This is a genomic window from Arthrobacter sp. R4-81 (assembly GCF_054792365.1).
Map to the genome: position 1 here is coordinate 2117569 of NZ_CP096445.1, position 115343 is coordinate 2232911.

General features: G+C 62.0%; 103 protein-coding genes and 1 pseudogene (1 of these 104 running past the window's edge). 67 read left to right on the forward strand and 37 right to left on the reverse strand.

The features are described from left to right. On the reverse strand, positions 1–744 hold the 5' portion of the coding sequence (locus M1E05_RS10000; RefSeq protein WP_461165225.1) for an APC family permease. 528 nt of this gene lie to the left of the window's left edge; 744 of the gene's 1272 nt are visible here — the first part of the coding sequence; the start codon lies at positions 742–744; the stop codon falls past the left edge of the window. Between the two features lie 110 nt (positions 745–854). On the opposite strand from M1E05_RS10000, the gene aspS reads away from it, so the two are divergent. Both aspS and M1E05_RS10010 read left to right on the forward strand, forming a co-directional pair. Continuing rightward, positions 855–2633 (forward strand): aspartate--tRNA ligase, encoded by a 1779-nt coding sequence (gene aspS / locus M1E05_RS10005; RefSeq protein ID WP_461165145.1) that lies wholly within the window; start codon positions 855–857, stop codon positions 2631–2633. An 8-nt stretch (positions 2634–2641) separates the two neighbouring features. Then, positions 2642–3430 (forward strand): GNAT family N-acetyltransferase, encoded by a 789-nt coding sequence (locus M1E05_RS10010; RefSeq protein WP_461165146.1) that lies wholly within the window; start codon positions 2642–2644, stop codon positions 3428–3430. Positions 3431–3435: 5 nt separating this feature from the next. On the opposite strand, the gene M1E05_RS10015 is transcribed toward M1E05_RS10010, so the two are convergent. After that, positions 3436–4113, reverse strand: a complete 678-nt coding sequence (locus M1E05_RS10015; protein ID WP_461165147.1) for an acVLRF1 family peptidyl-tRNA hydrolase — start codon at positions 4111–4113, stop codon at positions 3436–3438. 87 nt (positions 4114–4200) lie between these two features. On the opposite strand from M1E05_RS10015, the gene M1E05_RS10020 reads away from it, so the two are divergent. The 14 genes from M1E05_RS10020 to nusB all read left to right on the forward strand — a co-directional run bounded on the left by M1E05_RS10020 (position 4201) and on the right by nusB (position 17831). After that, on the forward strand, positions 4201–5619 hold the full coding sequence (locus M1E05_RS10020; RefSeq protein ID WP_461165148.1) for a replication-associated recombination protein A: 1419 nt from the start codon (positions 4201–4203) through the stop codon (positions 5617–5619). 187 nt (positions 5620–5806) lie between these two features. Then, complete coding sequence (rpsD, locus tag M1E05_RS10025) at positions 5807–6433, forward strand: 30S ribosomal protein S4 (RefSeq protein WP_247040174.1); 627 nt, start codon at positions 5807–5809, stop codon at positions 6431–6433. A 196-nt stretch (positions 6434–6629) separates the two neighbouring features. After that, the gene (locus tag M1E05_RS10030) at positions 6630–7004 is read left to right on the forward strand and encodes a DUF948 domain-containing protein (protein ID WP_458111038.1); all 375 of its coding nucleotides are present in this window, start codon (positions 6630–6632) and stop codon (positions 7002–7004) included. Positions 7005–7024: 20 nt separating this feature from the next. After that, positions 7025–7255 carry a DUF6167 family protein gene (locus M1E05_RS10035; protein WP_309107131.1) on the forward strand — a complete coding sequence of 77 codons (231 nt, stop codon included), beginning with the start codon at positions 7025–7027 and terminating at the stop codon, positions 7253–7255. 125 nt (positions 7256–7380) lie between these two features. Then, entirely contained in the window at positions 7381–10059 is a 2679-nt protein-coding gene (alaS, locus tag M1E05_RS10040; RefSeq protein WP_461165149.1) for an alanine--tRNA ligase, read from the forward strand. A 9-nt stretch (positions 10060–10068) separates the two neighbouring features. Next, positions 10069–10668 carry a Holliday junction resolvase RuvX gene (gene ruvX / locus M1E05_RS10045; protein ID WP_458111036.1) on the forward strand — a complete coding sequence of 200 codons (600 nt, stop codon included), beginning with the start codon at positions 10069–10071 and terminating at the stop codon, positions 10666–10668. After that, a complete protein-coding gene (gene mltG / locus M1E05_RS10050; RefSeq protein WP_461165150.1) occupies positions 10665–12395 on the forward strand; it encodes an endolytic transglycosylase MltG in 1731 nt (576 codons plus the stop codon). Before ruvX ends, mltG begins: the two co-directional genes overlap by 4 nt. Then, the gene (locus M1E05_RS10055; RefSeq protein ID WP_461165151.1) at positions 12392–13252 is read left to right on the forward strand and encodes a shikimate dehydrogenase; all 861 of its coding nucleotides are present in this window, start codon (positions 12392–12394) and stop codon (positions 13250–13252) included. Before mltG ends, M1E05_RS10055 begins: the two co-directional genes overlap by 4 nt. A gap of 26 nt (positions 13253–13278) precedes the next feature. Further along, the gene (aroC, locus tag M1E05_RS10060) at positions 13279–14478 is read left to right on the forward strand and encodes a chorismate synthase (RefSeq protein WP_458111032.1); all 1200 of its coding nucleotides are present in this window, start codon (positions 13279–13281) and stop codon (positions 14476–14478) included. Between the two features lie 59 nt (positions 14479–14537). Next, positions 14538–15107 (forward strand): shikimate kinase, encoded by a 570-nt coding sequence (locus tag M1E05_RS10065; RefSeq protein ID WP_458114506.1) that lies wholly within the window; start codon positions 14538–14540, stop codon positions 15105–15107. Further along, the gene (gene aroB / locus M1E05_RS10070) at positions 15104–16195 is read left to right on the forward strand and encodes a 3-dehydroquinate synthase (protein WP_461165152.1); all 1092 of its coding nucleotides are present in this window, start codon (positions 15104–15106) and stop codon (positions 16193–16195) included. Before M1E05_RS10065 ends, aroB begins: the two co-directional genes overlap by 4 nt. Continuing rightward, positions 16195–16713: a tetratricopeptide repeat protein gene (locus tag M1E05_RS10075; protein WP_461165153.1), complete on the forward strand. Its 519-nt coding sequence runs from the start codon at positions 16195–16197 to the stop codon at positions 16711–16713. Before aroB ends, M1E05_RS10075 begins: the two co-directional genes overlap by 1 nt. 144 nt (positions 16714–16857) lie before the next feature. Continuing rightward, positions 16858–17421, forward strand: a complete 564-nt coding sequence (gene efp / locus M1E05_RS10080; RefSeq protein WP_461165154.1) for an elongation factor P — start codon at positions 16858–16860, stop codon at positions 17419–17421. Beyond that, positions 17421–17831, forward strand: a complete 411-nt coding sequence (nusB, locus tag M1E05_RS10085) for a transcription antitermination factor NusB (RefSeq protein ID WP_458111029.1) — start codon at positions 17421–17423, stop codon at positions 17829–17831. Before efp ends, nusB begins: the two co-directional genes overlap by 1 nt. A 192-nt stretch (positions 17832–18023) precedes the next feature. On the opposite strand, the gene M1E05_RS10090 is transcribed toward nusB, so the two are convergent. Then, a complete protein-coding gene (locus M1E05_RS10090) occupies positions 18024–19289 on the reverse strand; it encodes a PrsW family intramembrane metalloprotease (protein WP_461165155.1) in 1266 nt (421 codons plus the stop codon). Positions 19290–19499: 210 nt separating this feature from the next. Between M1E05_RS10090 and pyrR the strand changes: the two genes are divergently transcribed. The 13 genes and pseudogenes from pyrR (at position 19500) to M1E05_RS10155 (ending at position 34665) form a co-directional block, all read left to right on the forward strand. Beyond that, positions 19500–20084 (forward strand): bifunctional pyr operon transcriptional regulator/uracil phosphoribosyltransferase PyrR, encoded by a 585-nt coding sequence (gene pyrR / locus M1E05_RS10095; RefSeq protein WP_458111027.1) that lies wholly within the window; start codon positions 19500–19502, stop codon positions 20082–20084. Further along, positions 20081–21079: an aspartate carbamoyltransferase catalytic subunit gene (locus tag M1E05_RS10100; RefSeq protein WP_458111026.1), complete on the forward strand. Its 999-nt coding sequence runs from the start codon at positions 20081–20083 to the stop codon at positions 21077–21079. The genes pyrR and M1E05_RS10100 overlap by 4 nt, the downstream gene beginning before the upstream one ends. Beyond that, positions 21079–22443 carry a dihydroorotase gene (locus tag M1E05_RS10105; RefSeq protein ID WP_461165156.1) on the forward strand — a complete coding sequence of 455 codons (1365 nt, stop codon included), beginning with the start codon at positions 21079–21081 and terminating at the stop codon, positions 22441–22443. Before M1E05_RS10100 ends, M1E05_RS10105 begins: the two co-directional genes overlap by 1 nt. Beyond that, positions 22443–22961: a PH-like domain-containing protein gene (locus M1E05_RS10110; protein WP_461165157.1), complete on the forward strand. Its 519-nt coding sequence runs from the start codon at positions 22443–22445 to the stop codon at positions 22959–22961. The genes M1E05_RS10105 and M1E05_RS10110 overlap by 1 nt, the downstream gene beginning before the upstream one ends. Continuing rightward, complete coding sequence (gene carA, locus M1E05_RS10115; protein ID WP_461165158.1) at positions 22942–24255, forward strand: glutamine-hydrolyzing carbamoyl-phosphate synthase small subunit; 1314 nt, start codon at positions 22942–22944, stop codon at positions 24253–24255. Before M1E05_RS10110 ends, carA begins: the two co-directional genes overlap by 20 nt. Continuing rightward, on the forward strand, positions 24255–27584 hold the full coding sequence (carB, locus tag M1E05_RS10120) for a carbamoyl-phosphate synthase large subunit (RefSeq protein ID WP_458111022.1): 3330 nt from the start codon (positions 24255–24257) through the stop codon (positions 27582–27584). Before carA ends, carB begins: the two co-directional genes overlap by 1 nt. Beyond that, positions 27577–28443, forward strand: a complete 867-nt coding sequence (pyrF, locus tag M1E05_RS10125; RefSeq protein WP_458111021.1) for an orotidine-5'-phosphate decarboxylase — start codon at positions 27577–27579, stop codon at positions 28441–28443. The genes carB and pyrF overlap by 8 nt, the downstream gene beginning before the upstream one ends. Beyond that, a pseudogene (gene mihF, locus M1E05_RS10130) lies at positions 28443–28685 on the forward strand (integration host factor, actinobacterial type); the annotation flags it as partial. The gene pyrF and the pseudogene mihF, both read left to right, overlap by 1 nt. Before the next feature lie 105 nt (positions 28686–28790). Continuing rightward, positions 28791–29363, forward strand: coding sequence for a guanylate kinase (gene gmk / locus M1E05_RS10135; protein ID WP_309107153.1), 573 nt, complete (start codon positions 28791–28793; stop codon positions 29361–29363). Between the two features lie 39 nt (positions 29364–29402). Then, entirely contained in the window at positions 29403–29663 is a 261-nt protein-coding gene (gene rpoZ / locus M1E05_RS10140; protein WP_309107109.1) for a DNA-directed RNA polymerase subunit omega, read from the forward strand. 31 nt (positions 29664–29694) lie between these two features. Then, entirely contained in the window at positions 29695–30972 is a 1278-nt protein-coding gene (gene coaBC / locus M1E05_RS10145; RefSeq protein ID WP_461165159.1) for a bifunctional phosphopantothenoylcysteine decarboxylase/phosphopantothenate--cysteine ligase CoaBC, read from the forward strand. Between the two features lie 106 nt (positions 30973–31078). After that, positions 31079–32311 (forward strand): methionine adenosyltransferase, encoded by a 1233-nt coding sequence (gene metK, locus M1E05_RS10150; RefSeq protein ID WP_458111019.1) that lies wholly within the window; start codon positions 31079–31081, stop codon positions 32309–32311. A 209-nt stretch (positions 32312–32520) separates the two neighbouring features. Continuing rightward, positions 32521–34665 carry a primosomal protein N' gene (locus tag M1E05_RS10155; RefSeq protein WP_461165226.1) on the forward strand — a complete coding sequence of 715 codons (2145 nt, stop codon included), beginning with the start codon at positions 32521–32523 and terminating at the stop codon, positions 34663–34665. A 33-nt stretch (positions 34666–34698) separates the two neighbouring features. Here M1E05_RS10155 and M1E05_RS10160 read toward each other — a convergent pair whose 3' ends face one another. The 4 genes from M1E05_RS10160 to M1E05_RS10175 are packed head-to-tail and all read right to left on the reverse strand — an operon-like array spanning position 34699 to position 38615. After that, positions 34699–35793 (reverse strand): glycosyltransferase family 4 protein, encoded by a 1095-nt coding sequence (locus tag M1E05_RS10160; protein ID WP_461165160.1) that lies wholly within the window; start codon positions 35791–35793, stop codon positions 34699–34701. Continuing rightward, positions 35790–36719 carry an alpha/beta fold hydrolase gene (locus M1E05_RS10165; RefSeq protein ID WP_461165161.1) on the reverse strand — a complete coding sequence of 310 codons (930 nt, stop codon included), beginning with the start codon at positions 36717–36719 and terminating at the stop codon, positions 35790–35792. Before M1E05_RS10165 ends, M1E05_RS10160 begins: the two co-directional genes overlap by 4 nt. Positions 36720–36730: 11 nt before the next feature. Beyond that, the gene (locus M1E05_RS10170) at positions 36731–37600 is read right to left on the reverse strand and encodes an aldo/keto reductase (protein WP_458111016.1); all 870 of its coding nucleotides are present in this window, start codon (positions 37598–37600) and stop codon (positions 36731–36733) included. Between the two features lie 52 nt (positions 37601–37652). After that, the gene (locus tag M1E05_RS10175; protein WP_458111015.1) at positions 37653–38615 is read right to left on the reverse strand and encodes a sugar-binding transcriptional regulator; all 963 of its coding nucleotides are present in this window, start codon (positions 38613–38615) and stop codon (positions 37653–37655) included. Between the two features lie 178 nt (positions 38616–38793). Between M1E05_RS10175 and M1E05_RS10180 the strand changes: the two genes are divergently transcribed. From M1E05_RS10180 to glpK, 3 genes are all read left to right on the forward strand, one after another. Then, positions 38794–40548, forward strand: a complete 1755-nt coding sequence (locus M1E05_RS10180) for a glycerol-3-phosphate dehydrogenase/oxidase (protein WP_461165227.1) — start codon at positions 38794–38796, stop codon at positions 40546–40548. A gap of 156 nt (positions 40549–40704) precedes the next feature. Beyond that, entirely contained in the window at positions 40705–41454 is a 750-nt protein-coding gene (locus tag M1E05_RS10185; RefSeq protein WP_458111014.1) for an MIP/aquaporin family protein, read from the forward strand. 92 nt (positions 41455–41546) lie between these two features. Then, the gene (gene glpK, locus M1E05_RS10190; protein ID WP_461165162.1) at positions 41547–43061 is read left to right on the forward strand and encodes a glycerol kinase GlpK; all 1515 of its coding nucleotides are present in this window, start codon (positions 41547–41549) and stop codon (positions 43059–43061) included. Between the two features lie 136 nt (positions 43062–43197). On the opposite strand, the gene M1E05_RS10195 is transcribed toward glpK, so the two are convergent. Genes M1E05_RS10195 through M1E05_RS10205 form a run of 3 tightly spaced genes read right to left on the reverse strand, consistent with a single transcriptional unit; the run spans position 43198 to position 49959 of the window. Then, positions 43198–46341 carry an efflux RND transporter permease subunit gene (locus M1E05_RS10195; RefSeq protein WP_461165163.1) on the reverse strand — a complete coding sequence of 1048 codons (3144 nt, stop codon included), beginning with the start codon at positions 46339–46341 and terminating at the stop codon, positions 43198–43200. A 1-nt stretch (position 46342) separates the two neighbouring features. Next, entirely contained in the window at positions 46343–46798 is a 456-nt protein-coding gene (locus M1E05_RS10200; protein ID WP_458111011.1) for a hypothetical protein, read from the reverse strand. Further along, positions 46798–49959 carry an efflux RND transporter permease subunit gene (locus M1E05_RS10205; RefSeq protein WP_461165164.1) on the reverse strand — a complete coding sequence of 1054 codons (3162 nt, stop codon included), beginning with the start codon at positions 49957–49959 and terminating at the stop codon, positions 46798–46800. The genes M1E05_RS10200 and M1E05_RS10205 overlap by 1 nt, the downstream gene beginning before the upstream one ends. Before the next feature lie 666 nt (positions 49960–50625). Here M1E05_RS10205 and leuS point away from each other — a divergent pair. The 5 genes from leuS to holA are packed head-to-tail and all read left to right on the forward strand — an operon-like array spanning position 50626 to position 58051. Then, positions 50626–53151, forward strand: coding sequence for a leucine--tRNA ligase (leuS, locus tag M1E05_RS10210; protein ID WP_461165165.1), 2526 nt, complete (start codon positions 50626–50628; stop codon positions 53149–53151). A 56-nt stretch (positions 53152–53207) separates the two neighbouring features. Beyond that, the gene (locus M1E05_RS10215; protein ID WP_458111008.1) at positions 53208–54251 is read left to right on the forward strand and encodes a DegV family protein; all 1044 of its coding nucleotides are present in this window, start codon (positions 53208–53210) and stop codon (positions 54249–54251) included. Positions 54252–54300: 49 nt separating this feature from the next. Beyond that, positions 54301–55125, forward strand: coding sequence for a helix-hairpin-helix domain-containing protein (locus tag M1E05_RS10220; protein ID WP_461165166.1), 825 nt, complete (start codon positions 54301–54303; stop codon positions 55123–55125). Positions 55126–55136: 11 nt separating this feature from the next. Next, positions 55137–57101 carry a ComEC/Rec2 family competence protein gene (locus tag M1E05_RS10225; RefSeq protein WP_461165167.1) on the forward strand — a complete coding sequence of 655 codons (1965 nt, stop codon included), beginning with the start codon at positions 55137–55139 and terminating at the stop codon, positions 57099–57101. Next, positions 57038–58051, forward strand: a complete 1014-nt coding sequence (gene holA / locus M1E05_RS10230) for a DNA polymerase III subunit delta (protein WP_458113873.1) — start codon at positions 57038–57040, stop codon at positions 58049–58051. The genes M1E05_RS10225 and holA overlap by 64 nt, the downstream gene beginning before the upstream one ends. A 55-nt stretch (positions 58052–58106) precedes the next feature. Here the strand turns inward: holA and M1E05_RS10235 are convergent, their stop codons facing one another. After that, positions 58107–59834: an AfsR/SARP family transcriptional regulator gene (locus M1E05_RS10235; protein WP_461165168.1), complete on the reverse strand. Its 1728-nt coding sequence runs from the start codon at positions 59832–59834 to the stop codon at positions 58107–58109. Positions 59835–59853: 19 nt separating this feature from the next. Beyond that, positions 59854–60129 (reverse strand): hypothetical protein, encoded by a 276-nt coding sequence (locus M1E05_RS10240; protein ID WP_461165169.1) that lies wholly within the window; start codon positions 60127–60129, stop codon positions 59854–59856. A 177-nt stretch (positions 60130–60306) separates the two neighbouring features. Here M1E05_RS10240 and M1E05_RS10245 point away from each other — a divergent pair, with 177 nt between their 5' ends. Beyond that, the gene (locus M1E05_RS10245) at positions 60307–61248 is read left to right on the forward strand and encodes a PLP-dependent cysteine synthase family protein (protein ID WP_458113876.1); all 942 of its coding nucleotides are present in this window, start codon (positions 60307–60309) and stop codon (positions 61246–61248) included. A gap of 70 nt (positions 61249–61318) precedes the next feature. Here the strand turns inward: M1E05_RS10245 and rpsT are convergent, their stop codons facing one another. Both rpsT and M1E05_RS10255 read right to left on the reverse strand, forming a co-directional pair. Next, a complete protein-coding gene (gene rpsT, locus M1E05_RS10250) occupies positions 61319–61579 on the reverse strand; it encodes a 30S ribosomal protein S20 (RefSeq protein ID WP_458113877.1) in 261 nt (86 codons plus the stop codon). A 168-nt stretch (positions 61580–61747) separates the two neighbouring features. After that, positions 61748–62284 (reverse strand): type II toxin-antitoxin system PemK/MazF family toxin, encoded by a 537-nt coding sequence (locus M1E05_RS10255; RefSeq protein ID WP_461165170.1) that lies wholly within the window; start codon positions 62282–62284, stop codon positions 61748–61750. Positions 62285–62501: 217 nt separating this feature from the next. On the opposite strand from M1E05_RS10255, the gene lepA reads away from it, so the two are divergent. Further along, positions 62502–64355, forward strand: coding sequence for a translation elongation factor 4 (lepA, locus tag M1E05_RS10260; RefSeq protein ID WP_458113879.1), 1854 nt, complete (start codon positions 62502–62504; stop codon positions 64353–64355). Positions 64356–64391: 36 nt separating this feature from the next. After that, complete coding sequence (gene hemW, locus M1E05_RS10265) at positions 64392–65621, forward strand: radical SAM family heme chaperone HemW (protein ID WP_461165171.1); 1230 nt, start codon at positions 64392–64394, stop codon at positions 65619–65621. Between the two features lie 12 nt (positions 65622–65633). On the opposite strand, the gene M1E05_RS10270 is transcribed toward hemW, so the two are convergent. Both M1E05_RS10270 and M1E05_RS10275 read right to left on the reverse strand, forming a co-directional pair. Then, on the reverse strand, positions 65634–66053 hold the full coding sequence (locus M1E05_RS10270) for a DUF4870 domain-containing protein (protein ID WP_458113881.1): 420 nt from the start codon (positions 66051–66053) through the stop codon (positions 65634–65636). A gap of 130 nt (positions 66054–66183) precedes the next feature. Then, positions 66184–67035, reverse strand: coding sequence for a DUF3097 domain-containing protein (locus M1E05_RS10275; protein WP_458113882.1), 852 nt, complete (start codon positions 67033–67035; stop codon positions 66184–66186). 179 nt (positions 67036–67214) lie between these two features. On the opposite strand from M1E05_RS10275, the gene hrcA reads away from it, so the two are divergent. The 3 genes from hrcA to M1E05_RS10290 all read left to right on the forward strand — a co-directional run bounded on the left by hrcA (position 67215) and on the right by M1E05_RS10290 (position 70255). Continuing rightward, on the forward strand, positions 67215–68234 hold the full coding sequence (gene hrcA, locus M1E05_RS10280) for a heat-inducible transcriptional repressor HrcA (protein WP_458113883.1): 1020 nt from the start codon (positions 67215–67217) through the stop codon (positions 68232–68234). Positions 68235–68330: 96 nt separating this feature from the next. After that, positions 68331–69455, forward strand: a complete 1125-nt coding sequence (dnaJ, locus tag M1E05_RS10285; RefSeq protein WP_458113884.1) for a molecular chaperone DnaJ — start codon at positions 68331–68333, stop codon at positions 69453–69455. A gap of 2 nt (positions 69456–69457) precedes the next feature. Beyond that, positions 69458–70255, forward strand: a complete 798-nt coding sequence (locus tag M1E05_RS10290; RefSeq protein ID WP_461165172.1) for a 16S rRNA (uracil(1498)-N(3))-methyltransferase — start codon at positions 69458–69460, stop codon at positions 70253–70255. A gap of 41 nt (positions 70256–70296) precedes the next feature. Here M1E05_RS10290 and M1E05_RS10295 read toward each other — a convergent pair whose 3' ends face one another. After that, positions 70297–71241, reverse strand: coding sequence for a GerMN domain-containing protein (locus M1E05_RS10295; protein ID WP_458113886.1), 945 nt, complete (start codon positions 71239–71241; stop codon positions 70297–70299). A gap of 323 nt (positions 71242–71564) precedes the next feature. Here M1E05_RS10295 and M1E05_RS10300 point away from each other — a divergent pair, with 323 nt between their 5' ends. The 5 genes from M1E05_RS10300 to M1E05_RS10320 all read left to right on the forward strand — a co-directional run bounded on the left by M1E05_RS10300 (position 71565) and on the right by M1E05_RS10320 (position 77085). Next, entirely contained in the window at positions 71565–72653 is a 1089-nt protein-coding gene (locus M1E05_RS10300; RefSeq protein ID WP_458113887.1) for a PhoH family protein, read from the forward strand. Further along, on the forward strand, positions 72650–73123 hold the full coding sequence (gene ybeY / locus M1E05_RS10305; protein WP_458113888.1) for an rRNA maturation RNase YbeY: 474 nt from the start codon (positions 72650–72652) through the stop codon (positions 73121–73123). Before M1E05_RS10300 ends, ybeY begins: the two co-directional genes overlap by 4 nt. Next, positions 73120–74451 carry a hemolysin family protein gene (locus tag M1E05_RS10310; RefSeq protein WP_458113889.1) on the forward strand — a complete coding sequence of 444 codons (1332 nt, stop codon included), beginning with the start codon at positions 73120–73122 and terminating at the stop codon, positions 74449–74451. The genes ybeY and M1E05_RS10310 overlap by 4 nt, the downstream gene beginning before the upstream one ends. Further along, complete coding sequence (gene era / locus M1E05_RS10315; protein ID WP_458113890.1) at positions 74435–75394, forward strand: GTPase Era; 960 nt, start codon at positions 74435–74437, stop codon at positions 75392–75394. Before M1E05_RS10310 ends, era begins: the two co-directional genes overlap by 17 nt. A gap of 113 nt (positions 75395–75507) precedes the next feature. After that, a complete protein-coding gene (locus M1E05_RS10320) occupies positions 75508–77085 on the forward strand; it encodes an LCP family protein (RefSeq protein WP_458113891.1) in 1578 nt (525 codons plus the stop codon). 112 nt (positions 77086–77197) lie between these two features. On the opposite strand, the gene M1E05_RS10325 is transcribed toward M1E05_RS10320, so the two are convergent. After that, complete coding sequence (locus tag M1E05_RS10325; protein ID WP_461165173.1) at positions 77198–79150, reverse strand: M13 family metallopeptidase; 1953 nt, start codon at positions 79148–79150, stop codon at positions 77198–77200. A gap of 249 nt (positions 79151–79399) precedes the next feature. Between M1E05_RS10325 and leuA the strand changes: the two genes are divergently transcribed. The 3 genes from leuA (at position 79400) to M1E05_RS10340 (ending at position 82817) form a co-directional block, all read left to right on the forward strand. Then, entirely contained in the window at positions 79400–81139 is a 1740-nt protein-coding gene (gene leuA / locus M1E05_RS10330) for a 2-isopropylmalate synthase (protein WP_458113893.1), read from the forward strand. 105 nt (positions 81140–81244) lie between these two features. Then, positions 81245–81997, forward strand: coding sequence for a DNA repair protein RecO (gene recO, locus M1E05_RS10335; RefSeq protein WP_458113894.1), 753 nt, complete (start codon positions 81245–81247; stop codon positions 81995–81997). Next, entirely contained in the window at positions 81981–82817 is an 837-nt protein-coding gene (locus tag M1E05_RS10340) for an isoprenyl transferase (protein ID WP_461165174.1), read from the forward strand. Before recO ends, M1E05_RS10340 begins: the two co-directional genes overlap by 17 nt. Positions 82818–82865: 48 nt before the next feature. Here the strand turns inward: M1E05_RS10340 and M1E05_RS10345 are convergent, their stop codons facing one another. After that, on the reverse strand, positions 82866–83852 hold the full coding sequence (locus M1E05_RS10345; protein WP_461165175.1) for an alpha/beta hydrolase: 987 nt from the start codon (positions 83850–83852) through the stop codon (positions 82866–82868). A gap of 89 nt (positions 83853–83941) precedes the next feature. On the opposite strand from M1E05_RS10345, the gene M1E05_RS10350 reads away from it, so the two are divergent. Next, positions 83942–85003, forward strand: a complete 1062-nt coding sequence (locus tag M1E05_RS10350) for a quinone-dependent dihydroorotate dehydrogenase (RefSeq protein ID WP_461162860.1) — start codon at positions 83942–83944, stop codon at positions 85001–85003. 127 nt (positions 85004–85130) lie between these two features. On the opposite strand, the gene M1E05_RS10355 is transcribed toward M1E05_RS10350, so the two are convergent. Beyond that, a complete protein-coding gene (locus tag M1E05_RS10355; protein ID WP_458114467.1) occupies positions 85131–85733 on the reverse strand; it encodes a DUF3043 domain-containing protein in 603 nt (200 codons plus the stop codon). A 153-nt stretch (positions 85734–85886) separates the two neighbouring features. Here M1E05_RS10355 and M1E05_RS10360 point away from each other — a divergent pair, with 153 nt between their 5' ends. From M1E05_RS10360 to M1E05_RS10380, 5 genes are all read left to right on the forward strand, one after another. Continuing rightward, entirely contained in the window at positions 85887–87317 is a 1431-nt protein-coding gene (locus tag M1E05_RS10360; protein WP_461162861.1) for a M20/M25/M40 family metallo-hydrolase, read from the forward strand. Between the two features lie 177 nt (positions 87318–87494). Continuing rightward, entirely contained in the window at positions 87495–87884 is a 390-nt protein-coding gene (locus M1E05_RS10365) for a HesB/IscA family protein (RefSeq protein WP_247040460.1), read from the forward strand. 182 nt (positions 87885–88066) lie between these two features. Then, on the forward strand, positions 88067–88939 hold the full coding sequence (gene ctaC, locus M1E05_RS10370) for an aa3-type cytochrome oxidase subunit II (protein WP_458113899.1): 873 nt from the start codon (positions 88067–88069) through the stop codon (positions 88937–88939). Between the two features lie 11 nt (positions 88940–88950). Beyond that, positions 88951–90675, forward strand: a complete 1725-nt coding sequence (gene ctaD, locus M1E05_RS10375; protein ID WP_461162862.1) for an aa3-type cytochrome oxidase subunit I — start codon at positions 88951–88953, stop codon at positions 90673–90675. Then, on the forward strand, positions 90672–91073 hold the full coding sequence (locus M1E05_RS10380; RefSeq protein WP_458113901.1) for a cytochrome c oxidase subunit 4: 402 nt from the start codon (positions 90672–90674) through the stop codon (positions 91071–91073). The genes ctaD (M1E05_RS10375) and M1E05_RS10380 overlap by 4 nt, the downstream gene beginning before the upstream one ends. A 111-nt stretch (positions 91074–91184) precedes the next feature. On the opposite strand, the gene M1E05_RS10385 is transcribed toward M1E05_RS10380, so the two are convergent. Continuing rightward, positions 91185–91529 (reverse strand): HPr family phosphocarrier protein, encoded by a 345-nt coding sequence (locus M1E05_RS10385; RefSeq protein ID WP_461162863.1) that lies wholly within the window; start codon positions 91527–91529, stop codon positions 91185–91187. A gap of 165 nt (positions 91530–91694) precedes the next feature. Here M1E05_RS10385 and M1E05_RS10390 point away from each other — a divergent pair, with 165 nt between their 5' ends. After that, positions 91695–92486 (forward strand): GntR family transcriptional regulator, encoded by a 792-nt coding sequence (locus M1E05_RS10390; RefSeq protein ID WP_461162864.1) that lies wholly within the window; start codon positions 91695–91697, stop codon positions 92484–92486. A 102-nt stretch (positions 92487–92588) separates the two neighbouring features. Here M1E05_RS10390 and qcrB read toward each other — a convergent pair whose 3' ends face one another. The 4 genes from qcrB to ctaE form a co-directional block, all read right to left on the reverse strand. Next, on the reverse strand, positions 92589–94268 hold the full coding sequence (qcrB, locus tag M1E05_RS10395) for a cytochrome bc1 complex cytochrome b subunit (RefSeq protein ID WP_461162865.1): 1680 nt from the start codon (positions 94266–94268) through the stop codon (positions 92589–92591). Further along, positions 94246–95322, reverse strand: coding sequence for a cytochrome bc1 complex Rieske iron-sulfur subunit (gene qcrA / locus M1E05_RS10400; protein WP_458113905.1), 1077 nt, complete (start codon positions 95320–95322; stop codon positions 94246–94248). Before qcrA ends, qcrB begins: the two co-directional genes overlap by 23 nt. A gap of 99 nt (positions 95323–95421) precedes the next feature. Then, positions 95422–96210 (reverse strand): cytochrome bc1 complex diheme cytochrome c subunit, encoded by a 789-nt coding sequence (qcrC, locus tag M1E05_RS10405; RefSeq protein ID WP_458113906.1) that lies wholly within the window; start codon positions 96208–96210, stop codon positions 95422–95424. Between the two features lie 86 nt (positions 96211–96296). Further along, complete coding sequence (gene ctaE / locus M1E05_RS10410; protein ID WP_247040469.1) at positions 96297–96935, reverse strand: aa3-type cytochrome oxidase subunit III; 639 nt, start codon at positions 96933–96935, stop codon at positions 96297–96299. Between the two features lie 147 nt (positions 96936–97082). Here ctaE and trpD point away from each other — a divergent pair, with 147 nt between their 5' ends. Next, a complete protein-coding gene (trpD, locus tag M1E05_RS10415) occupies positions 97083–98141 on the forward strand; it encodes an anthranilate phosphoribosyltransferase (RefSeq protein WP_461162866.1) in 1059 nt (352 codons plus the stop codon). Between the two features lie 6 nt (positions 98142–98147). Here the strand turns inward: trpD and M1E05_RS10420 are convergent, their stop codons facing one another. Together M1E05_RS10420 and M1E05_RS10425 are read right to left on the reverse strand one after the other, a co-directional pair. Beyond that, a complete protein-coding gene (locus M1E05_RS10420) occupies positions 98148–98429 on the reverse strand; it encodes an Lrp/AsnC family transcriptional regulator (RefSeq protein ID WP_309107359.1) in 282 nt (93 codons plus the stop codon). A gap of 67 nt (positions 98430–98496) precedes the next feature. Beyond that, positions 98497–98925, reverse strand: coding sequence for a DUF3054 domain-containing protein (locus M1E05_RS10425; protein ID WP_461162867.1), 429 nt, complete (start codon positions 98923–98925; stop codon positions 98497–98499). A 50-nt stretch (positions 98926–98975) separates the two neighbouring features. On the opposite strand from M1E05_RS10425, the gene M1E05_RS10430 reads away from it, so the two are divergent. Next, complete coding sequence (locus tag M1E05_RS10430) at positions 98976–99347, forward strand: VOC family protein (RefSeq protein WP_461162868.1); 372 nt, start codon at positions 98976–98978, stop codon at positions 99345–99347. Between the two features lie 68 nt (positions 99348–99415). Continuing rightward, the gene (locus tag M1E05_RS10435; RefSeq protein WP_461162869.1) at positions 99416–99799 is read left to right on the forward strand and encodes a VOC family protein; all 384 of its coding nucleotides are present in this window, start codon (positions 99416–99418) and stop codon (positions 99797–99799) included. A 21-nt stretch (positions 99800–99820) separates the two neighbouring features. Here M1E05_RS10435 and M1E05_RS10440 read toward each other — a convergent pair whose 3' ends face one another. Next, complete coding sequence (locus M1E05_RS10440; protein ID WP_461162870.1) at positions 99821–101122, reverse strand: GntP family permease; 1302 nt, start codon at positions 101120–101122, stop codon at positions 99821–99823. Here M1E05_RS10440 and M1E05_RS10445 point away from each other — a divergent pair. Next, the gene (locus M1E05_RS10445) at positions 101100–101237 is read left to right on the forward strand and encodes a hypothetical protein (RefSeq protein WP_458113913.1); all 138 of its coding nucleotides are present in this window, start codon (positions 101100–101102) and stop codon (positions 101235–101237) included. The two genes, M1E05_RS10440 and M1E05_RS10445, sit on opposite strands and share 23 nt — an antisense overlap. 22 nt (positions 101238–101259) lie before the next feature. Here the strand turns inward: M1E05_RS10445 and M1E05_RS10450 are convergent, their stop codons facing one another. Beyond that, positions 101260–101811, reverse strand: coding sequence for a gluconokinase (locus tag M1E05_RS10450; protein WP_461162871.1), 552 nt, complete (start codon positions 101809–101811; stop codon positions 101260–101262). 224 nt (positions 101812–102035) lie between these two features. Between M1E05_RS10450 and M1E05_RS10455 the strand changes: the two genes are divergently transcribed. Next, a complete protein-coding gene (locus M1E05_RS10455) occupies positions 102036–102734 on the forward strand; it encodes a FadR/GntR family transcriptional regulator (RefSeq protein ID WP_458113915.1) in 699 nt (232 codons plus the stop codon). Positions 102735–102753: 19 nt separating this feature from the next. Here the strand turns inward: M1E05_RS10455 and ctaD (M1E05_RS10460) are convergent, their stop codons facing one another. Both ctaD (M1E05_RS10460) and M1E05_RS10465 read right to left on the reverse strand, forming a co-directional pair. Next, the gene (gene ctaD, locus M1E05_RS10460; protein WP_458114468.1) at positions 102754–104511 is read right to left on the reverse strand and encodes an aa3-type cytochrome oxidase subunit I; all 1758 of its coding nucleotides are present in this window, start codon (positions 104509–104511) and stop codon (positions 102754–102756) included. A 217-nt stretch (positions 104512–104728) separates the two neighbouring features. After that, positions 104729–104935, reverse strand: a complete 207-nt coding sequence (locus tag M1E05_RS10465) for a hypothetical protein (protein ID WP_458113916.1) — start codon at positions 104933–104935, stop codon at positions 104729–104731. A 227-nt stretch (positions 104936–105162) separates the two neighbouring features. On the opposite strand from M1E05_RS10465, the gene M1E05_RS10470 reads away from it, so the two are divergent. Next, complete coding sequence (locus M1E05_RS10470) at positions 105163–105306, forward strand: hypothetical protein (protein WP_461162872.1); 144 nt, start codon at positions 105163–105165, stop codon at positions 105304–105306. Positions 105307–105353: 47 nt separating this feature from the next. Here the strand turns inward: M1E05_RS10470 and urtE are convergent, their stop codons facing one another. From urtE to M1E05_RS10500, 6 genes are all read right to left on the reverse strand, one after another. Beyond that, the gene (gene urtE / locus M1E05_RS10475; RefSeq protein WP_461162873.1) at positions 105354–106046 is read right to left on the reverse strand and encodes an urea ABC transporter ATP-binding subunit UrtE; all 693 of its coding nucleotides are present in this window, start codon (positions 106044–106046) and stop codon (positions 105354–105356) included. Beyond that, complete coding sequence (gene urtD / locus M1E05_RS10480; RefSeq protein ID WP_461162874.1) at positions 106046–106849, reverse strand: urea ABC transporter ATP-binding protein UrtD; 804 nt, start codon at positions 106847–106849, stop codon at positions 106046–106048. Before urtD ends, urtE begins: the two co-directional genes overlap by 1 nt. Then, positions 106846–108027: an urea ABC transporter permease subunit UrtC gene (gene urtC / locus M1E05_RS10485; protein ID WP_461162875.1), complete on the reverse strand. Its 1182-nt coding sequence runs from the start codon at positions 108025–108027 to the stop codon at positions 106846–106848. The genes urtD and urtC overlap by 4 nt, the downstream gene beginning before the upstream one ends. Beyond that, the gene (gene urtB, locus M1E05_RS10490) at positions 108024–108908 is read right to left on the reverse strand and encodes an urea ABC transporter permease subunit UrtB (RefSeq protein WP_458113920.1); all 885 of its coding nucleotides are present in this window, start codon (positions 108906–108908) and stop codon (positions 108024–108026) included. Before urtB ends, urtC begins: the two co-directional genes overlap by 4 nt. 43 nt (positions 108909–108951) lie before the next feature. Beyond that, positions 108952–110217 carry an urea ABC transporter substrate-binding protein gene (urtA, locus tag M1E05_RS10495; protein WP_461162876.1) on the reverse strand — a complete coding sequence of 422 codons (1266 nt, stop codon included), beginning with the start codon at positions 110215–110217 and terminating at the stop codon, positions 108952–108954. Positions 110218–110515: 298 nt separating this feature from the next. Then, positions 110516–111508, reverse strand: a complete 993-nt coding sequence (locus M1E05_RS10500) for a LacI family DNA-binding transcriptional regulator (protein ID WP_461162877.1) — start codon at positions 111506–111508, stop codon at positions 110516–110518. Positions 111509–111612: 104 nt separating this feature from the next. Here M1E05_RS10500 and M1E05_RS10505 point away from each other — a divergent pair, with 104 nt between their 5' ends. From M1E05_RS10505 to M1E05_RS10515, 3 genes are read left to right on the forward strand one after another with little or no spacing between them, the layout of a single operon-like run. Further along, the gene (locus tag M1E05_RS10505; protein WP_461165228.1) at positions 111613–112734 is read left to right on the forward strand and encodes a Gfo/Idh/MocA family oxidoreductase; all 1122 of its coding nucleotides are present in this window, start codon (positions 111613–111615) and stop codon (positions 112732–112734) included. Beyond that, on the forward strand, positions 112731–113555 hold the full coding sequence (locus tag M1E05_RS10510; RefSeq protein ID WP_461162878.1) for a TIM barrel protein: 825 nt from the start codon (positions 112731–112733) through the stop codon (positions 113553–113555). The genes M1E05_RS10505 and M1E05_RS10510 overlap by 4 nt, the downstream gene beginning before the upstream one ends. Further along, positions 113555–115111, forward strand: a complete 1557-nt coding sequence (locus M1E05_RS10515) for a glycoside hydrolase family 31 protein (protein ID WP_461162879.1) — start codon at positions 113555–113557, stop codon at positions 115109–115111. The genes M1E05_RS10510 and M1E05_RS10515 overlap by 1 nt, the downstream gene beginning before the upstream one ends. Positions 115112–115343 lie beyond the last annotated feature (232 nt).

Here is a 115343-nt window from a genome sequence, read left to right on the forward strand (position 1 = left end):
GGCCAACCGCTCAACGGACAGGTGGGCCATCAAAAGCAATGCAAGCACCAAATAGATGGCAAAGGCACCGGCAAGGGCCGCAAGAATGGCCTGCGGGATAGTCCTCGCTGGGTCCTTGACCTCCTCGCCCAGGGTGGCGATCCGGGCGTACCCTGCAAAGGCGAAGAACATCAGGCCCGCGGCGGGAAGGATTCCCCAGGCGTTGCCCACCGGACCTTCGCCGGAGCCGGCAGCTACAGGATGCGGCCCCATGATGCTTGCCATGGCCACGAACACCAGCGTGGCAAGGACGATGGCGAGCAGGACCCGGGTGAGAAGCGCTGTCCGCGTGATGCCCAGCAGATTGACTCCAGTCAGCACCACCACAGCAGCAATGGCTACCGGAATCGCATAATCCGGTGCCACGTAGTGCCCGAACGTCAGGGCCATTGCGGCGCATGACGCCGTCTTGCCTGTCACGAAGCCCCAGCCGGCAATAAATCCTGGCCATTCGCCCAACTGCTTCCGCCCATACAGATAGGTACCGCCGCTTGCCGGATAAACCGAGGCAAGCTGCGCCGATGCCACGGCATTGCAATACGCGATCGCCCCGGCAAGGACCACCGAGAAGATGAGCTGTTCACCGGCCAATAAAGCCGCCGGAGAAAACACAACGAAAACTCCGGCGCCAAGCATCGAGCCGAGGCCTATGGACGTGGCGTCGAACACGCCCAGCCTGCGTTGTAACTGGCGGTGGCTCTGCATGGAGGTGGGGAGGCCTTTCCAACGGGTAAACTCGGACGGGATCATTCCCGCAATGATCCTAGTCAACTTGATTCTGTTTTTGCTTCCGTTCTCCTTTAGAAAGGCGTGCTGTGCTGCGCACACATGACCTCGGATCCCTTCGTTCCGAGCACATTGGACAGACCGTTACCCTGGCCGGCTGGGTAGGCCGCCGACGTGATCACGGTGGTGTCGCCTTCGTCGATCTGCGTGACGCCTCCGGCGTTGCCCAGGTGGTGGTCCGTGAAGAAGAGGTGTTCCACGGACTGCGCAACGAATACGTGCTTCAGGTCATCGGAACGGTATCCAAGCGCCCGGAAGGCAACGAAAACCCCGCACTGGCCACCGGTGAAATCGAGGTGATGGCCGAAAAGGTCGTGATCCTCAACACCTCTGACCCGTTGCCGTTCCAGATCGATGAGCACGTCGAAGTCGGCGAGGAAGCACGCCTCAAGCACCGCTACCTCGATCTGCGCCGCCCTGGTCCCAGCCGGAACCTCCGCCTGCGTTCAGAGGCCAACCGCGTGGCACGCGAACTCCTCCACCAGGACGGTTACGTCGAGATCGAAACGCCCACGCTGACGCGTTCGACGCCGGAAGGCGCCCGCGACTTCGTGGTTCCCGCGCGCCTGGCCCCGGGATCCTGGTACGCACTGCCGCAGTCTCCCCAGCTCTTCAAGCAGCTGCTGCAGGTCGGCGGTTTTGAGAAGTACTACCAGATCGCACGTTGCTACCGCGATGAGGACTTCCGCGCGGACCGCCAGCCTGAATTCACCCAGCTGGACATCGAAGCGAGCTTCGTGGAGCAGGATGACGTCATCGCGCTAGGCGAAAGCATCGTGAAGGCACTATGGCGCCTGATCGACGTCGAAATCCCGACTCCGATCCAGCGGATCACCTACAACGACGCCATGGCGCGATACGGATCTGACAAGCCGGACCTGCGCTTCGGAGTGGAGCTGACGGAGCTCACCGAGTTCTTCAAGGACACCAACTTCGGCGTTTTCAAGGCTCCGTACGTGGGCGCCGTCGTCATGCCGGGAGGCGCCTCCCAGCCGCGCCGCACCCTGGACGGCTGGCAGGAGTTCGCCAAGCAGCGTGGGCACAAGGGCCTTGCCTACGTCCTGTTCAAGGAGGACGGCGAACTGGCCGGCCCCGTAGCCAAGAACCTCACAGAGACCGAGCGCGCGGGACTTGCTGACGCCGCAGGCGCCAAGCCCGGGGACTGCATCTTCTTCGCTGCAGGCGAGAAGTCATCGGCCCGCGCCCTGCTGGGTGCGGCACGGGTCGAAATCGGGCATCGTACCGGTCTCATCAACCCCAACGACTGGGCCTTCGCCTGGGTGGTGGACGCCCCTATGTTCGAGCCGGCCGCGGCTGCCGTGGCATCGGGCGATGTTGCAGTGGGCGGAGGCAACTGGACCGCTGTGCACCATGCGTTCACCTCGCCGAAGCCCGAGTACATGGACAGCTTTGACACCGATCCCGAATCTGCTCTGGCCTATGCCTACGACATCGTCTGCAACGGCAACGAAATCGGAGGCGGTTCCATCCGTATCCACCAGAGCGACATCCAGGAGCGCGTCTTCGAGGTCATGGGCCTCTCCCACGAGGAAGCCCAGGAGAAGTTCGGCTTCCTGCTGGAAGGCTTCAAGTACGGGGCGCCCCCTCACGGCGGTATCGCCTTTGGCTGGGACCGCGTGGTCGCTTTGTTGGCCGGCGTTGACTCCATCCGCGACGTCATTGCCTTCCCCAAGACAGGCAACGGCTACGACCCCCTGACGGCAGCTCCTGCTCCCATCACGCCCCAGCAGCGCAAGGAAGCCGGCGTCGACTTCAAGCCCGAGGCCAAGAAACCCGAAGCGAAGTAGCCGCACAGGTGACTGGCCGTCCCGCAATGCCTGAATTGGAGGCACTCATGGATGCCGCGTGGCCGGCCCATGAACGGCAGGACACCGGAGAGTGGGTGTTCCGGGCGGCGTCCGGCGTCACCCAGCGTGCCAACTCGATCTGGGTCAGGGACACCGCGGCCAATGAATCAGCGGCGATGCGGGACGCCGTTCAGTGGTACCGGCGGAACAGGCTCCCCGTCATTTACCAGCTGGCAGAAGACCTACGCGACCGCCGGCATCAGCGGCATGAGTCTCTGCATGCGTTGCTCGACGCCGCAGGCTACACGCGGCAATCTGAAACCCTCGTTATGCACCTCGGTTCGGCCTCCAACCGGGCAGCAGCTGGGACCAGCATCGAAGTCCTCCCGGATCCGTCGGAGGAATGGCTGCAGCTGTGGTGGAGTGTTGATGGCCGCGGCGGGTTGGAGGAGCTGGCCGTTGCGCGCAGGATCCTCACGGGCTGCCCCGCCCTTTATGCGCTGGTGAGGGACGACGACGGCGTCCCGGCCGCCGTCGGACGCCTTGCCTTAGTGGGCAGTTACGGCGGGTTCTACTGCATGGCCACCCGGCCGGACGCCCGCCGCCAGGGTTATGCCCGCAGGATCATCAACGCCCTGCTCGGTGAAGGGCGGTCCCATGGCCTGTCGGGTTACTGGCTCATGGTCACAGCGTCGAATCCTGCCGGTCAGGAGCTCTACCGGCGGGCAGGCTTTACCGAAGTTGGCCGCTATGTATACCGCCAAGAGCGGCCAAAGCGGCATCTGACGGGGTGCTGATGCTGCTAGCTTCCGGGAGGATCTGACACTACTATCCTGATGGCACAAAAGTCAGCCGCTGCTTTCTTGAGCACGTCAGCACGGGGATCCGGGACATCCATAAAAGCCAGGCGGGGGAGCCGGGCATACTCCTTGAGGGCCGGCTCTCCCAGCACCAGGTCGGTCAGGGTCCGGTCCCCGCCTGGGGCAATGTACTCGACGGCCTGTCCCTGGAAGATCCTTGCGGCATGGTCCGCCACCGCTTCGACGAGGGCGTCAGCCTGGTTGGCGCGGCGCCGGGCAAATCTTTGCTGTGACCAACCTCCGGCAGCGGTCCGCGACTGCACATGCCGTGTCCCGGTTTTTGACAGAACCACGCGCCCCTCCCGGACCGACGCAGCCGCGTAACCGCCCCGACGGACCAGTACGAGTCCGAGGCTGCGGGACTGTGCGGCCAGCGAAGCCATCCTGGCAACCGGATCGGCGCCCTTGCCGGGACGTCCGTCTGCGGGCCAAGGCGGCTGCAAGAGGGCAGCGGAGCCGTCCGCGGCCCTCAGCTGCAGGCCGGCGTCGAGCTCCTCCAACTGAACGGCACCGTGGCTCGCCTCGAACCGTTCCACCCAGCCGGTCAGCCGTTGGCCTGCAACGAAGGCGGTCCGCATGGCAATGCCGGGGCGTCCGGTTGCCGGACCGTTCTCGATCATTGCTGCATCCCCTTGTCCATTGCCCGGCTTGTCCACGGCTTCACATGCAGGAAACCCGCGTGATGAAACTATGAGTAGCCTATCTATGTGGATGATTTATTTGGGCAAGGGCAAGACCGCGACGACGACGACGCGGACTCCGCCACTCCCGATTCCCGGCCGGGGGGCCAGACGCCGTCGCAACGGAGCCCCCTTGCAGTTCGGATGAGACCCCGGACCCTGGACGAAGTAGTTGGGCAGCAGCATCTCCTGGGCCAGGGCTCGCCGTTGCGGCAGCTCGCGGCAGGTGCCAATGCGTCGGGGCCGGCCGGGCCAAGTTCGCTGATCCTTTGGGGTCCTCCCGGCACCGGCAAAACCACTCTTGCCCATGTCATTGCCCGGGGTCCTGGCCGGAAATTCGTCGAGCTTTCTGCCATTACTGCTGGGGTCAAGGATGTCCGCCGGGTGATGGAGGAGGCGCTGACAGCCAGGGATCTCTACAAGACAACCACCGTTCTGTTCCTCGACGAGATCCACCGTTTCAACAAGGCTCAGCAGGATGCGCTGCTGCCAGGCGTCGAAAACCGCTGGGTGGTGCTGGTCGCCGCCACCACTGAGAACCCGTCCTTCTCGGTGGTTTCCCCGCTGCTGTCCCGATCACTGCTGCTCACGCTCAGGCCACTCACCGACGCCGATGTTGAAGGGCTGCTGCTCCGGGCGGTCGCGGATGTCCGGGGGCTGAATGGAAAAGTGGAACTGAGCGAGGAAGCGCGGGCGCACCTCGTGCGGCTTTCGGGTGGCGACGCCCGGCGGGCGCTGACTGCGCTTGAGGCAGCAGCCGGAGTGGCCTTTGGTGATGCCGACGACGCCGATACCGACGTCGATTCTGTTATCTCGGTTGAATTGCGCCACACGGAGCGGGCACTGGACGTTGCTGCTGTCCGATATGATCGGGCCGGGGACCAGCACTACGATGTTGCCAGCGCCTTCATCAAATCAATCCGGGGTTCGGACGTCGACGCTGCCCTGCACTACCTGGCGCGGATGCTGGAAGCAGGGGAGGACCCCCGCTTTGTTGCCCGCCGCATCGTTATTTCGGCAGCGGAGGACGTCGGTATGGCAGACCCCACGGCTTTGCAGACAGCGGTGGCTGCTGCCCAGGCCGTGCAGCTCATCGGGATGCCCGAGGGGCGGATCATCCTGGCGGAAGCAGTGGTTCACCTGGCAACAGCGCCAAAATCCAATGCCGCCTACATGGGTATCAATAAGGCAATCGCCGATGTCCGGGCCGGGCTTGGCAATGGAATACCGGCACACCTGAGGGATGCACACTATCCCGGGTCCAAGCAGTTGGGGCACGGCCAGGGCTACAAGTACGCCCATGACGCACCCCATTCGGTGGCCACGCAACAGTACCCGCCTGATGATCTGGTAGGACGGAACTACTATGAACCAACGGCGAACGGCTCGGAGCGCGAGATTGCCGTTCGGCTGGAGCGCTTGAGGAAGATCATCCGCGGCGAGTGACAGCCCTCCCGTGGTAGGATAGTTCGTTGTCTGGCAAGGCACGGACGCACAATCCACTTGATTCGGCAGGAATGCCGGTTTGTTTGGACTGTGCCCTGCGCCCAGTAGCAAAAGGCAGCGGTTGGCCGATGCTCTCCATCGTGGAGGCCAGTAACACTGACACACCGCAGATATTGGAAGGACACAAGTGGCTAACAACACTCGTGCTCGCCGTACCGCACGCCTTTCGCGTGCACTCGGCATCGCTCTGACCCCCAAGGCCGCCAAATACATGGAGCGCCGCCCGTACGGCCCCGGTGAGCATGGCCGTGCCCGCAAGAAGCAGGACTCCGACTACGCCGTACGTCTGCGCGAAAAGCAGCGTCTGCGCGCCCAGTACGGTATCCGTGAAGCACAGATGACCCGTGCCTTCGAAGAAGCACGCCGCACTAAGGGCCTGACCGGTGAAAACCTCATCGAACTGCTCGAAATGCGTCTGGATGCCGTCGTGCTGCGTGCTGGCTTTGCCCGCACCATCGCCCAGGCCCGCCAGCTGGTTGTCCACCGCCACATCCTGGTTGACGGAATCCGCGTTGACCGCCCGTCTTTCCGCGTCGCCGAGGGCCAGCTGGTCCACGTTCACAGCCGCAGCGAGACCATGCCTCCGTTCCAGGTTGCAGCAGCCGGCGCCCACCGCGACGTTCTGCCCATCGTCCCGGCTTACCTGGACGTCAAGCTGGATGCATTGCAGGCGCGCCTGGTTCGCCGCCCGAAGCGCTCTGAGGTTCCCGTAACCTGCGAAGAGCAGCTCGTCGTCGAATTCTACGCACGCTAAATTTTTCGGCAGCGTACCCAAAGAAGCCCGTGGCAAGCGCCGCGGGCTTCTTTGTATGTAAGGTACTTGGGGGAGTTCCGCGGTTGCGGCCGGCTTCGTTCCACAGGTTCTGGGTTCCTCAGACGATCGTTGGAAGTGCGGCAGCAATACCTCGGAAGTACCGCAGCATTCACAGTATTGAAGGAGATGAACGTCTATGTCTGGTGGCGATATTGCCGGCCTGATCGCGGCCGGAGTGTTTGCAGTCCTGGTGCTGTTGCTGGCTGTACCCATTTTCAAGCTCGGCCGGGTGCTCGATGAAGTCCGCACGTCCATCCGCTCCCTCAGCGACGGCGCCACGCCGCTGATGGACGAAGTCACCGCGACTGTCTCCACCACCAACCAGCAGCTGAAGAAGGTGGACGGTATCTCGTCCAACGTCTCCGACGCCTCAGCGAACATCTCGGCGCTCTCCTCCCTCCTGGCCGCTACGGTCGGATCTCCTCTCATTAAGGTTGCTGCGTTCAGCTACGGCGTCCGCACGGCCCTGTCTGCCCGCAAGAAGCCCGCAACCGGCCGTCGCAGCCGCTGAATGCACCCGGAGAACATAAAATGAAGAGAATTATCTGGATGGGCATTGGCGTTGCCATCGGTGTCATCGCATTTCGCAAAGTCACGGAAGCACAGTCAGCATTGGGGCCTGAAGGCCTCAATCGTGCGGTAGGACGCCTCACCGACGGGCTGTACGACTTCGCGGACGCCGTCCGCGGCGGGATGCAGGAACGCGAATCCGAGCTCCGCTCAGCGCTCGGAATCGATGTGGAAGACATCGTCCGGCGCTAGATTGGCGCTGGCCGGTGGAAGCCGGAGAAGAACTAGATATCGGCAGGTCCGTTAGGAGCTGCTGCGCGGATCAAGCGGTCACGCGAACCAAATGCAGTGAAGCAAGAAGGGTACGTAAAAAACTCATGAAGTCGCAGGAGATCACAAAGCGCTGGGTGGACTTTTTTGTCAGCAAAGGCCACACCGCGGTTCCCTCCGCATCCCTGGTCTCCAGCGACCCCTCCCTGCTGTTTACAGTCGCGGGCATGGTGCCGTTCATTCCGTATCTGACGGCGCGTGAAGAAGCCCCCTATGCCCGTGCCACGAGTGTGCAGAAATGCATCCGTACGGGCGACATCGAGGAAGTGGGCAAGACCGCCCGCCACGGGACGTTCTTCCAGATGTGCGGCAACTTCTCCTTCGGCGACTACTTCAAGGAAGACGCCATCAAGTTCGCCTGGGAACTGCTGACCACAAGCGTGGACGACGGCGGGTATGGACTTCCCCCGGAACTGCTGTGGGTGACGGTTTACGAAGAAGACGATGAGGCCAAGGACCTGTGGCTGAAGAACACGGGCGTTCCGGCCAACCGCATTCAGCGCATGGGCAAGGCTGACAACTACTGGCACACCGGCCAGCCCGGCCCCGCCGGTCCCTGCTCGGAAATCTACTACGACCGCGGTCCTGACTACGGCGTTGAAGGCGGACCCATCGCCGACGAGAACCGCTACGTGGAAATCTGGAACCTTGTGTTCATGCAGTACCAGATCGACAACGTCCGCTCCAAGGACGACTTCGACATCGTGGGCGAACTGCCCAAGAAGAACATCGACACCGGCCTCGGCATGGAGCGCCTCGCCATGATCCTGCAGGGCGTCGAGAACATGTATGAAACCGACCAGGTCCGCCCGGTCATCGACAAGGCCGCCCAGCTGTCAGGCAAGGAGTACACCTCGGCGGAGACGCCGGAGGACCCCCACCACACCGACGACGTCCGGATGCGCGTCGTGGGCGACCACATCAGGTCGGCCCTGATGCTGATCGCCGATGGCGTCACCCCCTCGAACGAGGGACGTGGCTACGTTCTGCGGAGACTGATCCGCCGTGCCGTCCGCTCCATGCGGCTGCTTGGTGTTGAAAAGGCCTGCCTGCCTGACCTCCTGCCGGAATCGCGTGACGCCATGAAGGGCGTCTACCCGATTGTGGAGACCGACTTCGACCGGATCAGCCGCATTGCCTACGCCGAAGAGAAGGCGTTCCTGCGCACCATCGCCTCCGGCACTGCCCGCCTGGAGGACGCCGTTAGGGATTCCAAGGCCGCGGGACGACCGTTGTCCGGGGCGGACGCCTTCGCCCTCCACGACACTTACGGTTTTCCGATCGACCTCACCCTTGAAATGGCTGAAGAAGCCGGCTTGAAGGTTGACGAGCCTGAGTTCCGCAAGCTCATGCTTGAGCAGCGCCAGCGGGCCCAGGCCGACGCCAAGGGTAAGAAGGGCGGTCACGCGGATCTCAGCGCTTTCCAGGAGTTGCTGGCGCAAGGCGAAACTGTCTTCACTGGTTACACCGAACTTAACGGGGAGTCCAGGGTCCGTGGCATCCTCTCCAACGGGGCCAAGGTGTCCCAGGCCGCTACCGGCGACGAGATCGAACTGGTGCTGGGCGAGACGCCGTTCTACGCTGAGGCAGGCGGCCAGGCTGCTGATACCGGCCTTATCACGGGCGACGGGTTCGTCGTAGAGGTGCTGGACGTCCAGCGTCCGCTCAAGGGACTCAGCGTGCACAAGGCCATCGTGCGTGAAGGGGAAATCAGCTCTGACGCCCTCGTCCAGGCCGCCGTGGACCGGGAGCGGCGCCATGCTGCCGAGCAGGCCCACACCGGAACACACATCGTTCATGCAGCGCTGCACCAGATCCTTGGTCCGCAGGCCGTCCAGCGCGGTTCCTACAACAAGGCAGGCTACCTTCGCTTTGACTTTGCCTGGGGCGAAGGCCTCAGCACTGCCACGCGCTCCGAGATCGAGGAAGTTTCAAACATCGCCATCCGGAACAACTTCCAGGTGGAGACCAAGGTTATGCCGCTGGCAGAGGCCAAGGCATTGGGCGCTATGGCGCTTTTCGGCGAGAACTACGGCAGCGAGGTGCGTGTTGTAGAGATCGACGGCGCCTGGTCGCGTGAGCTTTGTGGTGGAACCCACGTTCCCAACACCTCCCTGATCGGTAGCCTGTCCTTACTGGGCGAGCAGTCCGTGGGGTCAGGAAACCGGCGCGTTGAAGCGTTCGTAGGCATGGAGGCTTTCCGTCACCTGGCCGCCGAGCGCGCCCTCGTGACGGAGCTGACCGAAATGCTCAAGGTCCCGTCCGGACTGCTGACGGACCGCATCGCGAGCACCCTCGCAAAGCTGAAGGCAGCCGAGAAAGAGCTCGAGAAGCTCCGCAAGGAGCAATTGACGGCAGCGGCCGCGCAGCTCATCGGAACGGCCCGGGATGCCGCCGGAATCAAGGTGATTGCCCACGACGCCGGCCAGGTGAGCGGTGCCGACGATCTCCGCGGCCTGGCCCTGGATCTGCGCACGCGCCTCGGTTCTGCGGCTTCGGCCGTTGCAGTTGCCGGTGTCAGCAACGAGCGCCCCATTATTCTGATCGCTACCAATGAGGCAGCCCGCGAGGCTGGAATCAAAGCGGGAGCACTGGTGCGCCTCGCTGCAGGAATCCTCGGTGGCGGCGGTGGCGGCAAGGACGACGTCGCCCAAGGTGGCGGCACTGACGCGGGTAAAGTCCAGGCCGCTCTGATCGCCGTCGTGGACGCCATTACACGGCGGTAGCGGCTGCAGATGAATCAGGAAGCAGCAGGCGGCGATTACCCCCACGGCATCAAGCTGGGGGTGGACGTCGGCACGGTTCGTGTCGGCGTCGCTGTCTGCGACCGTGACGGGATACTGGCCACCCCGCTCAGGACCCTGGAACGCAATGCCAAGAAGAATATCGACGTCAGGATTCTCGCCGGTCTCGCTGCGGAACTGGGGGCGGTGCAGATTTTCGTGGGTCTGCCCCGCACGCTCAAGGGGGAGGAACATGCCTCGGCGCGCATGGCCGAGGACTATGCACGCCTCCTGGTAGAGGCTCTGGAGCGTAGCGGTTTCGAGGTCCCGGTGAGCCTTATTGACGAGCGACTCAGCACGGTGACGGCGCACCGCGACCTTCACGCGGCTGGCATGAGCAGCCGTAACCACCGTAAAGTGGTTGATCAGGTTGCGGCAGCAGGTATTCTGCAGCACGCAATTGATATGCAAAAGGCCAGGGGAACGGACGTTGGAAGCCGCGTTTACGCGGTTTCCCGTGCGGGGCAATCCGGGGACACCACAGCGGAGGACGCTGGTAGGACTGTTCTTGGAGAAAACGAGCAATCTTCAGAACATGGAAGGCTACAGTGAGCCCGGTCGATCGTGACGAGTCCTCAGGTGATGCTTTCAGTGACCTCGGACGCCCTCTGACCCGCAAGGAACTGCGAGCCCGGGAAAAGCTGCTGGCAACACAGAGCCAGGATGCCGTGCCTCCCCAAGCTTACGTTGAAGATCCTCCCAGCAGGCCCCTGCCCGAGGTGCCGGCTCCTCCCGTTGAGAGTCCGCAGGTTCCCGCAGCGACACCGGAGCCGCCATCCGTCCAGGACGAGCCCATCTACCACTCGGAGCCCGTGTACCAGGAGCCGGTGCCGGTGGAGCACGAGGAGCCGGTGTATCAGGAGCCGGTGCATGACGAGCCCCTTCACAATGAGCCAATTCACAACGAGGAAGGTCATGAGCTTGTCACCGTGGGGGAGTTGCCGGCGACCCACAGCGCCTCGCACTTCACACAGCTCTCGGAGCCCGTGCCCGATCATGGCGGTCACGGGCACCACGAGTTCGACGACCATGTTGGGGCCGATGCACACCATTTCCATGACGAGGCCCTGGACGGACACCATCACGCGGATGAACAGGCCCATCATCTGGACCAGCACAGTCATCCGCTGGACGAGCACGCGCATGAGCACGGCCATCATCTGGACGCGCATGGCCACCCGCTGTTCGCTGATACGCCGGTGGTGAAGAAGGGCCCTTCGAAGAAAGTCCGCCGCCGCCGTCGCTTTCTCGCCTTGCTGCTCACGCTGGCCGTTTTCGTCACCGCGCTGGTGGTCGGTGCGCAGTTCCTGAAGCCGCTGCTGGGAATGGATAAGGTGGCGGATTACCCTGGGCCGGGCACCGGTCAGGTGAGCGTTACGGTCCAGCCCGGAGAGGGCGTACGGTCCGTCGCCACAAGGCTCGAGAGCGAGAAAATCGTTGCGAACGCAGACACTTTCGCGTCAGCCTTTGAGGCCGACGGCGGGACGCTCAGTCCTGGCGATTTCGTTTTCCGCCAGCAGATGAAGAACACCGATGCGGTGGCCATCCTGGTGGGCAAGGACCAAGGCAAGGTGATGTACTTCGCCTTGAGCGCAGGGCTGCGGGTCGATGAATCACTTGCCGCCATTGCGAAGGGATCCGGAATTCCTGAGTCTGAACTAAAGGCGCTCAGCGATTCCCCCGCCCAGTTCGGTGTCAGCGCCAAGGCAAAGAATCTTGAAGGTTTCCTCGCTCCCGGCGAATACCGCTTCCCCCTTGGCACAACAGCCAAGGAAATCGTGCAGAAGCTTGTCTCCACGACAGTGGACGAGCTCAAGGCGCAGGGCGTGACGGATCCCGAGAAACAATACGACGTCGTAACCGTTGCAAGCATCGTCCAGGCTGAAGGCGGGCAGGCCGAGTATGGAGACGTTGCCGGTGCCATCTACAACCGTCTGAAGCAGGACAACACAGAGACCAACGGGCTTATCCAGTCCGATGCCACGGTCACCTATGGGCTGGGCATCAAGAGCTTCCACATCAGTGAAGAGCAGAAGGCCGACAAGTCGAATCCGTACAACACGTACGCCAACGTCGGCTTGCCGGCGGGACCGATCGGTTCGCCGGGAAAGACAGCCATTGACGCTGCTGCGAAACCCAAGGCAAATGACTACCTGTACTGGGTGACCATCAATCTGGACACGAAGGAAACCAAGTTCTCGAAGACGTTGGCGGAGCATAGCGTCTACGTCGAGCAGTACAACGAATGGTGTGCTGCAAATTCGGGCCGCTGCGTATGAGCCAGCGGGCTGCAGTACTGGGACACCCCATTTCGCATTCCAAGTCGCCGGCACTCCACCGGGCGGCGTATGCCCTCCTGGACGAGGACATCTCGTATTCAGCCATTGATGTCACGGAAGATGCCCTTCCCGCATTTATGGCCGCCCTTCGTTCGGAAACGGACTGGCGCGGGCTTTCAGTGACCATGCCGCTGAAATCAGCGATGCTGCATGAAATGGATGAGGTTCGAGGAATCGCTCAGATCCTCAAGGTGGTAAACACCGTAGTGTTCGAAGCTGACGGGTCTGTCGTCCGCAGAATCGGCTACAACACCGATGTCGCCGGCATCGTCAATGCCGTCCGTCACGCCGGCAGCCCTCCAGCGCCATCAGCAGTAATCCTGGGCGGGGGTGGCACTGCTGCTGCCGCCGTCGCCGCTTTGAAAGACCTCGGTGCTGCCTCGGCGGATGTCTTTGTCCGTGACGTGAACCGTGGAGCTGAGGTCAAGGCAGCATCAGCCGGCGTTGGGCTGGACATCCAGGTGCTCCCCTTTTCAGAGGCCGCATCCGGCGTCGCCGCTGCCGACGTCGTCATATCCACTTTGCCTCCCCGCGGCGCTGACGCCCTGGCGGACGAGATGAGCGGACTCGGCTTGTCGTGTGACGGCGTTCTGCTGGACGCCGCGTACGATCCGTGGCCGAGCCGGATCGCGGCAGCATGGCAGAACGCGGGGGGCCGGGTGGTCCCTGGCCTTGAGATGCTGATCTATCAGGCGGCCGAGCAAGTGCGTCTCTTCACCGGCCGTGGCGCCGATGTCAATGAGAAAGTCATAGATGTGATGTGTGACTCAGTCGGGGCACCCCGACGGGTGTTGTAACCGCCATACGTGGCAGGATGGAAGATATGTTGCGTTGGTTGACTGCCGGTGAATCCCATGGTCCGGCCTTGGTCGGAATTATTGAAGGCGTTCCCGCAGGTGTTGAACTCACCAGCGGTCAGATAGCCGACTCGTTGGCACGCCGCCGCCTCGGTTATGGGCGTGGCGCCCGGATGAAGTTCGAGCAGGACGCCGTATCCATCCTCGGTGGCGTCCGTCACGGGCTGACCCAGGGAGGGCCCGTCGCCATCCAGGTCGGAAACACTGAGTGGCCCAAGTGGGAACAGATCATGTCTGCTGATCCCGTCGACGCCGAGCTGCTGGCCGACCAGGCCCGCAACGCACCGTTGACCAGGCCGCGCCCCGGCCATGCCGACTTCACCGGTATGCAGAAGTACGGCTTCGATGAGGCCCGTCCGGTTTTGGAACGCGCCAGCGCCCGTGAAACAGCCACTCGTGTTGCCCTTGGCACTGTGGCCTCGCAATACCTCAAGCAACTCGGCATTGAACTTGTGAGTCACACTGTTGCTATCGCCAGCGTCTCAGTACCCGAAGGCAGGCCTCTGCCGGTCCCGGCTAATGTCGTTGCACTCGACGCTGATCCTCTTCGCTGCTTTGACCGCGAGACGTCCGACGCCATGGTCGCCGAAGTGGATGCTGCCCACAAAGAGGGCGAAACGCTCGGTGGCGTCGTCGAGGTGTTGGCCTACGGGCTCCCGCCGGGACTGGGCAGCTACGTCCACTGGGACCGTCGTTTGGATTCCCGCCTCGCGGCGGCGCTCATGGGCATCCAGGCCATTAAGGGTGTGGAAGTGGGCGACGGTTTCCGGACCGCAGCCCGCCGGGGTTCGGCTGCCCATGATGAAATCGTCAGGGACATCGACGGGAAAATCATCCGCACAAGCAACCGTGCAGGCGGGATCGAGGGCGGCATGAGCATTGGCGACGTGCTGCGGGTCCGTGCCGCGATGAAGCCCATTGCCACCGTGCCTCGGGCACTCAAGACAATTGACGTCAGCACCGGCGAGGCTGCGAAGGCCCACCACCAGCGTTCGGACGTCTGCGCGGTTCCTGCTGCCGGAGTGGTCGCTGAAGCGATGGTGGCCTTGGTTCTCGCGGAGGCCGTCGCGGAGAAGTTCGGCGGAGATTCGGTGGCTGAAACTGCACGCAACATCAAGGGTTACCTGGAAAGCATCCCGGCGGCCCTGGATACGATCGGCCAGTAGTGCCGGCTGGTAAGGGAGCCCGGTTGAGTATTCCCGGGCCCATTGCGTTGATCGGGCCAATGGCGGTCGGGAAGACGGCCATTGGCCAACAGCTCGCCAAGCAACTGCGCGCGCCATTCGTCGACACGGACGCCCTGATTGTTGAAAATCACGGTTCCATCGCCGATATTTTCGCTGGCCGCGGCGAGCATGCTTTTCGGGAGATCGAAGCCCGGACAGTAGCCAGGGTCATTGAGGAGGCCGCCCGAACCCCGACAGTGATCTCACTGGGTGGGGGAGCGGTTTTGGATTCCGGCACCCAGCAGTTGTTGGCCCGGTGCATGGTGGTGTATCTGGAATGCGATCCGGAAACGGTCGCGGAACGTATCGCCAGGAATTCCGGCCGCCCCCTTTTGGCCGGAGATCCAATGAGCCGTTGGATGGAACTTTTCACCACCCGGCGCCCGGTGTACGAACGGCTCGCCGATCTGGTCTTTGACGTCCGGCACGGTTCTGTTTCAGAGCTGGGCCGGCGTCTGGAGGAAGCATTGCGTGACTTCCCCGAAGGGGCAGCATCAATCGCGAAGGAAACGGCCGCGGCACCGGCTGTACCCGAAAACGTAGCCGTGAAAGAGGAAGTTGAGCAGTGAGTAACGAATCAACCGTCATCAAAGTCACCGGCCAGTCGGCCGGAGAGAATTACGACGTCGTTGTGGGCCATGGCCTGCTCGATCAACTTCCCGCGGTGCTGGGGGAGCGGGTAAAGAGGGTCCTCGTCATCCATCCGCGCGCTCTCAGGCTGACCGGCGACACCGTTCGTGATGAGCTGACTGCTGCCGGGTTCACAGCGCTCACTGCTGAAATTCCGGATGCCGAAGAAGGCAAGCACATTCAGGTTGCCGCTTTCTGCTGGCAGGTCCTGGGCCAGAACGATTTCACCCGTTCTGATGCCATCGTTGCTGTTGGTGGCGGAGCCGTCACTGATCTTGCCGGATTCGTCGCGGCTACCTGGCTGCGCGGGGTGAAGGTTGTCCACATGCCCACCAGTCTCCTCGGAATGGTGGATGCCTCCGTTGGCGGTAAGACGGGCATCAACACCGCCGAGGGCAAGAACCTTGTGGGAGCTTTCCATCCACCCGCCGCCGTCCTGGTGGACCTTGACACCCTGAGCACACTGCCCAGGAACGAGATGATCTCGGGAATGGCCGAGGTCATCAAATGTGGGTTCATCGCAGATCCCACCATCCTGGACCTCGTGGAGAAGGACCCGGAGGCTGTCACGGATCCGGAGTCGGCAGTGCTCCGTGAACTCATCGAGCGGGCCATCACAGTCAAGGCCAAAGTGGTCTCCGAGGACCTCAAGGAATCCGGATCCAGGGAGTTCCTTAACTACGGGCACACGCTGGGCCACGCCATCGAACTGGTGGAGCGGTACTCCTGGCGGCACGGGGCAGCCGTTTCCGTCGGCATGATGTTTGCTGCAGAACTGTCCCGGAGCGTGGGGCGGCTCAGTGACGCGGAGGCCGACAGGCACCGCAGCATCCTTGAAACCCTTGGACTGCCGGTAACGTACCGCCGGGACCGGTGGCAAGGGCTTCTGGACGGAATGCGCCGGGACAAGAAGTCCCGTGGTGACCTTTTGCGCTTTGTGGTGCTCGACGGCGTCGGGCGTCCGGGAATCCTCGAGGTTCCCGATACCTCCCTGCTGTTTGCCGCCTACCAGGAGATTGCCTCCTGATGTATTCGGTAACTGGAGGAACCAGCGAATGGCCCGATGCAGGATTTCCCGGGATCAAAATCAACCCGGACACACTCACGCCCCACATCGTGGATGAAGAACTTTGCCAGACAGCGTTGGCCGCGTCCACTGACCCTTCCGACAGGATCTTTGTCCTTCTCGCCCAGGGCCATCCTGCTGATGCAGCCGAGTTGCTGGCTGAAGCACGTTATAAGGATCCGGAATCCTTCCGCCTGCGGACGTTTGAGGCTGAAGTGCTGCGGGTTTCCAACCGTTTCGACCGGTCGGTTGAACTGTATAAGCAGTTGCTGGCAGAGGTGCAAGGCACCCCGCGGGAAGCCGTGGTCCTTCAGCATCTGGGACGTGCCTACTACGCAGCAGGCAACACCGCATCGGCAGTGGACGCCTTCGCCAAGGCATTGGACCTTCGCGTCGCGGAAGCGGCCGACGCTGCGCTGATCTACAGCTCCACTGTGGCGTTGCAGCGCGCACGGAACGTCCTTGAGATGGCCTGCTAAGGAGCCAGAACCTGACGGGTCCGCTGTACCGGTAGAATGGTCTTTGGATTTTTGATAAATACGCGCTGGCGGGCCGTTTGGCGTGCCTGCCTGGCATAAGCGGCTGGCAGCCAGAACCAGTCACAGAGAAACCAGAGGAAATCAGTGGCAACCACTAACGACATCAAGAACGGTACCGTCCTGAAGCTGGAGGGCCAGCTCTGGAACATCATCGAGTTCCAGCACGTAAAGCCTGGCAAGGGCGGCGCGTTCGTCCGCACCAAGATGCGGAACGTTATGTCCGGCAAGGTTGTGGACAAGACCTTCAACGCCGGGCTCAAGATCGAAACAGCCACAGTGGACCGTCGGGACTACCAGTACCTGTACCAGGACGGCCCGGACTTCGTCTTCATGGACACCCAGGATTACGACCAGATCACCGTGACCGGTGCAACGGTGGGAGACGCCACCAATTTCATGCTGGAAAACCAGATGGTGAACATCGCCATCCACGAAGGCACGCCGCTTTACATTGAGCTTCCGCCGAGCGTTGTTCTTGAAATCACTTACACGGAGCCGGGCCTGCAGGGCGACCGCTCCTCAGCCGGTACCAAGCCGGCAACCCTGGAGACCGGCTACGAGATCCAGGTCCCGCTCTTCGTGGAGAACAACACCAAGGTCAAGGTCGACACCCGTGACGGTAGCTATCTTGGCCGGGTCAACGACTAGTGAGTGCACGCGGTAAAGCCCGGAACCGGGCTCTTGATGTACTTTTTGAGGCGGAGCAGCGTTCCGTTTCAGCGTTCGACGTCCTGAGGTCACGACGCGAAAAGACCGACCAGATCGTCAATCCTTATACCCTCGAAATCGTTGAGGGCGTGGTTTCTCACCAGAGCGCGATCGATGAGTTCCTCGAAACCTATTCCCAGGGCTGGACCCTGGAGCGGATGCCCTCGGTGGACAGGATCATTTTGCGGATCGGCACCTGGGAGCTGCTCTACAACGACGACATTCCTGACGGTGTTGCCGTCAGCGAAGCCGTGGCGTTGGCTAAGACGCTGTCGACCGATGAATCGCCGTCGTTCATCAATGGCCTTCTGGGCCGGCTCCAGCAGCTGAAGCCATCGCTGCTGGCATAACCTGCAGCACCTCCCGGATAGCCCCGACCAGGAATTGAGAAGTTCAACCCTGGCCGGGGCTTTTCTGTCCCTCATGCCGGACGAGCCACTCCGCCCAACGACGTAGCGGGCGAACTCCGCTGCATGCCCGGGCTGCATGGTCAGGTTCGAGGCGGCCGGCCGGAGGCGTTTCTTCCCCGTGTGGCCTGTTTCTCAGCCTGCGACTGCAGCCCGCAAGGCGACGATGTCGCGTAACTGACGTTGCTCATCATGCTGGTGGCCCTGGACGTCACGTCCGCTGAGGATGCGTTGCCGCGTAAACGCCAATTGCGTCGCGGCACGCAGGAAGGCCTTCATCTGGTGCCCTCGGCCAAAACTCTTCGCCCAGCGGATGGCGGAGCGGCGCCCGCTCGCTGTGGCCAGCATGGCCACCTCGGGAGGCGTGAACCATCCTGCGGCCGAATACTCCAGCAGGCGCTGGCGCGTGAGCCGGTTCTCGGCAACACGCAGCAGGATCACAACGACGATGGCCAGCACGAAAATAGGTACCTGGACGAAGATGTACTGCGTGAGGAAATTCTGTCCCATGCTGTTCCATTGACTGTGCAGAATCATCGCTGGGATGAGCCCAAAGACGAAGCCCAGAACTGACAGCCCATGGTGCCAGCGGCGGGCAGCGAGTCCCATGATGAGGCCGGTGGCCCCCGTGAAAATGGCGTGGGCAAAGGGAGACATGACGCCGCGGAGGAAGAACACACGGGCGAGGTCGCTGCCGGGGTCGCTGGATTCAGCAATGGCCCGGCCAAAGTAGAGGATGTTTTCGGTGAAAGCGAACCCGCCTGCAATGGTGAAGGCGAACACGATGCCGTCCACTGGACCATCAAAATGCTTCCGCGCCAGCAAGAGGAGCAGGAGCAGCCCGAGGGACTTCGCAAACTCTTCCACGACAGGGGCCCTGACTGTCACAGCGAATGTCAGGAAGTCCATTCCGGCCGGTGGAGGTGCAATCAGCGGGAAATAAGGCTGGATGAGCAGGGTGACGGAAATTGAGCCAATCGCGCCCCACATAAACGCGAAAATCAGCAGCCGCTTCGGCTCAGGCTCCCAGCGGTCTATGACAGAGACGGCCAGCAGGACGGCGCCCAGGGGAATCAGCGAAGCCACAAAACCAATGACGAATCCTGCAATGCCTGTATTGCCCACCAGGAACGGGAGGACCAGGAACAGGCCCATGAAGGCCACGGCCACGCCACCAAGCACAAGTCCGAGGACCCCCGCAGAGGCGCGGCGCCGGGATTCCACCCGCAACGCGGGCGGTACCACCGGGCTGACCGCTCCGGCAGGGTTGACGGGCGCCTGCCGGTAGTTCTGCGGCTGGACCCTTCCCATCCACGTCGGGTTCGTTTCCGCCCTGAAGGGGACCTGGTGCGCATGCGGATTTCGGCCGGACGGATCCTGCCACGGCTGGTTGCTGGTCATGAACAAAAGCCTAGGGGCTCCAGGGACCATGCGCAGACAGCCCGGCGCAAAGACGGGAACTGCAGCTGTTGGATGAGCCGGAAGGGGCCGTAAGTGTGGGTAGGGACACTCCCTGGCGGGTCAGGCTCGGGCAGCCGGTGTGGTAATTTTGGAAGGCAAATGTTCCTTTTTTAATTCCGTCCCGTGAGGCGGGGAAAGGGGAGACGAGCGTTGGCTTCTGTCACACAGGCACCCGTGCCCGCCAGGGTTGTACTCAATCAGGCGGACATCGACCGTGCACTCACTCGTATCGCCCATGAGATCCTCGAGTCCAACAAAGGCTCCCGGGATCTGGTGCTTCTCGGCATCCCGCGGCGTGGTTACCCACTCGCGGTCCGGCTGGCGCAAAAAATCGCAGCCGCCGATCCCGACGTCGACCCCGCCGCCATCGTTGGCCAACTGGACGTCACAATGTTCCGGGACGATCTCTCGCATCAGCCAACCCGGCCGCCATATCCCACTCAGCTTCCGCTCACCGGAATCGATAACAAGGTTGTTGTGCTCATAGACGACGTCCTCTACTCCGGACGCACCATTCGTGCAGCCCTGGACGCGATCATCGACCTCGGCCGCCCCCGGATTGTCCGATTGGCGGTCCTCATCGACCGCGGACACCGGGAACTCCCCATCCGGGCCGATCACGTGGGCAAGAATCTGCCCACCTCGTCAGCAGAGAAAGTCCGTGTAAGGCTCGAAGAAACTGATTCCCGGGATGGCGGGCCCGTCAACGAGGTCGTTATTGAGGCAGGCGCATGAGGCATCTGCTGTCCACCGAGGATCTCAGCCTGCACAACGCAAAACGTATCCTGGACACTGCCGAAGAGATGGCCGCCGTAGGGGAGCGCGAAGTCAAAAAGCTCCCGGCGCTCCGTGGCCGCACCGTGGTGAATCTGTTCTTCGAAGATTCCACACGGACCCGGATTTCGTTTGAGGCCGCAGCCAAGCGGCTTTCCGCCGACGTCATCAACTTCGCAGCCAAAGGATCATCGGTTTCCAAGGGCGAGTCGCTGAAGGACACGGCGCAGACCCTGGCAGCCATGGGAGCCGACGCCGTCGTCATCCGTCACTGGGCGTCCGGCGCACCGCATCGCCTGGCAGCAACGGACTGGATTGATGCGGCGGTGATCAACGCCGGCGACGGTACTCACGAGCACCCCACGCAAGCACTCCTGGATGCGTTCACCATGCGCCGGCACTGGGCCAAGCTCGGTGGACTCCCGTCAGCGGGAGGTGACCTGAAGGGCATGCGCGTGGCCATCGCCGGCGATGTTCTGCACTCCAGGGTTGCGCGGTCGAATGTATGGCTCCTCCGGACGCTGGGAGCGCAGGTCACCTTGGTTGCGCCCCCCACTCTGCTGCCCATCGGCGTCGAGCAATGGCCCTGCAGCGTGAGCTATGACCTCGATGAGACCCTTGAGAAAGGCGTCGACGCCGTCATGATGCTGCGTGTCCAGGGCGAGCGGATGAATGCCTCATTCTTCCCCTCAACCCGGGAATACTCCCGCCGGTGGGGGTTCGATGACAACCGGCTGCGTACGCTTGACCGTATAGGGCTCAAGGACACCATCATCATGCACCCCGGCCCCATGAACCGGGGCCTCGAAATTTCTGCAGCCGCTGCCGACTCGCACCGTTCCACCGTACTTTCACAGGTGCGGAACGGCGTGTCCGTCCGGATGGCTGCCCTGTACTTGCTGCTCTCCGGGGAAACCCGCGAGCCAGCCGCCAATTTGAGCAAGGAGAGCAACTGATGGCAAGCAACAACGGCGTATACCTCGTCCGGGGTGCCGCAATTCTCGATGGTGCCAAGGAAGACCTCCTTATCCGGGACGGCTTCATCGTGGACCGGGGTGTCAACATCAACGCTGATGGCGCCACCGTCATTGAGGGCGAGGGCCTGGTTGCACTGCCGGGCATGGTGGATGTCCATACCCACCTGCGGGAACCGGGCCGCGAGGATGCGGAAACAGTGGAAACAGGGACACGGGCTGCGGCTTTGGGCGGTTTCACTGCCGTGCACGCGATGGCCAACAGCACTCCCGTGGCAGACACCGCCGGAGTGGTGGAGCAGGTCCACAGCCTTGGCCAGACAGCGGGCTGGGTGGACGTCCGGCCCGTAGGAGCCGTCACCGTCGGACTCGCCGGCGAGCAGCTTGCGGAGCTGGGCGCCATGGCTGACTCCCGTGCGCAGGTGCGCATGTTCTCCGACGACGGCCTCTGCGTCCATGATCCCGTGCTGATGCGCCGTGCCTTGGAATACGTCAAAGCGTTCGACGGCGTCGTAGCTCAGCACGCGCAGGAACCCCGGCTCACCGAGGGTGCCCAGATGAACGAAGGCGACGTCTCCGCAGTCCTGGGACTGGCAGGCTGGCCGGCCGTTGCCGAGGAAAGCATCATTGCCCGCGATGTGCTGCTGACCCAGCACGTCGGATCCCGGCTCCACGTCTGCCACGTCTCCACGGCAGGGTCTGTTGAGATCATCCGCTGGGCGAAGGCGCGCGGCATCAACGTCACGGCCGAAGTCACCCCGCACCACCTCCTGCTGACGGACGAGCTGGTCCGCAGCTACGATCCTGTGTACAAGGTGAACCCGCCGCTGCGCACTGACGCCGACGTCCAGGCTCTGCGTGCCGCCCTTGCCGATGGAACCATCGACGTCGTGGGTACAGACCACGCCCCGCACCCCAGCGAACACAAGGAATGCGAATGGGCACAGGCTGCGATGGGCATGACCGGCCTGGAAACTGCCCTCTCCGTGGTGCAGCAGACCATGATCGAAACCGGGCTGATGTCGTGGTCCGATTTCGCCAGGGTCACCTCCACGGCTCCCGCGGCCATAGGCCGGCTGGCAGATCAGGGCCGCCCGCTCGAAACAGGCGAACCAGCAAACATCATTCTGGTGGACCCCGCCGCGCGCTGGACAGTTGACCCCTCCACCATGGCCACCATGGGACGCAATTCTCCTTTTGCCGGCAGGGAACTCCCGGGCAAGGTCGTGGCAACGTTCTTCAAAGGCCATCCCACGGTTCTCGAGGGCAAGCTGAACACGCCCTACCGCAACACTGCCGCTGTGCAGCAGGCGGTACCGGCCGCTGGTCCGGTGAGCGGCCTCTGATGGACAAAATACTGCCCGGAATCGGGATGCTCGCCGTGGCGGCCGTCATCTTCGTGATGATCGGAATCGGCTGGCGCAACCGCCGTCGCCGGCAGGCCGACGTCGAACCTTTGCCTGCCGTTCCTGCCCGGCTGGACCCCGCAATCACCAAAGCCGAGGGCCAATACGTAACCACCACAACGGCCGGTGACTGGCTGGACCGCATCGCCGTCCACGGGCTGGGAATCCGAACCAACGCCGTCCTGCAGGCGCACCCTGAGGGCGCGCTTTTCGAGCGGACCGGGGCCGGCCCCCTGTTTATCCCCGCCGGCAATCTCACCGGTATCCGGCTCGACAGCGGGATGGCAGGCAAATTTGTTGAAAAGGACGGATTGCTCATCATCAGCTGGATGCTGGGTGACCACGAACTGGACACCGGGTTCCGCACCCGGCGCGCTGAAGATAAGACAGCGCTTCTCAAGGTATTTCAAGAATTAATCCCGGCAGGCCCCCAGGCAGATGCCGATAGTGGAAAGTAAAGATGTGACGGCAACAGAAGTGACAGAAACAGAAGCGATTTCGAAGGCCACCGGTGCCGCCCTGGTACTGGAGGATGGACGGATCTTCCGCGGCAGCAGCTATGGCGCCCAGGGCACCGCGCTCGGCGAAGCAGTCTTCGCCACGGGCATGACGGGCTACCAGGAGACAATCACTGATCCGTCCTACTCACGCCAGCTTGTGGTGCAGACAGCGCCGCACATCGGTAATACCGGCGTGAACAGCGACGACGCCGAATCCCGCCGGATCTGGGTGGCCGGCTATATTGTCCGCGACGCGGCCCGCCGTCCCTCGAACTGGCGCTCTGAGCGGTCCCTTGACGAGGAACTCATCGAGCAGGGCATCGTCGGCATCCAGGGCGTGGACACCCGTGCCATCACCCGCCACCTGCGCGAACACAAAACGATGCGCGCCGGCATCTTCTCCGGCGACGCCGCCACTGCCACGGACAAGGAGCTCCTGGACCAGGTGCTGGCGAGTGCTCCCATGGAGGGAGCACGCCTGGCCGAAGAGGTCAGCGTCGAGGAAGCCTACGTCGTAGAGCCCAAGGATCACGGGTGGGAAGGCGAGGTGCGCTTCAGCATTGCCGCCATCGACCTTGGCATTAAGGCGATGACTCCCAAGCGCTTCGCGGAACGCGGCGTACGCGTCCATGTTTTGCCTGCCACGGCCACCATCGAGGAAGTCAACGCAGTCAGCCCGGACGGATTCTTTATGTCCAACGGTCCCGGCGACCCCGCGACAGCCGACAAGCAGGTCAAACTGCTGCGTTCGGTCCTGGATGAGAAGCTTCCCTATTTCGGTATCTGCTTCGGCAACCAGATCCTGGGACGGGCATTGGGCTTTGGCACCTACAAACTCCGGTACGGCCATCGCGGCATCAACCAGCCTGTGATGGACCGCCGCACCGGCAAGGTCGAGATCACGTCCCAGAACCATGGCTTCGCCGTCGATGCACCCCTGGACGGAGCCACCATGGCTCCCGAGGAGCGCTACGGACGTGTTGAGGTCAGCCACGTAAGCCTCAACGACGACGTCGTCGAGGGCCTTGCGTGCCTGGACATCCCGGCATTTTCGGTCCAGTACCACCCCGAAGCTGCCGCCGGTCCGCACGACGCCGCGTACCTGTTCGACCGTTTCATCCAGCTGATGGCTGGCCAGCGGGACGGCCAAACGGCAAACCTCTCTGAGGGACCAGAGGCAGCGGAATCCGAAGACTCCGCCGCAGGCGACGCCCAGAACGTTAACGAAAACAAGACTGAGGACAACAAGTAATGCCCAAGAGAACTGACCTAAAGAGCGTCCTGGTCATCGGTTCCGGCCCGATTGTCATCGGCCAGGCCGCTGAATTCGACTACTCCGGCACCCAGGCACTGCGTGTCCTCAAGGAGGAGGGCCTGCGCGTTATCCTGGTCAACTCCAACCCCGCCACCATCATGACGGATCCCGAGTTCGCCGACGCGACCTACATCGAGCCCATCACCCCCGAGGTTGTGGAGAAGATCATCGCGAAGGAACGCCCCGACGCGGTACTGCCCACCCTTGGCGGCCAGACGGCACTGAACACGGCCATCGCGCTGGACAAAAACGGTGTACTCGAGAAGTACAACGTGGAACTCATTGGTGCGAACATCGCTGCCATTGAACTCGGCGAAGACCGCGAAAAATTCAAGGGCGTCGTGGAGCGCTGCGGTGCCGAATCAGCACGCAGCCACATCATCCACACCATTGACGAAGCACTCAAGGCCGCGGAAGACCTTGGCTACCCGATGGTGGTCCGCCCCTCCTTCACGATGGGAGGCCTCGGTTCAGGGCTCGCCTACAACGAGGGTGACCTGCTGAGGATCGTTGGCCAGGGCCTGCAGTACAGCCCCACCAGCGAGGTGCTGCTCGAAGAGAGCATCCTCGGCTGGAAGGAATACGAACTCGAAATGATGCGGGACAAGAACGACAACGTCGTTGTTGTCTGTTCCATCGAAAACTTCGATCCCGTAGGCGTCCACACCGGTGACTCAATCACTGTTGCACCTGCCCTGACGCTCACTGACCGCGAATACCAGCGCCTGCGCGACATCTCTATCGCCGTCATCCGTGAAGTGGGCGTGGACACCGGTGGCTGTAACATCCAGTTCGCCATTGAGCCGGACACCGGCCGCGTTGTGGTCATCGAAATGAACCCCCGCGTCTCCCGTTCCTCCGCCCTGGCTTCCAAGGCGACGGGATTCGCGATCGCTAAGATCGCCACCAAGCTGTCACTGGGCTACACCCTGGACGAGATCCCCAACGACATCACGCAGAAGACCCCGGCTTCCTTCGAGCCGACGCTGGACTACGTTGTGGTGAAGGTGCCCCGGTTCGCCTTCGAGAAGTTCCCGGCCGCTGACCCCACCCTGACCACCACCATGAAATCGGTGGGCGAGGCCATGGCCATGGGCCGCAACTTCACTGAGGCGCTGCAGAAGGCACTGAGGTCCTTGGAGCAGAAGGGTTCGCAGCTGGACTTCAGCTCGGTCCCTGAATGGGAAGTCCCGGAACTCATCGAAAAGGCCAAGCGGCCCACCACGGAGCGCCTCCACCAGGTCCAGCGCGCCATGCTTGGGGGCGCGAGCGTCGAGGAACTTTTCGAAGCCACCAAGATCGATCCCTGGTTCCTGGACCAGCTGCAGCTGCTCAACGAAATCTCCCGCGAGATCCGGACGTCCACCGCGCTGACGCAGGAGATGCTGCAGCGGGCCAAGCGCCACGGTTTCTCCGACGAGCAGATCGGCAGCCTGACCCACAACTCAGAGGCCGTAGTCAGGGGTGTCCGGCAGGCCCTCGGCATCCGGCCGGTCTACAAAACCGTGGATACCTGTGCCGCTGAATTCGCTGCCTACACGCCGTACCACTACTCCTCCTACGACGAAGAGGACGAGGTGGCGCTGCACTCCAAGCCGTCCATCCTCATCCTCGGATCCGGCCCCAACCGCATCGGCCAGGGCATCGAATTCGATTACTCCTGCGTCCACGCCTCCATGGCATTGCGCAAGGCCGGCTACGAGACCGTCATGGTCAACTGCAACCCGGAGACGGTATCCACCGACTACGACGTCTCCACACGGCTGTACTTCGAACCGCTGACCCTCGAGGACGTCCTCGAAGTCATCGCGGCAGAGGAGCGCACCGGCGGTGTCATGGGCGTTTTCGTCCAGCTCGGCGGCCAGACGCCGCTGAAACTGGCGCAGCAGCTTGCCGACGCCGGCGTGCCCATCCTCGGCACGTCCCCGGAAGCGATCGACCTCGCTGAGCACCGCGGCGCCTTCAGCCGGGTGCTGGACGAAGCGGGCCTGATCTCGCCGAAGAACGGGACCGCGGTCTCCTTCGACGACGCCAAGAAGATCGCCGATGAAATCGGTTACCCGGTGCTGGTCCGTCCGTCCTACGTGCTGGGCGGCCGCGGGATGGAAATCGTCTACGACGAGCCCAACCTCTCCCGCTACATCGCCAACGCCACGGAAATCACCACCGATCATCCGGTGCTGATTGACCGCTTCCTTGAGGACGCCGTCGAGATCGACGTCGACGCCCTCTATGACGGCAAGGACATGTACCTCGGCGGCATCATGGAGCACATCGAGGAAGCCGGGATCCACTCCGGTGACTCCGCTTGCGTGCTGCCTCCGATCACCTTGGGCAACAACGTGATCGAGCGGGTGCGGGTTGCCACCCGGGCCATCGCTGAAGGTGTGGGTGTCCGCGGTCTCATCAACATCCAGTTCGCCCTGGCCTCCGACGTCCTGTACGTGCTCGAAGCCAACCCGCGCGCTTCCCGTACAGTGCCGTTCGTGTCCAAGGCAACCGGAGTGCAGATGGCGAAGGCCGCGGCACTGATCGGTACCGGCATCACGATCAACCAGTTGCGCAGCGCCTACAAGATGCTGCCCGAAAGCGGTGACGGCTCCACTCTTCCCCTGGACGCTCCCGTCTCGGTCAAGGAAGCGGTCCTGCCTTTCAGCCGGTTCCGGACGCCGGAGGGCACAGTTGTGGATTCGCTGCTCGGCCCGGAAATGCGTTCCACGGGCGAAGTCATGGGGATCGACAAGCACTTTGACACTGCCTTCGCCAAGAGCCAGGCAGCCGCCAACAACGCCCTACCCACCGAAGGCAAGATTTTTGTCTCCGTGGCGAACCGCGACAAGCGCTCGGTGATCATGGGTGTCAAGCGCCTCTCCGACCTCGGCTTCGAAATTGTCTCCACGGGGGGCACTGCTGATGTCCTGCGGCGCAACGGAATCCAGGCGACCCCCGTTCGGAAGGTCGCTGAAGGAAGCAGCGCCGAGGGCGAAGGCACCATTGCCGATCTCATCATTGCCGGTGAAATTGACATGGTCTTCAACACGCCTTCCGGCGGCGAAGCCCGCAGCGATGGCTACGAACTGCGCGCCGCAGCAACGTCCATCGGCATCCCCTGCATCACGACGGTGGCCGAGTTTAATGCAGCCGTCCAGGCCATTGAGGCGTTGCGGACGTATGAGTGGTCGGTTACCAGCCTTCAGGAGCACGCTGCTGCACTGTTTGCCTCGCAAACCAGGGATTCCGAGGAAGCAGCAGCCAAGAATGCCTGAGCCTGAGGCAGCAATCACGGCCAGCCGGGAGTCCTTTGGCTCCCGGCTGGGCCAAGCCATGGCCGAGCGCGGCCCGCTATGCGTCGGCATTGATCCACACCCGGCTTTGCTGAAGAGCTGGGGACTGGACGACGACGCCGCTGGCTTGAGGCGCTTTTCGCTGAAGGCCTTGGAGGCGGTCGGTTCGCTCGCTGCCGCGGTAAAGCCGCAGGTGGCGCTTTACGAGCGTCACGGTTCGGCCGGCATGGCGGTGCTGGAGGAAGTTCTTGCCGTGGCGCGGGACGAGGGCGTGCTAACCATCGCCGACGCCAAGCGCGGTGACATCGGATCCACCATGGCCGCATACGCTGATGCCTGGCTGCGGGACGGCTCGTCGCTTGCGGCGGACTCGGTTACCCTCAGCCCCTACCTCGGCTTCGAGTCTTTGCGGCCGGCCCTGGATCTGGCGGCCGAGCATGGGCGCGGCGTCTTTGTCCTGGCGCTGACCTCCAATCCTGAAGGCGCATCCGTCCAGCACGTGGGTGGTGACGATTCGGTCGCCCGACGCATTGTTGAGGCCGCAGCGGGGGAGAACACCCGCTACGGGAGGTCCTTGGGCTCTGTGGGCCTGGTGGTCGGCGCAACAGTGGGCAACGCCCTGTCCAACCTCAACCTGGACCTCGCCTCGGTCCGGGGCCCCATTCTGGCTCCCGGCCTCGGTGCCCAAGGTGCCACACCAGCTGACCTCCGCCGAACGTTCGGACCGGCGTACGCGCAGGTCCTCGGGACATCCAGCAGGGACATCCTGAAAGCGGGTCCGGGGCTCACGTCCCTTCGGGACGCTGCCCTTGCCACCCTTGAAGGCCTACGGGCCGCCTGATGGGCCTGCCGGCACTGACGCAACAGGATCGGGTGGCGGCCCTGAACAAGGCAGCCGCCGCCCGGGCCGCACGCGCCGCCGCTAAGGAGCAACTGAAGGCCGGAACTCTTTCCGTCAATGAGCTCCTGAATGCAGCAACCCAGGACGACGCGATCGCACGGATGAGGGTCACCGAACTCCTTGAGTCCCTGCCTGGCGTTGGCGCAGTAACGGCGCGCAACCTACTGGAGCAATTGGGGATTGCTGCCTCGAGAAGGGTGAAGGGCCTGGGAACCCGCCAGCGCGAGGCGCTGGTAGATTTTACGAACGAGAAACAGATCCATCCGCATACCGCCTCAAAGGAATACGTGAGCAAGAATCCCGGACTGACAGTCCTCGCAGGCCCCACTGCTGTTGGCAAAGGCACCGTATCCACCTACATACGGGACAACTACCCCAACGTGTGGCTCTCAGTCTCGGCAACCACCCGCCCGCCCCGGCCAGGCGAGCAGGACGGCGTTCACTACTTCTTCAAGTCCCCGGAAGAGTTTGACGCCCTGATCGAGGCCGGGGAACTCCTGGAGTGGGCAGTAGTGCACGGACAGAACCGCTATGGGACTCTGCGCAGCACTGTTGAAGCAGCTATCGCCGACGGGCGCTCGGTTCTCCTCGAGATCGATCTGCAGGGGGCCCGGCAGGTAAAGCAGGCCGTTCCCGACGCCAAATTCGTCTTCCTTGCTCCTCCCAGCTGGGAGGAAATGGTGCGCAGGCTCGTGGGACGCGGCACCGAAACAGCGGACGAACAGCAGCAAAGGCTGGAAACCGCTAAACTAGAACTTGCCGCTGAACCGGAGTTCGATCACACCGTCATCAATGATGACGTTCGACGGGCAGCGGACGAGCTTGTTTCACTCATGGGGCTGGTCCCGAACCCGCGTTAGGCGCCGGGAAAAGTCAGCCCGTTAGAATTTGGAGAATTCGTGTCCACGAACCTTGAAGGCATCATCAACCCGCCGATCGATTCGCTGCTGGAGGCTGCTGATTCCAAGTACGGCCTGGTGATCTTCGGTGCCAAGCGTGCACGTCAGATCAACGCTTACTACGCCCAGCTTCACGAGGGCCTGTTCGAGTACGTCGGCCCGCTGGTCGATACCAAGCTGAACGAGAAGTCACTCTCAATCGCCCTGCGTGAAATCAACGAAGGCAAACTGGTTTCCTCGCCGATCGAACCTGCAGAGTAGAACCTAAAGACTGCCTGTTGACGGAGGTCACGTGCGCATAGTCCTCGGAGTCGGGGGAGGGATTGCCGCCTACAAGGTGGCATCGCTCCTCCGGCTTTTTACTGAAGCCGGCCACAATGTCACGGTTATCCCCACCGAGGCCGCCAGCCGTTTCATCGGAGTGGCAACGTGGGAAGCGCTCTCGGGAAACCCGGTCAGCAACAGCGTGTTCGACGACGTCCCCAGCGTCAATCACGTTCGTCTGGGACACGAGGCTGACCTGATAGTGGTCGCTCCGGCCACCGCGGACCTCCTGGCGCGGGCGGCCCATGGCATTGCCAACGATCTCCTCACCAACACCCTGCTCATGGCAAGCGGACCCGTCCTGATGGCTCCGGCCATGCACACCGAGATGTGGCAGCATGCGGCGACGCAGGCGAATGTTGAAACACTGCGTTCCCGTGGAGTGACAGTGCTGGAACCGGCAAGCGGAAGGCTGACAGGGACTGACTCCGGGCCTGGCCGTCTGCCGGAGCCGGAGGCCATCTTCGAAGCAGCCATGGCGCTTACGCAGTCCCTGGCCGAGGCGGCCGAGGGGCAGCCGGTTTCCCCGGCGGGCCTTACGGAATCCGACGTATTGCCCTTAGCCGGGCGAACCGTAACCATCAGCGCGGGGGGAACCCGGGAACCGCTGGACCCCGTCCGCTTCCTCGGCAACCGCTCCTCCGGAAAGCAGGGAGTGGCTCTGGCTGTTGCAGCGCTCAACGCAGGGGCGACGGTCCGGCTGATCGCCGCGCACATGGATGTTCCAGCGCCTCCCGGGGTTGAGCTGGTGGAGGTGGAGTCGGCGCTGCAGCTGCGCGAAGCAGTCCTGCGGGAGGCGACGGGTTCCGACGTCGTGATCATGTCCGCGGCAGTGGCAGACTTCCGCCCTTCCGTGGTCTCTGAGACAAAAATCAAGAAGCGGGACGACACCGAGGACCCAGTGATTACCCTGGTGCGGAATCCGGACATCTTGAAAGAGGTCGTTGAAGTCAGGAACAGCTCTTCCCGCAGCCAGCTCATCGTGGGGTTTGCCGCGGAAACCGGTGATGCTGATGGCAACGTCCTTGAGTATGCCAACGCCAAGCTTCAACGCAAAGGGTGTGACCTGCTGGTGGTTAACCACGTCGGCGAAGGCAAGGTCTTTGGCCGGGAACACAATTCAGTGGTTATCCTCTCCCGTGCCGGCTCGGAGCCGCAATCTGCGTCCGGTTCGAAGGCTGACGTCGCTTCAGCCGTGATTGACCGGATCAGTACGGAACTGAGCCGGGTTTATCCGCGACCCTAGACTTGTCCATGTCCGGCCAGCCCATGGTCTCCTTAGCCCCCATGTTCTCCTTAGTCTGGGGAAACATGTCACCAACCATCCGTATCCCAACAAGTAAGGTAGTTGAGTGACTTTACCGCTGCACCTTCCCGGATCCCATCCTGCGCCTTCGGCCTTGCGCCTCTTCACCTCTGAATCGGTGACTGAAGGGCATCCCGACAAGATCTGCGACCAGATCAGTGATGCGATCCTCGATGCGCTGCTGGCTGCAGACCCGGAATCGCGGGTAGCGGTAGAGACCATGGCCACTACCGGCCTGGTCCACGTGGCCGGTGAAGTCACGACAGACGCCTACGTTGAAATCCCGCAGCTTGTCCGCGAGACCATCCTTGGCATCGGCTACGACTCATCCGCCAACGGTTTCGACGGCGCCCGTTGCGGTGTGTCAGTGTCGATCGGCCAACAGTCCAACGACATTGCAGGTGGGGTTTTCAATTCGCTGGAAGCCCGCGAAGGCCGCCAGGAGGACGACTACGACCTCCAGGGCGCCGGCGACCAAGGCCTGATGTTTGGCTATGCCAGCGACGAAACGCCTTCGTACATGCCGGTTCCCATCTGGATTGCCCACCGTCTCTCGGAACGGCTTACGGAAGTACGCAAGAACGGCCAGCTCGCCTATCTCCGCCCGGACGGCAAAACGCAGGCCACCATCGGGTATGACGGCGACCGCCCGGTCTCAGTGGAAACCATTGTCATCTCCAGCCAGCACGCTGAGGGTGCAAGCCTTGAGCAGCTTCGGGCCGATCTGGTTGAGTACGTCATCGATCCCGTCCTGGCGACTGCCAACCTTGATATTTCGCGTACGGTCAACATCCTGAATCCTGCGGGTGCTTTCGTTATTGGCGGCCCCGTAGGCGACGCCGGTCTGACCGGACGCAAGATCATCGTGGACACCTACGGGGGAATGGCCCGCCACGGCGGCGGCGCCTTCAGTGGCAAAGACCCGTCGAAGGTTGACCGTTCCGCTGCCTACGCCATGCGCTGGGTCGCGAAGAACGTGGTTGCGGCCGGCTTGGCTAAGCGGGCAGAGATCCAGATCGCTTATGCAATCGGCCAGGCACGGCCCGTGGGTACCTATGTAGAAACTTTCGGGACCGAAACGGTGGACCCTGCGCGGATCGGCGAAGCCATCGCCGAGATCTTCGACCTCCGCCCGCGGGCTATCATCGATGCGCTCGACCTGAAGCGCCCCATTTACGCCAAGACGGCTGCTCACGGCCACTTCGGCCGGGATGACCCTGACTTCACCTGGGAGCGGCTGGACCGGGTTGAGGAACTGAAGGCCTTCTTCAACGCCTGACCCTCCTCCCGGGCTTCGCCTGCTGAGAACGTCCCTGCAAATGTCAGTGCCTGGTGGTTGGCTGTAGTTGGCCCGCCATCAGGCCGCGCAGGCTGCATGCCTTAAGGGCTGCAGTGCTTGCATACGGGCGAAACATGGGCGATGCCGAGGGGAGGCAAGGAAAAATGACGGCAGTCAGGAGAAACGTCGCCGAGGGCGGAAGCATGGCTATGAGTGGACAACCGAATTCTCCGGAGTCTGTCCAGCCTTCGCTGCTACAGGGATTTCCGCCGCTGGTGCCACGTCCATCACCGGCTGATCCGGATCTTGCTCCGGAATTGCCAGTGGCGCGGATCCTTATCGAGTCGCCGCTGCCACATCTGGACAGGCCATTCGATTACAGCGTTCCGGCAACCCTGGATCAAGCGGCGCAGCCAGGGGTTCGGGTCAAGGTGAAATTCAACGGGCAGGACCTCTCCGGGTATCTCCTGGAACGGGTCGCAGAGTCGGATGCCGGGCACTCACTGGTACCGCTGCACAAGGTTGTCTCCGACGTCGCCGTCCTGACCCCTGCGCTGGCCAGGCTTGCCGGCAGTGTTGCTGCAAGGTACGCCGGGACGGTGAGCGATGTCCTGAGGCTTGCCATCCCGCCGCGCGTGGCCAAGCTGGAAAAGGAGCTCTCTGGGCTCCCTGAACGTCCTGAGGGCCCTGAATCCGGAGTTCCTGGATATCAGCCGTCCGGGAACTGGGCTACATATGGCACGGCTACGGCGTTCCTTAAGCATCTCTCGGCGGGCGAATCACCCAAGGCCGTTCTCAGCGCCCTGCAGGGGTTTGGAGCTGCAGGCTGGCCGCGACTGCTGGCGGAAGCTGTTGCAGCTGTCAGATCCTCCGGCCGGGGCGCCGTGGTGGTTGTTCCTGACTACCGCGACCTGGATCGGGTGGAGGCAGCGCTCCTGGAGGTGCTGCCACCCGGAGACGTCGCACGCCTGAGTGCCGAAGACGGGCCGACGCCGCGCTACCGCAATTACCTGCGCCTCCTGACAGGATCCGCACGCGTGGCGGTCGGCACCCGCTCCACAGCCTATGCCCCCGTGCAGAACCTTGGGCTGGTGGTGTGCTGGGACGACGGCGATGACCTCCATATCGAGCAACGCTCACCTTATGCGCACACGCGGGAGATTTTGCTCTTGCGCTCGGGGCAGGAGAATGCGGCGTGCCTGTTTGCTGCCCATACGCGCAGCACAGAACTCCAGCGACTGGTGGAGTCGGGCTGGGCAAGGGCAGTGGAAGCTGAACGCAGGGAGGTCCGCCGCACTGTGCCGCGCGTCTTGAATACGGCGGACAGCTACGAGCAAGAGCGCGATCCTCTCGCTAGGATTGCCCGTCTTCCCGGTGCTGCCTGGCGTGCGGCCAAGGAAGGGCTCCAGAGAGGGCCGGTCCTGGTGCAGGTGGCGCGCACGGGATACGCGCCGTCCTTGGCGTGTGAGCGATGCCGCGAACAGGCACGTTGCGGAGCCTGCCAGGGACCGTTGGCCATTGCTGGGGCCAGTGGCCCGTCCGCTGTTCCGCAGTGCCGCTGGTGCTCCGCCCCGGCGCCCGAATGGCAATGCGCTCACTGTGGCGGGAGGCATCTTCGCCGCGGTGCGACGGGGGTGTTAAGGACTGCTGAGGAATTGGGGCGTGCTTTTCCAGGAGCTCCGGTGATCACATCATCAGCGGATCAGGTCAAGGCCACGGTCCCGGACGCCAAGGCCCTGGTGGTGGCCACCGTCGGCGCGGAACCAGTAGCCGAAAATGGGTACGCGGCCGCCTTGCTGCTGGACGGCGATTCTTTGCTGCGGCGGGAAAGCCTCCGCGCGGGTGAGGATGCTGTCCGCCGATGGTTCAACGCTGCTGCCCTGGTACGCCCATCAACCGAGGGCGGGCTGGTGGTCATCACAGCCGATGACGCTGCCGCCGTCGGCGCCCTCTTGAGATGGGACTCCGGCGGTTATGCGGCACGAGAGCTCTCGTTGAGGCGCGAACTCCAGTTGCCACCGGCCGTGCGCATCGCTTCCATCACGGGAGGCAGGACTGCCGTGGGGCACTTTGTCGAAGCCGTCGAGCAGCGTCTCGCGAGGCTGGGGATTGTGCTGCGTACAGCGGGGCCCGCTCCTTTGGTGTTGGCGGCCGCAGTGCCATCACCTGCCGGGCCATCAGCCGCCGGTGTGGGGTCAAGGGAAACAGAAGCAGACGTCAGGACCCTTTTGTTCATTCCCTATGCTCAAGCCACTGAAGCCACGAAGGCCATGAGGGCAGCGAGGGCGGCTGCGGCTGCGAAACGGAACGACGACCCCGTACAGCTGAGACTGGACGGTGTGGACGTCCTCTAACCCGCAGTCGGGCACCCCGGGGATACGCCGCCTCTAAAGGCTGGTCCGGCTCCGCCGCTGCCTTTGGCCGGCCACTTCCTCTGCCACCTGCAGCAGCTGCCGTGCGGAGTGGTCCCAACTGAACTCCGCCGCCCTCTCAACAGAGCGACGTGACTGCACATCCCATGCCGAAGGATCCTCCAAGGCACGGACCGCGGCTGCGAACTCGGTCGGGGAATCGGGATGGACATACGTCACGGCGTCCGAGCCGACTTCCCGGAAGATTGGGATGTCGCTGGCTATTACGGGGGTTCCATGAGACATGGCTTCCACAAGCGGGAGCCCGTAGCCTTCGGCCTTGGAAAGACTGATGAGTGCCGTAGCCCGCGAGAGCAGGGCCTCATACTCGTCTTCCGTCACACCGTTGTGGAACACAATGTCCGTCCCGTGGGGCACCAGCGATTCAAGCTCTGCCCGGCGGGCGGGAGTGATACGGCTCAGGAGGTGAAGCGTCATGCCAGGCAGTTCAGCCATGCCCTTGATCATCGTTTCCACGTTTTTGTAGGGCATGAACGAGCCCATGTACAGCAGGCTCTTATCGGAACCTGCCGTGACGTCGCGGGGGGAGTGCCCGTGTTGGGGGGCGTTGCCCACAATCCTGACCGGCCTCTTGGTGAGACGGTACTTCGCGATCAGTGATGCAGTGGTATGGCTGATGGTTGCCACGATGTCAGCCCGGTTCAGCAGCAGCCGTTGCGGCCAGAAGGCTTTGTGGTAAAGGCGCCAGAGGACGCGGACGGGTGCAGGAAGGAAACCGGGAGGAGCGGGGTGTTCGTAGTAGATCAGGTCGTGCAGGGTGAGCACCAAGCCATAGTTCCGGCCCCATGAGCCCATGGTCTGCATCGGGCAGACCACCACATCGGCCCCCAGCCGGTTGACTTTCGCCGCGACAAAGAGCTCAGCGGGGGAGAGCGGGCTGTTGATGAGGGTGTACGGGACGTCAGGAAGCAACTTAAGCTGCCGGGGGTCGCTGATCAGCATCGAAACGTCGCTGATCTTTGCCAGCGCTGCGATGAGGCTTGAACCGTAGCGGCTGATCCCGTCGTGGTGATCCGTGCGGGTGAAGCGGGCGTCAATCACGATTTTCACGAGGCATGGTCCTTCAGGAAGCTGCGGATATGCCCGGCCGCGGGTACTGGGGTTTCGTAGTGGATGAGGTGGCCAACGCCCGGGATGATTCTCAGGCGGGCATCGGGCAAAAGCGCCAGCAACTTGTGCTGGTCCGGGAGGACTGCGATTTCGTCCTTCTCGCCCGCCACCAGCAGCACAGGTAGCCCAAGGGCAGGGGCCACTTCGGCAACGTTGCTGCCCACCGACGCACGGAAGGATTCGAGAAGGCTCTGCCGGTTGGCGAAGGCCGAAAAGTAGGCGGAATGCTGGGCATGAATGAAGCGCCGCAATTGCCTGTCCTTGGTTTTGGCCATCGCCACGCTCATGATCCTGACAATGATCTGGCTCCGCAGGATAAAGAGTCCGAGTTTGCTGGGAAGCCTGGCAGAAAGCTGGTAATAAAAGACGGCCAGCCTGGTCATGGCACCCTTCGGCCCTTCCAATGCCGGACTGGCTATCGGGTTGACCAGAATCAGCTCACGGACAGTGCCTGGATGTGATGCCACAAAGTGGCTGGCAACAATGGAACCGAATGAATGACCCAGCAGGACTGTGTCCCGGCCCAGTCCAAGGGCAGCCATAAATCCGCTGATGAAACGGCCGTAATTCTCGACTGTGTGCTCCAGGGACCTGAACGGCTCTGAGCTGCCAAAGCCTGGCAAATCGGGCATGATCAGCCGCATTTCCGAGAGCTGGTCCGCAACGCGCAGGAGGCCGTGGTGATCTCCACGGAAACCGTGAATCACCAGGATTGTCCGGGTCTCGGGCGTCACCTGGACCGGCTCGTAAATCCAATACGCCACCCTCACGCCGTCGACGTCGACGTCAGCGGCGCGGGTGCGGGCGGCGAGCTGAGGGCTGAAGAGGGGCTGAGTCCGGCCGGTGTCCGTGTCCACTTGTTCCATGACTTTGAATCCTAGTTCACGTTGTCCGGGTGGGAGCCTGTGCGCTGACCGCGGTCCAAGGCCGCGATTTTGGACATTTCTGACGATTCCAGGCTGAAGTCGAAGATGTCCAGATTCTCCCTGAGCCGTTCATAGGAGCTGGCCTTGGGGATGGCGATGTTCGCCAGCTGCAGGTGCCAACGCAGGATGATCTGCGCGGGAGTCCTTCCATGACTAGAGGCAAGATCAAGAATCACCGGGTCCTGGAGCACCTTGCCGCGTCCCAACGGACTCCAGGCTTCGGTGCGGATCCCCAACCGTGTGTGCTGCTCGCGCAGTTCCTCCTGCTGGAGCCAGGGATGGAGCTCAATCTGATTCACGGCGGGGATGACTTCTGCCGTTTCCAGCAGGTGCTCCAGATGCGCCGGCTGGAAGTTCGAGACTCCTATGGCGCGCACTTTTCCCTCCCTGTAGAGGGTCTCCAGGGCACGATACGTTCCGGCATAGAGTCCCCGACGGGCGCAGGGCCAGTGGATCAGGTAAAGGTCAAGGTAATCCAGTCCAAGGCTGGCCATGGACTTTTGGAAGGCGCGTAACGTGGAGTCGTAGCCATGGTCCTCGTTCCACACCTTGGTAGTAATGAACAGGTCCTGGCGTGAGAGGGATGGCGTTCCCGCTCCGCTGCCCCGTTCCTGGCCCTGAAATCCGGACAAGGAACCAATGCCCCTTCCGACGCCCGCCTCGTTGCCGTACATGGCGGCTGTATCGAAATGGCGGTAGCCGGCTTCAAGGGCCATGGTGACCAGGCCGGCCGCATCCGGCGGCGGCACTTTGTACAGCCCAAAGCCCAATTGGTCGATCAGCACGCCGTTGTTGAGCTGTAGGCGGGGGACAGGTTTCATAACACCGACTCTACCGACTCGTAAGGTTCAGACTGCGTTCCGTCATGCCGCATCAAGCCATGTTCCCTGAGGCCACGAGCCGCCGGGCCATGGCCTCATCCAGGATCAGATCGGTTGCCAGTCCCGCAGCGAGCGCCCCGCGCAACCCGTTAATTTTGGACGCTCCCGACACCACACAGATCCTCCGCCTGACCTGGCGTAACTGCGCCAGCGAGGGCCCAGTGGAGCGTTCGTTGAGCGTAATGCCATCCGAAGAACCATCGCCCCGAAAGAATACAGTGGCCACATCACCCACAACATCAGAACTCGCGAGGACCTTCAGGTCATTTTCATCGAGGTAGCCGCCCGCGTAAACGTGGCTCGGGTAGTCGGCATCCACCGAGCCGACACCAAACACTGCAATGCCCATGCGGGACTGCAGGTCAAGGATCCGCTGCACGCTGCGCTCATTCCACATGGCCGTCTTGGTGCTGGCATGGTCGAAAAACGCGGGAACCGGAAACTGCTCCACCCGCGCACCATAAGCACTGCCGAACCGTCGCATGATGTCGCTTGCGTAGGTGATGCCGGTGGTGTGCATGTTTCCGGCCCCGTTGAGCTGGACGATGACGCTGTCGTGAGTGATCTTCCGGGTCAGGTGCCTGCTCACGGCGCTCAACGTTGAGCCCCACGCGACGCCGATAATGGCGTTGGAATCCACCAGCGGGCCGATGGTCCTGGCAGCCTGCATGGCAACACGGTCCAGTGTTTCCGCTTCGTTCAGGGATTCCAGCACCGGGACAACGTGCACATCCACGTTGTATTCGCTTCGGATGATGCTTTCCAGCTCCGGCCCGGTGTCCAAGGGGCTGCGGATCTGGATCTGGACCAGGCCGGTGTCGCGGGCGGCGGAAAGCAGCCGGGAGACCGTTGATCTGGACGTTCGCAACTCCCTGGCGATGGCGTCCATTGTGAGGTCCTGCATGTAGTACAGCTGTGCGGCCCTCAGCGCGTCAGCGTGCCGTGAGTTAGGCATTAGAGATCCAATCTGCACGTTTGTGCATAGTGCTTGACTCCATTTTCCATTACTCCAAAGAATAGTGGTGAACGGCGCCGTGCCTGTGGGTGCGCCGCATAGGACCAAACCCAAAGGAGTTGTTTTGGGACGCAATGAAACACCTGGCCACCAAGCCTCCCCCCGGCATCGCCCAACAGTGGAGAGCCTGCGTCAGCGGCCCCGCGCCCAGGTTCTCATCATCGGAGGAGGCATCAACGGCGTCGGGACTTTCCGTGACCTTGCACTCCAGGGCGTGGACGTGGCGCTCGTGGAGCGCGGCGATTATTGCCAGGGGGCAAGCGGAGCTTCATCACACATGATCCATGGCGGGATCCGCTACTTGGAAAACGGCGAGTTCCGCCTCGTCCGGGAATCCGTGGTGGAGCGCAACAGGCTCCTGCGGATTGCTCCGCACTACGTGAAGCCGCTGCAAACCACCATTCCCATCTTCAGCACTTTCTCGGGGATTTTGGCCGCGCCATTGCGCTTCCTCACTCACAAGCAGCAGGGCAAGCCCAAGGAACGTGGGGCCTTCCTGATCAAGGCAGGGCTTACCCTCTACGATTCCTTTTCCCGCGACGGCGGCAACGTCCCGCGCCACGAGTTCCGTGGGCGAAAACGCGCTTTGGCTGAGCTCCCCATGCTTCATCCTGGCATTAAGTATGCCGCCACCTATTTCGACGCCTCAGTCCATAACCCGGAGCGTCTTACCCTGGATGTGCTTCAGGATGGCGAAAAAGCCGGTGGCGGAAGCAAGTCAGGCACCGCTGAGGCAAACGCCAGGGCCAGCAATTACCTTTCCCTTGTCGGCAAGAAGCCTGCCACGGCTGAATCGGGCACCACTGTGCAGCTCCGGGATGAGCTGACCGGTGAGGTGTTCGACTTCACAGCCGACGTCATTGTGAACACCACCGGAGCGTGGGTTGACCTGACCAACCAGGCTATGGGCGCAGCGTCAGCTTTTATGGGCGGCACCAAGGGTTCCCACATTGTCCTTGACCACCCTGATTTGCTTGCTGCATGCAACGGCCGAGAGATCTTTTTCGAGCACACCGACGGCAGGATCGTGCTGATCTACCCGATGGGGGACCGCGTGCTGGTCGGCACCACCGACATCCACGCAGATATGTCCCGGGACGCGGTATGCACCGATGCGGAAATAGACTATTTCTTCGATCTGATCGGACATGTTTTCCCGGACATCACAGTCAACCGCGGCCAGATCGTATACACATTCTCCGGGGTGCGCCCGTTGCCTAGACATGATGAAACGCAGCCCGGATTCGTCAGCCGCGACTACCGGATTGAACGCCAGGCAACGCAGCAGGTCCCAGAGGGTGTCGCGGGCAGCAACAGCGGTGTTGTTTTGAGCCTGGTGGGCGGCAAGTGGACCACTTTCCGGGCACTGGCGGAGCATCTCAGCGATGACGTGCTCGCTGAGCTGGGAAGGCAACGCAGGATCTCGACGGCGAAACTCGCCATCGGGGGCGGCGCAGGTTTCCCTGAGACAGAGGCTGGAGTCCAGAAGTGGATCAAGGCACACATGTCTCCCGGCCGCGACGCTGACCGGGCCGCAGTGCTGCTGACTCGCTACGGCACCAGGGCAGAAGAAGTAATCTCCTACCTCGATGCCGGGCCTGACCGGCTCCTGCACTCGACCCGCGAGCTCAGCGTCAGGGAGCTTGAATTCATGGCACGGCATGAACAGATCGGCCACCTGGTGGACATCCTGATCCGCCGCACATCGCTTGCTTTTCGAGGACTCGTAACGGGCGAACTGCTGAATGAAATTGCTGATGTCCTCGCCATACCTCTCGGCTGGGATGCTGCAGCGCGTGCTACCGAGATCCGCCACGCCCAGGAGGTCCTGAACCGTTTCCACGGCGTCCAGGTCCATAGTCTGGTGACCTGATTATCTTGCGTGCCCGGGTCACCTCGGGCGCAAGGACTGCGCGGAAGCTGAAGTTGCTTCCGGTGCAGCCGTCGGCCGGCAGTTCGGCATTGCTGCCAGCCTAAACAGTCCCTCAAACCCGCGAGGGCTGACAACAGAAAATAGATGGAGTCGAAGATGTCTCTTGGAATAGTTTTCCTTTCCGAAGTGTTCGGAACCGCAATGCTGACCCTCCTGGGTTGCGGCGTTGTTGCCAACGTGGCCCTCAAGGGCACCAAGGGCAACAGCGGCGGGTTCCTCATGGTCACCTGGGGCTGGGGTATTGCAGTCTTCGCCGGTGTCTACGTGGCAGCCAGATCAGGCGCCCACCTTAACCCGGCCGTCACCTTGGGCCTCCTGGTCAATGGCAAGGGCGAGTATGCACCAGGCGTTCCCGTTGATGTCCTCTCAACATTGACCTACTTTGGTGCAGAACTGGTCGGCGCCTTCCTGGGCGCGGTCGTCGCCTGGCTCGCCCACAAGCAGCACTTTGATGCCGAGCCCGAGCCTGCCAGCAAATTGGCCGTATTCTCCACAGGTCCTGCCATTCGGTCCACCCCTTGGAACCTGGTTACTGAGATCATCGGCACCTTCGTGCTGGTGTTCGTCATCCTCACTTTCGGAGGCACTCCCTCAGGCCTCGGCCCGCTGGCAGTGGCACTCCTCGTTGTAGGCATCGGTGTTTCCCTCGGCGGCCCCACCGGCTACGCCATCAACCCTGCCCGCGACCTTGGCCCCCGCATCGCCCATGCGCTCCTTCCCATCAAGGGCAAGGGCTCCAGCGACTGGAGCTACTCCTGGGTTCCGGTTGTAGGTCCTCTCGTGGGTGGCGCCCTCGGCGGCCTCGTCGCTGCCGTGGTTCCGATCATCGCCACCGCGGCGTCATAACCCGGCACCTTGAGACTGAAAGTCCCGCCGGTCGTTCCACCATCCTCCAAACGCAACTGCACAGCATCTGAACAACAGACAAGGACGTCACAATGAACCAGTACGTAATCGCCATCGATCAGGGCACCACCAGCACCCGGGCCCTGGTCTTTGACCACAGCGGCAACATCGTTTCCTCCGGCCAGATGGAACACGAGCAGATCTTCCCGCAGGCCGGCTGGGTGGAGCACGATCCCGCCGAGATCTGGAACAACACGCGGGAAGTCATCGGTTCTGCCCTCTCCAAGGCGAACCTGACCCGGCATGACATCGCCGCCGTCGGCATCACCAACCAGCGCGAAACCGCCGTCGTATGGGACAAAACAACCGGTGAAGCCGTATACAACGCCATCGTCTGGCAGGACACCCGAACCCAGGGAATCGTGGACGAACTGGCCAGGGACGGAGGTCCCGAACGGTTCAAGCAGAAGGTCGGACTGCCGCTGGCAACATACTTCTCCGGCACGAAAATCAAGTGGATCCTCGACAACGTCGAGGGCGCGCGGGCCAAGGCCGAAGCGGGTGACCTTGTCTTCGGAAACACTGATGCGTGGGTGCTGTGGAACCTGACCGGAGGAGTCGACGGCGGCGTGCACGTCACCGACGTCACCAACGCCTCCCGGACCATGTTCATGGATCTCCAGACGCTGCAGTGGGATCAGGAGATCCTGGATGCATTCGGGGTCCCGGCCAGCATGATGCCCGCCATCAAGTCCTCCTCGGAGGTCTATGGGACCGTGCACACCTCCCAGTTGCTGCGTGAAGTTCCTGTTGCCGGCATCCTGGGCGACCAGCAGGCTGCCACGTTCGGTCAGGCCGCCTTCCAGACCGGCGAAGCGAAGAACACCTATGGCACCGGCTGCTTCCTCATCTTCAACACAGGGGAGGAGATCGTCCATTCCAAGAACGGCCTGCTGACCACGGTTGGCTACAAACTTGGACATGCGGCACCGCATTACGCGCTGGAAGGCTCCATCGCCGTCACCGGTTCCCTCATCCAGTGGTTGCGGGACAATCTTGGCCTCATCAGCAGCGCCCCAGAGGTGGAAACCCTGGCAGCCTCGGTGGAGGACAACGGCGGCGTGTATATCGTCCCCGCATTCTCGGGACTCTTCGCGCCGTACTGGCGTTCGGATGCCAGGGGCGCCATCGTTGGCCTGACGAGGTATGTGAACAAGAACCACATTGCCCGTGCAGCTTTGGAGGCGACGGCCTTCCAGACCCGCGAGGTACTGGACGCGGTTAACGCTGACTCAGGCGTGCCGTTGACTGAACTGAAGGTCGACGGCGGTATGGTCGCCAACGATGCGCTGATGCAGTTCCAGGCGGACATTCTGGGCGTCCCGGTGATCCGGCCCAAGGTGGTGGAAACGACATCCCTTGGCGCTGCCTATGCTGCCGGGCTCGCTGTCGGCTTCTGGAAGGATCTCGGCGAGCTTTCGGCGAACTGGTCCGAAGACAAGCGCTGGGAGCCCAAGATGGACCAGGCCGAACAGGACCGGCAGATGCGGCTCTGGAAGAAGGCTGTGACCAAGTCCATGGATTGGGTCGACGAGGACGTGCGCTGAGCTGCTTTACGCAAATAGGCGACGTTCCCCGGACAAGCAGGTGAACTGAGAGAGCGGGAGGGTGGCACGACATGCCACCCTCCCGCTCTCTGCCCTGAATTGCGGTGCGTCTCTTAGCTGAGTGCAATGATGATCTCTAAACCGCTGGCACCAGCTCCGGCTTCTCGGGCTCGCGTTCACCGCCTCGGCCGCGCTTGGCGAAGCGCAGGTAGAGCGAGGGGACGATGAACAGGTTGACCAGCGTCGACGTGACGAGGCCGCCCAGGATCACCACCGCCATGGGGTGCTCGATCTCGTGGCCCGGGAGGGTGCCCATCACGACGAGGGGCACGAGGGCCAGGGCAGTCGCGAGGGTTGTCATGAGGATCGGGGACAAGCGTTCGGAGGCCCCCCGCAGCACCAGTGCCGGTCCGAAGGGCATACCCTCGAACTGCTCCAGGTGCTGGCAGTGGTTGATGAGCAGGATGCCGTTGCGGGCTGCGATCCCCATCAGCGTCAGGAAGCCGACCAGCGAACCGAGGGACAGGATTCCGCCGCTGAGGTGGGCGGCGATTATCCCGCCTACGAGGGCCACGGGCAGCGTCAGGATGGCCAAGGTCGCCAGCCGCCAGCTTCTGAATGAAGCCTGAAGCAGCAGATAGACGACGATGACGGCGCCAATTGAGAAGAGCAGCAGGCGTTGTGAAGCGGCCTGCCGTTCTGCATATTCGCCGAGGACAACCGCGCTGTAGCCGACCGGAAATTCAACCGACTCCATTTCGGACTTCAACTTTTCCACGACCTTCGCCAGATCGCCTTCCTTGACGTTGGCACTGACATCGATGCGCCTGGATCCCTCCGAACGCTCGATGACATTGGGCGTGGGCTTGATGGAAATCTTGGCTACGTCAGCCATCCGGATCTTGGTCCCGCTCGGCGTATCGAGCGGAAGGTTCTCGATGCTTGTGACACTCGTCCGGGTCTCCGGTGGGCTCCATACCTGGACGTCATAGGCCTTGCCTTCCCGGTAGATGTCGCCTACTTCTTCACCGGCAACCATGGTGGCCGCGGCACGCCGCACATCGCCCGGTTTGAGCCCGTAGCGGTTAGCGGCGTCCACATTCACTTCCACGTCTATCTGCGGAATATCTGCCTGGAGGGCAACCTTCGCACCGATGGCGCCGTCAATGCCGCCCAGGATTTCCTTGATCTTGTCAGCCTCCTGGCGCAGCGTGGCAAGGTCGTCGCCGTACACGCGGACGACCACAGCGTAACCAGTGCCTGTCAGGACCTCACGGATGCGTTCCTTGAGGTAGGTCTGGACGTCCCGTACGATTCCGGGGTAGCCGTCAACCACTTCCTGAACTGCCGCGAGGGTTTTGTCATAGTCGACGGAGGGGTCAACACTGATCCAGTTCTCACCGAAGTAGACGCCCACCACCTCATCGGCGTTGAATGCCTGTCCTGTGTGGGCCCCGCAATTGTTCACCCCAGGGATCGTCATGAGTTCCCTGCAGGCCAGTTCGCTGACGCGGACTTCCTCGGAGTTGGACGTGCCGGGCTGCGTGAGCCAGTGCATCAGGAAATCACGCTCCTTGAAGGACGGGAGCAGTGATTGGCCCAAGAGCGGCGCGGCCATGATGCCGACGGCGCCCAAGGCACCCAGGGCAACGTACCCCGGAACGGGCCGGCGGACGATGGGCCGGAGCGCATTGGCGTACCAGCGTTTCAGAACCCTGACCACCGGCGGATCCCGGTCCTCCAGTTTGGCGTTCCGGAGGAAGATGTACGCCATTGCCGGCGTCACTGTGAGCGCCACGACCATGGACGCCATTACCGCGAGGGTGTAAGAGGTGGCCAGTGGCCGGAAGAACGCCCCGGTCAGCCCGTCCAGGAAAAAGATCGGAACAGTGGCGGCGACGATGATCAGGGTGGCGTACACAATCGGTCCGCGGACCTCCAGCGAAGCGTTGACCACCACCCTGGCTGTGCTTCCGGTCCCGCCACTGGCCCGGTGGTGCCGGAGCCGTCTGACGATATTCTCGACGTCGATGATGGCATCGTCCACCACCACTCCGACGGCAATCACCAACCCCGCAAGCACCATGGTATTTATAGTGCCGCCTGTCCAATACAACACGAGCGCCGCGGCCATCAATGACAACGGGATGGCCAGCACGCTGACCAGGGCCGTCCGCCACTGGAAGAGGAAGACACTCAACACCAGGATGACCAGCAGACATCCAAGCAGCAGGGCTACGCCGAGGTTGCCGAGGGATTCCTCAATGAAGGTCGCCGGCCGGAAGATAGCGGTGTCCACCGCGATCCCGCTCAAACCGGGTTCGAGTTGCTTCAGCACCTCCTCCACCCCCCGCGTCACTTCGAGGGTGTTGCCCCATGGCAGTTTTTCCACGATCAGCATCAGACCCGGGCCGCCGTTAATGACTGCGTCACCGATCAGCTGCTGGTGATCCTCCACCACATTTGCCACATCACTCAGCCGGAGGGGAGGCAGTCCCTCCCGATCCTCCAGCGTCACCTTGGCCAGGTCCGCGGGTGATTTGATGGGCTGGACATGCGTGATCCCCAAGCTCTGGTTGGGCGTCTCCAAGGCACCACCTGTGCCGATCATGGCACTGTCGGAATATTGGAGCAGGCCAGCGTCGAGGGCATTGGCGGTGGAATTCATCACGGTTTCGAGGCTGACATTGTGGGCTGCCAGCCTGGCCGGATCAGCCTGCACCTGAAGCATCTGGAGGCGTTCGCCCCAGATTGCTACGTTTGCCACGCCCGGAACGCGGAGCAGATGAGCCCTGATTTTCCAGTAGGAAATCATTGACATCTCGATCAGGGACCGCGTGTCGGAGGACAGCCCTATCTTCATGACCCGGCTGGTGGAGGACAGCGGCTGCAGCATAATCGGCGGCGACGCCCAGGTGGGCAGCGTGGGAATTACATTCGCCATCCGCTCGGACACCAACTGCCTGGCGGTGAGCAGATCCATGTCGTTCTTGAACTCCAGCACAATGGACGAGAGTTGGGGTACCGACTTGGACCGCATTTGGTCGAGGCCGTCGATGCCGTTGAAGGCCTCTTCCAGCGGAACCGATACCAGTTCTTCCACCTCGGCGGCGGTAAGTCCGAGGCAGGCTGTCTGGACTTCGACTTTCGGCGGCGCAAACTCGGGGAATACGTCCACCGAGGCGCTGCTGAGTTGGGTCCCACCCACCATCATCAGCGCCGCCGCCATCGCAATGATGATCGATCTGAACCTCAGGCTGGCCGCTACTATCCGGCGCATGTCATTTGCCCGTATTGAACTCGGCGCCGAACAGTTCAGGTCCGCCTACTGTTACCACTGCTGTCCCTACGGCGGGACCCGTGCTGGCCGTGACCACGCCGGCCTCCACCTTGGTGACGGTAAGGGGCTGGCGCTCGTACACCCGCGGGGCGGGGTTAACATACACCCAGGTCTTGCCGTTGGCCTCGTAGAGAAGTGCACCGTAGGGGATCAGGAGGCCTGCGTCGCCGGCGGCCGGCTTGACAGTGTCTGTGCGGAGTTCCAGCCGATCAATGGCGCGCTGGCTCAGGGTGATGCGTGCTATGCCCGTGGTGGCATTCTTTTCCACTGTGGCCGGCGTTTCGGAAGCAGACTCTGCCTTGGCTGCGGGTTGAGTGCAGCCCGGCAGGGAAAACAGCAGGGCTGCACAGATAGCGGCCGCCACTGGCAGGCGTCGCAGGGGCTGTCGGCTGGTCATTATACTTCCACCTTTTCTGGCATAACAGGAGCAACGGGTACTTCCGATTCATAGACTTCCGACCACTCTTCGGGGGCGGTACGGGGACCGAACCAGAGCGTCAGGAGCGGGAACACAAAGAGCCCCACGAGCGTTGTGGTGACGAGACCGCCGGCAATGATCAGCAACATCGGTGCCAGCAGGGTCTGGCCCACTGTGCCGCCGAGCACTGCTGGCGGTACCAGCACGAGGAGCGTGATGAGGGCGGACTTCAGGATTGGCGATACCCGGTCCCGGGCCGCACTCATGACGACCTTGGCACGGGACATCTGCTGGGATTCCCGCCAGAGTTCGTCGACCCGCGCTGAGAGCAGCACCGCGTTGCGTGAAGCGATGGCCAGGACTGCCGCGAGGGCTGTCAGCGACAGCCAGGACAGCGTTGCCGCTCCGATCCATCCTGCGATCGCCGCTCCCGCCAGCGCCGCCGGCAGTGAAAGGAAGAGGGCGAAGGCCAGCTTCCAGCTCCTCACCGCGGTCTGGAGCAGAAGCAGGACGCCCAGGAGGGCAGCCGCTCCGAGCCAGAGCAGCAAGGTGTCCGCAGCCTGCAGTTGGCCATACTTGGCCGGGATCTCTGCGTGGTATTCGAGCGGGAACTGGATCTGCTTGATTGCAGCTTCGACGTCGCGCTGGACGTCTGCCAGCGGGCGTCCGCTGATGTCGGCCACCACGTCGATCCGCCGCGAGGTGTCATCGTGCTGGATGACAACTTCGTTGGGGACCATCCGCACGTCGGCGATCTCGCCCAGTCGGACGTGGCCGCCATTGGGAGCATCAAGCAGCAGCTCACGGATGCTGGTCAGGTCATCCCTTACCCCGATCGCGCCGCGAACTACGACTTCGAACACCTTCTGCTGCTCAAAGAGGTTGCCGACGATGATGCCCTGCATGAGTGTCGCCGCAGCGCGCCTGGCGTCGCCGGGCTTGATGCCAGCCTTGTGGGCAGCTTCGAGATTGACCTCGACCTCAACGATCGGATTCATGTCCGTGGCATTGACGACAGGGTTCCTGACGCCATCGATCTTCTGGAGGGCGGTGCGGACCTCTTCGGCCTTTTCGCGCAGAATCGGCATCTCCAGTCCATAGACCCGGACCGCGAAGCCCGATTCCAGGGTGCTGCGCATATCGCCAATGGTCTGCTGCGAGTAGTTCAGGACGTTGTGAGCGATGCCGGGGTAGCCCTGCACCACGTCCCGGATCGCCTGCTCCGTCTGCCCAAAGTTTGCGTCCGGGGCGATCGACACCCACAGCTCGGCCGAGCTGTTGCCGACCACCTGGTCTGAGGAAATGGCGCGGCCAATATGGCCACCCACTCCGGACACGCCCGGGAGGGCCTTCAGCTCCTCGGAGGCCCTTGAGGCGATCCTCCGGACTTCTTCATTGGACGTGCCTGCAATCGCGTCCCACTGAACCAGCAACGTACGGTCCGGTATCGTCGGAACGATCGGCCGGTTGCCGATCAGCTGGGAGCCGGCAGCGAGGCCAAGGACCCCAACGACAGCGACGGCCACGATGGCCAGTGTTCTCCGGGAACGCCCGCCGCCCAGCGCGCGGTCGTAGTACGCCGTCGCACGTCCGGCGATGGGAAGGTTCCTGCGGGGTGCCATCTGACGCGGAAGCAGGAAATGCGCCAGCACCGGCGTGACAGACAGGCCTACGAACAATGAGGCGGTCAGGGTCAGAACCAGCGACCAGAACAGCGGCGAGAAGAACGAGCCGCCGATTCCCGTCAGGAAGAGCGTCGGAATGAGGACGATCACCATGATCAGCGAAGCGTGGAGCAGCGGCGTGCGGACACTCCGGGCGATGTCTGCGATACGTGGACTCGGGGTGGTCTTGGTTTCCGTGGCCTCGGGGACCAGGAGCCGTCGTCGCTGGGCCTGTACGTCCTCCACGATGTCGCCCACGATCACAGCGGCACCGAGCAGAATGCCCATCAGTACCGTGATGTTGAGGGTTGCGTTCTGGACGAACAGCACCGCCCCCGCCGTCATGACCGTGGTCACGATGGCCACGAGTGCGATTACGGCTACCCGCCAGGACCTGAAGAGCAGCCAGAACAGCGCCACGGCGATCAGCAGGCTGATCAGGAGGGCCAGTCCGAGGCTGTTTACTGAATCCTGGACGGCGGTTGCGGGGCGGAACACGGAAGAGTCGATCTCAACGCCCGTAAGGCCGGGCTCCATGTCTTTGAGGGCGGCTTCAACTGCCTGGGTAACGTCCACGGCGCTCGTGCCCGGGAACTTCTCCACTACAAGCATCAGGCCGGCATCCTCCCCCACAATGGCGTCGCCGATCAATGGCTGGTGGTCTTCCTTGACCTGGGCAATGTCGCCCAGGAGCATTGGCGGGTCCGAGTCCTCCAGGCTGACCTTCGCAAGGTCGGCCGGGGTGCGGATGGGGAGGACATGCTGGATGCCGAGGCGCTGGCTGGGAGACTCCACGAAGCCGCCAGTGCCGGGAGTTGACGCCTCGAGGAAGCTCAAGGGCGAGACCCAGACGGCATTGCCGGTGGTCTTGACGATCTGCTCCAGGGTGATGCCCTTGTCGCGCATCTGGGTCGGGGTCACCTCAACCTGGAGCTGCTGCTCGCGCTGGCCCCAGATGGATACGTTGGCTACTCCGGGAATGCCGAGCAACCGCGGCTTGATCTTCCACCGCGCCAGGACTGAGAGGTCAATGCCGGAGAGCTCTTTGGAATTCATCCGGACCATCAGCACACGGCTGGTGGAGGACATAGGTTGCATAATGAGCGGCGGCGACGAGACCTGCGGCAGAGCGTGCGCCTGGGTCATCCGCTCTGCGACCAGCTGCCGTGCCCGCAGGAGATCGGTGCCTGGCTCGAAGACCAGTTCGATTGATGAGAGTCCCGGGACGGATTTCGAACGGATCTCGTCAAGCCAAGCCACACCATTGAGGAGGTCGGCCTCCATCGGAGCGGTAATCAGCTGCTCAACTTCCACAGCGGAGAGGCCGAGGGCCTCAGTCTGGATCTCGACTTGAGCGGGGCCGAACTCGGGCATGGTGTCCACAGCGATACGGGGAACGTTCACCACACCATAAGTAATGAGGCCTGCCGCAAGGGCGAGAACCAGGATTCGGAAGTGCATACTGAAACGGGTCACCCAGCCAAACATGGCTAACCCTTTTCAAGGATGTTGGGGGTGCAGCACGCGGTCTGGTTTTTAAACCGCGGCGGCTCATACGGAAGGCGCAATGCACACATGTCAGGCTCCTCAACCCGAGACCATTGCGAAATCCCCCAGGAGATCTTTACGAGAATAATGTTCCCATTTAATGGATTTTGCAAGTGAAGAAATTATGCAATTCAGGCCCGCCATTACGCGCAAGAAATACTTGTGCTCGAGATCCGGAATTGTACTTAGTCCGGTACTTGGAGACTCGCGAGCCAGCTGCTCTCAGTACTTGTTTTTGCTTTGAAAGTACGTAATTCCGGGTTGAGATTACGTGCTGTGGCAGCTCGGGAAATCGCAATAGAATTATAGTTTCCAGACTATTTCGGGCACACGCCCCGGGCGTTTCCCTGCTCAGTTCACCGTGAGCCTGCGCGAGAGGCTAAAGTAGAGCTATGCGTGCGATCCTTATGCTTAGCTAGCCGCCCGGCATCCGACGAGGACTCGGATTGCCGAGCGGCCGCCCCTCCCTGTCGAGGGGCTTTCGTGTGTCTGGGGCTGGTGGACCGGCATCGACGCGGACAGCAGGGGATCGAAGGGCCCGGCGGGACAGAAGCCGGCCGTACGAAAAGCGGTACAGACCAGAAGAGGGCAGCAGTGAGCGTTCAGCCGGAAACAGACACCGGAACAGTATCAGCCGCGATGGCCGGACCCGAAGAGGGTGCCTACAGCTTTGCGGCCATGGAAGCCAAATGGCCCCAGGTGTGGGAAGACCTCAAGGTCTTCACGCCGGTTGACGACGGCTCCCGCGAGCGCCGCTACGTGCTCGACATGTTCCCCTACCCTTCCGGGGACCTCCACATGGGCCACGCAGAAGCGTTCGCCATGGGCGACGTTGTCGCACGCTACCTGCGCCAGAAGGGGTACGACGTCCTTCACCCGATCGGCTGGGATTCCTTCGGCCTGCCTGCCGAGAACGCTGCCATCAAGCGCAACGCCCACCCGAGCGAGTGGACTTACGCCAACATCGACACCCAGGCAGCATCCTTCAAGCGGTATGCCATCTCGGCCGACTGGTCGCGACGCCTGCACACCTCCGATCCCGGGTACTACCGCTGGACGCAGTGGCTGTTCAAGCGGTTTTATGAGCGGGGCCTGGCCTACCGCAAAGACTCTCCGGTCAACTGGTGCCCCAAGGACCAGACCGTGCTGGCCAACGAGCAAGTGGTCAACGGTGCCTGCGAGCGCTGCGGCACCGCGGTCACCAAGAAATCGCTGAACCAGTGGTACTTCAAGATCACTGACTACGCGGACAGGCTCCTGGACGACATGGAGCAGCTGCGCGGACACTGGCCTGAGCGGGTACTGGCCATGCAGAAGAACTGGATCGGGCGCTCCGAGGGAGCCCACGTCAACTTCGCCGTCGAGGCCGACGGCGGCAAGCCGGCCAAGGACGTCACAGTCTTCACCACGCGTCCTGACACCCTCTACGGTGCGACCTTCTTCGTGGTCGCCGCTGACGCTCCTCTCGCTGTCGAACTCGTCACTGAAGAACACGCCGGCGCCCTTGAGGCGTACCGCGAGCAGGTCAAGGCGCTTACTGAGATCGAGCGCCAGTCAACTGAGCGCGAAAAGACCGGAGTCTTCACCGGCCGCTACGCCGTCAACCCGCTGAACGGCGAGAAGCTGCCGGTCTGGGCGGCGGACTACGTCCTGGCGGACTACGGCACCGGCGCCATTATGGCCGTCCCTGCCCACGACCAGCGCGACCTCGACTTCGCCAGGACTTTTGACCTGCCTGTACGGGCCGTGCTGGATACCGGCGAGGAGGACCCTGCAGTCTCGGGCACCGCCACAACGGGCGAGGGCACGCTGATCAATTCCGGTGTCCTCGACGGCCTGCCCAAGGCTGAAGCGATTCCGGCCGCGATCAGCATGCTGGAGGAACAGGGGACAGGGGAGAAGTTCGTCAACTTCCGGCTCCGGGACTGGCTGCTCAGCCGCCAGCGCTTCTGGGGTACGCCTATTCCCATCATCCACTGCGCGGAGTGCGGCGAGGTGCCCGTTCCCGATGAGCAACTCCCCGTCACCCTCCCGGCAGACCTCCGCGGCGAAGACCTGAATCCAAAAGGGACGTCGCCGCTTGCCGCTGCCGAAGCCTGGGTCAACGTTGAGTGCCCGGAGTGCCACGGTCCTGCCAAACGGGACACGGACACCATGGACACCTTCGTCGACTCCTCCTGGTACTTCCTGCGTTTCGTATCCCCGCACTACACCGAGGGACCTTTCGACCCGTCAAAGATCAACGACTGGATGCCGGTGGGACAGTACGTGGGCGGCGTCGAGCACGCCATCCTGCACCTGCTGTATGCACGGTTCTTCACGAAGGTCATCCATGATCTGGGCATGATCGAAACCAGCGAGCCCTTCACCGCCCTGCTGAACCAAGGCCAGGTCCTCAACGGCGGAAAGGCCATGAGCAAATCCCTGGGCAACGGCGTGGACCTCGGCGAGCAACTGGACAAGTACGGTGTAGACGCCGTCCGTCTGACCATGATCTTCGCTTCTCCTCCGGAGGACGACGTCGATTGGGCCGATGTTTCGCCGTCGGGATCCGCTAAATTCCTGGCGCGTGCATGGCGCCTTGCCCAGGATGTTGCCAGCGAGCCGGGGGTGGCTCCCGCTTCGGGCGACCGTGCCCTGCGCTCAGTGACGCACCGCGCCATTGCTGATGCCGCAGCTCTCCTGGACCACAACAAGTTCAATGTTGTGGTTGCCAAGCTCATGGAACTGGTCAATGCCACTCGCAAGACCATTGATTCCGGTGCCGGTGGCGCTGATCCCGCAGTGCGGGAAGCAGCGGAAGCGGTAGCTGTGATCCTGAGCCTGTTCGCGCCTTACACGGCGGAGGATATGTGGAGCGTCCTCGGCCACCCCGCCTCGGTAGCCAACGCCGGCTGGCCTGCGCACGACGAAACGCTGCTGGTACAGGAAACGGTCACAGCCGTGGTTCAGGTGCAGGGCAAGGTCCGGGACCGTTTGGAAGTGTCTCCGGGTATCTCGGAGGACGAGTTGCGTGAGCTTGCGCTGGCCTCGGAGAACGTCCAGCGGGCACTTGACGGCAAGAGCATCCGCACTGTGATCGTTCGTGCGCCTAAACTGGTCAACATCGTCCCGGCCTAGCCGGGTAATCGGCCTCCGGTACGTTCGGGGGCCGATCTGATCTCAGGAGGTGCTTGGTGGCAGAACGCGAACGCGCGGGCTGGCCTTGGCTGAGGGATCGGCTTGTTCGCCTTCGAAGTGTCAACCGGCCTGGAGGTCCGCCGGCAGTCCCCACTGCCGTGGTGCGTACGGCCGTTGTAACGGACTCCGCAGCTGCCTTGCCGCGCGAGTGGGTTGATGCGTTGGCAGATGGCCGCCTCAGTGTCATCCCCATGCCTGTAATGGTGGGCGAAGAGATCTACGGCGAAGGTGAAGACGACATCGCCGAAACAATTGCGGTGGCCTTGGCTTCAGGGCAGGCAGTCAAGACCTCCCGGCCGTCCCCGGGGCAGTTCGAACAGGCCTATCGGGCCGCCCTCGAACGGGGGTTTGAGGCTGTTGTCTCTATCCATATCTCGGGTGAGCTGTCCGGAACCGCTGACTCCGCACGGCTTGCCGCCACACGGGTGGGGATCCCTGTGGAAGTGGTGGATTCCCGCACCGTCGGGATGGCCCAGGGGATGGGCGTCCAAAGTGCCGTGGAAGCTGCCGCAGTCGGGCTGTCTGCCGCCGAGGTCCGAAGCTCAGCGGAGGAACGGCTGGCCCACACGAAGGTGTTTTTTTACGTCCCCAGCCTGGAACAGCTGCGGCGCGGGGGCAGGGTCGGGACGGCAGCTTCGCTCCTTGGCACCATGTTTTCGATCAAGCCGTTGCTGGGAGTCGAGGATGGCAGAATCATCCCGCTCGAGAAGGTCCGCTCTGCAGCTAGGGCAGTCGCACGGCTTGAGGAGCTGGTTGCAGCTGATGTCCGAAAGCGCGGGGCCAGCAAGGCGCGGTTAGCCGTGCACCACTTCGGCAACGCGGGGGAGGCCGAGCAGCTGGCCCGCCGGTTGTCCGCCTCATTGGACGGTGTAGCCCCGGTACAGATCAGTTCACTCCCCGCCGTCCTGGCCGCCCACGCAGGACTCGGCGTGCTGGCTGTCATCGTCGGTGAGGGAAGTGACGCCGACGACGCCTTGTCTCCGGACCAGGGCACGGCGCCCGCGAAGGGGAAGTCACCGAGGGGAAAGCTTTCCACATAAGGGCGACGCCGGCTGTCCTGGTCCGCGGCACTCTCCTAGCGTGGTTTCCATGTCACGTCGGAATCCGGGAGCCGCCCCCAGCGCTGACCGGGCCCGGCGCGTACTCGCCGGGAACGGTTCTCCGGAAGCTGGCGGTCTCCTGGACGGGACCGCTTTTGTGGACGGGCATGATTTTGTGGAAAGCGCAGACTCCCGGCAGCCCAGGCGCACCCGATGGCGGACCGGTCCGCGCGCCGGTCTGCTGGTTGCCTTCACCGCAGTGATTCTGGCCGGGTGGTTCTGGTGGTCGGCTGCAGCGAACAGCCCTCAGGTAGTTCCGATCAGCGCCGTATCCAGTGCTGCCGGCGCAAGCCAAAGTCCTCCGGCGGCGGATTCCGGAACCTCTGTCTCGGAAAGCGCCGCGGACGAGGGAAAAGAGGTAGGCGGAGTGGAGATCGTGATCCATGTCGCGGGAGCTGTGCACACACCGGGCGTGGTCGAACTACCCACCGGCAGCCGGATTCACGAGGCGATACGGGGTGCGGGCGGAAGCTTGCCCGGTGCAGACCTGGACCGGCTTAATCTCGCGGCAGTCGTGACAGACGGGCAGAAGGTGCACGTACCTTTAGTGGGCGAACAGCTCTCCGCTGACCCGGTAAATGATGCGGATGGAGATGCTGCCGGTTCCGGGGCGGCAACAACGGACAGGATGAATGTCAACACCGCGTCGGTGGACGAACTGGATACCCTGCCCAAGGTCGGCCCCGTGCTCGCCCAGCGCATAGTCGACTGGCGAAAGGAGCACGGGAACTTCAAGACTGTGGAGGAACTTGATGCCGTGGACGGGGTGGGACCGAAAATGCTGGAAGCCCTCCTGCTTCTCGTTACGGTCTGACGGGCGCTGCTATGACCCATGTAAGTCCGTGGAAGCGCTACGTTGATGCGGCCGTTCAGCCTGGACATCAACCGGATCCCCCTGCCCCAGTCCGTACCCGAGCTGCAGCCCTCTCACCGAAGGCAGCCTGGCAGAAAAACATCCTGGAGAGGCTGCGGGTGGCCTACGCCTCCGACGCCGGTACCGGAAGCAGTCCGGAACCCCGTAGACGCGGTGACCTTCGACTCCTGCCTGCGGCGGTCATTACGTGGCTAACGGCCGTTGCGGGTCTCTGGCTGGTGCCCGCTGCACTGGTGGTCCTCAGCGCAGGATTGGTCGTTGTCGGGGGCACTCTCTTGGCCTGGGTGTGGCGGGGGGATTTCCATGGCAGGAAGCGCGGGCGGACCCGGGTCAGGCTCCGCCGCGGCAGGCAGCCTCCCGGACGCAGCATTATCATAACTCTGGCCATTTCCCTTTTGCTGGCCGCTGCTGTCGCAGGCCACTCAGCCGGAGCGTCAAGCCAGAGACATGACGCCGCGTTGGCAGATGCCATCTCGACGAAAGCGGCCGTCACAGCCGAACTCACGGTCGAGGCATCCCCCAGAAGGCTGGCCGGTCCCGGCGGCTCCGGAGCCGGTGACAGATGGGCCACCAACGTCACAGCACACTCGTTGACCGCCAAGGGCAATGTCATCCACGCCCGTGCACAATTGCTGGTAATGGGGGGTGAAGAGTGGCAGCATCTGCGGGCCGGCCAGCGACTCCGCACCACAGGCAAGCTGCGATCCCCGGACGGCGGGCAGGCGGAAGCGGCGATATTGTCCGGCACCTCGCCTCCCGTTGTCCTGGCTCCGGCCGGTCCCTGGAACCATGGCCCGGACGCACTCAGGGATTTGTTCCGGGAAAGCAGCTCGGCATTGCCAGGAGATTCCCGGGGGCTGCTGCCTGGCATGGTGACCGGAGACACCAGTGGCCTCGATGACGAACTGAATACTGCCATGAAGACAGTAGGGATGACCCACCTGACAGCTGTCAGCGGGGCCAACTGCAGCCTCGTTCTTGGCGCCTTGCTTCTGCTGGCCCGTAGTTTCCGGCTGCCACGCGGAATAGCTGCGGGATGCGCGCTGGCGGGCCTCGGCTTCTTTGTCCTTGTGGTGGGGCCGGACGCCAGCGTCCTGCGAGCAGCCCTCATGGGCTCGATAGCACTGACGGCGTTGGCCGGGGGGAGACCCGGCCGGGGACTCACTTTCCTGTGCCTGGCGGTGATCGGCTTGCTGCTCTTTGATCCTGCACTTGGAGCCAGTTACGGCTTTGTCCTGTCAGTGCTCGCCACCCTGGGCATCGTGACAATCGGGCAGCAACTGGTCAAATGGACACCCCGGGTCGTGCCGCGTTGGGCTGCTGCCGGGCTGGCCGTTCCGTTATCCGCCCAACTTCTCTGCAGCCCGGTGATTGTCCTGTTGCAACCCCAGTTCTCGTCCTACGCACTGATTGCCAACATCGTTGCTTCGCCGTTCGTCGGCCCGGTCACCATCCTGGGAACCGCGGCCGTTCCCGTGCTGCCTCTTGCCCCGCTGGCCGGAGGAATACTGGTTTTCATTGCCGGATTCTTTGCCAACTGCGTCGCGGGCACGGCCCTGTTCTTCGCATCCCTGCCGGGAGCCTCACTGCCTTGGCCCGAAGGGGCATTCGGCCTCTCCACGATGCTTCTCCTGTCCTGCCTGGGCATTCCGGGACTGTGGCTGGTATTCCATCCAGTGACTGCAGGAAAGAAGCTGCTGCACGTCCACGCTGCCCTCGTCAGGTACTTGGACTGGTTGGCCGATGCAGGTCCTTGGCAATCCGGCAAGAGCGGGCTCCAGCCGGGCTTGGTGGTCCGGAGACACCGTGGCAGGCTTAGAGTCCGCAGAATTAATTCCGGGAGGAACCAAGAGTGGCCGCAACCCAGGCGTCATCCAGGACGCCGGCGTCGAACACGCCAACCTGGCGGGATGTAACACCGGCCGCCGTGGTACTGATCTCCGGTCCCGAAGAATATCTGGGAACCCGGGCCATGGACAGGATCCGTTCCCTGGTGAGGGGCGCGGAACCGGATGTTGAAGTAACCCGACTCGATGCCGGCAGCTACGAAGCAGGGTCCCTTGCCAGGAATGTGAGCCCGTCGCTGTTCGGGGAGCGGAAACTCATTGAGATCGAGGGGCTCGAGTCCATGAATGACGCGTTCCTTGCGGACGCGTTGGCCTACCTGGCCCATCCCGAGCCCGATGCCGTCCTGGTGCTGCGCCACAGCGGCGGAAACCGCGGTAAGAAACTGCTCGACGCCGTGAAGTCGGGGGGATGGCCCATGGTTGACTGCCAGCCGCTCAAGAAAGAGGCGGACAAGACGGCCTTTGTGGTGGCGGAGTTCAAAGCAGCCTCCCGCCGGATCGAGCCCGCCGCAGTACAGGCGCTCGTAAACGCGGTGGGTGCCAGCCTGGCAGAGCTGGCAGCGGCTTGCAGCCAACTGATTTCCGATGCAGCTTCCGCCGTGGATGAGGACATGATTGACCGCTACTATGGTGGTCGCGTTGAAGCTACTGCATTCAAAGTCGCGGATGCAGCGATGGCAGGGAACGCGCCGCTGGCACTGTCCACATTGCGGCACGCCCTCGCCACAGGTGCGGATCCGGTGCCTTTGGTGGCCGCCCTTGCAGCGAAGCTTCGCACCCTGGCCAAGGTTGCCGGGGCCCAGGGATCGTCTGCCCAGGTGGCCAGGCAGCTGGGAATGCAACCGTGGCTGGTGGAGCAGGCACAACGGGATGTCCGTCGCTGGACTCCTGAAGGCCTTGTCCGGTCAATCCAGGTCACCGCGGAGGCAGATGCCCAGGTGAAGGGGCTGTCGCGGGATCCCGTCTATGCCGTCGAGCATGCTGTTACGGTCATTGCGACGTCGGTAGGCCGACGTTAGAGGTTGGTGATTCGCGTGACTCACAGGCGACGGTGCGTCCGGCGCTGCTTGTCTGTCACGCAGCTGAGCGAGGAAGAGTAGCCAGTAGTCCCATGGCGCGCTCAAGCAGATCCTCCATGCTTCCCTTGGCTGCGCCGGCAACAGCACGCCGTGCCACCGCGTCTGCCCGATCGGTTTCTCCCAGGCCCAGCGCGGCTTGCGCTTCGGCAAGCAATACGTCCGTTTCAACCCATGTGTATGAGTCTGTCACCCGGCTGCATAGAGTACCCGCATTCTTCATCCATTCCAGAGCGGTTCGCGGATCACCCTCCTCCAAGTGCGTGAGTCCTATGGTCTTTGCCGCGAGCCCCTCCCAGCAAGGGTCCTGTAGCTGCCGTGCCAAGGCAAAGGTCGTTTCAGCGGTCTCGCGTACCAACCGGGGGTCCTCACCGCGGGCCAGGCGGGCATGGGCCAGCCACGCTTCCGGCCATGGCCGGAATGCCGTCCAGTTTTCGCGCCTCGCCAACTCACAGGAGCGAGCTGCCCACTCCGCAGCTTCTTCAGTCCGCCCCAGAATGAAAAAGGTCCGTGCCCCGACACCAAGGTTCCATGATTCACGGCGGACAGCTCCCGCGCTGCGGCTCAATTCGACCGCTTCCATGAACTTTCCCAGGCCCGCTTCGAGCTTGCCCCAGTCACTGAGATTCATGGCTTCAAACCCTGCCAGTGCCGCCATCAGCGGCGCGTCGTTTGTCGCGAGCCGGCCGGCTGCCCGCAGGTAGTCAGCGGCACTCGTCCGGCGGCCCGCAAGCAGGTCGACATAGCCCAGTTCCGACAAGGCCTTGGCCGCGATCCGTTCTGCTCCAGCTGCCAGCGCCATATCAACAGCCATTGCCAGAATGACGGCGCCTTCGTCGTCGTAACCTCGGATCGAATGCACAAGAGCAGTGCCAAGCTCTGTCAAGCATCGGCCAAACAGCTCCCTGTCGCCCGATATCTCAGATGCTGCGCATGCGCCACGCAGGCATTCAATACCGGCGTCCGCCGCGCCGGCGGAGACAGCCGCAAGACCCGCCTCGCAAAGTGACCACGCCGACGCCCGTGCCGAGACACCAGGCACGGGTGCGGATAGGGCGGGGCGCGCTGCGGCCCTGATTGCCGGCGTCGCGGCAATACCAAGTTCCTTGGAAAACAAGGCTTCACTTGCATCCGCCTGTCGAACGGCTGCCTCCACCCGGCCGGCTGAGGCGAGGGCCTTGATGAGGAGGATGTGGGGGCCCTCCTCCAGTGGGGCGCGCCGAACCATTGCGCCGGCGAGGGCGACTGCGCGTTCGAATTGTCGCCCCGACAGGGCCCGCAGCGTCCTCTGGCGTAAGGTCGACAGCACCTCGCCGTCGACCCGCTGACGCTCGATCAGGAGCCATGACTCAAAGGCCACGGATGCCTTGACCTCAATCCCCTCCAGGAACTGGCCCTCGGGAATCTCATCGTCCCCGATCGCGCCCCGGGCGACCTCCCAGACATCCGCCGTCACATCATTGCCAACCGCAATGGAGATCGGGTTACCCCTGAGGGCATCAGCATTGCCCATTCGTCTGCGCAACTCCGCGAGCGACCATCGCAGGGCCCCCATTGGATCGTCGGCTTCGCTGAACAGCTCTTCCACGAGGACCTGCCGGGATACGGGCTCGGACGAACGGAGCAACCGGCCCAGGACTGCCCAGGTCTTATGCCCTCGGGGACCAGGTACCGGCCGGCCATCGCGCTCCAAGCCCAGTTGCCCGATCAAACGTACGTACAGCACAATCACAATCTAGCAATCGCTACGCCGCGAGCTCCAGAGCGTGACCATTGAGCAGTTCTGCCGTGAGGTACATCTGCTCGTTCGCCGCGAGGTCTCGAAGCAAAACGCCATGCAGGATGCCGAACGCCCTAAGCCGGGCAACTTCCGATCCGTTCCAATCAATGAGCGCCTCTGATGCGCCGGGGTTAAGTATTCCGGCAGCCGATGCCATCGCGTGCAGAATCCTGGATTCGGAGTGGGTTCCGTCGGCAACTATGCGGTCGGCGGTGCGATTAAGAATCTCATTCAGTTCCATGACCGTTCTCCTGTTCTGGGTGGATACTTGAATCCTGCTTCATCCCCGTGTGAGCAGACGTGTGATCACAGAAAACTGCGTAGGCAAATTGCGCCTGACCGGATATATTTGCTCCCTCAGCGGCTTACCGCTATCTGCATGGCGCCGAAGCGCTTTCTCAACGAGGAGACGAAGGAAATGGAAGGCATAACCGCCCCCCGTACCGGAGTCTTGACCGCGATTGGCTCTACACCCCTTATTGAGCTGAAAAGTGTCGTCCCCACGGGATCGGCACGGATACTGGCCAAGCTTGAATGGGCGAACCCGACCGGCAGCATGAAGGACAGGATGGCGCTGGCCGCGATTAACGGTGCTGAGGGACGTGGCGACATAAGGCCCGGCGATACCGTCGTCGAATACACAGCTGGAACAACAGGCATCTCCCTGGCCCTGATCTGCGCAGCGAAGGGTTACAAGCTTCACGTCGTCTTCTCCGACGCCTTCAGCAATGAGAAACGCCGCACCATGGAGGCGTTCGGAGCAATCGTCGAGGACGTGGCAAGCGACCAAGGACGGATCACAGAGAAGCTGATCAAGGCCATGATTGCCAGGGCAGGCGAAGTAAGCGTGCAGCCGGGCCATTGGGCTTGCGACCAACTCAATAATCACGACGCCATCAACGGCTACCTGGCACTGGGTGAGGAAATCTGGTTGCAGTCAGGCCGGCAGGTAGATGCTCTTGTCCAGTCCGTCGGCACCGCCCACTCCATCCACGGCGCGGCGCGGGCCCTTCGGCGCCATCAACCACGGCTTCAGGTCATCGCTGTGGAGCCGGCGGAGTCGGCCGTCCTGTCGGGAGGGCCCACAGGATCCCATCGGATAGAAGGGATCGGCATCGGTTTTATTCCGCCGCTGTGGGAACCGGAGGAGGTCGACATGATCGACCAGGTGTCGTCCGAGGAAGCAGTTGCCATGAGCCGTCGTCTTGCTCGAGAGGAAGGGATTTTTGCGGGAACTTCGTCAGGCGGAAATGTTGTTGCGGCTCTGCGAGCGGCAAAGCGCCTTGGGCCGGAAGCCACCGTGGCCACGGTTATCGTCGATTCCGGCCTGCGCTATTTGAGCACTGGCCTGTACGGATAGCTTTTAAATGGATATGGCCGGCACCCGGAGGCGCCGACCATAATCATCAGTTCAGGTGAACTGGAAAACCTTAGAGTGCGTTGACCTTTTTGGAGATCGCCGACTTGCGGTTTGCAGCGTTGTTCTTGTGAAGAACTCCCTTGCTGACAGCCTTGTCCAGCTTGCGGCCGGCAGTTGCCAGTGCAGCGGCAGCGGCATCCTTGTCAGAGGACTCAACGGCGGTGTTGACGGCGCGGATGGCAGTCTTCAACTCGGACTTGACTGCGTTGTTGCGCAGGCGAGCCTTCTCGTTGGTCAGGATGCGCTTCTTCTGGGACTTGATATTAGCCACGTGTGAACTCTCTTTTTAATGCGGAAATGGTCTAGAGGGCTTTCAGATTGGCCATTGACTGAGCGGCGTGGGGATACCTATGGCGGCCAACCATCAGTGGCCGTCGACCTGCACGGACACACAGCTATAAATATTAGCAGATTGGCTGAACCTGTGGCGATTCCTGGACTAGTTCCAGCCGTGTCGCCCCTTCAGGGCGTCAGCCACCAGAACGAAACTGCCGGCGTCGATGATGGCGCCCTCGCGGCGAATATCCTTTGGGTTGATCTGCAGGATGCGGTCTAGCCGCGCTTCGCTGGGCCTCCATTGCCGATCCCAGCTTCCAGGGCCAAGGTCAACGTAGTCGCCGCTCCGGCGATAGTCCTTCCCATGGTCCTTGGTGGTGAGCATAACGCCCAGAAGATAACCTCCATGGCTGCCAACCAGCAGCACCGGGCGGTCTTTTCCCTGCGAGTGGTCCTCTTCAAACGGTACCCAGGTCCAGATCACTTCGCCTGGATCCGGCTTGCCGTCGGGGGAGGGGGAGTACCGTAAGTCGGCCGTGCCGGTGAAGTCGCCGCGATAAGGAGATGAAAGACCTGAGGCCGGGTTGGAACGGCCTCGGATTTCGGACGGCTTCCCGGATGCCGCCACGCGCCCGCGATCATTCAGAAGCCGCAAGGATGAACGGACGATTGCGCCTATGGAGCGGAAGTTCAGGGCCATGGAGAAAACCATACAGCCGCGATCTCATGGGTGCGGCCCCTTTTCCGGCGTTGTGAGACGGGCGGCCGCGTCGTTCCCGGAAAGGATGCACCGCCGGACCGCCGAACGTGGGAGACTATAAATTCAGAGAAGTGGCAGGCAGCCGGACAAATTGCGGCCGCCGTGTTCCCTGCAAGCCATCAGTATCGCCAACAGAAGCCAACAGTAAGGACCCTGCGTGTCTCCCATGGCCCGCACCGCACCGGTGCCCGCCGCGACAGATCCGGCCATCATCCGGAACTTCTGCATCATCGCCCACATCGACCACGGTAAATCAACCCTGGCCGACCGCATGCTGCAGTACACCGGCGTCGTTCAATCCCGCGACATGAAGGCCCAGTATCTGGACCGTATGGACATCGAACGCGAGCGCGGCATCACCATCAAGTCCCAGGCTGTGCGCATGCCCTGGGAACTCGATGGTGCCAGCTACGCGCTGAACATGATCGATACCCCTGGCCACGTCGACTTCACCTACGAGGTATCGCGCTCCCTTGCCGCCTGCGAAGGCGCAGTGCTCCTGGTGGACGCGGCGCAGGGCATTGAAGCACAGACCCTGGCAAACCTCTACTTGGCGATGGAAAACAACCTCACGATCATCCCGGTGCTCAACAAGATTGACCTCCCGGCAGCCCAGCCGGAGAAGTACGCCGCCGAGCTCGCCAACCTGATCGGGGGCGATCCTGACGACGTGCTGCGCGTCTCCGGTAAGACCGGCGCCGGTGTGGAGGCCCTGCTGGACAAAATCGTGCGCGACCTGCCGGCCCCCGTGGGCGATCCGAATGCCCCGGCCCGTGCCATGATCTTCGACTCCGTCTACGACACCTACCGCGGGGTGGTGACGTACGTCCGCGTCGTGGACGGCATGCTGCACCCGCGGGAGAAGATCCAGATGATGTCCACCCGCGCCACGCACGAGCTCCTGGAAATTGGTGTCAGCTCCCCGGAGCCCACGCCGTCCAAGGGCCTGGGCGTCGGCGAGGTTGGCTACCTGATCACCGGTGTGAAGGACGTCCGCCAGTCCAAGGTCGGCGATACCGTCACCAACCTTGCCAAGCCTGCCGCGGAATCCCTCAGCGGCTACGCGGATGCCAAACCCATGGTCTTCTCCGGCCTGTATCCGTTGGACGGCACGGACTATCCCGTGCTGCGCGATGCACTTGAGAAGCTGATGCTCAACGATGCCGCCCTGGTGTACGAGCCGGAGACATCCGCGGCGTTGGGCTTCGGATTCCGTGTGGGGTTCCTGGGTCTGCTGCACCTGGAAATCACACGCGAGCGCCTCGAACGCGAATACAACCTGGACCTGATTTCCACGGCCCCCAACGTTGAATACGAGGTTACCCTCGAGGACAAGAGGGTGGTCCACGTCACCAATCCCAGCGAGTATCCCACCGGGAAGATCGCCGAGGTCCGCGAGCCGATGGTCTCCGCCACTATCCTTGCGCCGAACGAGTTCGTCGGCGCCATCATGGAGCTGTGCCAGAGCCGGCGCGGCATCATGGGAGGCATGGACTACCTCTCCGAGGACCGGGTGGAAATCCGGTACCGTCTGCCCCTGGCCGAAATCGTCTTCGATTTCTTCGACATCCTCAAATCCAAGACCCGGGGCTACGGGTCCCTGGACTGGAAGGCCGACGGTGAGCAGGTTGCCGATCTGGTCAAGGTGGACATCATGCTCCAAGGCGAACAGGTGGATGCATTCTCCGCCATCACCCACCGCGACAAGGCTTACGCCTACGGGGTGATGATGACCGGCAAGCTGCGGGAACTGATTCCACGCCAGCAGTTCGAGGTCCCCATCCAGGCGGCTATCGGCTCCAGGATCATCGCCCGGGAAAGCATCAGGGCCATCCGCAAGGACGTGCTGGCCAAGTGCTACGGCGGTGACATCACGCGTAAGCGCAAACTTCTGGAAAAGCAGAAGGAAGGCAAGAAGCGCATGAAGATGGTGGGCCGCGTTGAGGTTCCGCAGGAAGCCTTTATCGCCGCGCTCACCACCGACGAGTCCAAGGACAAGGCAAAGAAGTAGTGATGATCGTGGCCGGAACCATCGGAGGCCGCACAAGTGCCTAGCGTGCTCCCTCTCGGCGACCCCGCGCCGTCGGACGGTCTTCTGCCGCCTCAGGCAACTGAGGGGGCGGGGGAACGGGCCTTCGGGCTCTACGTCCACATTCCCTTTTGCGCTGTCCGATGCGGTTATTGCGATTTCAACACCTATACGGCCACGGAACTCGGCGGGGGAGCGTCCCAGGACGCTTATGCAGCGACAGCTGTTTCGGAAGTGGCCTTTGCAGCGGAGGCCATAAGACGCTCCGGGCTGCCTGCGCGCCGCCTGGGCACGGTTTTCTTCGGCGGCGGGACTCCCACGCTTTTGCCGGCCGATGATCTTGCACGGATCCTTAAGGCGGCGATCTCGGAATGGGGCTTGGAACCAGGCGCCGAGGTCACCACCGAAGCCAACCCTGATTCGGTGACTCCCGAGTCACTGCAACTCCTGGCGGACGCGGGATTCACGCGTGTGTCGTTCGGCATGCAGTCGGCCGTGCCTCACGTGCTCAAAGTCCTGGACCGCACCCACACCCCCAGCAGGGTTCCCGAGGCCGTCCAATGGGCGCGCGACGCCGGTCTGGCAGTCAGCGTGGATCTCATCTATGGCACCCCGGGCGAGTCCATGGGTGATTGGCGGGTGTCCCTCGAAACGGCGTTATCGTACAAGCCGGACCACATCAGCGCCTATGCGCTGATCGTTGAGGAGGGCACTAAGCTCGCGGCCCAGATCCGCCGCGGGGAAGTACCGGGAATTGACGACGACGATCATGCCGCCAAGTACGAACTTGCCGAAGAACTGATCTCCGCGGCCGGCCTGCACTGGTACGAGGTAAGCAACTGGTCCCGCACCGCGGAGCAGGCCTGCCGCCATAATCTGGCTTACTGGCGTGGTGATGACTGGTGGGGGATCGGACCCGGCGCCCACTCACATGTCGGCGGAGTGCGCTGGTGGAACGTCAAGCACCCCACGGCCTATGCCGCTCGGCTCTCATCAGGCGCGTCGCCGGCGGCCGGACGCGAAACCCTTGACGCCGGCACCAGGAGCGTGGAACGAATCATGCTGGAGGCCAGGCTGTCCTCAGGCCTGGACATCGCAGCGTTGGATGCTTCCGGTCGTCACGCTGTTGCCGGTCTCATTGCCGACAAACTGGTGGACGCCGCAGCCGCATTTCAGGGGCGGCTCGTCCTGACACTCAAGGGCAGGTTGCTTGCGGACGCCGTGGTTCGACGGGTCCTGCCGGACTAACTGCGGCTGGCGCTACTTGATCCACCGCAGATTGAACGGGTAGCGGTGCGGTTGGCCCCGGTTGACGTGAATTCCGGCGGCTACGGCAAAGCACGTCAAGGCGATCCAGATCCCGGTGGCGAGCACGGCGAAGATGTTGCCGACCACCGGAAGCATCACCAGTATGTTCGCTATGACTGCGGCAATGGTGGGAGGGAGCGTGAAGTTCAGGGCTTCCTTGGATTCCTGGGCCGTAAAGGGGCCCCGCTCTTTGAAGATCAGGTAGATCAGCAGTGCGGGAACGCACCCGAGGATGCCGCCGAAGTGAGCCAGTGTTGCCCATTGACGGTCCTCGCTGGCGGTCAAGGGCAACGCGTTGGCTGGAACACCATGGTACTGGGACTGGCCTTGGCCGGCATGGTCGTCCCTGTGTTCACGTGCGTCTTCTGCCACGGTTACGTCCTTTGGATTGCAGTGGTGCGTTGGTGCCTGGAATAGCAGGGGAGGCTTGCAGGAAGCCACCGCCGTTCCAAGAATACTGGTTTCCGGCCGGCTTCGCGGGGTAGCCCCACGAAGCCGGTTGCTATGGAGCCGTCAGGAAATCGATGACCTCTTCCACACGGCCCAAAAGGGATGCTTCAAGATCGGCATAGGTACGTACTGCTCCGAGGAGTTTCTGCCACCCGAGGCCGATGTCTTCCTTGGTTGAGTGGGGCCAGCCGAAGGCGGCCAGAATACCTGTCTTCCAGTCCATTCCCCGGGGGATAGCAGGCCACTGCTCGATCCCGAGGACGCCGGGTCGGATTGCCTGCCAGACGTCAACGTAGGGATGTCCGACAATAAGCACGTTGCCTGCCGCCCCGGGGGACGACATTACCGATTGTGCGATCCGGGACTCCTTGGAACCGTCAACCAGGTGGTCCACCAGCACCCCGAGACGCCGGTTGGGCCCGGGCTGGAACGCCGCCACTGCCCCTGCCAGGTCATCAATGCCGTGGAGGGGTTCCACGACGATTCCTTCGATCCTGAGGTCGTCACCCCAAACCTTCTCCACGAGTTCGGCGTCGTGCTTTCCTTCGACCCAGATGCGGCTTGCTTTCGCGACCTGTGCACGATGGCCCTCCACGCGCACCGAGCCGGATGCTGTCCTTTGAGGACCGGCGGAAGCAGCGCTTTTGCGGGGCGCCGGCGGAAGGAGGCGGATGGGTTGACCGTCCAGCAGGAAACCGAAGCCCAGCCGGAAGGACCGTGACTTTCCCCTCCGGTCCTCGAGGGCCACAAGGTGCATGCCACCGGACTTTTCGACCCTTGTCACGGCGCCTACCCACCCTGACTGGACGTCCTCAAGGACCATTCCCCGTTCCACCGGAACGCCAGGGAGTTCACGTTTGGCGGGGGCAGTGATGTCCTGCGGGCCCCAGTCCTGGTAAGTCATCGCCACTCTGCTTTTCAGTCGGAATCCGCTCGTGGCTTCTGGAATCTGCACGCGCCGGTTCACTGCCGGAGTTTCGCCGGGAGCGGTACCAATGCTAACAACGCGTTGAGTCATATTAGACTGGTTAGCACTGAGGCATGTCGAGTGCTAACTGCCGCACAGGAGATCGGAGGTGGACAGTGAGTGAACCACGCAAACTTGAAGTGCTGCGTGCCATCGTGGAGGACTATGTCCATTCACGTGAACCGGTGGGCTCAAAAGCTCTCGTGGAACGGCACCATCTCGGTGTGTCCAGCGCGACCATCCGTAACGACATGGCTGCATTGGAAGATGAAGGCCTCATTACCGCACCCCACACGAGCGCCGGCCGTATACCCACCGACAAGGGCTACCGGCTGTTTGTGGACCAGATTTCTGCCGTCAAGCCTCTCTCACAGGCAGAACGGCGGGCCATCCAGTCTCTCCTCGAGGGATCCGACGACCTCGACGACGTCCTGGAGCGTACCGTCCGTCTGCTGTCACAGCTGACCAACCAGGTCGCCGTCGTGCAGTATCCGCATCTGAGCCGGGCACTGGTGCGCCACATCGAATTTGTCCTGTTGGCGCCGCGGCAGGTCCTGATCGTACTGATTGCTGATACCGGGAAAGTAGACCAAAGGGTTATCGATGCGGGGCAGGATCTGGGCGATGAAGCCTTGGCTGCCCTGCGGACCCGTTTCCTCATGGGCCTGTCCGGTACGCCCCTGAGTCAGCTGCCCCACGTTCTCCCCAGCGTGGTTGCCTCCTGCGAACCGTCCCGCCGCAACGTTGCGCAGGCTCTGGCTCGGGGACTGGAAGGACTCGCCCACAGCAGCCGCGAAGAACGTATGGTCATGGCCGGCACAGCCAACCTTGCCAGATCCAACGTCGATTTTCCCCTGAGTATCGGCCCCGTTCTGGAGGCGCTCGAGGAACAGGTGGTGATGTTGCGGCTGCTGAGCGAGATGGCCCAGGATCCCCGTGGGGTTACCGTGAGCATCGGCCGCGAAAACCCGTACGACGGCCTGGCCGAGGCCTCCGTTGTGGCCACTGGCTACGGGCCGGACTCCAGTTCCAAGATCGGCGTTCTCGGCCCGACACGCATGGATTACCCCACCAGCATGGCTGCTGTCAGGGCAGTCGCCCGGTATCTTTCCAGGATCCTCGGCCCTGGCGGCTGATCGTCCCACGAGATTTCTGCGCCCGCATCCAGGGCGCCGCGTTCCTAGACAGCGCGTTCGTATCACAGGCAGTACAACCAGGAAGAGACACAAACTTTGAGCAGCCATTACGACGTCCTTGGAGTCTCGCCGGAGGCTACCGGCGAGGAAATCAAGAAGGCCTACCGCAAGCTTGCCCGCACCCTGCACCCGGACGTGAATCCTGGTCCTGATGCCTCCGACAAGTTCAAGGCAGTGACCCACGCGTATGAAGTGCTGTCGGACCCGCAAAAACGGCGGGTGTATGACACCACAGGTAACGAGAACGGTACGGACAACGGCTTCGGCGGCGGCTACGCGGGCCAGGGCTTCGCTTTCCAAGACATTTTCGACACCTTCTTCGGCGCCGGCGGTTCAGCAGGACCTGCCTCCCGCGTGCGCCGGGGGCAGGACGCGCTCATCAGCGTGCGCATCGACCTGCGGGATGCAGTATTCGGTGTGAACAAAAAGCTCGAAGTCGACACCGCTGTAACCTGCCCGAGCTGCGAGGGCTCGTGCTGCCGCCCCGGCACTCACCCGGTCCGCTGCGACATCTGTGGCGGAAGCGGACAAGTGCAGCGTGCCGTGCGCTCCATTTTGGGACAGGTCATGACCGCTGCTCCCTGTGGCTCCTGCGAAGGCTTCGGGACGATCATCAAGGACCCCTGCAACGAGTGCAACGGCCAAGGCCGGATCCGTAGCCGCCGTTCCATGACCGTCAAGGTTCCGGCGGGCGTGGCCACGGGTACAAGGATCCAGTTGTCCGGCCAAGGAGAAGCAGGTCCAGCCGGCGGCCCCTCTGGCGATCTGTACGTGGAGATCAGGGTCAACGCAGACTCCACCTACCTGCGTGAAGGCGACGACCTTCATGCCACCCTCAATATCCCCATGACTGCTGCTGCCCTTGGCACCGAAATCACCCTTGAGACCTTCGACGGTGAGCAGGAGATCGACGTCAAGGCCGGGACTCAGTCCGGCGAGATCATTACGCTCCGCGGCCTGGGAGTCACCCACCTTCGGGGATACGGCCGCGGGGACCTCAAGGTGCACCTGCAGGTTGAAACACCGACGCGCCTGGATCCTGCACAGGAAGAGTTGCTCAGGAAGCTGGCCAAGCTGCGGGGGGAACAGTTCACCGAGGGCAAACTGGCCGCCAGCGGCGGGGTTTTCGCGAAACTGCGGGACCGGCTCGGTAACCTGTAGCAGTGAGCAACCCGGTCTTTTTTACCCCCGCAGGAACCCTCGACGGACAACAACCGGGTTCACACTTTATTCTCGAGGGACCTGAAGCCCGTCACGCTGTCACAGTCAAACGGCTGGCGGTGGGGGAGCCTGTAGATATTGCGGATGGTTCCGGAAAACGCATGACCGGAATAGTCACCGCCGCCGCTCCAGCCGAGCTGACCGTGGAATGCAGGACCCTGGAGGTTGAGGACCCGCCCGGTATCCGGCTGACCCTTGTGCAGGCACTGGCAAAGGGGGACCGCGATGAGCTTGCAGCGGAAACCGCCACCGAGCTGGGAATTGATGCTGTTATTCCCTGGCAGGCCGAACGCTCGATTGTTCGCTGGAAAGGCGAGCGTGCGGCTAAGGCCCATGCCAAATGGCAATCAGTGGTTACGGCGGCAGCCAAGCAGGCACGACGGGCGTGGATCCCCGAAGTACGCGACGCCGTTGACACTGCCGGTCTGCAGCGGACTGTCGCGGCGGCTGATCTCGCCATCATCCTCCATGAGGATGCTGTGCGGCCCCTGCGGCAAGTCCTGGAAACGTGGCGCAATTCCAACTCCGGCCGGGAAGCCGGAGATGGTGACGTTGATGGTGACGGGGCCAGGGAAGTGCTGCTGATTGTCGGCCCGGAAGGCGGAATCAGCCCGCGGGAAGTGACAAAGCTGTGCGATGCCGGGGCAGTAACCGCCTTGCTTGGCCATCATGTGTTGCGTTCCTCCACGGCGGGCCCGGCCGCTACCGTCCTGGCCAGCGATGTGCTGGGCCGCTGGTAGCAACAGCCTTTGAATGGCAGCGGCTTAGTGGAGGCACTGCCTTAGCGGACAATAAAGCCGCGGCTGTCCACACTGACTTCGGAATCGCCTTGCGCGGACAGGATCTGGGACACCCGAAGTTCGTATTTGCCCGGGCCCAGGTTCACTGACAAAGCAAAGATCCCCGATTGGGAAGGATCGGCGGAGGCGGTGACTTCCCCGCTGAGATATGACGTTTTGTCGCTGTTTCCCTCCACCCGGAGGATGCGCCAGCGCAGCTTGTTGCCGGGACTGGTGCTTCGCCCGTTGATCTTCACAACGCCCTCCGGAAGTTCAGTTCCTTCCTGGGGATCGATGATCCAGACAGGGGCTACCATTCCTGTGCTCCGGGACATGGGAGCACCCAGCCTGACGTGGTCAAAGCCCAGATAGCCGGTATGGCCGTCCACGAGCACCACAACCTGAAGCTGCTGATTGCTGTCAATGAGTCCGGCGCTGGCTCCTGCTGCCGTCGCCGTGTATACAAGCTGCTGGATTGCGCGATCGGCCGTGTCGGCATCAAGGTTGCTGTTGAACGCATCAGCGGAAACGTCCACGGTTATGACGTTTTTCCCCGAAATGGAAGTGGCCAGCTCCTTCGGATTTTGCCACGGCGTGAAAAAGTCAGGGTCCAGGGGTTCTTCCGACATCATGGCCCGGAGGGCACTCGTCACAGGGTTTTCCTGGGAGGGGACATCCCGGAACTCGCGGTAAAGAAAGAAGTCGTCATTGCTTCGGCCCACCCAGTAGACGGGAGCCTTGTTGGATGCATTTGTTGTCTCGAGGGGGGCGCTTGTGGTGGGCAGCTCGCCCGTCGCCGGAGCCGACGTCGACACGGCCGCGTTACCGCCGTCGGTGGGGCCCGGCTGGGGATCGGCAATACAACCGGACAGGGCCAAGGCGGCCCCAAGCACAAGCGGCAGGAGGGCAGCGCGAACATGCCCCTTCCCTGTCGGGTGCTTCTCCATTGGTCGGCTCTTTCCCATAGTTCTTTCTGCGGCGGCGGGTGCGTGAAGTGTGCGCCGTTTACCGCCATTTCCAGCATTACACACGGGCGTCCGCTGCCTCTCAGGATTACCGTCCGGGCCGGCAACTGCAACGGGAACGATATGAGGACGATACGAAGTTGATACCTAATTGCGGGAACACGTCACGGAACTGTAGCCGCGGTCACTTCAGGGCTGCGTGAGGGACGCGTCTCTGGCGTAAGATAAGAAGACTCGGCTGAGCCGGGAGTTGCCGACCCAACGAATCCAAACTGGAGGGGACCAGAGGCCCGCGGGCCATCATTATGACTGAAGCAGCGAACGGAAGGTCCCGGACCAGCGCCGGCGAACGGACCCCCAGCGAATTTCCCCACACCCTTCCGGGCATCCGGACAGAGGTCATTGTTTTTGAGAACTCAGAACAGATGGTTCAGTCACTCGGCAGCCATGACGAAGCCCTGCGTTTCATCGAGGACCAGTTTCCCGGCGTCGACTTCCACGTCCGCGGTAATGAGTTGTCTTTCAGCGGACCCGCAGATGACGTTCCGCGGATCCTCCGTCTCCTGAACGAAGTCAACGGCCTGGTGGCCAGGGGAACGGTGATCACGCCGGCAGTCCTCCAGCAGCTCGTTACCCTGCTCCGGAGCCAGTCGCTGCAGAACCCTGTTGAGGTGCTGACCCACAACATCCTCTCAAGCAGGGGGAGGACCATCAGGCCGAAGACCCTGAACCAGAAAAACTACGTGGATGCCATAGACGCCAACACCGTGATTTTCGGGATCGGACCGGCGGGTACGGGCAAGACGTATCTGGCCATGGCCAAGGCGGTCCAGGCGCTTCAGCAGAAAGAAGTCACCCGGATCATTCTGACCAGACCTGCCGTGGAGGCAGGGGAGCGGCTGGGATTCCTTCCCGGGACCCTCAGCGACAAGATCGATCCGTACCTGCGCCCCCTCTACGACGCCCTGCACGACATGATCGACCCCGAGTCCATCCCCCGGCTCATGGCTGCGGGCACCATCGAAGTTGCGCCCCTGGCGTACATGCGCGGGCGCACACTCAATGACGCCTTCATCATTCTTGACGAGGCACAGAACACCACCCCTGAGCAGATGAAGATGTTCCTCACCCGCCTCGGCTTCGGCTCCAAAATGGTGGTGACTGGAGACGTCACCCAGGTGGACCTTCCGTTCGGCACCCGTTCAGGGCTGCGGATCGTCGAAGAGATCCTGCACGGCATCGATGACGTCAACTTCTCGGTGCTGGACGCCTCCGACGTCGTACGGCACCGGCTTGTCGGTGACATCGTCAACGCTTACAGCATTTGGGACGAAGTCCAGCGGAACCGGGTCAAGCACACGGTGCCTCGCGAGAAGCGGGCGGAGCATTCATGAGCATAGAAATTAACAATGAGTCCGGAGTGAAAGTGGACGAGGAGCAGCTCGTGGCCCTTTCACGCTACATATTTGAGCGTCTCTTCATTCATCCCCAAGCGGAGCTGTCGGTTCTGCTTGTGGACGAAGAAGCCATGGAAAAGCTGCACATCGAGCTCATGGACGAACCCGGCGCCACTGACGTCCTGTCGGTGCCCATGGATGAGCTGACCCCAGGAACGCCGGATAAGCCCACGCCCCAGGGCATGCTCGGAGATATCGCCATCTGTCCGCAGGTGGCTGAAGTCCAGGCGCGCAATGCAGGGCATTCGACGCAGGACGAGATGTTGCTCCTCGCCACTCACGGGATCCTCCACCTGTTGGGGTATGACCACGAGGACCCTGAGGAAAAGGCTGAGATGTTTGGCCTGCAGCGAGAGCTTCTGACCGGGTTCACCGGCAAAGAGGCCCCGGTAGAGACGACTCAGTGACGCCCCTGATTCTTGTGGGCATGGCCGTGGTCTTCCTGGGCATGGCTGCCCTGCTCACGGCAGCAGAAGCCGCATTCAATTTTCTTCCCCGGCACGACGCCGAGCAGGCTCTGCTCAGGACCCGTAATCCGGCACTGAAACGCATCCTGGCACAGCCCGTTTCGCACATCCGGGCATTGCGCTTCTGGCGCGTCTGGTTCGAGATGGCGGCAGCTGTGGCGGTTGCCGTCCTGCTCCACAGCATCCTCGACAGCATCTGGCTGGCCGGGCTGGCCGCCACGGGCATCATGGCGGTTGTGGGTTTTGTCATCGTGGGTGTTTCCCCCCGCCAGCTCGGTCGGGTCCATTCGGGGGAAGTTGTCAGGTTCGCTGCGCCGCTGATCCGTTCCCTGTGCTGGGTGCTTGGTCCCATTCCCGGTTGGCTGGTGAAGCTCGGAAGCGCTGTGGCCCCAGGATCATCGAACGGTGATGAAGCCTTCTTCAGTGAAGAGGAATTCCGCGAGCTGGTGGACCGTGCAACTGAGTCGGATGTGATTGAGGACAACGAGGCGGAACTCATCCAGTCGGTATTCGATTTTGGCGACACCCTGGTCCGTGCCGTCATGGTTCCCCGGACCGACATCGTCAGCATCGACGCCGGCTCCAGCCTTCGGCGCGCAATGTCGCTCTTCCTGCGTTCGGGGTATTCCAGGATGCCAGTGATCCGGGACAACACGGATCAGATCCTGGGAATCATCTACCTGAAGGACGTCGCCGCTGCCCTGCACGAACTCGGGCCAGACGATGAACCGCCTACCGTGGATGACCTCGCCCGGGAAGTCCGGTACGTTCCGGAGTCCAAACAGGTCAGCGATCTTCTCCGCGAGCTGCAGAAGGAATCCACCCATGTTGCCATCGTTATTGATGAGTACGGCGGCACCGCGGGTTTGGTGACCTTGGAGGACCTCATTGAAGAAATCGTGGGCGAAATCGTTGACGAATACGACACCGAGTCGGCCGAGGCCGTTGAGCTCGGTGACGGCAGTTTCCGCGTGAGCGCCCGGATGAGCATTGATGATCTCGGTGAGCTGTTTGATATAGAACTCGACGACGACGAAGTGGACACCGTAGGTGGCCTGCTGGCTAAAGCCCTGGGGAGGGTTCCGATCGTTGGAAGCGCCGTAACCGTGGATGGCGTCTCGCTCCGGGCTGACCGCCTCGAGGGCCGCCGCAACCGGGTAAGCCACATCATTGCGGCTCCGGTGCCAAAGGAAGAAACTGACCATAACGAGCTTCTCGACGAGGCCGAATCAACGCAACAGGGAGTGCCACGTGAGCAAGCAGAATAAGGCCGATGCCGGGGATGCCTACGGCGGCTTCCGGGCCGGTTTCTCGGTTCTGGTCGGAAGGCCCAACGCAGGCAAATCAACACTGACCAACGCCCTGGTGGGTAAAAAGGTTGCCATCACCTCGGCCAAGCCGCAGACAACGCGGCACACCATCCGGGGCATTGTCCATCGTGAGGACGCCCAGCTGATTCTTGTGGACACACCGGGGCTTCACCGCCCCCGCACGCTGCTGGGCAAACGACTCAACGACCTCGTGGCCGATACCCTGGCCGAGGTCGACGCCATTGGTTTCTGCCTTCCGGCGAATGAAAAAATCGGCCCCGGCGACAAATTCATCGCCGCCCAGCTTGCCGCCGTCGGAAAAAAGCCGATCATCGCGATCGTCACCAAGGCAGACCTGGTTGACCGGCAGGCCCTGACGGAGCAATTGCTGGCCGTCGCCGCCCTTGGGCGGACTGTCCTGGGGGAAGAGGGCTGGAAAGACATCGTGCCCGTATCGGCAACAGACGGCTTCCAGGTGAGCACGGTCGCTGACGTCCTCATCAGCCACATGCCGCCGTCGCCTCCGCTCTACCCGGATGGTGAACTGACGGACGAACCGGAAGCCGTCATGGTGGCCGAGCTGATTCGTGAGGCGGCCCTTGAAGGCGTGCGGGATGAACTTCCCCACTCGCTTGCTGTTGTGGTGGACGAAATCGTTCCACGGGAAGGCCGTCCGGAAGACAGCCCTTTCCTTGACGTCCGGGTAAACCTGTACGTGGAGCGTCCGTCGCAGAAGGCCATTATCATCGGCAAGGGAGGTGCGCGGTTGAGGGAAGTCGGCACCAACGCGCGAAAGGGCATCGAAGCCTTGCTGGGCACCCGGATTTACCTGGATCTCCATGTGAAGGTCGCTAAGGACTGGCAGCGGGATCCCAAGCAATTGGTCAAGCTCGGTTTCTGACGCGTCCTGCGAACGGCCCGCTTCCCAGCGCGGCGGTTCGTGCACGCCCGGCTTTTTCCCAGTCTCAGCCCCTAAGATAGGGCGGATCATGTTTTTACAGGAAGGTACATTCAGTGGTGCAAGGCCGCGATGACAGCGCAGACAGGCCCAACGGGTCCCGCTCCGACGCCGCCGCCAGGCACTCGGAACATACCGGCCTCGGTGCCGCCCGCCACCTTGGTGCTACCCGCCACATGCCGGTCTGGCTTAAGGTAACGACCGTCATCATGTCAGTTTCCCTGGTGGCTGGAATTGCGTTTGCAGCCTTCTGGTTTATCCGACTGCAGACCAATATCGAAAAGGCGCCTTTGGGCGCGGGTAACCAAAAAACTGAAGACCCCGTCAACGACGCGACTGACCGTATGCAGATCCTCATCCTTGGTTCAGATACCCGCGACGGGAAGAACTCGGAATATGGAGCCGCCGATCTTTCGTCCGGTTACGGACAGTCCGACGTCATGATGATGATGGACATCTCCGCCGACAACAAACGTGTCAACGTCATCAGCTTCCCCAGGGATCTCCTGGTCGACATTCCCGAGTGCACGGACCAGAAGACGGGAAACGTATACCCCGAGCGACAGAGCGCGATGATCAACGAAGCCATGGCCCAGGCCGGGATCGGTTGTGCCGTGGATACCGTGAACAAGCTGACCGGTCTGGAGATCGATCACTTCATGATGGCTGACTTCAACGCTGTGAAGGAGCTCTCCAACGTGGTGGGCGGCGTGGACGTCTGCGTCAGCGACCCCGTCTTCGATCCCGACTCGCGCCTCCGCCTGCCGAAGGGGACTTCCCAGGTCCAAGGTGAGCAGGCACTGGCGTTCCTCCGGACGCGCCATGCCTTCGAAACGGGCGGTGACCTCGGCCGGATCAAGGCCCAGCAGGGCTTCCTGTCCTCTCTGACCCGCAAGATCAAGGACGACGGCACCCTCTCCGATCCCGGAAAGATGCTGCAGATCGCGGACACTGTCACGCAGAACCTCACCGTGGATGACGGCCTGGCCTCCGTTCCCGCCCTGATCACCATCGGCAACCGGCTCAAGACCATCGATGTGGGCAAGGTAGCGTTCGTCGCGACCCCGACTGTTCAGGCCGTCAGCGACCCTAATCGACTGCAATTGGCTCAGCCGGACGCGTCCCAGCTTTTCGCGGGCCTGCGAAATGACATTGACCTCACTGATCCGACGGCCAGTCCGTCACCCACGCCAACCCCCACCGGTACGGGGACCACGCCCCCTGTGGCAACGACTCCGCCCGCACCTGCCCCGCCGGCCTACGACAAGACCGCTCAGCCGGTATCCGTAGCAAACGGTACCGGCCTGCCGGCACGGGCAGAGGAGATTGTCCAGGCGATAGTTGGTGGAGGCTTTACCCAGACGACCCAGTTTGTTGCCGAACCGACAGATACCACCATGATTTACTACGGGGCCGAGTATGCGGACGTTGCCGCCGACATTGCAGCCCTGCTGGGTATCCCGGCCGCCCAGGTGGCTCCTTCACTCGGCGTGGTAGGCGTGCAGGTGTACTTGGGCGCAGACTTCATCACGGGCACCAAGTTTGGCTCGGTCAACATTCCGCCTGACATCGTCAATCAGACCGCTGGGGACACCGTCTGCCAGCAGGTCAATCCTCCCTACATCGACGGCTAGCCTCTGTACGCAAACGGCCACACCGATCGCTAGGAACGACGACGGCGGCAGGCCCCGTAGTGGGGTCCGCCGCCGTCTGTTTCAGGCGCCGTCGGTATCAGCGGGTGGCTGTTTACCAGATACTGACGCGCTCCTCGGGAGAAAGCCACATCCCGTCCTGGTCGGTGACCCCGAACGCCGTGTGGAAGGCATCGAGGTTTTTGGCGATGGCATTCGTACGGAACTCATTGGGGGAGTGGGGATCGGTAGCGAGCCGGCGGACTGCCTCTTCTGCCCTGATTACCTGCCGCCAGCCTGCAGCCCAGGAAGCAAAAAAGCGCTGCTCTCCGGTGAAACCATCAAGGACTGGCGCTTCCTCACCGTTCAAGCTGAGGAGGTAGGCTTTGTAGGCGATGGTCAGCCCGCCAAGGTCACCGATATTCTCGCCGAGAGTAAGCTTGCCATTGACTTTGTGCTCCGGCGCGGCCAAGGGGGACAAAGCATCGAACTGCGCTACGAGCTTGGCCGTCAGAGCCTCGAACGCCTTTCGGTCATCCTCACTCCACCAGTTGCGGAGGGCTCCGCCGCCATCGAACTGCGACCCCTGGTCATCGAATCCGTGGCCGATCTCGTGGCCGATCACCGCGCCGATCCCACCATAGTTGACGGCGTCATCAGCGTCCGCAGTGAAGAACGGCGGCTGCAGGATGGCCGCTGGGAAGACAATTTCGTTCAGCATGGGGTGGTAGTAGGCGTTGACCGTCTGGGGTGTCATGAGCCATTTGTTCCGGTCCACCGGCTTGCCCACTTCGTCCAGATGCCGTTCGACGTCTGCGTTGTGCGCGCGTTCCACATTGCCGAGGAGATCCGAGGGATCGATCTCCACTGCCGAGTAATCGATCCACTCGTCCGGGTATCCGATCTTCGGCCGGAATGCGTCCAGCTTCTTCAGCGCCTCCTGTTTGGTTTCCTCGCCCATCCACTGCAAGTCCGTGATGCTACACCGGTAGGCCTCGATCAGGTTGGAGACCAGTGCCTGCATCCTGGCTTTATGGGACTCAGGGAAGTGCCGGGAAACGTAGATCTGGCCCACCGCTTCGCCGAGTGAGGCCTCGACGACGGCCACTCCCCGCTTCCAGCGGTCCTTGTTCCGTGGAGTGCCGCTGATGGTTGTGCCATAGAAAGCGAAGTTCGCATCCACGAACTGTGCTGAGAGGTAAGGGGCGGCTGAACCAACCACGCGCATCGCGAGCCATTCCTGCCAGGCTTCAAGGGGCTCGGACTCAAGGAGGGATGCCGCACCGACGAAGAAATCAGGCGTGCTCACCACAATCTCCGTGCGTTTCTCAGGTGCGATCGCAGCCGCATCGAACCACGTGCCAATCAGTGGAAAGAGCTGGCTGGCCTCTTCTGCACTCTTAAGGTTGTACGTTTTCTGCGGATCACGGAGGGTGACGTTGTCCCAGTGGTGGGAGGCAAGGGCTGTTTCCAAAGCAACCACCCGTGAAGAAGCTCCCTCCGGGTCCGCGATCCCTGCCATGCCCAGCATGGTCTGGACGTGTTCGCGGTAGGCGCTGACTATCGGAGCGAATTTCTCCTCCCGATAGTACGACTCGTCGGGAAGGCCAAGACCGCCCTGCCCGGTGTAGAGAAGGATCCGATCAGGGTTGCCGGCATCGGGGGCGGGGTAAATGTAGAAGAGTCCACTGACGTCCGACCGGAAGAGGCGTCCTGCCAGTGCAATAAGCTCCGCGGACGACGTTGTCGAGAAAACAGCTGCCAGGCGTTCCCTGATGGGCTCCAGGCCCTTGGCCTCCACTGTTTCTTCATCCATGAAGCTCTTGTAGAGGTCTCCGACTTTCTGTTCTATCCCGGTCGCCTCAGCTCCCCGGTTGGCGGCTTCCTCAATGATTCCCCTGACGGCCAGTTCCGATCCGTCACGCAAGGCGGTGAAGGTTCCCTCAAGCGGCCGGTCGTCCGGGATGGTGGTGCTCTTGAGCCAGGCCCCGTTCACGTGCTGGTACAGGTCATCCTGCGGCCGGACGCTATGGTCGATGTTGGACAGGGCAATCCCCGAGTTTGGCACAGGTGCTCCTTCAGGTGAGGCTGCAGCCGGCGCGGTCACCGGTACAGCGTCTGCATAGTGGACGTTGCGGAGGGTGTTGCTCCTTCATCTTACGCACCCGTGTTACTGTGAAATGGTGCGCGCAGAACTGCTCCTTCTTAGCTGCCGTGGCGAGGCCTCAGACGCAATCTAGCTCAAGGCCACCCTCGCTGCGGAGTTTGTGTTGCCCGGCCACCCTTTCATCAAGAACCAGAAAAGGCCACGATACCGATGCGAAACGCACAAAAGCCCTCCGGAATGCCCGTCCACCGCTACCTGCCGTTCCACGAGCAGATCACCGTCGATCTGCCGGACCGCACCTGGCCGGACAAGAGAATCACCAATGCGCCGCGCTGGTGCGCCGTTGACCTCCGTGATGGCAACCAGGCACTGATCGATCCCATGAGCCCGGCCCGGAAAATGAAGATGTTTGATCTGCTGGTCCGCATGGGCTACAAGGAGATTGAAGTAGGGTTTCCCTCCGCTTCCCAGACTGACTTCGACTTTGTCCGCCAGCTCATCGAAGGCAACCACATCCCGGACGACGTCACCATCCAGGTGCTCACCCAGGCCCGTGAACACCTGATCGAGCGGACCTACGAGTCCCTGGTCGGCGCCAAGCAGGCCATCGTCCACCTGTACAACTCAACGTCGGTCCTGCAACGGCGCGTTGTCTTCAACCAGGACGAGGACGGGATTCTGGACATCGCCCTTCAAGGCGCCCGTCTGTGTAAAAAGTACGAGGAAACCCTCGTTGATACCGCCGTGACCTACGAATATTCCCCCGAATCCTTCACCGGCACCGAGCTGGAATACGCAGTGCGGGTGTGTAATGCGGTCGCTGACGTCTTTGAAGCTTCGGCCGACCGCCAGGTCATCATCAACCTGCCCGCGACCGTGGAGATGGCTACGCCCAACGTCTACGCGGACTCGATTGAGTGGATGAGCCGGCACCTGCACCCCCGTGAGGGAATCATCCTCTCCCTGCACCCGCACAACGACCGCGGCACCGGTGTTGCCGCTGCCGAACTGGGCTATCTGGCCGGCGCCGACCGCATCGAAGGATGCCTGTTCGGCAACGGCGAGCGGACCGGCAACGTGGACCTCGTGACGCTGGGCCTGAACATGTTCGTACAGGGCATCGACCCCATGATCGATTTCTCCGATATTGACGAAATCCGCCGAACCGTGGAGTACTGCAACCAGCTTCCCGTGGCTGAGCGTTCCCCGTACGGCGGCGACCTGGTCTTCACTGCGTTCTCAGGCTCCCACCAGGACGCCATCAAAAAGGGATTCGAGGCGTTGGAGAAAGAAGCCGCGGCAGCCGGCAAGGACGTCAGCGACTTCACCTGGCAGGTCCCGTACCTGCCCGTGGATCCTAAGGACCTGGGCCGCAGCTACGAAGCCGTCATTCGCGTGAACTCCCAGTCCGGCAAGGGCGGCGTCGCGTACCTGCTGAAGAACGAGCACAGCCTGGATCTTCCCCGACGTGCCCAGATTGAATTCTCCGGAGTCATTCAGCGCCAGACGGACACCGTGGGCGGCGAAGTGAGCGGCGCGCAGCTCTGGAAGCTCTTCCAGGACGAGTACCTCCCCTCCACCGAATCCGGCAACCAGTGGGGACGCTATTCCCTCGGCTCCTTCAGCACCGAAGTCGACGAGTCCGGTGACATGACACTGCACGCCACCCTGAACATCGACGGTGTCCAGGTCCGCCGCACCGGAACCGGCAACGGCCCCATCGCAGCCCTCCTGAACATCCTGAGCGGAGACGGTGTGGATGTGCGTGTTCTGGACTACAGCGAACACGCCTTGTCTGAAGGCGGAAACGCGATGGCAGCCGCCTATGTGGAGGCTGCAGTGGGGGAGCGGGTCCTCTGGGGAATTGGCATCGACTCGAACACCAGCATGTCTTCACTGAAGGCTGTCATCTCTGCCGTAAACCGGGCCATCCGAGACGCGCAAGCCTGAGAATCCCAGCCCAAGCCTGAGAGCCCCGGGGTGTGCCGCAGCAGTTATGCCGCGGCACACCCTGACTCCCGGCCTGTTTGGGCCAGGACGGTGCGAAGATTAGCTGTGGTCAACCAATCATTTGCGGCGCGCTCCTATCGGGATGACGCGGTAGTGCTGCGTACCCATAAGCTCGGTGAAGCTGACCGCATCATCACGCTGCTCACAAAGCATCACGGGCAGGTACGTGCAGTGGCCAAAGGCGTACGGCGCACCAGCAGCCGCTTTGGCGCGCGGCTGGAACCGTTCATGGTCGCCGATCTACAGCTTATCTCCGGACGTTCGCTCGATATCGTCACGCAGGCAGTCGCTAAGGGTGCCTACGGCGGAAACATTGCCGCAGATTACGGCCGTTACACCGTGGCGGCCGCCATGACCGAAACTGCGGAAAAGCTGACGGACGTTGACGGCGAAGCGGGTACCGCGCAGTACAACCTGCTGGTAGGTGCGCTGGCCTCCTTGAGCCGCGGTGACCATTCTCCCGAACTGATCCTGGACTCCTACCTGCTCCGGGCCCTGGCCACCGGAGGATGGGCACCAAGCTTTACGCAATGTTCCCGCTGCGGCGCCGCAGGTCCGCACACAGCTTTCTCCGCTCCCTTGGGCGGAATGGTCTGCGGAAACTGCCGCCCGCCGGGTTCCCCGGCGCCGGCGGCCGAGACAGTGTTGCTGCTTGGTGCTTTGCTGACAGGTGACTGGACGACGGCGGATGCGTCCCTGAGCGTCCACCGCAGGGAGTCGGCGGGTTTGGTGGCAAGCTACCTGCAGTGGCATCTTGAACGTGTACTGAAATCCCTCAAACATGTGGAGCGAACGTAACTTGGCCTTGGGAAATAAAAGAAAAACGGTCCGCCAACGAACCGCTCCAGTGATCAGCCCCTACCCCCATCCTTCCGGAGCGCTCCCACCGGCCATTCCTGCCGAGTTCATCCCGCGCCACGTGGCCATTGTCATGGACGGCAACGGCCGTTGGGCCAACCAGCGGGGCCTGCCAAGAATCGAAGGGCACAAGGCCGGCGAACCCGCCTTGCTTGACGTGATGGCCGGAGCCATCCAGCTGGGTATAGAGCACGTGAGCGTCTATGCGTTCTCGACGGAAAACTGGCGGCGATCGCCCGAGGAGATCCGGTTCCTGATGGGTTTTAACAAGGATGTGCTGCGTCGCCAGCGAAACCAGCTGGATGACTGGGGCGTGCGGGTGCGCTGGTCCGGCCGCCGCCCGAAGCTCTGGGGTTCAGTGATCCGCGAACTTGAGGAAGCCGAGGAGTACACCCGCGGCAACAGCACCTGCACGTTGAACATGTGTGTTAATTACGGCGGGCGGGCGGAAATCGCAGACGCGGTCGCCGCTATTGCCCAGGATGTGGCGGCCGGTTACCTCAAGCCCTCAGCCATCAGCGAGAAGACCATTCAGAAGTACCTGGACGAGCCTGACCTGCCTGACGTCGACCTCTTCCTGCGAAGCTCGGGGGAGCAGCGGCTGTCGAATTTCATGCTCTGGCAGTCGGCCTATGCGGAGTTTGTCTTCATGGATACGCTCTGGCCTGACGTTGACCGCCGGACCCTGTGGGACGCCGTGGAAATTTACGCCCAGCGGGACCGCCGCTACGGTGGCGCAGTGGACGCCGCCGCAACGTAGGCCCCAACTTGAGGCAACCACCGAACCATGCCTCCTCCTGACGGTTGCCTATTGATCTTGATCCTGGACGTATCCGCGGATCCAACGGGAAAGACGCGCATAGGCATCCTCGCGAACCTTGGGCGGGGAGAGGAACACGTCATGGAGGCCACCCTCGATGCGTTCAAGGGTGACAGACCTTCCCAGTGCCAAGGCACGGATGGCGATCGCGTTGACATCGAGCACGGCGTCCGTCCTGCGCATCTCCTCGGTCCAGAAGAGGCCGTTGGCGCTTGCCCCGGAGAGCAGGACCAGTATGGGTATTTCGATACCAAGGCCGCGGGCCACCTTCGCATGTGCGGCCAGAACTGCACTCAGCCAGCCTGCCCTGACAGGGAATGCCAGGGGTGGCCTGTACTTGTCATCGAGGGCCCATTCGCCCTCAGCGGTGTTGCTGATACTGCGCCAGTAGAAACCACGTTCGGGGAGGCGGAGAACGGCTTCGGGCTTGAAACGGGCGATTGGTTCCACCATGGTCCAGGCGACGCGCCTGACGAGGGTGCTGCCGTGCATCTCCAGCCAGGGGCTGTTGAGGACCAGTTGGCTTGCCGCTCCCGGATGTCGGCTCACCCACAGGGCGGCCACCAGCCCGCCGGCTGAATGCCCCATCAGGGTCAACGACGGCGGAGGGGAATCCCGCGGTCCGAGCGCGTTGATAATGCTGATGGCCTGGGCGATTTCGGCGTCGTAATCGGCAAGGTCAGCGACATATCCTCCTGGAACCCCCTCCTGCAGGCTTCGGCCGTGGTTGTGCATGTCAAGGGCGAAGAATTCAAATCCCTTGCCGTACCAGAAGGCAGCAAGTTCAACGTTAAAGAAGTAGTCGCTCCAGCCATGCAGGAAGAGGATAGCCCGCCGTTGAAGGGGTAATTCCGCTTCAACACCGGCAGGGGAATAACGGATAAGGGTGGCAGTCCGCTCTGTCCCGTCGTCGCCCCGTGCCTGGAAGCTGTACGCCTGGAAGTCAGCACCCAGGATGTCTGGTCTCCACTCCATGGCACCAGCCTAGGCATCCAAAGGGAAGTCAGGGAGTGGAGAGGCCCGTCCAGTTTGGTCTGGGCCCCTCGAGACGGAAAACTAGAGGCATGCGCGTATACCCAACTTTCTTTCGGCTGGCCTTTTCCTGGATGGACGCCGAACGCGCCCACAAAATCGGCTTCCGTGCCATCCGGCTCGTCCACGCTTCCGGTGTGGGCAAGGTACTCTCCAAATTCACAGCTCCCGCACCTTCATTGGAAACAAAGGCATTCGGCCTGACGTTCCCGTCGCCCTTCGGCCTCGCTGCAGGCTTTGACAAGGAAGGGCTTGGCATCGAGGCGCTGAGCGAGCTCGGGTTTGGGCATGTGGAGGTTGGAACCATCACGGGACAGGCGCAGCCGGGTAACGAAAAACCCCGCCTGTTCCGCCTGATCGAGGACCGCGCGGTCATAAACCGGATGGGCTTCAACAATGACGGCGCCTCAGCGGTGGCTCCCCGCCTGCGCTCCGCGCGTGCAGCCCTGCAGAGGAGGCATCCCGGAGTGCGGCCCCTCATCGGCGTCAATATCGGCAAGAGCAAGCTGGTGGAGCTGGAAGAGGCCACGGAGGATTACCTCATCAGTGCCCGGAATCTGGCGCCGGCAGCTGATTACCTGGTGGTGAACGTCAGCTCCCCGAATACTCCCGGCCTTCGTCTGCTTCAGAATGTGGAGACTCTCCGACCGCTGCTGAAAGCAGTGGGCGAGACGGCAGACCAGGCGGCAGGGCGCCACGTCCCGCTGCTGGTGAAGATTGCCCCTGACCTTAGCGACGAGGATATCGACGACGTAGCCCGCCTCGCCCTTGACCTGAAACTGGATGGCATCATCGCCACCAACACCACCATTGGCCGTGAGGGTCTTGCCACCGCTCCGGAGGAGGTAGCTGCCTGCGGCGCCGGCGGTCTCTCAGGAGCCCCCCTTAAGAGCCGGTCTTTGGATGTATTGCGGCGGCTAAGCAGAGCGACTGAAGGGAAGCTCACGCTCATCGCCGTCGGGGGAGTAGAGACAGCCCAGGACGTCCGGGAGCGGCTGGACGCCGGGGCAACGTTGGTCCAGGGCTACACGGCCTTTCTTTACGAAGGACCGTTCTGGGCAGCCCATATCAACAGGCAGCTCGCTAAATTGTGAACAGATCCGGGAAAGCGCGTATTGCCCGCTGGTAGCGACAGCCTCGAGGAGATAAAGGAAGCCCCGGCGGATTTTCCGCCGGGGCTTCGCTTTCCCTGTTCCAACCATCAAACCGAGAGGACGGGAGTCAGGAGGGGTACTCGCCCCGGCTGACCAGCGGCTTCGGGAGGCGCAGCTTTCGGAACTGCAGGGAGCGCATGGACCCGTACCAGACGGTTCCGCGCTCCGGTTCACCGAACTTTTCAGTGAGGCGCTTCCGCAGCTTCCTGGACAGGATGAAGACGTCGACGAAAACTGCAAGGAACATGACCCAGAACCCTACGAGGACGTAGACCATCAGTTCGCTGCTTGCAGGGATGAGCAATGACACGATGACGAATACAAGAGCTCCGAACATCAGGTACTCGCCCAGGCTGAAGCGTGCGTCCACGTAGTCCCGCGCGTAACGCTTCTGCGGGCCCTTGTCGCGCAGCGGCAGGAACTTCTCATCGCCGGTATCCAGGGCGCGGCGCATTTTCAGTCGCTGTTCCTGGACGGCAGCACGCTCGGCGGCCTTTGAGGCTTTACGGTCTTCAGGCACTAAGGGCCGCTTGCGTGCGGCTTCCTGTGCCTTGCGCTTGGGCGTCGGCGTGCCCTTGCCAACGGCTGCGTTCTGCCGGGCCTCAGCCTCGGCAGCCTGCTGATCAACTACGTCTTGCGCCAATGGCGCTTCTTTTCTACGTCCAAACACCACTACAGAATACCCTGAGGGCGGTGCCACTGATGTTCTGCATCCGAGCGGTCACTGCTGCCCCGCAGGTCGCTGTCAGGGCCTGAATTTCCAGACACCAGAAGCGGGTGATGGTCGGTTTGTTGTCGTCTAGTACAGAGGTAGTGTGTGGCCATGACATCAACTCCCGCCCAGCCCTCACAGACCTCGAGTAAGCCCCTGGACGAAGCCCGGATTGAAGATCTCAAACGTGCAGTGGACGATGCTTTTGAGGCAACTGTTGAGAAACTCAAGAACCTCGTGAGTATCCCGGGGATTGCCTGGCCGAGCTTTGATCCGGCAGAACTGGATCGCAGCGCCAAGCATGTTGCGGAACTCGTGAGCCATGCGGGCCTCAGCGACGTCCAGATCCTCCGCTGCGACAAGGAGGATGGAACGCCTGGCGGACCGGCCGTCGTCGCTCGCCGGAAAGCCGCCCCCGGCAAGCCAACAATCCTCCTTTATGCGCATCACGACGTCCAGCCCCCCGGGGATGCGGGCCTGTGGAAATCAGAGCCCTTCACCGCCGTCGAGCGTGATGGCCGTCTCTTTGGACGCGGTGCCGCCGATGACAAAGCAGGAATCATGGCGCACCTGGCGGCCTATTCCGCCGTCTCAGACGTTCTGGCGGATCTGTTCGGACTGGGAGTCACGTTTTTCTTTGAAGGTGAGGAGGAAGCCGGTTCCCCCACTTTCAGGGCCTTCCTCGAAGAGCATCGTGAGCTGCTCCATGCGGACGTCATAGTGGTTGCCGATTCCAGCAACTGGAAGGTCGGAATCCCTGCCCTGACGACAAGCCTGCGGGGGCTGGTGGACGGCACGGTGGAAGTCCAGGTCCTCGAACATGCCGTCCACTCAGGTATGTTCGGTGGCCCGGTCCTCGACGCACCAACTCTGCTGTCCCGCATCATCGCCACCTTTCATGATGAGGACGGAAATGTCGCCATTGAAGGTTTGGTGGGCCGGGACGAGGTGGCCGTGGACCTCACGGAGGCGGAGTACCGCGCCGACGCTTCAGTGCTCGACGGCGTGAGGCTCGCAGGTACGGGAAGTATCGCGTCCCGGTTGTGGACCAAGCCTTCGCTCTCCATCATCGGTTTTGACGCACCAGGAGTGGACGTGGCCTCCAACACCCTCCTGCCGAGGGCGAAAGCAAAGTTCAGCCTTCGCCTGGCTCCCGGCCAGGATCCCGATCAGGCCATGGAGGCCGTCCGGAAACATGTCGAGACCAAGCCTCCTTTCGGCGCGCGCGTGGTGTTCACGCCCGGGGAACAGGGGAGCTCCTTCCTCACGGACACCGGCTCCGCAGCAGCCCGCAAGGCAATGTGGGCCTTGGGTGAGGCATGGGGTGTCCCTGCTGTTGAGATGGGAATCGGGGGCTCTATTCCGTTCATCGCAGATCTCACCGAGCTTTACCCGGACGTCCAGATCCTGGTGACGGGTGTCGAGGATCCGGATTCCCGGGCCCACAGCGCCAATGAGTCCCTTCATCTTGGTGATTTCCGCAATGCGGTGGTCGCAGAGGCCCTCCTGCTGGCAACGCTCAATCACGAAGGCCTGGCTTAAAGGGAGTGACCAGGGCCCGCGAATCAGCCTCCGGGAACATTCAGGTCCTAAGAACGGTTACGTCTGAAGTTAGAGCTAGAGCACTGCGCGACGTAGCATTAGCTATAGCCCATACCGTTTCCCCGGGGCGGACAAGGCGACAGCCTGGTCGCCACCATGTTGCAAGAAGGTAGGCCAATGAGTACTACGACCAATGAAAACAGCATCGAATCCACGGAGATCACCGGCGAGGAGCTGGCCAGCCACGAGGTCAAGCTGACCGATGTCGCCGCCGGCAAGGTCCGCAGCCTGTTGGAGCAGGAAGGCCGCACCGACCTTCGACTGCGCGTTGCCGTCCAGCCCGGCGGCTGCTCAGGGCTTATTTACCAGCTGTACTTTGACGAGCGGATCCTGGACGGCGATGCCGTACGCGATTACGACGGTGTCGAGGTAGTGGTTGACAAGATGAGCGTTCCCTACCTCAGCGGTGCCAGCATCGACTTCGAGGACACCATCGCAAAGCAGGGTTTCACCATCGACAACCCCAATGCCGGAGGCTCCTGCGCCTGCGGCGATTCGTTCCACTGACCGGAAATACAATCCACTTCACCGTGCCCCGGTGACCGGTTTTAACCGGCGCCGACGCACGGTGCAGTCATGTGGGCGAAAACCCCCGGGGAGCGGTAAGCTCTACACCGAGTAGTAAAACTTTTCGTGTGCCCGGGGGTTTAGACAGCCCGGGCGACAGCAACAAGTAGGAAGGGCCGTCTGTGAGTTCGCAGAACCGAACCGGCAGCCGACGCAAAAAGATCTCTTCGATCACAGGCTTGGCATTAGCCGGCGCGTTGGCTTTGACTGGATGTTCACCAGAGGTACAGAAGGGGTGGTTGCCCACCGAGCGTGGCACCACCAATCACACTGACCGAATCATGGACCTCTGGGTCAACTCATGGATAGCCGCATTGATCGTCGGCGCCATCACGTGGGGTCTGATGATCTGGTGCATCGTCGCTTACCGTCGCCGAAAGGGCACGGTTGGATTTCCCCGGCAGACGAGCTTCAACCTTCCACTGGAAGTCTTCTACCTCACCATTCCGTTGTTCATGGTGCTTGTGTTCTTCTACTTCACCGACCGCGACCAGCAGGCGATCGATGACAGGTCCCAGCCGGCCGACGTCGTGGTTGATGTCCGCGGAAAGCAGTGGGCATGGGACTTCAACTACAAGGCTGGCGAGGTCATCAATGAAGACCTTCACGAAGCAGGCGTCCAGGCCCACCTGACCGGTGAGGAAGTGGACAAGGAGAAGCTTCCTACCCTCTACCTGCCGGTCAACAAGTCTGTTGACCTGGAACTCAACGCCCGCGACGTCATCCACTCCTTCTGGGTCCCGGCCTTCCTCCAGAAGCGCGACATGATCCCGGGCAGGACCAACTACATCCGGTTCACGCCCACCAAAGAAGGAACCTACGACGGCAAGTGCGCCGAGCTTTGCGGGGAATACCACTCCGAAATGCTGTTCCGCGTGAAGGTTGTCTCTGAGTCCGAATTCCAGGCCCACATGGACAAACTGCGCCAGGACGGCAACACAGGGCTCCTCGGCGAAGAGTACGACCGCAATCCCAACCTGAACGAAATTAAGTAAGGGGAGCGACCGTGGCTACGTACACTCAATCGCCCGCCGGGATCCTTGAAGCTCCCGTAGTTCCTAATTCCAAGGGACGCATCGTCGTCAACTGGATCACCTCGACCGACCACAAGACCATCGGGTACATGTATCTGATCGCGTCGTTCGTGTTCTTCTGCTTTGGTGGCGTCATGGCGCTGCTAATCCGTGCAGAACTGTTTGAACCCGGTATGCAGATCCTGCAGACCAAGGAACAGTACAACCAGCTCTTCACCATGCATGGAACCGTGATGTTGCTGATGTTTGCAACGCCATTGTTCGCCGGCTTCACCAACGTCATCATGCCCCTGCAGATTGGCGCCCCGGACGTTGCCTTCCCGCGACTGAATGCCCTGGCCTTCTGGTTCTTCCTGTTTGGCTCCACCATTGCGGTGTCAGGCTTCATCACACCGCAGGGCGCCGCGTCCTTTGGCTGGTTTGCGTATGCCCCGTTGTCCAACACCACTTTCAGCCCCGGCATCGGTGGCGACCTGTGGGTGTTCGGCCTGGCGCTCTCGGGTTTCGGCACCATCCTCGGAGCCGTCAACTTCATCACCACCATCATCTGCATGCGTGCTCCCGGCATGACCATGTGGCGTATGCCGATCTTCACCTGGAACGCCCTTGTTACGTCCATCCTCGTGCTGATGGCGTTCCCGCCGCTGGCAGCAGCGCTGTTCGCGTTGGGTGCGGACCGGAAGTTCGGTGCACACATTTTCGACCCGGAGAACGGCGGAGCTGTGCTTTGGCAGCACCTGTTCTGGTTCTTCGGCCACCCCGAGGTGTACATCATCGCCCTGCCGTTCTTCGGTATTGTCTCGGAGATCTTCCCGGTCTTCAGCCGCAAGCCGATTTTCGGCTACAAGGGACTGGTCTACGCAACGATCGCCATTGCTGCTCTCTCTGTGACCGTGTGGGCCCACCACATGTACGTAACCGGCTCGGTTCTGCTGCCGTTCTTCGCCTTCATGACGATGCTGATTGCAGTTCCCACCGGCGTGAAGTTCTTCAACTGGATCGGCACCATGTGGCGCGGGTCGATCACATTCGAGACACCGATGCTCTGGAGCATCGGGTTCCTGGCAACGTTCCTCTTCGGCGGCCTGACGGGCATCATCCTGGCCTCACCGCCCCTGGACTTCCATGTTTCAGACTCGTACTTCGTGGTAGCGCACTTCCACTACGTCGTCTTCGGTACTGTTGTGTTCGCCATGTTCGCAGGCTTCTACTTCTGGTGGCCCAAGTGGACCGGCAAAATGCTGAACGAACGCCTGGGCAAGATCCACTTCTGGCTCCTGTTCCTGGGCTTCCACGGCACGTTCCTTATCCAGCACTGGCTGGGTGTTGAAGGTATGCCGCGCCGCTATGCGGACTACATGCCCCAGGACGGTTTCACCTGGATGAACCAGTTCTCCACGATTGCCTCATTCGTTCTTGGTGCGTCACTGATTCCGTTCTTCTGGAACGTTTACATCACCTGGCGCAGCGCCGAGAAGGTCGAAGTGGATGACCCGTGGGGCTTCGGAGCATCGCTGGAGTGGGCGACGTCCTGCCCGCCGCCGCGGCACAACTTCACATCGCTGCCGCGGATCCGGTCGGAGCGTCCCGCACTGGACCTGCACCACCCGGAGCTATCCCAATCCCACACCGTTGAGTCTCCGGCACCCGCTGCGGCGGCGCTCGGTAACGCCGACCAGAAGGACACCTCAAAGTGAAGATCGAATCATGGATATTTGGAGCCGGAGTCTTCTTCTTCGTCCCGGTCTCGCTGATTTACGGTTTCCTCACTCACTGGTCTGAGTGGGTGGGCATCCTTGGGATTCTTCTCGTGGGTGGTCTTGCCGGCATGATCGGTGCCTACCTTGGCTTCACTGGAAAGCGGGTCGGTTTGCGGCCGGAAGACCGGGCCGACGCTGAGATCCATGAAGGCGCCGGGGAACAGGGTCATTTCAGCCCCTGGAGCTGGTGGCCGCTCGTACTGGGGCTGGCCTGTGCGGCTGGCTTCCTGGGCCTTGCTGTTGGCTTCTGGATTGTGTTCATCGCAGCCGGACTTGCCACAGTAGCCCTCGTTGGCTGGGTGTTCGAGTACAGCCGAGGCGACCACGCACACTAGCCTTTAGGCATAAGTGTTATAGATGTACGACGGCGGGCCCCACCTTTTGGTGGGGCCCGCTGCATTTAATACCTTTGCCTCCGGGATGATGCCGGTCACGCAGAGATCAAGTCAGGAAATGGCCGCTTGATCCGACGCAAGGGCAGGCAGCCGTGACACCCGTTGGTCCGTTCCCATCGCCTCCAACAGCGCGCCCAGGGCCGTCAACGCGCCCTCGGCGTCTGCCAGGTGGAACCCTGCGGGGAGGGCTTCCGGGTCCACAGACAGCTCAACCTCACACCCGCACTCAAAGTCCGCCGTCATGACCTCCAGGAGGGAGCGCGCATCCACCGGGGATATGCCTGCTTTGCTGATGGTCACCGGAAGCCCCGTCTCCGTGACAGCCCGTACAAACCGCGCTGCCGGCCGGGCATGGAGCCCTATTTCTGATTCCACGATCGCCTTACGCACTGGCATCGCAACTCCTTCTCTGCAGCGGCACACAGCCACTGTTTGATCAACCAATCCAAGGGTAGCCGTGCTCCCTTCAGAGCGTGCAATTCGAGACGAAGGGGTGGTCTAGACCTTTGCCTGTCTTGGCCTAGGCTTGTCTCATGAAAAACTATCGGAAGGGCCCCACTGATGCCTTCTGACGCTGCCCGTATCGTCGGGGACATTGACCGTAAGAGCGGCATTCCCATCTACATTCAGCTTCGGGAACTACTCAGGGCCTATATAGGTTCTTCGTGCCCGCCTGGTTCAGCGCTCCCCTCGGAAAGAGATCTGGCGGAGCGGTTTGGGCTGGCAAGAATGACTGTCAGGCAGGCAATTGATGCTCTCGTGGGGGAGGAGGTTATTGAGCGCGTGGTGGGTCTCGGTACTTTCGTCCGCAGGCCCAAGCTCGACCTCCAGGTTAAGCTCACGTCCTACACCGAAGAGATGCAACGCCGCGGCATGGTTCCCGCAGCCAAAGTCCTGAGCTTCGAGCAGATTGCAGCCAGCGCCTTCCTGGCCCGTGAACTGCAGCTGGAGGAAGGGACGGCCCTGGTCCGGTTCCGAAGGCTCCTGTTGGCCGATAATGAGCCGATGAGCGTGGACGAGAACTTTATCCCCGCCCACCGTGTCCCAGGTCTGCTGGACGGTGAGCCACCCACGTCCCTGTACAACGTCCTGAGTGAACGCTACGGACTCGTCATGGAATGGGGCGAGGACATGATTGAGGCGACGGCAGCCACTCCTTCAACTGCGCGTCTTCTCAATGTTGAAGTCGGCTCGCCGCTGCTGAAGATCCAGCGCCACGCCTTCGTTGCCAGGGCGATGGTGGACTATTCCGTCTCGTATTACCGTGCTGACCGCTATAAGCTCTGGGTGCCCTTGCAGCGTCCAGGGGTGCGGCCCACGCGGAACTATGCGTCGGGTTACCGGCAGCAATAGCAGCACGTTCCAAGAAACTCAGCTCCAAGCAAAGACGTAAGGCCCGGTCCAATGGACCGGGCCTTACGTGGTTCAAAGCAATTGTAGCGATTGTGACCGCTACTAGTGGGTGAGGCTCCGTTGTTCCTCTGCCGCCTCTACAGCTTCGTGCTGCCCGTGATGGCCATGGGCTGCTTCAAGCTCTGCAGGTGTGGCCGGAGCAACGCGGTCCTCGAAGAACAGCTTGGAAAGAGCGGCACGTCGCTTCTCTTTCTTCGTGACGATTCCGTGCTCGTTGGGAACAGCCGGAAGCGGTGCGGGCGATTCGAAACCGACCAGCTTGTAGCGCTTGTACTCGTCCAGCGGAGCGTGGACCTCGATGAACTCACCGTGGGGCAGACGTACGATACGTCCTGTCTCGCGGCCGTGGAGTGCGATCTCACGGTCCTTGCGCTGCAGGGCGAGCGCGACACGCTTGGTGACGATGAAGGCGAGCACCGGGCCGATGAAGAACAGCGCGCGCAGCCAGTAGGTGACATCGTTCAGGGACACATTGAAGTGTGTCGCAATGAGGTCAGAACCAGCAGCCGCCCACATGACGCAATACCAGGTGAAGCCGGCCATTCCGATTGCGGTACGCGTGGGTGCGTTCCTCGGACGGTCCAGAACGTGGTGTTCGCGGTTGTCCTTGGTGATCCACCGTTCGATCCACGGATACATGAACATCACCGTGAAGAGGATACCGGCAGGAACCAGTGCCGGCAGCAGCACGTTGAGCGTCAGGACATAGCCAAAGATCACGTACTCGAAGTGGAAGTCACCAATGACGCCAGGCATCAGGCGGAGGGCCCCGTCAACGAAGCCGATGTACCAGTCAGGCTGGGTGCCTGCAGACACAGGGGAGGGGTCGTACGGGCCATAGTTCCAGATCGGGTTGATCGTGAAGAACGCTGCCATCATTGCGATAACACCGAAGACGATGAAGAAGAACCCGCCGGCCTTTGCTGCATAGACAGGGCCAAGGGGGTAGCCAACGACGTTGCCGTCATTGCGGCCGGGACCGGGGTACTGCGTGTGCTTGTGGACAACCACCATAAAGAGGTGCAGCACAATCATGAGCAGGATCAGGGCCGGGACCAACAGAATGTGCAGCATATAGAGCCGGCCGATGATGACCGTGCCCGGGAACTCCCCGCCGAAGAGGAAGAACGAGATGTATGTTCCGATGACCGGAATGGACTTGATAACACCGTCGATGATGCGCAGGCCGTTGCCGGAAAGCAGGTCATCGGGGAGTGAGTAACCGGTGAAGCCGGCGGCCATGGCGAGGATCAGCAGGACTCCGCCGACAACCCAGTTGAGTTCACGGGGCTTGCGGAAGGCGCCCGTGAAGAACACACGCAGCATGTGAACGGCAATCGAGGCCACGAACAGCAGGGCCGCCCAGTGGTGTACCTGGCGCATGAACAAACCGCCACGGACATCAAAGGAGATGTCCAGCGACGAGCTGTACGCAACGGACATTTCGACGTTCTGCAGCCCGGTGAAGGAGCCGTCGTAATGGGTCTCCGCCATGGACGGGTCGAAGAAGAACGTGAGGAAGGTGCCCGACAAAAGAAGGATGACGAAGGAGTACAAGGCGACTTCGCCGAACATGAAGGACCAGTGGTCCGGAAATACCTTGCGGCCAAATTCCCGGAGGATGCCCGAGCCGCCAACGCGCTCATCTACAAAGTCCGTGATTCGGCCGGTTTTTGTTTTAGCGACGTAGGCGGGGGCTTCAGCTCTTGATGCTGCGCTCATGCTCATCACGCTCCCAGTAACTCGGTCCTACAGGTTCATTGAAGTCGCTCGTAGCGACGAGGTAGCCCTCGTCATCAACTGCAATTGGCAGCTGGGGGAGAGGACGGCTGGCCGGGCCAAAGATAACCTTGCATTCCTTCGTCAGGTCAAAGGTTGACTGGTGGCACGGGCACAGCAGGTGGTGCGTCTGCTGCTCGTAAAGGGCAACTGGGCACCCGACGTGGGTGCAGATCTTGGAGTAGGCAACGATTCCGTTGTAACCCCAATCTTCGCGTCCCGGCGAGGGATTCAGGGACTCAGGATCCAGGCGCATCAACAGAACGACGGCCTTGGCCTTTTCGTTCAGTTTGCCTTCGTGGAGTTCGTTGAGGCCTTCAGGTATGACGTGGAAGGCGGAACCGATGGTGACATCCGCTGCCTTGATCGGGGTTCCATCGGGGTCACGGGTGAGGCGCTTGAGCTTGCCGTCCTCGGGTGCCCACATGGTGTGGGCCAAGGCCTTGTCAGGACGGGGGCCGAGGTCACCAAAGATGGCGATTGCAGGCCAAGGGGCGAAGAAAGCAGCACCAAGGAGGGTGTTGCGGATCAGCGGCCGGCGCTTGATGCCTGTTTCCTCGACAATGTCGTCGACGATGCGCACGGCGGCCTGGCGGTCCTCCTCGAGGCGGACAGCATGACGCTCTTCGGATACTTCATGGTCCGGCATAAGGGCTTTGGCCCAATGGACAATGCCGGTGCCGATGCCAAGCATGGCAAAGGCGGTACCCAGTCCCAGCAGGGCGTTCTGCAGCCGGATGTCCGCGATGGTGGCGCCGGAGCCTTCCCCCAAATCGATGACAAAATACGCCACCAGGAAGATAAAGGTGCCAACGACCGAAAGGCCAAACAGAAAGGCTACCTGCCGTTCTGCTCGTTTCGCGGCCCGCGGGTCCGTGTCAGCCAGGCGCAAACGATGCGGAGGAAGTCCAGGATCCTGGAACTTCTCCACCTCATTCTGACCAGCCGTAGCTACGGTGCCCGAGTGGTTCGGACTGCCGTCACTATGGTTGCCCATGATTCGCCTCATCCTTCTCTCGTCTCGGTCGGTGCCGAGTTAGTTTTCAATTCCTATCCGCCTGATCGGCGGAAATTCTTACGTGGTCCGGAGCGGCAGCTATGACGTCCGGGAGGTTAGCCAGATGGTGAAGGCAATGATGACGCCGAGACCGGCGATCCAGACAAACAGACCTTCAGCAACCGGGCCCAATGCCCCGAGATCTGCTCCACCCGGCGAACCGTTGTTTTCGATCTGCTTCAGGTAGGTGATGATGTCGCGCTTGCCCTCAGGGGAGATGTTCGCGTCGTTGAATACGGGCATGTTCTGCGGACCCGTAGCCATGGCCTCGTAGATGTGCTGGCCGGAAACCCCAGCAAGGGGAGGTGCGTACTTGCCCCTGGTCAAAGCACCACCGGCAGCAGCAGCGTTGTGGCACATGGCGCAGTTGACGCGGAACAGCTCTCCGCCTTCAGCTGCATTGCCCTTCTCGTCCAGGAGTCCGGCTTCGGGGATGGACGGGCCGGGGCCGAGGCTGGCAACGTAGGCTGCGAGCTGACGGGTCTGCTCTTCGTTGAACTGAACCGGCTTTTCCTGCGCCTGCGGACCGTTCATCTGCATCGGCATGCGGCCGGTGCCTACCTGGAAGTCGACAGAAGCAGCACCGACGCCCACCAGGGAAGGGCCATCCTGCGTTCCGCTTGCACCCATACCGTGGCAGGTTGCACAGTTAGCGGCGAACAGCTTTCCGCCTTCTTCTGTGTCCTGCTCTGTGAAGTTTGTGGTGGAAGCCTTGGCCTGGTTCATGGTGGTGGCAACGGCGTACAGCCCACCCGTGACCAGGAGGCCCATCAACAGCAATGCTATTGCGGCCAGTGGGTGACGTCGCTTCTGCGAGAGTGCCTTCACGTGGTGGTTCCTTTATTCGATGGTGCGCCGGCTCCGGGAGCCGCTTCTTGAAATTCTGCCTCTTGTAGAAAAAGAGTCAAGTCGGGCTACTTCAGCACGTAGATGACCATGAACAGGCCAATCCACACGACATCGACGAAGTGCCAGTAGTACGAGGTGACAATTGCCGACGTTGCCTCGAAGTGCCCGAACTTTTTCGCGGCGAAGGAACGTCCCATGATGAAGAGGAAGGCAATGAGTCCGCCAATGACGTGCAGGCCGTGGAAGCCGGTGGTCATGTAGAAGGCCGAACCGTAGGCGTTGGAGGAGAGCGATACATGCTCGGAGACCAACATCGCGTATTCAGTGGCCTGCCCCGCAACGAAGAACGCACCCATAAGGAACGTCAGCGTAAACCACTCGTTCATTCCCCAGCGGGTGAACTGCAAAGCTCCACCGCTTCGGCGCGGTTGCAGGCGCTCAGCAGCGAAAACACCCATCTGGCAGGTAAACGAGCTCGCCACAAGGACGATGGTGTTCACCAAGGCGAAGGGGAAGTTGAGCTTGGCAGTCTCCTCGGCCCACATCCCTCCGGATGTCGAACGCAAGGTGAAGTACATGGCAAAGAGGCCGGCGAAGAACATCAGCTCACTGGACAGCCAGACCACGGTTCCTACGGAAACCATATTCGGGCGGTTGAGCGTCGGGTGCGCCGGGGTACTGGGGGCATGGGTCGCAGCAGTCACATAGACATTATGTCTGCAAAAGTTCGTCCTGCCCAACGCAAACCGGGTTTTCCGGGGACTTTTTCTACAAAGACGCGAATTCGCGCGAAAAAGTTCCCGACTGCGTTCACATTGGTCTGGCAGCATTCGCCTCGATAGCATCAGGAGGTGACTTCACAGGTATCTGCGCAGCCGCCCGTTAACACGTGGCCCCGGCTCATCTCGGCATTGATCCATCGCACGGACCTCACGGCAGAAGATACCGAGTGGGCCATGGGCAACATCATGTCCGGGGAGGCGACCCCTGCACAGATAGCCGGATTCCTCGTGGCGCTCAGGGCCAAGGGCGAAACCGTTGATGAACTGACCGGTCTGGTGAAAGCCATGGTGGCTCACGCGAACCCCATCAGTATCTCCGGCGAGAAGCTGGACATCGTGGGCACAGGCGGAGACCAGTTGAACACCATCAACATCTCCACCATGGCTGCCCTTGTGGCAGCTGGAGCCGGTGCCCGCGTGGTTAAGCACGGCAACCGGGCTGCTTCATCTTCCTCCGGTTCCGCTGATGTTCTCGAAGCGCTCGGAGTCCGTCTGGATCTGGCCATTGACCGTGTGGCCAGGAATGCTGAAGAGGCGGGAATCACTTTCTGCTTCGCCCAGGTGTTCCATCCATCGTTCCGCTACACCGCTGTTCCCCGCCGGGAACTTGCCATACCCACGGCCTTTAATTTCCTTGGTCCACTGACCAACCCCGCAAAAGTACAAGCGTCCGCCGTGGGCGTGGCCCACGCGCGGATGGCACCGCTGGTAGCGGGCGTGCTGGCGCGCAGGGGCAGCCGCGGTCTGGTATTTCGCGGCGACGACGGCCTGGACGAGCTGAGCACGACAGGGCCGTCCACCGTCTGGGAAATCCGGAACGGCCAGGTGGAGCAGGAAACCTTTGATCCCCGCGAACTCGGGATCCGTCCGGCGACGATGGAGGAACTCCGTGGCGGAGACGCCCAGGCCAATGCCGCCGTCGTGCGTCAGGTTCTTTCAGGCAGTAAGGGGCCGGCGCGGGACGCCGTGCTGCTGAACGCCGCGGCTGGCCTGGTGGCTTTTGATATGACCGCGGAGGGGCCGTTGCTGCAGCGGATGGGCGCAGCCCTGGTCAAGGCGGAGGACGCTGTTGATTCCGGTGCGGCTGCCGCCGTGCTGGATCGCTGGGTTGCCCTCAGCCAGGGCTAGCTGGTTCTACTGCTCGAAACCCAACGCGAAGGCTGCGTCGAGATCGTGCTGTGAGTAGGCGCGGAAAGCCATGTGGGTTGTCGTATGGACAACTGCCGGAACCTTGGAAAGCTTGTCGGCAATGACATCCGCAAGTTCCTCGTGGCGGGAAACGCGGGCTACAGCGATGAGGTCCCACTCGCCGGTAACCGAATAAACCTCGCTGATGCCTTGGATCGCGGAGATTTCTTCCGCCGTTTCCGGGATGCGTGAGGCGTCTGTTTTGATCAGGACAAAAGCGGTGATCACTGCGAACCCTTCCGGATCGGTTGCGCCATTGCCGTTCCGGCAGGCCCTTGAATCTGTGTTGCCCAGCCTAGTGCATCTGCCTCTGGCGGGCGCGAAGGCGCATGAAGGCTGTAACAGCAATCCGGTGGCCCAGGAGGAAAACCCCAAGGGTCACCAAGGCGACAATAATGAACGTCACCACCACTGTCTGATTGGTCAGCGCCCGCAGCAGCATCCCGATGGCTACCGTGCCGAGCCATATGCCCACTCCGGCCGGCCATGGCGAAAAGGGCGCCTTCCAAGCGAGCATCATCAGCCACATGGCTGCTGCACCGGCAAGGAAGGGCCAGGCAGTGAGCAGGACTACGGCGATGACGTCGCCACGTTGGTGAGCCTCCCGGCCCAAAGCGGCGAAGACGAGAATCAGGATGGTGTCCGCGGCGGCGGCCCAAATGACAGTTGAGGCAGATGTCTTGGCAGCTGTAGTTGGCACAGGGGTCCGGTGAGGGGAAGTCATAAGATCAACACTAGGCATGAATCCGGCACAACCACGCCTTGGAGGAAGAAGTGATCCTGCTGCAAGTCGCGCAAAGGGCCGACGACCTGAATCGCGCAGCCTCTTTCTATTCGGAACTGCTGGGTACCAGGCCCACAGGGCTCTTTGACCCTCCGGGTCTTTTGTTCTTCGACTTGGACGGCGTCCGGCTTCTGCTGGAGCGGGGCGCGCCGTCGTCGCTCATCTATCTCGCCGTGCAGGATGTCCGGACTGACATCGAACGGCTGCGGGACAGGGGAGTGGAAGTGGTGAGCGAACCGCGTGTGATTTTCAACCACGGCGACGGACAGCTGGGGCCAGCAGGAACCCAGGAATGGATGGCCTTCATCAAGGACAGTGAAGGCAACACGGTAGGGCTGGTCAGCCAACTGCCGCCGGACTAGGCTCTGGTCACATGCACAGGGGAGGCCGGTCCGTCCGTATGCCCTCAATATTCGAAGATTCCAGGATCATGGAAGTTGCCCGATACGGAGATGAGGGCCCCGGGATACCAGGGGAGGCTATGACCGTCCAGTTGGAGTTGGGAGACCGTGAGTTCACCGCACTGGACGGGGGCCCCGGCTTCACTTTCAATGAAGCCATCTCCTTTATGGTGCCCTGTGCCAACCAGGCAGAAGTCGACCGATACTGGGACAACCTTTCCGACGGCGGCGAAGAAGGCCAGTGCGGGTGGTTGAAAGACCGGTTCGGAGTGTCCTGGCAGATCATTCCCGACAGGCTGGGCGAGTTGCTGGGCGGATCGGATCCTGAGGGAGTCCAACGCGCAATGAAGGCCATGCCTGGGATGCAGAAGCTGGACATTGCGGCATTGGAGAAAGCCTATGCAGGAACCTGAGCTGACCCGCCCAGCCTGTAACTAACCTGCCAGCCCCGCCAGAACAAAGATGGCGGAGGCGATCGCGAACCCCATCACACCAATCAGGGTTTCCATCACCGTCCACGTAGCCAGCGTCGTCTTCACATCCATTCCAAAGAATCGTCCCACGAGCCAGAAACCTGAATCATTCACGTGGGAGACGACTACAGAGCCGGCAGCAACAGCGATGACGAGGGCTGCGACCTGCATCCCGTTCAACCCTGCGGCAGCAACGGCCGGGGCGATCAGGCCTGCCGTTGTGGTCAAGGCCACCGTTGCGGATCCTTGGGCGATGCGGAGGATGGCAGAAATAAGGAAACCTGCCACGATGAGCGGGATTCCAATGTTCCCGAGAACGCCGGCGAGAGCCGATCCAATCCCTGATGCCCGGAGCACACCCCCGAACATGCCGCCGGCACCCGTGATCAGGATGACCGAGCAGACCGGGCCCAGGGAGGATTCGAGCAGCTTTTCCAGGTCGCCGCCGTGAGTTCCGCGCCTGGCCCCGAGGACGAACAGTGCCACCAGCACGGCAATGAGCAACGCCACAGGAGTCTCTCCCAAAGTGCGGAGAAGCTGGAACCAATACTCACCCTTGACCGACTCATCGAAGACCCCGGAGGAAGCCAGGGTGCTGAGTCCTGTGTTGACGAAAATCAGCAGGAGCGGCAGCAGCAGCAAGCCAATGATGGTCCGGAACCGGGGCGGATTCGCTTCGGCCGCCGCCGAAGCATGTCCCAGCAGTTCCGGCACCGGGAGTACCAGGCGTTTGCCGGTCCAGAGACCGTAAAGGTAGGCCGTCACATACCAGGTGGGGATAGCCGCGATAAGGCCGGCAATCATCACCAGGCCAACATTTGCTTCGAAGAAAGCGGACGCCGAGACCGGCCCGGGGTGTGGCGGCAGGAAGATGTGCATCACAGAGAACGCCCCGGCGGCAGGCAAGCCGTAGCGCAGGACACCCCCGCCAAGGCGGTGCGCGACGGCGAAGACCACCGGCAGCATCACCACCAGCCCGGCATCAAAAAAGATGGGGAAGCCGAAGATCAGCGACGCCAGCCCCAAGGCGAAGGGCGCCCGCTTTTCACCAAAGACCCCGATCAGATAATCGGCAAGGACCTTGGCACCGCCACTGGTCTCAACAATGCGTCCGAGCATTGCGCCCAGCCCGACGAGCAGCGCCACCGTTCCCAGCGTGGTGCCGAAGCCGTTGACCAGCACTGGAACCACTTGGTCCGTGGGTATGCCTGTGGCAAAGGCTGTCGCAAGGCTCACCACGATGAGCGCAATGAGTGCGTGCATCCGCAGCCTGATGATGAGGAACAGCAGGACGGCGATTGCCGCAGCCGCTATCAGCAGCAGCGGAACTGCGCCGAGCGTTTGGGTCCATCCTTCGATGGTCATGATTCTCCTTTGAAACAGGTCTGGGAATGAGGGCTTTATGCAGGGGTGTGGATACTTGCTTCGTCATCGTGCAGGCGGAGGGCCGTTATGACCGTTTGAACGAGCTGTGTGGGGGCTTGCGCGATATCCAACCGCATGCTGCCGGCTGACAGTTCTGAGGCGTCCAGCGGTTCCAGCGCTGCCAGCTGGCTGGGCAGCAGGGTTGTAGGCATGAAGTGGCCTTCCCGTCCCCGCATCCGCTCGGCCAAAAGGGATGCATCGCCGTCGAGGTGGATGAAAGCAACACGGCCGTGCGCCTCGGACAAGAGGCGACGGTAGCTTCGCTTCAGGGCGGAGCAGGTTAACACTGTGCTGTTGCCGCCTTCGGCTTCGGCCGTCATCCAGTCCCGGATGCCAACCAGCCACGGCCAGCGGTCAGCGTCCTCCAAGGGGACGCCCTGACTCATTTTGCTGATGTTCGACGGCGGGTGGAATTCGTCCGCTTCTGCCCGGGCCCAGCCAAGCGCTTCGGCAAGAGCTTCGGCGATGGTGGACTTGCCAGCACCGGCAACGCCCATAACCACAAGGTGGGTAGGAGGACACTTCATTGTTTTGATCTCCGTAGAAGACGACGCTGGCTTGGTAATGCTCGGCAGCAGGAAGCTGCTCCGAAATAAGATAGCACCATTGGAGCTAATAGGTAGCATCTTTTGTAACACAGGTCATACCTTATGAGCGGCAGTCGGGTATTCTAGGAGTGCTGTTTCTGGCTGCCAGATCCAGTACAGACGAGAGGACTGCGATGTCGACGGCGACACAGGGGAGCGGGGCAATGGCCAATGCGGCTGCTCCCGCGTTGCACCAAAAAGTCCTGGATTCGCTGGGTGAGGCAATAGCGTCTGGAGAACTGGCTCCAGGGCGCCGCCTGACCCTGGATGAGATCCAGCAGAAGTACGGAATTTCGCGGACCCTGGCGCGTGACATCATGCAGGTCCTCGAGTCAATGAACCTTGTGTATTCCCGCCGTCGAGTAGGCATTGTCGTTCAGGAGCCGGCGCACTGGAACGTCTTTGATCCGAAACTGGTACGGTGGCGGCTCGCTTCCGAGCGCAGGGCTGAGCAATACAGCAGTCTGACCGAGTTGCGTATCGCCGTCGAACCTATCGCAGCGGCCGGGGCTGCCCGGCGGGCAAGTTCAACAGAACGAAGCCGCTTGGCAGGGTTGGCGGCGGAGCTCCGCCAGTACGGGGAAGCAGGGGATCAGGAGTCGTTCCTGGCCGCAGACATAGCGTTCCACCGTCTGCTTCTGAACAGCTGTGGCAATGAGATGTTCTCAGCTCTGGACAGCATGGTGGAAGAAGTGCTGACAAGCCGCACACGACAAGGCCTGATGCCATTTCATCCCAGCCCTGAGGCTCTGCGAGCGCACGAAGAGGTTGCTGCCGCTGTTGCCTCTGGTGATGCAAGGACAGCGGAGACAAGCATGCACCAGATTCTTAATGAAGTCCGGAACGCCATGGGCCTGGAATAGCGCCCGGGCTTAGCTCGACCTACTCATCGGGATTTGGGCTGCGTACGTCCTTCTCCCCGATGTCAGCCGCGCCCAGGACATCCGCTGCAGGAGAATGCGTGGGCTCATGTTCCCGGACGCGGATCTCCGGATGATGAAGGTCCAGCGCGGGGCGCTCGGAGCGGATCCGGGGCAGTGAGGTGAAGTTGTGCCGCGGCGGCGGACAGGACGTGGCCCACTCGAGTGAGCCGCCAAAGCCCCAGGGGTCATCCACCTCCACTTTTTCCCCGGCCCGCCAGGTGATGTACACGTTCCAGAAGAACGGGATCATGGAGGCTCCGAGAAGGTATGAACCGAAGGTGGAGAACTGGTTCATTAGTGTGAAGTTGTCTTGGGGCATGTAATCCGCGTAGCGGCGGGGCATACCTTCAACGCCCAGCCAGTGGTGGATGAGGAACGTGCTGTGGAAGCCCAGGAACAGCATCCAGAAGTGGATCTTGCCGAGGCGTTCGTTGAGCATTGTTCCGGTCCACTTGGGCCACCAGAAGTAGAAGCCGGCGAACATGGCGAACACAACAGTGCCAAAGACCACGTAGTGGAAGTGCGCTACCACGAAGTATGAGTCGGACAGGTGGAAGTCCAGCGGCGGCGAAGCAAGGATGATGCCTGTCAGGCCGCCGAAGAGGAACGTTGCCAGGAACCCGATGCTCCAGAGCATGGGGGTTTCGAACGTGATGGACCCGCCCCACATGGTGCCGATCCAGTTAAAGAATTTCACGCCGGTGGGAACGGCGATCAGCATCGTCATAAAGGCGAAGAACGGCAGCAGGACCGCGCCTGTAACGTACATGTGGTGCGCCCAGACCGTTACGGACAGGGCACCAATGGCGATGGTGGCATATACAAGGCCCTTATAGCCGAAAATCGGTTTGCGGCTGAAAACGGGGAAAATCTCAGTCACGATGCCAAAGAAAGGCAGGGCGATGATGTACACCTCGGGGTGGCCGAAGAACCAGAACAGGTGCTGCCAGAGAATCGCGCCGCCGTTTTCCGGATTGTAGACGTGGGCGCCGAACTTGCGGTCCGCGCCCAGCCCGAACAGTGCTGCGGCCAGCGGCGGGAACGCCATGATCACCAGGATGGCCGTCACCAGCGTGTTCCAGGTGAAGATCGGCATACGCCACATGGTCATGCCGGGTGCACGCATGCAGATGATGGTGGTGATGAAGTTAACGGCTCCGAGGATGGTGCCGAAACCCGAGAGCGCCAGTCCGAAGACCCACAGGTCACCGCCAAGCCCCGGGGTGAAGGTGGTGTTGTTGAGGGGGGCATAGGCGAACCAACCGAATGAAGCCGCCCCTTGGGGGGTGATGAAGCCGGCCATGGCAATCGTCGAACCGAAGAGGAAGAACCAGAATGCGAGGGCATTCAGTCGCGGGAAGGCAACGTCCGGGGCGCCGATCTGCAGGGGCATGATGACATTAGCGAAACCGGCGAACAATGGCGTTGCAAACATCAGCAGCATTGCCGTGCCGTGCATGGTGAAGAGCTGGTTGTACTGTTCCTTGGTCTGCACGATCTGCATTCCAGGTTCAAACAGTTCGGCACGGATGACCAGAGCCATCACCCCTGCCAGTAAGAAGAACACGAAGGACGAGATCAGGTACATAAAGCCGATCGTCTTGTGATCTGTGGACGTGATCCAGTTGACGATGACGCTGCCCTTGCGCTTGGGCACCACCTGTGGGGAAGCGATCGGCGCTGCGGTACCACCGGTTGCATACTTATAACTGGCCAAGGTCACTGCCCCCCGGACTGCTGACTACGCGTGCACGCCATCATCGGCTCTTTTCGGGTGTGCATACTGTGCCACCGCTCGGCTGCAGTGGCCGCCAATTCCCGGCCGCGCACCGGAGCCGGGAACGAGGATCCGCCACGCCTGTCGTGAGGGATCCTTCTTCGAATTTACTGACGCCGCGCGGTCCTGTCCATAGCTCTCAGGCACCCTGCCATTACTAGCTGCTCGTCTCATAGGCGAGGTCATCAATCGCCCAGGCAAGAGCACGCATGTCGAACCAGGAAACGGGCAACAAGTCGTGGATAAAGGCGTCGAATTCAAAAGGATCACAATCTCCGCCATGGGTCCAGTACTGGATCCATAGGTCGACCAACGCCAGATCGTCCCGCTGTAGCAGTGTCCTCGCCCTCAACCGCAGGTCCATAACCAATCCTTGCTTCTGCTCCTGCAGCAGCACAAGATCAGCGGGACCCTAACCGGGCAACCCAGGCTGTCACCCGTTTACCGGGTCGCTAAACCACGGGAGAAAGGCCCGCGGTGAGGACATTGATACAAACACGAAACGTTGCGTCGAGGTCAGGAAACATTGCGAGGTTACGCTGATGCCTAGTTGGACAACGAGGTCCAAGAAAACAATGAAAGGAAATACTGATGTTGTTTGCGAGCAGCCTTACTCTCTTTCTCGATTACCGTGGCAAAGACGACGACGCCCACTCCGGGGGCCCGGAGAATGCCACAGCCTTTCCAAGCGGCCAACTGACTTCGAGCGCTTGGGAAGGCTGGTGGCACGACTAACGCACCTGCCAGCAGGCTGACGCCGTCGGTGACTGGTTTCTGCCGGGCTAGATCAGCATCGCCTCCCGCACCCGTTCCGCTGAGCCGGCCCCTCCCTCGCCGCTGGAACTGACCCTTCCGGACGCGAGCACGTAGTAGCTGTCAGCCGCCTCCAACGCGAAGCCCAGGTGCTGCTCCACCAGCAGGATTTGCATGCCGCTGCGGCGGCCGAGATTGATGACGGTCTGCTCAATCTCAGCCACAACATTCGGCTGGATACCTTCTGTGGGTTCGTCCAGGATGAGCAATCTGGGTTCCGTGATCAGGGCCCGCGCGATCGCCAGCTGTTGCCGTTGGCCACCCGAGAGCAAGCCTGCCCGCCGCTCGAGCAGAGGCCGAAGAACGGGAAACATATCCAGAGCCTCGTCCACAAGCCGCTTTCCATCCTTGCGGCCGTCGGCCACGAGCTGCAGGTTTTCCAGAGTCGTCAGCTGCCCGAACGATTGTTGGCCTTGGGGAACATAAGCCATGCCACGGGAAACCCGCTGATGCGGCCTCAAACCAGCTATGTCCTCCCCATCCAAGGTGATGGTGCCCTTCATCGGCTTAAGGAGCCCGACGACGGAACGGAGCAGTGTGGTCTTCCCGGCACCGTTGTGACCCAGGATGGAAACCACCGAATCTGCCGGAACGCTTATGTTCACATCGGTGATGATCTGAGTGCGGCCGTAGCCTGCCTGCAGACCTGTGATTTCAAGCATTACTCGCCTCCCTCTTTGGCACTGCCCAGATAGACTTCCTGCACTCTCCGGTCTGCCTGGACCTCGGCGACACTGCCCTCACTGAGGACCTTCCCGGCGGCGAGGACAGTTACTGACGTGGCAAATTCCCGGACGAAGTCCATATCGTGCTCAATGACCAAGGTGATGCGGCTGGCCCCTATTTTCCGGAGTAACTCTCCGGTCTCGTTCCGCTCATCCTGGCTCATCCCTGCGATGGGCTCATCAAGCAACAACAGGTCCGAATTTTGGACCAGGAGCATTCCAATTTCCAGCCATTGTTTTTGCCCGTGCGAGAGCACGCCCGCCTGCTTTTCAGCCAGATGACCCAGCCCTACAAGCTCCATCGCCTCTTCGACGGCAGGCTCGGTCTTTCTGCGGCGCCGCAGAAGCTCCAGGGCTCTGCGGCCTGAGCCGGCAGCGATATCAAGGTTCTGCAATACGGAGAGATTCTCAAAGACGCTGGCTGTCTGGAAGGTACGCCCCACACCGAGGCGGGCGATCTGATGAACCTTCCGGCCCAGAATTTCCGTGCCTGTATGGTTGACCGAACCGGAGGCGGGAACGAGGCCGGTGATGGCATCAATGACCGTTGTCTTTCCTGCCCCGTTGGGCCCTATGAGGAAGCGAAGGTCACCTGGTGAGACGTCGAGGTTGACCTTGTCCACTGCAACAAAACCATCAAAGACGACGGAAAGGTTCCGGATTTTCAGGTACTGGGCTTGTCCTGTCGGGAGTCCTCCTGCGTTCGGCTCGTCCGGGGACAGCAACACTGGAGACTTCATCGGTTGGCCCCTTCCCGGATAACTACTGTCTTCACGTCTAACTCATCAGGTCCCGGCAGAGGGACGCCGCCCTTAGCGGAAAATGCGCCGGTACCACCGTCGGCTTCCGTTCGTACACCCGCCCTTTTTTGTTTAATCAAATTGGCCATTACCCCGGGAACTGAGGCCAGTCCGCCAGGCAGGAACCCGATCACCAGCACAAAAAGCAGGCCCTGGAAGTAGACCCAGAACGATGGGAAGGACGAGGCAAGGCTGGTCTGTGTGACGGCAACACCCAAAGCCCCCAATACGGGTCCCAGAAGGGTTGCCCTGCCACCGATCGCCACGCCGATCAGGAAGGCGATGGAGGGGACAACGCCGACATCGGCCGGCGAGACGATGCCAACTATGGGGACGAACAGCGCACCGGCTATTCCGGCCATTGCGGCGGCCAACACATACACAGCCGTCTTGACGGTCGCGGGGTCATACCCGAGGAATCTGACGCGTTCCTCCTGGTCCCTGACGGCTACCAGCAACTCACCGAACCGGCTGTGCATCAGTTGCCGGGCGGCAGCCATCATCAGCAGCAGCAGGATCACGGCAATGGAATAGAGCATCACCTTGTTGGCTGGGTCCTGGAGGTCAAAACCGAAAAATGACCTGAATCCGCTCAAACCGTTGGAGCCTCCTGTGGTTGCTTGTTGACCAATCAGGAGAACGGCGAAGGCTGCGGCCAAAGCTTGGCTCAGAATTGCAAAGTAGGCGCCTTTGACACGGCGTTTGAAGACAGCGAGGCCCAGAATAAGGGCCATCAGTCCTGGCAGCAGTGCCACGGCGAGCAGTGTGACTGCCGGGCTGCGGAAGGGCTCCCACCAACCCGGTACGTCACCGCTCTCATAAAGGGACATGAAGTCCGGTACCCCTGTCCCACCAAACAGGGAAGCGTCCGCCAGCTTCATGTGCATAGCCATGATGTAAGCGCCCAAGCCGAAGAAGACGCCTTGGCCCAGGGTTAACATGCCACCCCGCCCCCAGGCGAGACCGATTCCGACAGCCACAATTGCGAAGCAGATGAACTTGCCCAGCAAACCGAGGCTGAAGACCGACAGCATGGAGGGTGCCACAACGAGCAGAAGCACGGCGGCGAGTACGAATCCGGCCCGCACACCCCAACGACTGCGAATAAGTTCCCTCATGCAAGGCTCCTTGTCTTGAGACTGAAGATTCCCTGAGGCCGCAGCTGCAGGAACACCACGATCAGCACCAGGATCAGCACCTTGCCAATACTGGCGGTTGTGCTGAATTCGAGGGCAGATTGCAGGACGCCGAGTGAAAAAGCGGCAATCACGGCGCCCTTGATCTGCCCCACCCCTCCCGCGACGACCACGAGGAATGCATCCACGATGTAGTTGGTGCCAAGGTAGGGGCTGGTTGAGCCGATAAGGGTAACGGCTACCCCGGCTATCCCTGCCAGCCCCGATCCAACGAAGAACGTGAGCTGATCTGTCCGGCGGGTGGATATCCCGCTCGTCTCGGCCAGATCGCGGTTCAGGACAACGGCCCGGATGCGACGTCCCACGGGGGTTCCCCTGAGTAGGAACGCCAAGGCAGCCAGGCAGAGCAAGGACAGAATCAGGATGAAAAGCCGGGTAAGGGGAATGGGGGAGCCGAGCAGTTCGACGTTCCCTTGGAGCCAGGCAGGGGCCCGGACGTCCACACTCGGTGCGCCGAACACATCCCTGGCCACTTGTTGCAGGATCAGGGCCACACCAAAAGTGACCAGCAGGGTGTCCATCGGGCGGTGGTACATGCGCCGCAAAAGCACGGCCTCCAGCACCAATCCCATGAGCCCGCCGACCAGGAAACCCACTGGAATGGACACCAGGAGCGAAATGCCGGCGTCGGAAATGCTCCGCTGCACCACGAAGGCTGTGTATGCACCCGCCATCATGAATTCGCCATGGGCCATGTTAATGACGCCCATTTGCCCGAAGGTCAGTGACAGTCCAAGTGCCGCCAGCAGGAGCACGGAGCCGAGACTCAGCCCGGCAAACATCTGTCCGATCAGGAGTTCCATTCCAGTGGGCCTCTCTTCTGTTGACTATGCGGTCCGGAAAGGGCTACTTGGCCAGATCCTTTGCCCAGTCGTAGCTGGTCAGGAAGGGATCAGGCTCGACGGCCTTCGGCGCGGACCACACCGTGTCAATCAGCCCGTTGGAATTGACCTTGCCGATGCGGGGTGTCTTCGTGATGTGGTTGTTTTCTCCGTTGACGGTGACCAGGCCTTCGGGTGCTTCGAAAGTGACGCCGTCGGCCGCCGCCTGAATCTTGTCCACCTCAAACGAGCCGGCTTTCTCTGCCATTGCTTTCCATAGGTACAGCGACGTATAGGCCGCTTCCATCGGATCGCTGGTCACGCGGGCCTCGCCGAACTTCGCTTTGAAGGCTGCGACGAACTTTTGGTTGGCTGGCGTATCAAGGGTCTGGTAGTAGTCCCAGGCGGTGAGCTGGCCCTCGACGTTGTCCAATCCCACCCCCGGAACCTCCTCCTCGGCGATGGACACAGAGACCACAGGCATGCTCTCCGCATTCAGGCCCACGCTCTTGTACTGGCGGAAGAAGGCCACATTGCTGTCACCATTCAGGGTGTTGAAGACGGCGTCAGCCTTTGAGTCGCGGACCTTGTTGACGATGGTGGAAAACTCGGTGGATCCCAGCGGTGTGTACTCCTCCCCGACAACCTTCATGCCATGGGCGGCCGCATAGGCCTGGATGATCTTGTTGGCGGTTCTGGGGAAGACATAGTCGCTGCCCACCAGGAAGATGGACTTCGTGCCCTGTTCCGCGAGGTAGTCCAGCGCCGGGATGATCTGCTGATTGGTGGTGGCGCCGGTGTAGAAGATGTTCTTGGACGCTTCAAGTCCTTCATATTGGACCGGGTAAAACAGCAGGGCGTCGTTGGCTTCGAAGACGGGAAGCATGGCCTTGCGGCTGGATGAGGTCCAGCCGCCGAACACCGCTGCTGTACAGTCCTGCTGAATGAGTTTCCCTGCCCGTTCAGCAAACTTGGTGGGTTCGCTGGCTCCGTCTTCACTGACTACTTGGAGCTGTTTTCCCAGAACACCGCCTGATGCGTTTATTTCCTCGGCGGCCAGGGTGAGGGAGTCAAATACGGTGCTTTCGCTGATCGCCATAGTCCCGGACAGCGAATTGATGAAGCCCACCTTGACGCTGCTGCCTGAGGTATCAACGCAGGAACTGCCGGTGCCGGTGGTGGATCCGGCGGAAGCCGGACTGCCGATCTGGCTGCCGCAACCAGCCAGTACAGTCACCATGGCTGCCGCAGCCATTGGGAGGAGAGCGCGCTTAGATACCGAAACCTTCACTATTTACCTGCTTCTTACTCCGCGTTGCCTCGAGGCAACGGTTGGCCTCCCGGTCCTGCTTCGAACCGTTGAGTTCAATCTAGGAGTGGAATGTTTCAGCGCGGGCGGCACTTCATTTCCGATCCGTTTCGACTTTTCCTCCTGTCCTTGGTTGGAAGCGTCCAAGGGAGAAATGCCCGCGGGCGCGGTAAATTTCGGCATGGGGAGGCTGAGCGTCTGGTCAGCCGGAAAGGTTTAATTTACCTGCGGGTAATCTGGCGCCCCGTCATTTGCCATTTCGGGGGAATAGTCATGTGAGCTAGGCCCGAGGAAGGGCAGTCGTCTTGCGGATAACGAGATGGGGAGTTCTCACGACATGGGCAGGACCCGCGGTTCCCTCTATCCGATCCACGGCCCGGTCGACGGCGGCCGCGGCCAGCAGCGGCGCGTCCTGGCTCACGGACGACAATTGCACATAGCTGAGCCGGGCCAACTGACTGTCGTCATAGCCGAGAACAGACACATCGGAAGGAATCTGCAGGCCGCTTGCTCGGAAGCCCTCGATCAGGCCGAGGGCCGATCTGTCATTGAAGGCGATGACAGCTGTCGGCAGGTTGTCCCGGAGTGACCGGGCTGCCCGCAATCCGTCCTCCTCACCTGGCCCGCCGGGGATGACTGTCGCCTCGAGCCCTCTGCCCTGCATTTCGCTGCGAAAGGCTTCCCTGCGCTGTTGGGTCGACACTGCTGTACCGCCGTCGACATGGACTATGTTGCGGTGGCCCAGACCCGCGAGGTGTTCCACGCCAAGGCGGAGGCCGGCGCGATCGTCGCTGCTGACAGAGTCCACAAGCTCACCAACGTCATTACGCAGGAGGCTTACGACAGGCACCTGACCTGAGTATTGGCCAAGCTCCTCTGCGGTGAGGGTCGGCGAGATCATGACCAGTGCTTCCGAGCCGAAATCCAGGAGGGATTCGACGGCGCGGGTTTCGGTCCGTCCGTTGGCCACAGCGCTCAAGGCTATTTCGTATCCACGTGAACTGGCCTGCGCGTATGCCGCATCCACGATTTCGGCATGGAAGGGCTGGGAACTGGAAAAACTGAGACCGATCAATTTTGTGCGGCTGCTGCGGAGTAACCGGGCCCGGCTGTCCGGCCTGTAACCGAGTTCCCGGGCGGCCTGGAAGACTTTTTGCCGGGTGGATTCAGCCGCGCCTGGTGCACCCCTCATCACGATGGAGACCAAAGCCCGCGAGACACCTGCCGCCTGGGCAACGTCCATCAGAGTCGGCCTGCGCTGTTCTTCCTTCATATTCCTCCTCCCCTTCAGTATATAGAACGATCTAGACATCACACGGGAGGCGTGCCAACATGGACGGACTAGAACGATCTAGTGTCATGAGCACGGGAGTATTTATGAGTTATCTTCAGCATCCGGTAAAGGACGCCAAGCTTGTCCGGGTCGCCTTGATCGGCGCTGGCTGGATCGGCAGCTTCCACGCGGAGTCCATTGCCCTCCGGATACCTGCTGCCCGTCTTGACGCGGTTGCAGACCCGGATCTTCTGGCGGTTGAAGCCTTGGCCGGCAGGCTGGGAGTCGGCAAGATCAGCGCGGATCCGGCCGATGTGATCAACGACCCGGACATCGATGCCGTCCTGATTGCCGCACCTGTGCGCTTCCATGCCGGCCTGATCGCGGCCGCTGCTCGCGCGGGCAAGGATGTGTTCTGCGAGAAGCCCGGCGGGCGCACCGTTGAGGAACTCGATGAAGCCCTGAATGCGGCCGACACGGCAGGAGTCAACGTTCAGTTCGGGTTTAACCGCCGCTATGCGGCGGATTTCGCCGCTGCACGCAAGCTCATTGACGACGGCGTAGTGGGCACACCACAGCTGATGCGCTCCCTGACCCGGGATCCGGGCACCTCCGCCGGAATTGGCAACCCGGAGCGCATCGCACCCGGAACAATCTTTCTGGAAACGCTCATCCATGATTTCGACACCCTGAACTGGCTCAATCCGGGCGCCGTTCCGGTCCGTGTCCATGCTGTCGCCGACGCCCTCGTGGCCCGGGAAGCCAAGGCGGGAGGGCTGCTGGACACCGCCGTGGTCACCGTCACCTACAGCAACGGAGCGATTGCCGTGGCCGAGGCAAACTTCAACGCCCTCTATGGCTATGACGTCCGCGGTGAAGTGTTTGGTTCCGCAGGAATGGTCACGGCGGGCGGACCACAGGAGTCCAGTGCGACCACTTACACCGCTGCGGGCATAGGCGCTGCGACCGTGCGGCTGAACGTTGACCTCTTCCGCGAGGCCTATACAGCGGAATTGAGTGACTTTGTTGACACGGTGAAAGCACGCCGGGACGGTGTCCAGGCGAAGGCAAAAAACCGTCCGGGAGGGGCTGATGCCCGCAACGCCTTGGCTGTGGCGCTGGCGGCGTTTCGTTCTGCTGAATCCGGGATGCCGGTGGACGTTGCAACGATTGCTGAACTGGTTCCGGCTGAGCCGCAGTTCCACCCGGTGGGGGAGACCGCGTGAGCTTCCGCCTGGCTGTCTGCGCTGAGATGGTTTATGGCCATCTGCCCCTGATCGAACGTGTGACGCGTATTCACGAACAGGGTTTCGAGGTGGAACTGTGGGACACCCGGGGACGGGACATCAGCGCGCTTGCAGCCACTGGCGCACGTTTCTCTTCCATGAGCGGCTACTTTGGCGGGAGCCTGATCGACCCGGACGACGCCGACGAAGTACTTGCTTCAGCTGAAAAGCTGATTCCCACAGCCCTGGAACTAAGTGTCGAGCGAATGGTCGTCCATCCGGCCGAACTGGGAGAGGGCGGCCTGGCTGTTCGCCCGGTTCACCGCTCTACAGGGCAGATGTGGCTGACCGCCCTGCGTACACTCGAACGGCTTGCGCTCCTGGGTGAGAAGCACGGTGTGACGTTCGCACTGGAGAACCTGAATACCATCATTGACCATCCGGGAATACCCCTGGCCCGGGCGAAGGACACCCTGGCTCTGGTCTCGGCCGTTGACCACCCGAACGTGAGGATGATGCTGGATCTCTACCACGCCCAGATCGGGGAGGGAAACCTGATCGAACTCGTCCGGGCGGCTTTGCCCTGGACAGGCGAAATTCAGGTGGCGGATGTTCCGGGGCGGTTTGAACCCGGCACCGGTGAAATCAACTACCGCGCAGTCGCAGCAGCGCTCAAGGATGCCGGCTACTCGGGCGTCATCGGTTTGGAAGCCAGCCCTTCCGGCGGTGACGGCCTGCAGGCAGGCGATGCGGCCCTGGCTGCTTTCGGGGCAGCATTCAGTAGTAACATTCCATCTTCCGACCCTTTTCAGGAGCTTTAGTGTCCAAGAACGCTGCGATGATTACCGTCGAGCTGCTGCCGGGGGAGCACTGGTGGGGCGGCGCCGTCGCCGATGGGCAGGCCATGCCCTTCGGACTCAGCCCACACCGACGGGATCTGGCCGTGAACGCCGGCTTCGCAGATGATCCGAGCGCGGGGGCAAACCAGTCGGCGCCCTTGCTCGTCTCCAGCAGGGGCAGGGTCTTATGGTCGGAGAGCCCTTTTGCCTTCGCCTTCGCGGACGGTCAGCTAACTGCCGACGGCGGGGCTAAGCTCTTCGAGGCTGCCGGAGGGACACTGCAGGACGCCTTCCTTCTGGCCTCGAGGAGCTTCTTCCCGCCGTCGGGCCGGATGCCGGCACACGAACTCTTCGACGGTCCGCAATACAACAGCTGGATTGAAATGCCCTATGCGCCTACCCAGGAGGGCGTGCTCGCCTATGTAGATGGACTGCTCGACGCCGGATTCCCACCCGGTGTACTCATGATCGACGACCGCTGGTCTGCCGATTACGGGGACTGGCGGTTCGATGCCTCTCGTTTTCCGGATCCGGCTGCCATGGTGGAGCAGCTGCATGCCAAAGGCTTTCACGTAATGCTCTGGCTCGTACCTTTTATCAGCCCGGACAGCGATCAGTTTCGTGAATTGCGGTCACGCAGCCTGCTGCTCGCCGGTGCGGACGGGGAGGTGATCGTGCGGGAGTGGTGGAACGGCTTCAGTGCCCTTCTTGATGTAACCAATCCCGAGGCAGGCAAGTGGCTGTTGTCGCATCTGGATGCCCTGCGGGACGAATACGGCGTTGACGGATTCAAATTCGATGCCGGGGACTTGCGGGACTACCGCGACGGCGACCGGCCAGTGTACGGCAACGGCCCGGTTGACCTCTGCGAGGCCTATGCGAGGCTTGGCCTCAACTACGGGTTCAATGAGTACAGGGCGTGCTGGAAGATGGGCGGACAGCCACTTGCCCAGCGTTTGCACGACAAACCTCCAACGTGGGGTACCGACGGATTGCTCTCGCTCATTCCGGAAGGCCTCGCCCAGGGCCTCATCGGCCACGCATTCACTTGCGCAGACATGGTGGGTGGGGGTGAACTTACTGCCTTCGCGCCAGGCACCGCCGTGGACCAGGAACAGTTCGTACGCTACGCCCAATGCGCAGCCCTGTTCCCGATGATGCAGTTCTCCATATCACCGAGCCGTGTGCTGGACAACGAGCACCTCGCCGCGGTGCGCTCCGCCGTCGCAATACGCCAGGAACTGCTCCCGGAAATCCGAGCGTTGGCCGAGCATGCCGCAGAGACCGGCGAACCGGTCATCCGCCCGCTTGCCTACCACTTCCCTGGCTTCGAACATGTGAAGGATCAGTTCCTCCTGGGCGATCGGATACTGGTGGCGCCGATCCTTGCCCGGGGCGCGGTTCGCCGCATTGTGGTGCTCCCGGGCGGAACATGGGTAGGCGCCGATGGGACCGAACACGGCGAGGGGCTGGTTGAGCTGGAGGTGGGACTCAGCAGCCTTCCCGTTTTCAGGCGCACAGACGCAGGGCCTCGCTAAAATTGGCAAAACGTGGATGGCTATCGGTGCACGCCCCAGGGCAAGATGCCTTGATGGAGCCTTCTTCAGCGTGACGGTGAAATTCCTGGTTATTGCGGCCTGGAGATCGGAGAGCAACGGTCGGCATCGAGGACACCCGGGGGCTTAATAAACGAAACGAAGTGTGCTTGTCTGATGCAGAGAACGCGGATCCGGGAGTCGGCCGCGGCCGTTATTCCACGAGGTGACACGA

What these genes read in the sequence shown, in the direction of transcription:
- M1E05_RS10470 (WP_461162872.1), top strand. Translation starts at nt 105,163, where the DNA reads ATGTTGTTTGCGAGCAGCCTTACTCTCTTTCTCGATTACCGTGGCAAA.
- carA (WP_461165158.1), top strand. Translation starts at nt 22,942, where the DNA reads ATGCCGATAGTGGAAAGTAAAGATGTGACGGCAACAGAAGTGACAGAA.
- M1E05_RS10165 (WP_461165161.1), bottom strand. Translation starts at nt 36,719, where the DNA reads ATGGAACAAGTGGACACGGACACCGGCCGGACTCAGCCCCTCTTCAGC.
- M1E05_RS10175 (WP_458111015.1), bottom strand. Translation starts at nt 38,615, where the DNA reads ATGCCTAACTCACGGCACGCTGACGCGCTGAGGGCCGCACAGCTGTAC.
- M1E05_RS10075 (WP_461165153.1), top strand. Translation starts at nt 16,195, where the DNA reads ATGTATTCGGTAACTGGAGGAACCAGCGAATGGCCCGATGCAGGATTT.
- M1E05_RS10360 (WP_461162861.1), top strand. Translation starts at nt 85,887, where the DNA reads ATGACATCAACTCCCGCCCAGCCCTCACAGACCTCGAGTAAGCCCCTG.
- M1E05_RS10015 (WP_461165147.1), bottom strand. Translation starts at nt 4,113, where the DNA reads ATGATCGAGAACGGTCCGGCAACCGGACGCCCCGGCATTGCCATGCGG.
- M1E05_RS10425 (WP_461162867.1), bottom strand. Translation starts at nt 98,925, where the DNA reads ATGACTTCCCCTCACCGGACCCCTGTGCCAACTACAGCTGCCAAGACA.
- carB (WP_458111022.1), top strand. Translation starts at nt 24,255, where the DNA reads ATGCCCAAGAGAACTGACCTAAAGAGCGTCCTGGTCATCGGTTCCGGC.
- M1E05_RS10170 (WP_458111016.1), bottom strand. Translation starts at nt 37,600, where the DNA reads ATGAAACCTGTCCCCCGCCTACAGCTCAACAACGGCGTGCTGATCGAC.
- M1E05_RS10220 (WP_461165166.1), top strand. Translation starts at nt 54,301, where the DNA reads ATGTCACGTCGGAATCCGGGAGCCGCCCCCAGCGCTGACCGGGCCCGG.
- M1E05_RS10055 (WP_461165151.1), top strand. Translation starts at nt 12,392, where the DNA reads ATGAGCCAGCGGGCTGCAGTACTGGGACACCCCATTTCGCATTCCAAG.
- M1E05_RS10365 (WP_247040460.1), top strand. Translation starts at nt 87,495, where the DNA reads ATGAGTACTACGACCAATGAAAACAGCATCGAATCCACGGAGATCACC.
- M1E05_RS10090 (WP_461165155.1), bottom strand. Translation starts at nt 19,289, where the DNA reads ATGACCAGCAACCAGCCGTGGCAGGATCCGTCCGGCCGAAATCCGCAT.
- M1E05_RS10185 (WP_458111014.1), top strand. Translation starts at nt 40,705, where the DNA reads ATGTCTCTTGGAATAGTTTTCCTTTCCGAAGTGTTCGGAACCGCAATG.
- M1E05_RS10255 (WP_461165170.1), bottom strand. Translation starts at nt 62,284, where the DNA reads ATGGCCCTGAACTTCCGCTCCATAGGCGCAATCGTCCGTTCATCCTTG.
- M1E05_RS10440 (WP_461162870.1), bottom strand. Translation starts at nt 101,122, where the DNA reads ATGCACGCACTCATTGCGCTCATCGTGGTGAGCCTTGCGACAGCCTTT.
- M1E05_RS10300 (WP_458113887.1), top strand. Translation starts at nt 71,565, where the DNA reads ATGACTGAAGCAGCGAACGGAAGGTCCCGGACCAGCGCCGGCGAACGG.
- M1E05_RS10450 (WP_461162871.1), bottom strand. Translation starts at nt 101,811, where the DNA reads ATGAAGTGTCCTCCTACCCACCTTGTGGTTATGGGCGTTGCCGGTGCT.
- M1E05_RS10035 (WP_309107131.1), top strand. Translation starts at nt 7,025, where the DNA reads ATGAAGAGAATTATCTGGATGGGCATTGGCGTTGCCATCGGTGTCATC.
- M1E05_RS10435 (WP_461162869.1), top strand. Translation starts at nt 99,416, where the DNA reads ATGGAAGTTGCCCGATACGGAGATGAGGGCCCCGGGATACCAGGGGAG.
- alaS (WP_461165149.1), top strand. Translation starts at nt 7,381, where the DNA reads ATGAAGTCGCAGGAGATCACAAAGCGCTGGGTGGACTTTTTTGTCAGC.
- ybeY (WP_458113888.1), top strand. Translation starts at nt 72,650, where the DNA reads ATGAGCATAGAAATTAACAATGAGTCCGGAGTGAAAGTGGACGAGGAG.
- M1E05_RS10345 (WP_461165175.1), bottom strand. Translation starts at nt 83,852, where the DNA reads ATGGAGTGGAGACCAGACATCCTGGGTGCTGACTTCCAGGCGTACAGC.
- M1E05_RS10350 (WP_461162860.1), top strand. Translation starts at nt 83,942, where the DNA reads ATGCGCGTATACCCAACTTTCTTTCGGCTGGCCTTTTCCTGGATGGAC.
- pyrF (WP_458111021.1), top strand. Translation starts at nt 27,577, where the DNA reads ATGCCTGAGCCTGAGGCAGCAATCACGGCCAGCCGGGAGTCCTTTGGC.
- urtB (WP_458113920.1), bottom strand. Translation starts at nt 108,908, where the DNA reads ATGGAACTCCTGATCGGACAGATGTTTGCCGGGCTGAGTCTCGGCTCC.
- M1E05_RS10195 (WP_461165163.1), bottom strand. Translation starts at nt 46,341, where the DNA reads ATGCGCCGGATAGTAGCGGCCAGCCTGAGGTTCAGATCGATCATCATT.
- leuA (WP_458113893.1), top strand. Translation starts at nt 79,400, where the DNA reads ATGCGAAACGCACAAAAGCCCTCCGGAATGCCCGTCCACCGCTACCTG.
- M1E05_RS10455 (WP_458113915.1), top strand. Translation starts at nt 102,036, where the DNA reads ATGGCCAATGCGGCTGCTCCCGCGTTGCACCAAAAAGTCCTGGATTCG.
- M1E05_RS10445 (WP_458113913.1), top strand. Translation starts at nt 101,100, where the DNA reads ATGAGCGCAATGAGTGCGTGCATCCGCAGCCTGATGATGAGGAACAGC.
- M1E05_RS10340 (WP_461165174.1), top strand. Translation starts at nt 81,981, where the DNA reads ATGTGGAGCGAACGTAACTTGGCCTTGGGAAATAAAAGAAAAACGGTC.
- urtE (WP_461162873.1), bottom strand. Translation starts at nt 106,046, where the DNA reads ATGCTTGAAATCACAGGTCTGCAGGCAGGCTACGGCCGCACTCAGATC.
- urtD (WP_461162874.1), bottom strand. Translation starts at nt 106,849, where the DNA reads ATGAAGTCTCCAGTGTTGCTGTCCCCGGACGAGCCGAACGCAGGAGGA.
- urtC (WP_461162875.1), bottom strand. Translation starts at nt 108,027, where the DNA reads ATGAGGGAACTTATTCGCAGTCGTTGGGGTGTGCGGGCCGGATTCGTA.
- glpK (WP_461165162.1), top strand. Translation starts at nt 41,547, where the DNA reads ATGAACCAGTACGTAATCGCCATCGATCAGGGCACCACCAGCACCCGG.
- M1E05_RS10505 (WP_461165228.1), top strand. Translation starts at nt 111,613, where the DNA reads ATGAGTTATCTTCAGCATCCGGTAAAGGACGCCAAGCTTGTCCGGGTC.
- M1E05_RS10065 (WP_458114506.1), top strand. Translation starts at nt 14,538, where the DNA reads ATGGCGGTCGGGAAGACGGCCATTGGCCAACAGCTCGCCAAGCAACTG.
- M1E05_RS10105 (WP_461165156.1), top strand. Translation starts at nt 21,079, where the DNA reads ATGGCAAGCAACAACGGCGTATACCTCGTCCGGGGTGCCGCAATTCTC.
- M1E05_RS10225 (WP_461165167.1), top strand. Translation starts at nt 55,137, where the DNA reads ATGACCCATGTAAGTCCGTGGAAGCGCTACGTTGATGCGGCCGTTCAG.
- qcrA (WP_458113905.1), bottom strand. Translation starts at nt 95,322, where the DNA reads ATGGGCAACCATAGTGACGGCAGTCCGAACCACTCGGGCACCGTAGCT.
- M1E05_RS10275 (WP_458113882.1), bottom strand. Translation starts at nt 67,035, where the DNA reads ATGACTTACCAGGACTGGGGCCCGCAGGACATCACTGCCCCCGCCAAA.
- M1E05_RS10295 (WP_458113886.1), bottom strand. Translation starts at nt 71,241, where the DNA reads ATGGAGAAGCACCCGACAGGGAAGGGGCATGTTCGCGCTGCCCTCCTG.
- M1E05_RS10390 (WP_461162864.1), top strand. Translation starts at nt 91,695, where the DNA reads ATGCCTTCTGACGCTGCCCGTATCGTCGGGGACATTGACCGTAAGAGC.
- M1E05_RS10245 (WP_458113876.1), top strand. Translation starts at nt 60,307, where the DNA reads ATGGAAGGCATAACCGCCCCCCGTACCGGAGTCTTGACCGCGATTGGC.
- qcrB (WP_461162865.1), bottom strand. Translation starts at nt 94,268, where the DNA reads ATGAGCGCAGCATCAAGAGCTGAAGCCCCCGCCTACGTCGCTAAAACA.
- aroC (WP_458111032.1), top strand. Translation starts at nt 13,279, where the DNA reads ATGTTGCGTTGGTTGACTGCCGGTGAATCCCATGGTCCGGCCTTGGTC.
- M1E05_RS10500 (WP_461162877.1), bottom strand. Translation starts at nt 111,508, where the DNA reads ATGAAGGAAGAACAGCGCAGGCCGACTCTGATGGACGTTGCCCAGGCG.
- M1E05_RS10240 (WP_461165169.1), bottom strand. Translation starts at nt 60,129, where the DNA reads ATGGAACTGAATGAGATTCTTAATCGCACCGCCGACCGCATAGTTGCC.
- M1E05_RS10465 (WP_458113916.1), bottom strand. Translation starts at nt 104,935, where the DNA reads ATGGACCTGCGGTTGAGGGCGAGGACACTGCTACAGCGGGACGATCTG.
- ruvX (WP_458111036.1), top strand. Translation starts at nt 10,069, where the DNA reads ATGAATCAGGAAGCAGCAGGCGGCGATTACCCCCACGGCATCAAGCTG.
- M1E05_RS10100 (WP_458111026.1), top strand. Translation starts at nt 20,081, where the DNA reads ATGAGGCATCTGCTGTCCACCGAGGATCTCAGCCTGCACAACGCAAAA.
- M1E05_RS10110 (WP_461165157.1), top strand. Translation starts at nt 22,443, where the DNA reads ATGGACAAAATACTGCCCGGAATCGGGATGCTCGCCGTGGCGGCCGTC.
- M1E05_RS10155 (WP_461165226.1), top strand. Translation starts at nt 32,521, where the DNA reads ATGAGTGGACAACCGAATTCTCCGGAGTCTGTCCAGCCTTCGCTGCTA.
- M1E05_RS10030 (WP_458111038.1), top strand. Translation starts at nt 6,630, where the DNA reads ATGTCTGGTGGCGATATTGCCGGCCTGATCGCGGCCGGAGTGTTTGCA.
- M1E05_RS10385 (WP_461162863.1), bottom strand. Translation starts at nt 91,529, where the DNA reads ATGCCAGTGCGTAAGGCGATCGTGGAATCAGAAATAGGGCTCCATGCC.
- M1E05_RS10200 (WP_458111011.1), bottom strand. Translation starts at nt 46,798, where the DNA reads ATGACCAGCCGACAGCCCCTGCGACGCCTGCCAGTGGCGGCCGCTATC.